At 70.8% G+C, this 85,119-nt stretch carries 81 protein-coding genes, 4 tRNA genes, 1 pseudogene and 1 riboswitch (1 of these 87 only partly in view); of the genes and pseudogenes, 44 read left to right on the top strand and 42 right to left on the bottom strand.

Annotated features, from left to right (window positions below):
- Positions 1-78: 78 nt before the first annotated feature.
- From rplA to AWC30_RS07030, 11 genes are all read right to left on the bottom strand, one after another.
- The gene (gene rplA / locus AWC30_RS07080; protein WP_085109478.1) at positions 79-786 is read right to left on the bottom strand and encodes a 50S ribosomal protein L1; all 708 of its coding nucleotides are present in this window, start codon (positions 784-786) and stop codon (positions 79-81) included.
- Between the two features lie 71 nt (positions 787-857).
- Positions 858-1,286, bottom strand: coding sequence for a 50S ribosomal protein L11 (gene rplK, locus AWC30_RS07075; RefSeq protein WP_085109477.1), 429 nt, complete (start codon positions 1,284-1,286; stop codon positions 858-860).
- A 59-nt stretch (positions 1,287-1,345) separates the two neighbouring features.
- Positions 1,346-2,101 (bottom strand): transcription termination/antitermination protein NusG, encoded by a 756-nt coding sequence (gene nusG / locus AWC30_RS07070; protein ID WP_085109476.1) that lies wholly within the window; start codon positions 2,099-2,101, stop codon positions 1,346-1,348.
- 56 nt (positions 2,102-2,157) lie between these two features.
- Positions 2,158-2,571: a preprotein translocase subunit SecE gene (secE, locus tag AWC30_RS07065; RefSeq protein ID WP_085109498.1), complete on the bottom strand. Its 414-nt coding sequence runs from the start codon at positions 2,569-2,571 to the stop codon at positions 2,158-2,160.
- 78 nt (positions 2,572-2,649) lie between these two features.
- Positions 2,650-2,722, bottom strand: a tRNA-Trp gene (locus tag AWC30_RS07060).
- 198 nt (positions 2,723-2,920) lie between these two features.
- Entirely contained in the window at positions 2,921-3,421 is a 501-nt protein-coding gene (gene hadC, locus AWC30_RS07055) for a (3R)-hydroxyacyl-ACP dehydratase subunit HadC (RefSeq protein WP_085109475.1), read from the bottom strand.
- A gap of 4 nt (positions 3,422-3,425) precedes the next feature.
- Complete coding sequence (gene hadB, locus AWC30_RS07050; RefSeq protein WP_085109474.1) at positions 3,426-3,854, bottom strand: (3R)-hydroxyacyl-ACP dehydratase subunit HadB; 429 nt, start codon at positions 3,852-3,854, stop codon at positions 3,426-3,428.
- The gene (gene hadA, locus AWC30_RS07045; RefSeq protein ID WP_275994210.1) at positions 3,841-4,293 is read right to left on the bottom strand and encodes a (3R)-hydroxyacyl-ACP dehydratase subunit HadA; all 453 of its coding nucleotides are present in this window, start codon (positions 4,291-4,293) and stop codon (positions 3,841-3,843) included. The genes hadB and hadA overlap by 14 nt, the downstream gene beginning before the upstream one ends.
- A gap of 54 nt (positions 4,294-4,347) precedes the next feature.
- Entirely contained in the window at positions 4,348-4,515 is a 168-nt protein-coding gene (gene rpmG, locus AWC30_RS07040; protein ID WP_066853677.1) for a 50S ribosomal protein L33, read from the bottom strand.
- Between the two features lie 35 nt (positions 4,516-4,550).
- A tRNA-Met gene (locus AWC30_RS07035) sits at positions 4,551-4,624 on the bottom strand.
- Positions 4,625-4,659: 35 nt separating this feature from the next.
- Positions 4,660-4,732, bottom strand: a tRNA-Thr gene (locus AWC30_RS07030).
- Positions 4,733-4,817: 85 nt separating this feature from the next.
- Between AWC30_RS07030 and AWC30_RS07025 the strand changes: the two genes are divergently transcribed.
- Genes AWC30_RS07025 through AWC30_RS07015 form a run of 3 tightly spaced genes read left to right on the top strand, consistent with a single transcriptional unit; the run spans position 4,818 to position 7,113 of the window.
- The gene (locus AWC30_RS07025) at positions 4,818-5,537 is read left to right on the top strand and encodes an MBL fold metallo-hydrolase (protein ID WP_085109472.1); all 720 of its coding nucleotides are present in this window, start codon (positions 4,818-4,820) and stop codon (positions 5,535-5,537) included.
- Between the two features lie 17 nt (positions 5,538-5,554).
- Positions 5,555-6,421 carry a DUF8453 domain-containing protein gene (locus tag AWC30_RS07020; protein ID WP_234807970.1) on the top strand — a complete coding sequence of 289 codons (867 nt, stop codon included), beginning with the start codon at positions 5,555-5,557 and terminating at the stop codon, positions 6,419-6,421.
- A complete protein-coding gene (locus tag AWC30_RS07015; protein WP_085109471.1) occupies positions 6,418-7,113 on the top strand; it encodes a crotonase/enoyl-CoA hydratase family protein in 696 nt (231 codons plus the stop codon). Before AWC30_RS07020 ends, AWC30_RS07015 begins: the two co-directional genes overlap by 4 nt.
- 19 nt (positions 7,114-7,132) lie before the next feature.
- On the opposite strand, the gene AWC30_RS07010 is transcribed toward AWC30_RS07015, so the two are convergent.
- Both AWC30_RS07010 and cynS read right to left on the bottom strand, forming a co-directional pair.
- Positions 7,133-8,158 carry a patatin-like phospholipase family protein gene (locus tag AWC30_RS07010; protein ID WP_085109470.1) on the bottom strand — a complete coding sequence of 342 codons (1,026 nt, stop codon included), beginning with the start codon at positions 8,156-8,158 and terminating at the stop codon, positions 7,133-7,135.
- Positions 8,159-8,370: 212 nt separating this feature from the next.
- Positions 8,371-8,823, bottom strand: a complete 453-nt coding sequence (cynS, locus tag AWC30_RS07005) for a cyanase (protein ID WP_443677246.1) — start codon at positions 8,821-8,823, stop codon at positions 8,371-8,373.
- A 77-nt stretch (positions 8,824-8,900) separates the two neighbouring features.
- Here cynS and AWC30_RS07000 point away from each other — a divergent pair, with 77 nt between their 5' ends.
- From AWC30_RS07000 to AWC30_RS06985, 4 genes and pseudogenes are all read left to right on the top strand, one after another.
- Complete coding sequence (locus tag AWC30_RS07000) at positions 8,901-9,407, top strand: redoxin family protein (protein ID WP_085109497.1); 507 nt, start codon at positions 8,901-8,903, stop codon at positions 9,405-9,407.
- Positions 9,404-10,243, top strand: a pseudogene (locus AWC30_RS06995) (cytochrome c biogenesis CcdA family protein); the annotation flags it as partial. The gene AWC30_RS07000 and the pseudogene AWC30_RS06995, both read left to right, overlap by 4 nt.
- A 42-nt stretch (positions 10,244-10,285) precedes the next feature.
- Positions 10,286-10,921, top strand: coding sequence for an SAM-dependent methyltransferase (locus AWC30_RS06990; RefSeq protein WP_372507285.1), 636 nt, complete (start codon positions 10,286-10,288; stop codon positions 10,919-10,921).
- 138 nt (positions 10,922-11,059) lie between these two features.
- Complete coding sequence (locus AWC30_RS06985; RefSeq protein ID WP_085109468.1) at positions 11,060-12,745, top strand: PPE family protein; 1,686 nt, start codon at positions 11,060-11,062, stop codon at positions 12,743-12,745.
- Here the strand turns inward: AWC30_RS06985 and AWC30_RS06980 are convergent.
- Complete coding sequence (locus tag AWC30_RS06980) at positions 12,707-13,456, bottom strand: class I SAM-dependent methyltransferase (protein ID WP_085109495.1); 750 nt, start codon at positions 13,454-13,456, stop codon at positions 12,707-12,709. The two genes, AWC30_RS06985 and AWC30_RS06980, sit on opposite strands and share 39 nt — an antisense overlap.
- Positions 13,453-14,064: an HD domain-containing protein gene (locus tag AWC30_RS06975; protein WP_085109467.1), complete on the bottom strand. Its 612-nt coding sequence runs from the start codon at positions 14,062-14,064 to the stop codon at positions 13,453-13,455. The genes AWC30_RS06980 and AWC30_RS06975 overlap by 4 nt, the downstream gene beginning before the upstream one ends.
- Before the next feature lie 71 nt (positions 14,065-14,135).
- On the opposite strand from AWC30_RS06975, the gene recC reads away from it, so the two are divergent.
- From recC to AWC30_RS06945, 6 genes are read left to right on the top strand one after another with little or no spacing between them, the layout of a single operon-like run.
- Positions 14,136-17,423 (top strand): exodeoxyribonuclease V subunit gamma, encoded by a 3,288-nt coding sequence (gene recC / locus AWC30_RS06970; protein ID WP_085109466.1) that lies wholly within the window; start codon positions 14,136-14,138, stop codon positions 17,421-17,423.
- A complete protein-coding gene (gene recB / locus AWC30_RS17910; protein ID WP_207568407.1) occupies positions 17,423-20,710 on the top strand; it encodes an exodeoxyribonuclease V subunit beta in 3,288 nt (1,095 codons plus the stop codon). The genes recC and recB overlap by 1 nt, the downstream gene beginning before the upstream one ends.
- A complete protein-coding gene (gene recD, locus AWC30_RS06960; RefSeq protein WP_372507156.1) occupies positions 20,707-22,452 on the top strand; it encodes an exodeoxyribonuclease V subunit alpha in 1,746 nt (581 codons plus the stop codon). Before recB ends, recD begins: the two co-directional genes overlap by 4 nt.
- Before the next feature lie 60 nt (positions 22,453-22,512).
- Entirely contained in the window at positions 22,513-23,376 is an 864-nt protein-coding gene (locus tag AWC30_RS06955) for an NYN domain-containing protein (protein ID WP_085109463.1), read from the top strand.
- A 19-nt stretch (positions 23,377-23,395) separates the two neighbouring features.
- The gene (locus AWC30_RS06950) at positions 23,396-24,004 is read left to right on the top strand and encodes a superoxide dismutase family protein (protein WP_085109462.1); all 609 of its coding nucleotides are present in this window, start codon (positions 23,396-23,398) and stop codon (positions 24,002-24,004) included.
- A 20-nt stretch (positions 24,005-24,024) separates the two neighbouring features.
- A complete protein-coding gene (locus tag AWC30_RS06945; RefSeq protein ID WP_085109461.1) occupies positions 24,025-24,924 on the top strand; it encodes a haloalkane dehalogenase in 900 nt (299 codons plus the stop codon).
- A gap of 136 nt (positions 24,925-25,060) precedes the next feature.
- Here AWC30_RS06945 and AWC30_RS06940 read toward each other — a convergent pair whose 3' ends face one another.
- The 3 genes from AWC30_RS06940 to mbp1 form a co-directional block, all read right to left on the bottom strand.
- Entirely contained in the window at positions 25,061-25,336 is a 276-nt protein-coding gene (locus AWC30_RS06940) for a hypothetical protein (protein WP_085109460.1), read from the bottom strand.
- A 19-nt stretch (positions 25,337-25,355) separates the two neighbouring features.
- Positions 25,356-25,667 (bottom strand): GlsB/YeaQ/YmgE family stress response membrane protein, encoded by a 312-nt coding sequence (locus AWC30_RS06935; protein WP_085109459.1) that lies wholly within the window; start codon positions 25,665-25,667, stop codon positions 25,356-25,358.
- A 96-nt stretch (positions 25,668-25,763) separates the two neighbouring features.
- The gene (gene mbp1, locus AWC30_RS06930; RefSeq protein ID WP_085109458.1) at positions 25,764-26,006 is read right to left on the bottom strand and encodes a microaggregate-binding protein 1; all 243 of its coding nucleotides are present in this window, start codon (positions 26,004-26,006) and stop codon (positions 25,764-25,766) included.
- Positions 26,007-26,247: 241 nt separating this feature from the next.
- On the opposite strand from mbp1, the gene AWC30_RS06925 reads away from it, so the two are divergent.
- Together AWC30_RS06925 and AWC30_RS06920 are read left to right on the top strand one after the other, a co-directional pair.
- Complete coding sequence (locus tag AWC30_RS06925) at positions 26,248-26,961, top strand: TetR/AcrR family transcriptional regulator (protein WP_085109457.1); 714 nt, start codon at positions 26,248-26,250, stop codon at positions 26,959-26,961.
- 184 nt (positions 26,962-27,145) lie between these two features.
- Positions 27,146-29,536, top strand: a complete 2,391-nt coding sequence (locus AWC30_RS06920; protein WP_085109456.1) for a lysylphosphatidylglycerol synthase transmembrane domain-containing protein — start codon at positions 27,146-27,148, stop codon at positions 29,534-29,536.
- A 1-nt stretch (position 29,537) separates the two neighbouring features.
- Here AWC30_RS06920 and AWC30_RS06915 read toward each other — a convergent pair whose 3' ends face one another.
- Positions 29,538-30,317 carry a thioesterase family protein gene (locus tag AWC30_RS06915; protein ID WP_085109455.1) on the bottom strand — a complete coding sequence of 260 codons (780 nt, stop codon included), beginning with the start codon at positions 30,315-30,317 and terminating at the stop codon, positions 29,538-29,540.
- Between the two features lie 44 nt (positions 30,318-30,361).
- Between AWC30_RS06915 and AWC30_RS06910 the strand changes: the two genes are divergently transcribed.
- Positions 30,362-31,213, top strand: a complete 852-nt coding sequence (locus AWC30_RS06910) for a class I SAM-dependent methyltransferase (RefSeq protein WP_085109454.1) — start codon at positions 30,362-30,364, stop codon at positions 31,211-31,213.
- A 96-nt stretch (positions 31,214-31,309) separates the two neighbouring features.
- On the opposite strand, the gene AWC30_RS06905 is transcribed toward AWC30_RS06910, so the two are convergent.
- On the bottom strand, positions 31,310-31,777 hold the full coding sequence (locus tag AWC30_RS06905; RefSeq protein ID WP_264000464.1) for a very short patch repair endonuclease: 468 nt from the start codon (positions 31,775-31,777) through the stop codon (positions 31,310-31,312).
- A 162-nt stretch (positions 31,778-31,939) separates the two neighbouring features.
- Between AWC30_RS06905 and AWC30_RS06900 the strand changes: the two genes are divergently transcribed.
- Positions 31,940-32,899, top strand: a complete 960-nt coding sequence (locus AWC30_RS06900; protein ID WP_234807977.1) for a DNA cytosine methyltransferase — start codon at positions 31,940-31,942, stop codon at positions 32,897-32,899.
- Here the strand turns inward: AWC30_RS06900 and AWC30_RS17575 are convergent.
- From AWC30_RS17575 to AWC30_RS06890, 3 genes are all read right to left on the bottom strand, one after another.
- A complete protein-coding gene (locus AWC30_RS17575) occupies positions 32,856-33,647 on the bottom strand; it encodes an HNH endonuclease (RefSeq protein ID WP_133053669.1) in 792 nt (263 codons plus the stop codon). The two genes, AWC30_RS06900 and AWC30_RS17575, sit on opposite strands and share 44 nt — an antisense overlap.
- Positions 33,648-33,992: 345 nt before the next feature.
- The gene (locus AWC30_RS17905; RefSeq protein WP_207568403.1) at positions 33,993-34,289 is read right to left on the bottom strand and encodes a hypothetical protein; all 297 of its coding nucleotides are present in this window, start codon (positions 34,287-34,289) and stop codon (positions 33,993-33,995) included.
- Between the two features lie 284 nt (positions 34,290-34,573).
- A complete protein-coding gene (locus tag AWC30_RS06890) occupies positions 34,574-35,737 on the bottom strand; it encodes an AAA family ATPase (RefSeq protein ID WP_085109451.1) in 1,164 nt (387 codons plus the stop codon).
- A gap of 846 nt (positions 35,738-36,583) precedes the next feature.
- On the opposite strand from AWC30_RS06890, the gene AWC30_RS06885 reads away from it, so the two are divergent.
- The gene (locus tag AWC30_RS06885; RefSeq protein ID WP_085109450.1) at positions 36,584-41,458 is read left to right on the top strand and encodes a cation-translocating P-type ATPase; all 4,875 of its coding nucleotides are present in this window, start codon (positions 36,584-36,586) and stop codon (positions 41,456-41,458) included.
- A gap of 35 nt (positions 41,459-41,493) precedes the next feature.
- Here AWC30_RS06885 and AWC30_RS06880 read toward each other — a convergent pair whose 3' ends face one another.
- Positions 41,494-41,973 carry a universal stress protein gene (locus tag AWC30_RS06880; protein WP_165756452.1) on the bottom strand — a complete coding sequence of 160 codons (480 nt, stop codon included), beginning with the start codon at positions 41,971-41,973 and terminating at the stop codon, positions 41,494-41,496.
- 194 nt (positions 41,974-42,167) lie between these two features.
- Here AWC30_RS06880 and AWC30_RS06875 point away from each other — a divergent pair, with 194 nt between their 5' ends.
- The 3 genes from AWC30_RS06875 (at position 42,168) to AWC30_RS06865 (ending at position 44,958) form a co-directional block, all read left to right on the top strand.
- On the top strand, positions 42,168-43,019 hold the full coding sequence (locus tag AWC30_RS06875) for an acyl-CoA thioesterase (protein WP_085109448.1): 852 nt from the start codon (positions 42,168-42,170) through the stop codon (positions 43,017-43,019).
- A gap of 244 nt (positions 43,020-43,263) precedes the next feature.
- Positions 43,264-44,679 carry a DEAD/DEAH box helicase gene (locus AWC30_RS06870; RefSeq protein WP_085109447.1) on the top strand — a complete coding sequence of 472 codons (1,416 nt, stop codon included), beginning with the start codon at positions 43,264-43,266 and terminating at the stop codon, positions 44,677-44,679.
- A 60-nt stretch (positions 44,680-44,739) separates the two neighbouring features.
- Entirely contained in the window at positions 44,740-44,958 is a 219-nt protein-coding gene (locus AWC30_RS06865; protein ID WP_133053668.1) for a hypothetical protein, read from the top strand.
- Here AWC30_RS06865 and AWC30_RS06860 read toward each other — a convergent pair.
- Complete coding sequence (locus AWC30_RS06860) at positions 44,955-45,560, bottom strand: hypothetical protein (RefSeq protein WP_085109445.1); 606 nt, start codon at positions 45,558-45,560, stop codon at positions 44,955-44,957. The two genes, AWC30_RS06865 and AWC30_RS06860, sit on opposite strands and share 4 nt — an antisense overlap.
- Positions 45,557-46,984, bottom strand: a complete 1,428-nt coding sequence (locus tag AWC30_RS06855; RefSeq protein ID WP_085109444.1) for an ADP-ribosylglycohydrolase family protein — start codon at positions 46,982-46,984, stop codon at positions 45,557-45,559. Before AWC30_RS06855 ends, AWC30_RS06860 begins: the two co-directional genes overlap by 4 nt.
- Positions 46,985-47,019: 35 nt before the next feature.
- A riboswitch (SAM riboswitch) is annotated at positions 47,020-47,131 on the bottom strand.
- Positions 47,132-47,203: 72 nt separating this feature from the next.
- Here AWC30_RS06855 and AWC30_RS06850 point away from each other — a divergent pair.
- Positions 47,204-48,121: a universal stress protein gene (locus AWC30_RS06850; RefSeq protein WP_085109443.1), complete on the top strand. Its 918-nt coding sequence runs from the start codon at positions 47,204-47,206 to the stop codon at positions 48,119-48,121.
- A gap of 4 nt (positions 48,122-48,125) precedes the next feature.
- Here AWC30_RS06850 and AWC30_RS06845 read toward each other — a convergent pair whose 3' ends face one another.
- Positions 48,126-49,613, bottom strand: a complete 1,488-nt coding sequence (locus AWC30_RS06845; protein WP_234807969.1) for a protein adenylyltransferase SelO — start codon at positions 49,611-49,613, stop codon at positions 48,126-48,128.
- Between the two features lie 73 nt (positions 49,614-49,686).
- Between AWC30_RS06845 and AWC30_RS06840 the strand changes: the two genes are divergently transcribed.
- The 4 genes from AWC30_RS06840 (at position 49,687) to AWC30_RS06825 (ending at position 53,980) form a co-directional block, all read left to right on the top strand.
- On the top strand, positions 49,687-50,196 hold the full coding sequence (locus AWC30_RS06840; protein ID WP_085109441.1) for a metallophosphoesterase family protein: 510 nt from the start codon (positions 49,687-49,689) through the stop codon (positions 50,194-50,196).
- A 31-nt stretch (positions 50,197-50,227) separates the two neighbouring features.
- Positions 50,228-51,376 carry an SRPBCC family protein gene (locus AWC30_RS06835; protein WP_085109440.1) on the top strand — a complete coding sequence of 383 codons (1,149 nt, stop codon included), beginning with the start codon at positions 50,228-50,230 and terminating at the stop codon, positions 51,374-51,376.
- Positions 51,369-52,403 carry a DUF2804 domain-containing protein gene (locus AWC30_RS06830; RefSeq protein ID WP_085109439.1) on the top strand — a complete coding sequence of 345 codons (1,035 nt, stop codon included), beginning with the start codon at positions 51,369-51,371 and terminating at the stop codon, positions 52,401-52,403. The genes AWC30_RS06835 and AWC30_RS06830 overlap by 8 nt, the downstream gene beginning before the upstream one ends.
- Before the next feature lie 224 nt (positions 52,404-52,627).
- Entirely contained in the window at positions 52,628-53,980 is a 1,353-nt protein-coding gene (locus AWC30_RS06825; RefSeq protein WP_085109438.1) for an esterase family protein, read from the top strand.
- Here the strand turns inward: AWC30_RS06825 and AWC30_RS06820 are convergent.
- The 3 genes from AWC30_RS06820 to AWC30_RS06810 are packed head-to-tail and all read right to left on the bottom strand — an operon-like array spanning position 53,977 to position 56,917.
- Positions 53,977-55,569 carry an FMN-binding glutamate synthase family protein gene (locus tag AWC30_RS06820; RefSeq protein ID WP_085109437.1) on the bottom strand — a complete coding sequence of 531 codons (1,593 nt, stop codon included), beginning with the start codon at positions 55,567-55,569 and terminating at the stop codon, positions 53,977-53,979. The two genes, AWC30_RS06825 and AWC30_RS06820, sit on opposite strands and share 4 nt — an antisense overlap.
- Before the next feature lie 29 nt (positions 55,570-55,598).
- A complete protein-coding gene (locus AWC30_RS06815; protein ID WP_085109436.1) occupies positions 55,599-56,423 on the bottom strand; it encodes an SDR family NAD(P)-dependent oxidoreductase in 825 nt (274 codons plus the stop codon).
- Positions 56,420-56,917: a nuclear transport factor 2 family protein gene (locus AWC30_RS06810; protein ID WP_085109435.1), complete on the bottom strand. Its 498-nt coding sequence runs from the start codon at positions 56,915-56,917 to the stop codon at positions 56,420-56,422. Before AWC30_RS06810 ends, AWC30_RS06815 begins: the two co-directional genes overlap by 4 nt.
- A 171-nt stretch (positions 56,918-57,088) precedes the next feature.
- Between AWC30_RS06810 and AWC30_RS06805 the strand changes: the two genes are divergently transcribed.
- From AWC30_RS06805 to AWC30_RS06795, 3 genes are all read left to right on the top strand, one after another.
- Complete coding sequence (locus AWC30_RS06805; RefSeq protein WP_085109434.1) at positions 57,089-57,757, top strand: enoyl-CoA hydratase-related protein; 669 nt, start codon at positions 57,089-57,091, stop codon at positions 57,755-57,757.
- 1 nt (position 57,758) lies between these two features.
- Positions 57,759-58,364 (top strand): TetR/AcrR family transcriptional regulator, encoded by a 606-nt coding sequence (locus tag AWC30_RS06800; RefSeq protein ID WP_085109433.1) that lies wholly within the window; start codon positions 57,759-57,761, stop codon positions 58,362-58,364.
- A gap of 168 nt (positions 58,365-58,532) precedes the next feature.
- A complete protein-coding gene (locus AWC30_RS06795) occupies positions 58,533-59,912 on the top strand; it encodes a threonine/serine exporter family protein (RefSeq protein WP_234807968.1) in 1,380 nt (459 codons plus the stop codon).
- On the opposite strand, the gene AWC30_RS06790 is transcribed toward AWC30_RS06795, so the two are convergent.
- Both AWC30_RS06790 and AWC30_RS06785 read right to left on the bottom strand, forming a co-directional pair.
- Positions 59,909-60,595, bottom strand: a complete 687-nt coding sequence (locus AWC30_RS06790; RefSeq protein WP_085109432.1) for an acetoacetate decarboxylase family protein — start codon at positions 60,593-60,595, stop codon at positions 59,909-59,911. The two genes, AWC30_RS06795 and AWC30_RS06790, sit on opposite strands and share 4 nt — an antisense overlap.
- Before the next feature lie 2 nt (positions 60,596-60,597).
- The gene (locus AWC30_RS06785; RefSeq protein WP_085109431.1) at positions 60,598-61,437 is read right to left on the bottom strand and encodes an SDR family oxidoreductase; all 840 of its coding nucleotides are present in this window, start codon (positions 61,435-61,437) and stop codon (positions 60,598-60,600) included.
- A 76-nt stretch (positions 61,438-61,513) separates the two neighbouring features.
- Between AWC30_RS06785 and AWC30_RS06780 the strand changes: the two genes are divergently transcribed.
- A complete protein-coding gene (locus AWC30_RS06780; RefSeq protein ID WP_207568402.1) occupies positions 61,514-62,680 on the top strand; it encodes an adenylate/guanylate cyclase domain-containing protein in 1,167 nt (388 codons plus the stop codon).
- Between the two features lie 24 nt (positions 62,681-62,704).
- On the opposite strand, the gene AWC30_RS06775 is transcribed toward AWC30_RS06780, so the two are convergent.
- The 4 genes from AWC30_RS06775 to AWC30_RS06760 form a co-directional block, all read right to left on the bottom strand.
- Positions 62,705-63,835, bottom strand: a complete 1,131-nt coding sequence (locus tag AWC30_RS06775; RefSeq protein WP_085109429.1) for a fatty acid desaturase family protein — start codon at positions 63,833-63,835, stop codon at positions 62,705-62,707.
- A 449-nt stretch (positions 63,836-64,284) separates the two neighbouring features.
- The gene (locus tag AWC30_RS06770) at positions 64,285-65,736 is read right to left on the bottom strand and encodes a peptide MFS transporter (RefSeq protein WP_085109428.1); all 1,452 of its coding nucleotides are present in this window, start codon (positions 65,734-65,736) and stop codon (positions 64,285-64,287) included.
- 8 nt (positions 65,737-65,744) lie between these two features.
- Complete coding sequence (locus tag AWC30_RS17765) at positions 65,745-66,851, bottom strand: DUF7159 family protein (protein ID WP_085109427.1); 1,107 nt, start codon at positions 66,849-66,851, stop codon at positions 65,745-65,747.
- A 50-nt stretch (positions 66,852-66,901) separates the two neighbouring features.
- On the bottom strand, positions 66,902-67,753 hold the full coding sequence (locus AWC30_RS06760) for a lytic transglycosylase domain-containing protein (RefSeq protein WP_085109426.1): 852 nt from the start codon (positions 67,751-67,753) through the stop codon (positions 66,902-66,904).
- A 103-nt stretch (positions 67,754-67,856) separates the two neighbouring features.
- On the opposite strand from AWC30_RS06760, the gene AWC30_RS06755 reads away from it, so the two are divergent.
- Both AWC30_RS06755 and AWC30_RS06750 read left to right on the top strand, forming a co-directional pair.
- Entirely contained in the window at positions 67,857-68,843 is a 987-nt protein-coding gene (locus tag AWC30_RS06755; RefSeq protein WP_085109425.1) for a hypothetical protein, read from the top strand.
- A gap of 53 nt (positions 68,844-68,896) precedes the next feature.
- Positions 68,897-70,519 (top strand): long-chain fatty acid--CoA ligase, encoded by a 1,623-nt coding sequence (locus AWC30_RS06750; RefSeq protein WP_085109424.1) that lies wholly within the window; start codon positions 68,897-68,899, stop codon positions 70,517-70,519.
- A 6-nt stretch (positions 70,520-70,525) separates the two neighbouring features.
- Here the strand turns inward: AWC30_RS06750 and AWC30_RS06745 are convergent, their stop codons facing one another.
- Positions 70,526-71,275 carry a hypothetical protein gene (locus AWC30_RS06745; RefSeq protein ID WP_085109423.1) on the bottom strand — a complete coding sequence of 250 codons (750 nt, stop codon included), beginning with the start codon at positions 71,273-71,275 and terminating at the stop codon, positions 70,526-70,528.
- Positions 71,276-71,442: 167 nt separating this feature from the next.
- Between AWC30_RS06745 and AWC30_RS06740 the strand changes: the two genes are divergently transcribed.
- The 3 genes from AWC30_RS06740 (at position 71,443) to AWC30_RS06735 (ending at position 75,193) form a co-directional block, all read left to right on the top strand.
- Positions 71,443-72,483: a TQO small subunit DoxD gene (locus AWC30_RS06740; protein ID WP_234807967.1), complete on the top strand. Its 1,041-nt coding sequence runs from the start codon at positions 71,443-71,445 to the stop codon at positions 72,481-72,483.
- Between the two features lie 86 nt (positions 72,484-72,569).
- Positions 72,570-72,701 (top strand): hypothetical protein, encoded by a 132-nt coding sequence (locus tag AWC30_RS18190; RefSeq protein ID WP_264000387.1) that lies wholly within the window; start codon positions 72,570-72,572, stop codon positions 72,699-72,701.
- A gap of 119 nt (positions 72,702-72,820) precedes the next feature.
- Entirely contained in the window at positions 72,821-75,193 is a 2,373-nt protein-coding gene (locus AWC30_RS06735) for a lysylphosphatidylglycerol synthase transmembrane domain-containing protein (RefSeq protein WP_085109421.1), read from the top strand.
- Between the two features lie 6 nt (positions 75,194-75,199).
- On the opposite strand, the gene AWC30_RS06730 is transcribed toward AWC30_RS06735, so the two are convergent.
- Both AWC30_RS06730 and galT read right to left on the bottom strand, forming a co-directional pair.
- Entirely contained in the window at positions 75,200-76,285 is a 1,086-nt protein-coding gene (locus AWC30_RS06730) for a galactokinase (protein WP_085109420.1), read from the bottom strand.
- Entirely contained in the window at positions 76,282-77,364 is a 1,083-nt protein-coding gene (gene galT / locus AWC30_RS06725; protein WP_085109419.1) for a galactose-1-phosphate uridylyltransferase, read from the bottom strand. The genes AWC30_RS06730 and galT overlap by 4 nt, the downstream gene beginning before the upstream one ends.
- A 167-nt stretch (positions 77,365-77,531) precedes the next feature.
- On the opposite strand from galT, the gene AWC30_RS06720 reads away from it, so the two are divergent.
- Entirely contained in the window at positions 77,532-79,604 is a 2,073-nt protein-coding gene (locus AWC30_RS06720) for an FUSC family protein (protein ID WP_085109493.1), read from the top strand.
- Here AWC30_RS06720 and AWC30_RS06715 read toward each other — a convergent pair.
- Positions 79,591-80,409: a hypothetical protein gene (locus tag AWC30_RS06715; protein WP_207568401.1), complete on the bottom strand. Its 819-nt coding sequence runs from the start codon at positions 80,407-80,409 to the stop codon at positions 79,591-79,593. The two genes, AWC30_RS06720 and AWC30_RS06715, sit on opposite strands and share 14 nt — an antisense overlap.
- A gap of 82 nt (positions 80,410-80,491) precedes the next feature.
- Between AWC30_RS06715 and AWC30_RS06710 the strand changes: the two genes are divergently transcribed.
- Together AWC30_RS06710 and AWC30_RS06705 are read left to right on the top strand one after the other, a co-directional pair.
- Entirely contained in the window at positions 80,492-81,019 is a 528-nt protein-coding gene (locus AWC30_RS06710) for a hypothetical protein (RefSeq protein WP_085109418.1), read from the top strand.
- Positions 81,012-81,638, top strand: a complete 627-nt coding sequence (locus tag AWC30_RS06705; protein WP_085109417.1) for an RES family NAD+ phosphorylase — start codon at positions 81,012-81,014, stop codon at positions 81,636-81,638. The genes AWC30_RS06710 and AWC30_RS06705 overlap by 8 nt, the downstream gene beginning before the upstream one ends.
- Before the next feature lie 33 nt (positions 81,639-81,671).
- Here AWC30_RS06705 and AWC30_RS06700 read toward each other — a convergent pair whose 3' ends face one another.
- A complete protein-coding gene (locus AWC30_RS06700; protein WP_085109416.1) occupies positions 81,672-82,151 on the bottom strand; it encodes a DUF309 domain-containing protein in 480 nt (159 codons plus the stop codon).
- 35 nt (positions 82,152-82,186) lie between these two features.
- Here AWC30_RS06700 and AWC30_RS06695 point away from each other — a divergent pair, with 35 nt between their 5' ends.
- From AWC30_RS06695 to AWC30_RS06680, 4 genes are read left to right on the top strand one after another with little or no spacing between them, the layout of a single operon-like run.
- Entirely contained in the window at positions 82,187-82,942 is a 756-nt protein-coding gene (locus AWC30_RS06695) for a DUF3298 domain-containing protein (RefSeq protein WP_085109415.1), read from the top strand.
- A gap of 12 nt (positions 82,943-82,954) precedes the next feature.
- Positions 82,955-83,386, top strand: coding sequence for a pyridoxamine 5'-phosphate oxidase family protein (locus AWC30_RS06690; protein WP_085109414.1), 432 nt, complete (start codon positions 82,955-82,957; stop codon positions 83,384-83,386).
- On the top strand, positions 83,383-83,994 hold the full coding sequence (locus AWC30_RS06685) for a lipoprotein LppJ family protein (protein ID WP_085109413.1): 612 nt from the start codon (positions 83,383-83,385) through the stop codon (positions 83,992-83,994). Before AWC30_RS06690 ends, AWC30_RS06685 begins: the two co-directional genes overlap by 4 nt.
- 50 nt (positions 83,995-84,044) lie before the next feature.
- The gene (locus AWC30_RS06680) at positions 84,045-84,233 is read left to right on the top strand and encodes a hypothetical protein (RefSeq protein ID WP_085109412.1); all 189 of its coding nucleotides are present in this window, start codon (positions 84,045-84,047) and stop codon (positions 84,231-84,233) included.
- Positions 84,234-84,288: 55 nt separating this feature from the next.
- On the opposite strand, the gene AWC30_RS06675 is transcribed toward AWC30_RS06680, so the two are convergent.
- Positions 84,289-84,374: transfer RNA gene (locus AWC30_RS06675), tRNA-Tyr, on the bottom strand.
- Positions 84,375-84,454: 80 nt separating this feature from the next.
- Here AWC30_RS06675 and AWC30_RS06670 point away from each other — a divergent pair.
- Together AWC30_RS06670 and AWC30_RS06665 are read left to right on the top strand one after the other, a co-directional pair.
- Positions 84,455-84,946 carry a YajQ family cyclic di-GMP-binding protein gene (locus AWC30_RS06670; RefSeq protein ID WP_085109411.1) on the top strand — a complete coding sequence of 164 codons (492 nt, stop codon included), beginning with the start codon at positions 84,455-84,457 and terminating at the stop codon, positions 84,944-84,946.
- A 101-nt stretch (positions 84,947-85,047) separates the two neighbouring features.
- Positions 85,048-85,119: the 5' portion of a flavin-containing monooxygenase gene (locus AWC30_RS06665; RefSeq protein ID WP_085109410.1), read on the top strand. It continues 1,440 nt past the right edge of the window; the window shows 72 of its 1,512 coding nt (coding positions 1-72); the start codon lies at positions 85,048-85,050; its stop codon lies off the right edge, out of view.

Raw genomic sequence — 85,119 nt, 5'->3', positions numbered from 1 at the left:
CGAGGCCACTCCGCCCTCGGCGGGAAACCACCCATCAGCCGACTCGCCGCCTGACAACAACGTCTCAGGTCACAACACCTAGGCCTCGGTGAAGTTACGGGTCACGGTCGGGTCGACCGGGATGCCCGGGCCGGTGGTGGTCGAGATGACGATCTTCTTCAGGTAGCGGCCCTTGGACGCCGACGGCTTGAGCCGCAGGATCTCGTCGAGGGCGGCGCCGTAGTTCTCCGCCAGCTTGGCCTCGTCGAACGAGGCCTTGCCGATCACGAAGTGCAGGTTGGCCTGCTTGTCGGCGCGGAAGTTGATCTTGCCGCCCTTGATGTCGGCGACGGCCTTGGCCACGTCGGGGGTGACGGTGCCGGTCTTGGGGTTGGGCATCAGCCCGCGCGGGCCCAGCACCCGGGCGATCCGACCGACCTTGGCCATCTGGTCGGGGGTGGCGATCGCGGCGTCGAAGTCGGTGAACCCGCCCTGGATCCGCTCGATCAGGTCGTCCCCGCCGACGATGTCGGCACCCGCGGCGGTGGCCTGCTCGGCCTTCTCCCCCACCGCGAACACCGCGACGCGGGCGGTCTTGCCGGTGCCGTGCGGCAGGTTGACCGTGCCGCGGACCATCTGGTCGGCCTTGCGCGGGTCGATGCCGAGCCGGATGGCCACCTCGACGGTGGCGTCCTGCTTGGTCGAGCCGGTCTCCTTGGCCAGCTTGGCGGCCTCGAGCGGGCTGTAGAGGTTGTCGCGGTCGATCTTCTCGGCGGCCGCGCGGTAGAACTTGCTGTTCTTGCTCATGTGTTCATCCCATCGGTGTTGAAAGGAGCCGTGGTCGGCGGGCCGAAGCGAGCCCTCCCACGGGGTGTCGATTATTCGACGGTGATACCCATCGACCGGGCGGTGCCGGCGATGATCTTCGCTCCTGCCTCGATGTCGTTGGCGTTGAGGTCGGCCTTCTTGGTCTCGGCGATCTCGCGCACCTGGTCCCAGGTCACCTTGGCGACCTTGTTGGTGTGCGGCTCACCGGAGCCCTTGCCCACCCCGGCGGCCTTGAGCAGCAGCTTGGCGGCCGGCGGGGTCTTGAGCACGAAGTCGAAGCTGCGGTCCTCAAAGACGGTGATCTCCACCGGCACGACGTTGCCGCGCTGGCTCTCGGTGGCGGCGTTGTAGGCCTTGCAGAAGTCCATGATGTTGACGCCGTGCTGACCCAGCGCCGGACCGACCGGCGGGGCGGGGTTGGCCTGCCCGGCCTCGATCTGCAGTTTGATCAGCCCGATGACCTTTTTCTTCGGGGCCATGTGTGGGGTCCTTTCTCGGCTTGGGGTCGTCGCGGGCGGACCGCGCGACGAGATCGCTGTTAAATCTTGGAGACCTGGGTGAAGGCCAGTTCGACGGGGGTTTCCCGGCCGAAGATCGACACCAACACCTTGAGTTTCTGCTGCTCGGCGTTGACCTCGCTGATGGTGGCGGGCAGGGTCGCGAACGGCCCGTCCATCACCGTCACCGATTCGCCGACCTCGTAGTCGACCTCGATGACCGGCTGCTCCAGGCCGCCGTCGGTGGCAGCGGCGGCGGTGCTGGCCGCGCCCTTGGCGGCCTTCTTGGCCGGGGTGCGCGGCAGCAGGAACTTCACCACGTCGTCGAGGGAGAGCGCCGACGGCCGCGAGGTCGCGCCGACGAACCCGGTGACACCCGGGGTGTTGCGCACGGCCGCCCAGGAGTCGTCGGTCAGGTCCATGCGGACCAGGATGTAGCCGGGCAGCACCTTGCGGTTGACCTGCTTGCGCTGGCCGTTCTTGATCTCGGTGACCTCTTCGGTGGGCACCTCCACCTGGAAGATGTAGTCGCCGACGTCGAGGTTCTGCACGCGGGTCTCGAGGTTGGCCTTCACCTTGTTCTCGTAGCCGGCGTAGGAGTGGATGACGTACCAGTCGCCCGGCTTGGCCCGCAGCTCCGCCTTCAGCGCGACGGCGGGATCGACCTCCTCGGCCGGCTCCTCGGTCGCGGGTTCGGTCGCGGCGGCCGGCTCGGCCGCCTCGACCTGCTCGGCCTGCTGCTCAACGGCTGCGTCAACCGCCTCATCGGCGGGCGTGTCGCCGTCGAAGGTAGTCACGACTCTCATTCCTCTCTATCGCTTCAGCTCGGGGGCGGACCCGTCGGGCTGTCCGGTCAGGTGTTCTGTCCGAAGACCAGCATCACCAGCTTGGCCAGACCGTAGTCGGACAGGGCGACCAGCGCGACCATGAACACCAGGAACGCCAGCACCACCGAGGTGTAGGTGATCATCTGCTTCTTGTTCGGCCAGATCACCTTGCGCAGCTCGTTGACGACCTGCTTGAGGTAGTTGAAGACGAACAGGAACGGGTTGCGGGACGGACCGGTGCGGGCTTTCTTGACCTTCTTGGTCTTCGCGGCGCCGGCGTCCTTGCCGGTCTTGGCCGGGGCCGTCGAGTCCGCCGAGCCCGCCTCGGCGGTGATGCGCTGCCGCTTGCCGCTGGGCCGCTTCGGCTGCGTCACCACAGCGGACTGCCCACCGGTGTCCCCGGTGTCAGCGGCGTCGGCACCGTCGCGCTCGTCGCTCACCGCGCGCTCCTTCGTTCGGTCGTTGGTCATGCTCCGGCGGATGACTCCAGTCTCCACCATCGCACGTATTCAGTTGAGCACGGGCGACAGGACTTGAACCTGCAACCTGCGGTTTTGGAGACCGCTGCTCTGCCAGTTGAGCTACGCCCGTCCGAGGTTGGCAGCCCAACCCACGTGCTCGGGGCTTACCTCTGCGCACCGCCCCGCTGCATCGCTTCGCGCTGCCTCGTTGTCGGCTAACAAGACTGACGCGCTCCCCGTTCAGCCGATCACAGACCGACGGAGGGCGCGCTGGTAGTGGGAAAACCCCGAGTGGAAAGTGTACCCCGCCGCCACCATCGGTTACTAATCAGTCCTTCCGGGTGACCTGACCGGTCGCCGGGTCGAACTTGATCTTCACCGAGTCGTCGCCTTCGTGGCCCATCATCGTGGTGTAGCCCTCCATCACCATCTCACCCTCCTCGTCGTGGAGGGTGTTGCGGGTCACCACGATGTCGGCGCCGAACCGCTGCTCGACCGAGTCGATCACCATCCGCGCCCACACCTTGTCGCCGGCGTAGAGCGGCCGGTGGTAGACGAAGCGCTGGTCGACCTGGACGATCTGCATGGTCTCCATGCCGATGTCGACCTTGCGGAAGAAGTCCTGCTGGACCAGCAACGCGAAGGTGGAGATGAAGGTCAGCGGGGCCACCAGCGCGCGGTGCCCCAGTTCTCCGGCGGCGTCCTCGGAGAAGGAGGCCGGGTCGTCGGCCTTGACCGCCTTGGCGTATTCGCGCACCTTCTCCCGACCCACGATGAAGTAGTCCGGGTAGTCGTGCACCATCCCCAGGATGTTCGTCTTGAGTGCCATCCCGTTACGCCAGCTTCGCCGAAGCGGTGGCGCGGCCGAAGATCTTCTTGCCTTCGTGGGTGGCGGTCAACGCCAGCGTCACAGTCTTGGTCTCCGGGTCCACCGACTTCACCCGGCCGCCGAACACGATCTCGGTGCCCTTGCCGTCGTTGGGGACCGGGACCACCGAGGTGAACCGGACGTTGTATTCGGTGACCGCGCCCGGGTCGCCCACCCAGGCGGTGACGTAGCCGCCGCCGAGCCCCATGGTCAGCATCCCGTGGGCGATCGCGGTGTCCAACCCGACCAGCTTGGCGATCTCGTCGTCCCAGTGGATCGGGTTGAGGTCACCGGAGACACCGGCGTAGCTGACCAGGTCCTGACGGGTCAGCGGGATCGTCTTCTCCGGCAACTGGTCACCGACCTTCACCGAACTGAATTCACGCAGTGCCATCGGAAAAGCCACTCTCCCCATCTTCTTCGCTACGCCCCGCAAGCGTGGTGTAGGTCTCCTGTACCAATTCGCCGTCCTGATCGGTGACGATGTTCTTGGTGACGATGATGTCGGTGCCGTGCGCCCGGCGCACCGAATCGACCGACACGTCACAGTAGAGCTTGTCGCCGACCTTGACCGGGCGCACGAACTTGAACACCTGGTCGACCTGCACGATCTGCGCGTCGTGCAACGCGATGCCGGCGTGTTCGAAGAAGGCGACCTGCGCTTTGTAGCCGAGCACCGAGGTGAACGTCAGCGGCGCGATCAGCGTGTCGTGGCCGAGTTCGGCCGCCGCCTCCTCCTCGAAGTACACGTCATCGTCGTTTTTCACGGCGACCGCGTACTCGCGGATCTTCTCGCGTTCCACCTGGTAGTAGTCGGGATAGCGGTGGCTCATCCCGACGATCCGTTCCAAAACCGCCACGATCTGCGATCCTAATTCGAGCGGCGATTACCGCGATTCGCGGTGGGCCTGGTGTTTGCCGCAGTTCGGGCAGAACTTCTTCAGCTCGAGGCGGTCCGGGTCGTTGCGGCGGTTCTTGCGGGTGATGTAGTTGCGGTGTTTACACACCTCGCAGGCCAGGGTGATCTTCGGCCGTACATCGGTACTGGAGGCCACGTCTGCTGTCCTCTTTCACAATTGCGGTTGACTTGTAGCGATGGCCGGACTTGAACCGGCGACCTAACGATTATGAGTCGTTCGCTCTAACCACCTGAGCTACATCGCCTCGGGTACCCGCCGCCAGCCTGCCCGGCGTCACCGAGCCCCCTAACGGAATCGAACCGTTGACCTTTTCCTTACCATGGAAACGCTCTGCCGACTGAGCTAAGGGGGCGCGGCCCAGCGACAGTGCCGCGGGCCATCGATGAGGGTACAACCTGGCACGCGGCGGCACCAAACCGCGCCTCTAGGCTGGAGCTATGGCTGACGACTCCAACCGGCTCTATTTCCGGCAACTGCTCTCCGGTCGCGATTTCGCCGCCGGCGACCCCATCGCCACCCAGATGCGCAACTTCTCCTATCTGATCGGCGACCGCCAGACCGGCGAGGCGCTGGTCGTCGACCCGGCCTACGCCGCCGCCGAACTGGTCGACGCGGTCGAGGCCGACGGGATGCGGCTGACCGGGGTGCTGGTCAGCCATCACCACCCCGACCACGTCGGCGGCTCGATGATGGGCTTCGAACTCAACGGGCTGCCCGAGTTGCTCGAGCGGGTCAGCGTCCCGGTGCACGTCAACAAGGAGGAGACCGAGTGGGTGTCCCGGGTGACCGGGGTGGCGACGAGCGACCTGACCGCCCATGAGCACGGCGACACCGTCACCGTCGGCGACATCGCCATCGAGTTGCTGCACACCCCCGGCCACACCCCGGGCAGCCAGTGCTTCCTGCTCGACGGCCGGCTGGTGGCCGGCGACACCCTGTTCCTGGAGGGCTGCGGACGCACCGACTTCCCCGGCGGGGACTCCGATGCGATGTACCGCAGCCTGCAACAGTTGGCCGCCCTGCCCGGGGACCCGACCGTGTTCCCCGGCCACTGGTATTCCGAGGACCCCAGCGCCACGCTGTCGGAGGTCAAACGCACCAACTTCGTCTATCGGCCCGCCAACCTGGAGCAATGGCGGATGCTGATGGGTGGCTGACCTGATATAAGCGGTAGATGAGTTTTCACCGGGTCCCGGCCGCCGGCTGGGTCGACGACCGCTGGTACGACGCCACCCATGCCGGCGCCGCGGTCTGGGTGGCCGTCGCCGTCTGGGTCGCGCTGGTCTTCATGGCGCTGGCGCTGCTGTACGCGGCCCGCCAACTGCGCGCCGCAGGCCGGTTGCGCGCCGACCGGCAACGGCCGTACGTGTCGATGTTCATGGAGCCGCACCCCGCCGACTGGCACCTGATCGAGTTGGTGGTGCGCAACTTCGGGCGCACCGCCGCCTACGAAATCGAGTTCGCGTTCACCAACCCGCCGACCGTGGCCGCCTACGAGCACGCCCAGGACGGCTACGCCGACGTCACCGTGCTGCCGCTGCCGGAGCGGCTGCCCACCCTGGCGCCCGGGCAGGAGTGGCGGCTGGTGTGGGACTCCGCCCGCGACCGCGCCCAGATCGGCGAGCAGATCGAATCCCGCTTCACCGGAGCCCTCACCTACTTCGACAGCGCCGACGACCGCGCCGGGGCGCGGCGACGGTGGTGGCAGCGCCGGCGTCGGCCGCTGCGCACCGAGGTGGTGCTGGACTGGGACGAGCTGGCACCCACCCAGCGCATCGAGTTGATGAGCAGCCACGACCTGGCCCGCCGGGAGAAGCAGAAGCTGGAGCTGCTGCGCGCGGTGCTGACCTACTTTCAGTACGCGGGCAAGGAGAACCGCCCGGAGGTGCTGCGCGAGGAGATCGACCGAGTCAACCGCGCCGCCCGCGACGTGCAGGACCGCTGGCGCAGCCAGACCGTGGCCGACCCGGCCGACACCGTGCGGTTGAATGTTCCGCATGGCCGCCACAGCGGCCCACCCGACAGTAAGGACCAGCCATGACCGGCCCCGTCAGCTACCGCCGCGACGACGCGATCGCGGTGATCACCCTCGACGACGGGAAGGTCAACGCGCTGGGCCCGGCGATGCAGCAGGCCATCGCGGCGGCCCTCGACGAAGCCGACCGCGACGACGTCGGCGCAGTGGTGATCGGCGGCAACGACCGGGTGTTCAGCGGCGGCTTCGACCTGAGGGTGCTGACCTCCGGGGAGGTCCAGCCGGCCCTGGAGATGTTGCGCGGCGGCTTCGAGTTGGCCCACCGGGTGCTGTCCTACCCGAAGCCGGTGGTGATGGCCTGCACCGGGCACGCAATCGCGATGGGGTCGTTCCTGCTGTGCTGCGGCGATCACCGGATCACCGCGCCGGCGCACAACATCCAGGCCAACGAGGTGGCGATCGGGATGACGCTGCCGTACGCGGCGCTGGCGGTCCTGGAGCTGCGGCTGACCCGCTCGGCCTACCAGCAGGCGGTCGGGCTGGCCAAGACCTACTTCGGGGAGAGCGCGCTGGCCGCCGGCTGGGTGGACGAGGTGGTGCTGCCCGACCAGGTGTGGGCCCGCGCCGAGGAGGCCGCCCGCGAGTTCACCGCGCTCAACCAGCCCGCCCACGCGGCGAGCAAGCTGCGGGCCCGCGCCGGCGCGCTCGATGCGCTCCGCTCCGGGATTGACAACATGGCCGCCGAATTCGGGGTGTAGCGCTTACTCGCGTGCCGACTCACCGGGGCGGGGGCACCTCGTGGGAGCGGCGGAACCGCTGTAGGTAGCGCGGCCAGTCCCAGGTGGTGAGGAACTCCTGGGCGGCGATGTAGCCGTTGTCGTAGAGCTCGCGGAGTTGTTCGCGGGTGGCGTCGAAGTCCAGCACCCCGACGTCGGTGGAGTTGACCTGGATGGCGCGCACGCTGACCCACGGCAGGCTGAGGTGGGTCTGGTCGTGGCCGACCAGCATGGTGGTGACCAGCTTCTCCAGCAGCGCCGACGGACCGAACCAGCGCAGCGGTTTCAGCGCGGGCACCAGGGCGCTGATCCCTTCGCCGGTGGTGGGCACCACCGTCACCCCGAAGGTGGGCCAGTCCGGGGCGCGGCCGTCGGGCCGGTCGAAGGAGTCGATCGGGAAGTTCGACAGCACCCCGCCGTCGACCAGGGTGGAGGCCCGGCCGGCGGCGTTGGTCAGGGTGCACGGGCGGTAGAAGAACGGCACCGACATCGAGGCGCGCACCGCGTCGGCCACCGACTGCTCGTCGGGGTCGAGGCCGTAGACCCGCCGGTAGTCCCACGGCAGGCGCACCAGTTGGCCGGTGGTCAAGTCGGTGACGCTGACCACCGCGCGGTAGCGCCGCTCCGGAAGCAGGTTCTCGTCGGGGTAGGCCAGGTCGCCGAAGGTGCTGACGCCGAGGTTCTTCAGTTCGCTGCGGATCCAGTCATGGGCGAAGTCACCGCGGTACAGGCCGGTGTCGCGCACCAGTCCCCAGGCCTTGCCGGCCAGCGGCAGCGGGGCGGCGTCGCGCCAGCGGTGCAGCGGCACCGACAGCGCCAGGTCGGTGACCTGCTCGGCGGTGAGCCGATCGTTCTGTTCGGAGGCGGCGATGATGGCGCCGACCACCGAGCCGCCGGAGACCCCGGAGACCCGTTCGATGGAGTAGCCGGCGTCCATCAGCGCAACCAGCGCGCCGACCAGCCCGATGAATTTCACCCCGCCGCCGGACAGCACCAGGTCCGCGTGCAAAGGTTCCGCCGGTGCCACAGGTTTTGATGCTAGTCGCGTCGTGGCCGGCGCCGGCGCCTACGCGACCCGCGCCATCCCGCCGCAGCCCGCACACCTCGCCGAGTCGCACACCCCGCCGAGTCGCACACCCCGCCGAGTGAAGCTGTAGGGCGGAAAAATCGCCCGCGGAGCGCCCTAGAGCTTCACTCGGTGCCGCGCGGCTGCACAGTCGCCGCGCAGCACTCGGCGCCTCAGTCCGCGGACACCCACTCGTAGGGCAGGAACTTGCCGTCGAAGGTCACCACCACGCGGTCCCCGCTGGGGTGCGGCTTCTTGTGCAGGTCGACGCTGAAGTTGATGGCGCTCATGATGCCGTCGCCGAACTGCTCGTGGATCAGCTCCTTGATCGCCCCGCCGTACACCTGCACCGCCTCGTAGAACCGGTAGACGGTCGGGTCGGTGGGCACCGCCGCGGGCAGCCCACCCCGGTGCGGCACCGCCGCCAACACCGGCACCGCCGCGGCGTCCAGGCCGAGCATCTCCGCCAGCACCTTGCCCTGTTCGGGCGGGATGGGCTGCTGGCCCAGCAGCGCCGAGGTGGTCCACACCACCGGCCGGTCGATGGCGTCGGCGAGTTCCTGCCAGCTCAGCCCCTTGGCCAGCCGGGCGACGACGATCTGTTCGGTGAGCTCGTTTCTGTTCATACCGTCCAGCATGCGCCCGGATCAGTACGGTGGTCGACGGGGTGCTCCCCGACACCGACCGTCAGCAAAGGAAACCGATGATCCGTCGTGCCCTCCCCTGCGCCGCGGCCCTGCTCGCGGCGATCACGCTCGCCCTGGCGGGGTGCGCGACCTCGGCGCCGCCGTCGGAGTCCGATGCGCCCGCCCAACTGGATTTCACCGCCACCACTGTTGACGGCGCCGAGTTCTCCGGGACGAGCCTGCTGGGCAAACCCGCCGTGCTGTGGTTCTGGGCGCCGTGGTGCCCGACCTGCCAGCGGGAGGCGCCGATGGTCGGCCAAGCCGCCGAGAGCCACCCCGACGTGACGTTCGTCGGGGTCGCCTCGGCTGCCCAGCTGCCGGAGATGAAGGAGTTCATCGCCACCTACCCGGTGGGTTCGTTCACCCACCTGGCCGACACCGACGGCGCGGTGTGGCGCACGTTCGGGGTGACCAAGCAGCCGGCGTTCGCGTTCGTCGCCGCCGACGGTCAGACCGAACTGGTCAAGGGTGAGGTGACCAGCGTGGAATTGGATCGGCGACTGGATGAGCTGACCGAGCGGTGATCGACACCGCCGCCCTCGGGCTGGCGCTGGGCGCCGGGCTGGTCGCCGCGCTCAACCCGTGCGGGTTCGCGTTCCTTCCGGGCTATCTGGCGCTGGTGATCGCCGGCGGCGGCGGGCAGCGTTCCCGGCCCGCCGCGCTGGCCCGGGCCGGGCTGGCGACGACGGCGATGGCGGCCGGGTTCGTCACGGTGTTCGGGGTCTTCGGGTTGGCGATCTCTCCGCTGATCGCCTCCGCGCAGCGCTACCTGCCGTTCGCCACGGTGCTGATCGGGGTGCTGCTGATCGGGCTCGGCGGCTGGCTTCTCAGCGGCCGCGACGTGACCGTCATGCTGCCCACCCCGTCGGGCGGCACCCCGGGCGCCGGGCTCGGCTCAATGTACGGCTACGGGGTGGGCTATGCGCTGGCGTCGCTGTCGTGCACGATCGCGCCGTTCCTGGCGGCGGTCTCCACCACCTTCCAGCAGGGCGCCTGGCTCACCGGAGTGCTCGCCTTCGTCTGTTACGCGCTGGGCATGGCGGTCACGGTCGGGGTGGCCGCCGTCGCGGTGGCGCTGGCCGGGGCGTCGGCGGCCGGGGCCCTGCGCGCGGTGCTGCCCTACATCAACCGCATCGTGGGGGCGCTGGTGCTGGTGACCGGGCTCTACGTCACCTACTACGGCTACTACGAGATCCGGCTGTTCTTCACCGACGCCGGCCCCGACGACCCGGTGATCGAGGCGGCCGGCGCGATGCAGGGCTGGCTGGCCGGGATCGTCGACACCCTCGGGGTGTGGCCGCTGCTGGGTGCGCTGGCGCTGCTGGTCGCCGTGGGCGTCGGCCGGCGGTTGGCGCCGCGGGCGCTACGCTCCAGCCCAGCGATATCCGGCGAGACCGGGGAGGTGGCCGTGACCGACGAGAACGAGGACCCGAGCGAGTTCTGGGAACAGTTCTACGGCGAGACCGAGCAGAAATGGAGCGGGCGGGTCAACGCCCGGTTGGTCGAGGTCGCCGGCGACCTCACCCCCGGCCGGGCCCTGGATCTGGGCTGCGGGGAGGGCGCCGACGCGGTGTGGCTGGCCGAGCACGGCTGGCAGGTGACCGCGGTGGACATCTCGGCGACCGCGCTGGACCGCGCCCGCACTGCGGCTGCGGAGCGAGACCTCTTGGACCGCATCATTTTTGAAGAGCATGAACTGCCGCACACCTTCCCCGGCGGGCGCTACGATCTGGTTTCCGCACAGTTCCTGCACTCTCCGGTGCGCCTGGACCGCGTCCGGACCCTGCGGCGCGCCGCCGACGCGGTGGATCCCGGCGGCGTGCTGCTCATCGTCGACCACGGGGCCGCACCGCCCTGGGTGGAGGATCCCGACGCTCATCACTTCGACACCCCCGAGGACGTGCTCGCCGCCCTCGACCTCGCCGACACCGAGTGGGAGCGACTGCGCGCCGATACCGCCGAGCGCGACGCCGTGAGCCCCGACGGGGAGCCGGCAATGTTGAGCGACAACGTGATCGTGCTGCGCCGCCGCGGCTGAGCATCGGCCTCGGCAGCCGGACCACCGACGCCTGGGCACCCCCTTGTGTTACCGAAGCCAAATATTAAACTTCGGTAAGCCGAAACTTTTGGGAGGTGCGCTGGTGCAGATGTGCGTCGACCGCGACGCGGACAGCCGATGACCGCCGCGGTCTGGATGGCCGCGCCGCCCGAGGTCCATTCGGCCCTGCTCAGCGCCGGCCCGGGGCCCGGTCCGCTACTCGCGGCAGCCGGCTCCTGGCACGCCCTGAGCGCGGCCTACACCGAGGTGGCCGCCGAACTGGAGGCGGCACTGAGCACCACGGCCACCGCCTGGGAGGGGCCCACCGCGGTCTCCTACCGGGCCGCGCACCTGCCGTATCTGACGTGGCTGCTGCACGCCGGCGCCGACAGCGCGGCGCGGGCCACCCAGCACCAGATCGCCGCGGCCGCCTACACCACGGCGCTGGCCGCCATGCCGACCCTGCCCGAGCTCGCCGCGAACCACGCAACCCACGCAGCGCTGGTCGCAACCAACTTCTTCGGGATCAACACCATCCCGATCGCGGTCAACGAGGCCGACTACGTGCGGATGTGGGTGCAGGCCGCCACCGCCATGAGCGCCTACGAGGCCACCTCAACGACGGCGCTGCGCGCGGCCCCCGCCACCGCGGCGGCCCCGCCGATCGTGCGCACGGAGTCGACGCCGGCCGCCGATCAGCCCGAGCCGGCCAACCCGCTCCAGGGCCTGTTGGACCGCATCGAACCGATCCTGAAGATGCTCGGGATCGAAAACAGCGACACCGCCCACAACCCGGCGGTCTCCAACGCCCTGACCGACGCCGTGGCCCGGTTGCTGCACTACGTCGGCATCGATTGGGATCCGGGGGCAGCACTGCTCAACGGCCACCCCTACGACTACTACATGAACGCCGCCGAACCGATCTGGTACGTCGCCCGGTCACTGGAGTTGTTCCAGAACTTCCTGGAGGTGGGACAGAACCCGGCGCAGGCGGTGCAGTCGTTGCAGTATCTGGTCGCGGTCGCACTGTTCGACTGGCCCACCCACGTCGCGCAGGTGATCACCGCGGTCAGCCAGTCCCCGGCGCTGATGCTGGCGGCGGCCGGTGCGGGCATGGCCCCGCTGGGCGCGGCCGGCGGTGCCGCCGGACTGGCCGGTCTGGCCGGGTTGCCGTCCCCCGCCGCGGTGGCGACGCCGAGCGCACCGGTCGACGTGCCCGCCGGCATCCCCCCGCTGGGTGCCGCGACGCCCGCTCCGGTCGGCGCGGCGGCCGGGGCCCCACCATCCTCGCCCGCACCGGCCGCTGCGCCGGCCGCCCCCGCCCCGCCCGGAGCGCCGCCGTCACCGCTGCCGGCTGCCGGACCGCCCGCGATGGTGCCGCCGCTGCTGGTGGGTCCGCCTCGAATCGACGTCGACTCCGGGATGGGCAGCAGCGCCGCCGCCAGCCGCAAAGCGAGCGAGCCCGATGCGGCCGCTGCGGCCGCATCCGCCGCACGCACCGCTCGCGAGGCCGCCCGGGCCCGGCGCCGCCGGCGGGCCCGGCAGCGCGAGGAAGGTGCGGAGTTCATGGACATGAACATCGAACTCACCCCGGACTGGGCGGGTCCGGACCCGGCGGCGCCGACTCCGTCGGGGGCCGGCGCCGGGCCGCTCGGCCTGGCCGGGACCGCCCCCACCGACGACGTCGCCGGCGCGGTCGGGCTGGCCCGGACCGGGGGCTCCGAGTTCGATAGCGGCCCGCCGGAGCCGATGGTGCCGCGCACCTGGCGCGAGCCGGGCCGGCGGTCAGACCGGCTTGGTGGCGGTCACCACATGGGTCGGTGACCAGGGGCCGCCGTACCACATCCGCCAGCCCAGGTTGCGGCGCTGCACGGTGCCCCAGCCCAGTTCGGCCAGCCCGGCGGCGTGCCGGTCGGTCTCCCACAGATCGGCGATGATCAGCCGCCCGCCCGGCCGCAGCACCCGCGCTGCCTCCAGCAGGGCACGCCGCCGGCCCTCCCGGCTCGGGATGTTGTGGATGACCAGGTTGGAGACCACCACATCGACGCTCGCGTCGTCGAACGGCAGCGCGGTGATGTCGGCGGTGTGCAACTCGACGCGGTCGGCCACTCCTTCGAGGGTGGCGTTGGCCCAGGTGGTCTGCTCGGAGTTGCCGGTCTGGTCGGCCTGCCAGACGTCGACGCCGATCGCCCGGCCGCGCGGTAGCCGTTTCGCCGCCGCGCAGAGCACCGCGCCGCGCCCGCAACCCAGGTCCAGCACGGTCTCGTCGCCGCGCAGTCGCAGCCCGTCGAGCAGCTCGGCCCACACCGCGAACTTGCCGCGCCGGGTGGCGTGGATGTACAGCCCCGCCTGCCCGAGCACCGCTGCGGTGATCGCGGCCGCGGCACCGGCGCGCCGGTAGCGTCCGCGCGCGGCGCTGCGGACGGCGTAGCCGGTCAGTGCCGCGCAACCGGCGCCCAGCAGCCCGGCCTGCACCGGCGCGGACAGGACATGGAAGGAGCCGTCGACGCCGTAGTCGCCGCGGTGCTCGGTCATGTCCGCCATTCTTCCAGCCCGGCGGGACCGATCTCGGTGGCGAGGGTCGCGATCACCTCGCGCAACTCGGTGACCAGCGCGCTGTCGCTGCGTCGGGTGTAGACCTCCAGTAGCGCCCGGTAGTACCACAGGTGCGCGGCCGGGTGGTGTTCGTTGAACCGCTGCCACACCGCGTCGCCGACCGCGCGGTGATCGCGCAGCAGCGCCCGCGCGTTGTCGAGTTTGTCGGCCATCGACACCAGCAGCGCGTCGTCGGAGACCCCGCCCAACAGGTCGATGTAGCGCTCCTTGCGCGGGCGCCACGGCGGTTTCGGGGTCTCGAAGGTGTCGCTGCACTCACCGACGATCCCGGCGACCCGCGCGCCGAACAACTCCTCGATCTCGGCGAGGGTGTCCGCGCCGCCCTGGTCCTCGGCGGCGTCGTGCAGCAGTGCCGCGATCGCCTGATCCTCGCTGCCGCCGGCGCCGATCACCAGCCCGGCCACCGACAGCAGGTGTCCCAGATACGGGATGTCGCCGGCCTTGCGGGTCTGATGCCGGTGCACCTCCGCGGCGTACTGCAGGGCCCGGTCGAACCGGTCGGTCAGCCGAGGGGTGGCGGCGCTCATGGCTCCACTGTGGCACGCGGCCCCGACAGGCTTCGGGTCGTTGTCTGAGCTTGGCTCTAAGGTTGGCGTCGATGCCGCTACACCTGCACCGCGCCGAGGACACCGGGCTGCTCGCCGACCGGCTCGGCGCACTGCTCGCGGTGCCGCCCGCCGACCCGTTCGACGACGATCTGGTGCTGGTGCCTGCGCGCGGCGTGGAACGCTGGCTGTCCCAACGGCTCTCGCACCGGCTCGGCGCCGTCGACGGCGACGGGGTGTGCGCCGCGGTGCGGTTCCGCTCCCCCGGTGCGCTGATCGCCGAGATCGCCGGCACCGACACCGACGACCCGTGGTCCCCCGACGCGCTGGTGTGGCCGCTGCTGGAGGTCATCGACGCCTGCAGCGGCCAACCGTGGTGCCGGGCGCTGGCCACCCACCTCGGCTACGGCGACGGGGACACCGACTCACTACGCCGCGGCCGCCGCTACGCGGTCGCTCGCCGGCTGGCCGGGCTGTTCGCCTCCTACGCCCGCCAGCGTCCCGCGCTGCTCGCCGACTGGTCGACCGGCACCGACAGTGACGGCGCCGGCGGGACTCTGGACGACGACCTGGCCTGGCAGCCACCGCTATGGCGGGCGCTGGCCGACGCGGTCGACGCACCGGTGCCCGCGCTGCGGCACGCCGAGACCGTCGAGCGGCTGCGGGCCGCACCCACCGCGACGCTGCCGGCCCGGCTGTCGCTGTTCGGCCACACCCGGCTCAGCCGTACCGACCTGGAGTTGCTGGGGGCGCTGGGCGCCCACCACGACCTGCACCTGTGGCTGCCGCACCCCTCGGACACGCTGTGGCAGGGGTTGCGCGGCGTCGACGGGGCGGTACCCCGCGACACCGACACCAGCGCCGAGCTCGTGTCCCACCCGCTGCTGGCGACCTTCGCCCGTGACCTGCGCGAGTTGCAGCGCGGCCTGCCCGAACCGGATACCGACGAATACCTCACCGACCCAACCGATCCCGACACTCTATTGAGGTGGTTGCAGGCCGACCTGGCCGCCGACGCGCCCCGCCCGACCGGCCGCACGCACACCAAGACCGACCGTTCGGTGCAGGTGCACGCCTGCCACGGCGCGGCCCGGCAGGTCGATGTGCTGCGTGAGGTGCTGCTGGGTCTGCTCGCCGACGACGAGACCCTGCAGCCGCGCGACATCGTGGTGATGTGCCCAGACATCGAGGTCTACGCACCGCTGATCGCCGCCGGGTTCGGGCTCGGCGAACTGACCGGCGAGCACCATCCCGCGCACACACTGCGGGTCCAGCTCGCCGACCGGGCGCTGCACCAGACCAACCCGCTGCTGGGGGTGGCCGCCGAATTGTTGGGGCTGGCCGGCGGCCGGGTCACCGCGACCGAACTGCTCAACCTGGCGCAGGCCGACCCGGTGCGCGCCCGATTCGCGTTCACCGACGAGGACCTCGACGTCATCGCGGAGTGGGTGCGCGACACCAACATCCGGTGGGGCTTCGATGCCGACCACCGCGCCCCCTACGGGCTGGGCGGCATCGTGCACAACACCTGGCGGTTCGGGCTGGACCGCATCCTGACCGGGGTGGCGATGTCGGAGGACGCGCAGTCCTGGCTGGGCACCGCGCTGCCGCTCGACGACGTCGGCAGCAACCGCGTCGAGCTGGCCGGCCGGCTGGCCGAGTTCGTCGACCGGGTGCAGCGGGTGCTCGACGAGCTCACCGGGGCGCGGCCGCTCTCGGCGTGGCTGTCCACGCTGACCGACGGGGTGACCACCCTGACCCGGGTCGGGCCTGACGACGGCTGGCAGCAGGGCCAGTTGCAGCGCGAGTTCGCCGACGTGCTGGCCGGTGCCGGGGACCGTGCCGGCACCGCGCTGCTGTTGCCCGACGTGCGGGCGTTGCTCGACCACTGCCTGGCCGGGCGGCCCACCCGCGCGAACTTCCGCACCGGCAGCCTGACCGTGTGCACGATGGTGCCGATGCGCTCGGTGCCGCACCGGGTGGTCTGCCTGGTCGGCCTCGACGACGGGGTGTTCCCCCGCCAGACGCTGTCCGACGGCGACGACGTGCTGGCCCGCCGCCCGCTCACCGGGGAGCGCGACCCGCGCTCGGAGGACCGCCAGCTGCTGCTCGACGCGATCTGCGCCGCCCGCGAGACGCTGGTGATCACCTACACCGGCGCGGACCCGAGGTCGGGCGCCGACCAGCCGCCGGCGGTACCGCTGGCCGAACTGCTCGACACCCTCGACGCCACTACCGAGCAACCGGTGCGCGAGCGCGTCGTGGTGCGACATCCGTTGCAGCCCTTCGCGGTCGCCAACGTCACCCCGGGATGTCTGGGCACGATCGACCGGCCGTTCTCCTTCGACCCGACCGCACTGACCGCCGCGGAGGCCGCCGTCGGGCAGCGCCGCGAGGCGCCCGCGTTGGTCGGGGCGCCGCTGCCCGCACCCGAGCCCGCCGATGTGGAACTGGCCGAGTTGTTGAGGTTTTTCGCCGATCCGGTGCGCGGGTTCTTCCAGTCGCTGCAGTACACGCTGCCGCGGGAGGTCAAGGGGGTCGAGGACGCCATGCCGGTGGAGATCGACAACCTGGCGAAGTGGGCGGTCGGCGACCGGATGCTGCGCGACATGCTGGCCGGGATGGACCCCGACCAGGCCGCGCACGCCGAGTGGCGCCGGGGCAGCCTGCCACCGGGGCGGCTGGGCTGGCGTACCGCCTGCGAGATCCGGGACATGTCGCGCACCCTGGCCCAGACCGCGCTGGCCCACCACGTCGGGGAGCCCACCGCGGCGGACGTCGACGTCGACCTCGGCGGGGGTCGTCGCCTGACCGGCACCGTCGGCCCGCTGTATGAGAATCGCAGTGTGGCGGTGCACTATTCGCAGCTGGGCGCCAAGCATGCGCTGGCGTCGTGGATCATGGTGCAGGCGTTGGCCGCTCAGCAGCGCGGGCCGTGGTCGGCGCTGTGCATCGGACGCGCCAGGAATCGGGTGGTGCAGCGGACGTTCCTGCCTGCCGACGATCCGAACGCGGCGCTGGCACATCTGGTGGCGCTCTACGACGCCGGCCGCCGCGAACCGCTGCCGTTGCCGCTGAAGACTTCCTACACGTGGGCGGCGGTGAGCCGCGAAGGCGGCGAACCGTACGAGGACGCCCGCCGGACGTGGGAGTACAACAAATTTCCCGGGGAGAACGACACCCCCGCCCATATCGCGGCGTGGGGCAAGAACTCTCCGCTGTCCCGGTTGCTGGCCGATCGGCCGCGCCCCGGTGAGGAGACGCCCGGGCAGACCAGCCGGTTCGGCGCGCTGGCGCTCCGGCTGTGGTCGCCGGTGCTCGACAGCGAGGAACTGCCGTGATCGCCGCGTTCGATCTGCTCGATCCGCTACCCGGACCGCGCGACACCGTGGTGCTGGAGGCCAGCGCCGGCACCGGAAAGACGTTCGCACTGGCCGGGCTGGTCACCCGCTACGTCGCCGAGGGCCGTGCCCGCCTCGACGAGATGCTGCTGATCACCTTCGCACGGGTGGCCAGCCGGGAACTGCGCGAGCGGGTCCGCGACCAGATCGCCGCGGCGCTGGCGGTCACCGAGGGCCGCCGCGAGCCGAGCAACGAGCTGGAGACCCACCTGCGCGATCACGGCGACGCCGCGCAGGCGGCCCGACTGCGCGCCGCACTGACCGGATTCGATGCAGCCACCATCGTCACCATCCACCAGTTCTGCTCCCTGGTGCTGAAATCCCTTGGCGTGGCCGGGGACAGCGATCCTTCGGTGACGCTGGTGGAAAGCCTCACCGAGTTGATCACCGAGGTCGTCGACGACCACTACCTGGCGCACTTCGGGCAGCAGGAGGATCCGCCGCCGTTCACCCGGGAGGCCGCCCTGAAGATGGCCGCCACCGTCGTGGAGGACCCGGCCGCCGAGCTGCGCCCGGCCGCCCCGCAGCCCGGTTCGGCGGCAGCGGCGCGGTTGGCGTTCGTCGCCGAGGTGCGCGCCGAGGTGGAGCGCCGCAAACGCCGGTTGCAGATCCTGGGCTACACCGACCTGCTGACCCGGCTGGCCGCCGCGCTGGAGCAGCCGGACTCGGAGGCGGCCGCCCGGATGCGGCGGCGCTGGTCGGTGGTGATGGTCGACGAGTTCCAGGACACCGACCCGGTGCAGTGGCGCGTCCTCGACCGGGCGTTTCGCGGGCACGCCTCGCTGGTGCTGATCGGCGACCCCAAGCAGGCCATCTACGGCTTCCGCGGCGGCGACATCCACACCTATCTGGCCGCCGCCCGCGCCGCCGACGACCGGCGCACCCTGACCACCAACTACCGCAGCGACGCCGCGCTGGTCGACCGGCTGCAGGTGGTGTTGCAGGGCGCCCAGCTCGGCCACCCCGACATCGTGGTGCCGCCGGTCACCGCCAGCCACACCGGATCACGGCTGGTCGGCGCGCCCCACCCGGATCCGTTCCGGCTGCGGGTGGTCGGCCGTCCCACGGCGGGCCGCCGCGGCACCCAGAGCGTGCCGATCGACGCGCTGCGCACCCACATCCCCGACGACCTGGCCGCCGACATCGCGGCGCTGCTGGCCTCCGGCGCCCGGTTCGACGGTAAGCCGATCAAGGCCGAGCACATCGCGGTGATCGTGGAGCGGCACGCCGACGCCCGCGCCTGCCGCGACGGGCTGATGCGCGCCGGCATCCCGGTGGTCTACACCGGCGATACCGACGTGTTCGACTCCCGGGCCGCCGCGGACTGGCTGTGCCTGCTGGAGGCCTTCGAGCAGCCGAACAGCGCCGGGCTGGTGCGGGCGGCGGCGTGCACGATGTTCTTCGGTGAGACCGCCGAATCCCTGGCCGCCGGCGGTGATGCGCTCACCGATCGGGTCGCCCACACCCTGCGCCAGTGGGCCGACCACGCGCGGCGCAGCGGCGTGGCCGCGGTGCTCGAGGCCGCCCAGATCGCCGGGATGGGCCGCCGGGTGCTGTCCCAGTACGGCGGGGAGCGGCACATGACAGATGTGGCCCACGTCGGGCAGCTGCTGCAGGAGACCGCGCACCGGGACCGCCTCGAATCGGCGGGGCTGCGCGACTGGCTGCGCCGGCAGTGCGAGGAGCGCAGCGACGCCGCCGAACGCAACCGCCGCCTGGACAGTGACGCCGCGGCCGTGCAGATCATGACCGTGTACGTCGCCAAGGGGCTGCAGTTCCCGGTCGTGTATCTGCCGTTCGCGTTCAATCGCAACATCCGGACCGACGACGTGCTGCTCTACCACGACGCGGACACCGGAGCCCGCTGCCTGCACCTCGGCGGTGACGACGAGCGCCAAGACGCGGTGGAGGGCAACAAGACCGAGGTCGCCGGGGACGTCATCCGGCTCAGCTATGTGGCCCTGACCCGGGCCCAGTGCCAGGTGGTGGCGTGGTGGGCGCCGACCTGGGACGAGATCAACGGTGGGCTGTCGCGGCTACTGCGCGGCCGCGCCCCCGGCACCGCTGAGGTCCCCGAGGCCTGTGACCGCAAGGTCAGCGACGAGGACGCCTGGGCGGCGCTGACCGCCTGGCAGGACGCCGGTGGTCCGGTGCTCGAGGCGAGTGTGATCGGCCCGCCGGTGCCCGTCCGCTCCTCCGAGTCGACCGGGACGTTCGCGGTGCGCAGCTTCGACCGCGCGGTCGATACCGGCTGGCGGCGCACCTCGTATTCGGGGCTGCTGCGCCACGCCGAGCAGGCCCGCGAAGCCGGGGTGCACAGCGAACCCGAGGTCGCCGACCGCGACGACGAATCAGAAGACCTCACCCTGTCGGAGGCGCCGGCCGCCGCCGGCTCGGAGCTCGTCTCCCCGATGGCGGAGCTGCCGCGCGGCGCGGCGTTCGGGTCGCTAGTGCACGCCGCGCTGGAGACCGCCGACCCGCTGGCCGGCGACCTGGGGGCGGAGCTGACCGCCCAGGTCGCCGAGGCCCAGGCGTGGTGGCCGCTCGAGGTGGAGCCGGCCGTGCTGGCCGAGGCGATGCTGCCGATGCACGACACCCCGCTGGGCCCGCTGGCCGCGGACGTGACACTGCGCCGCGTCGGGCTGGCCGACCGGCTCTGCGAGCTGGATTTCGAGATCCCGCTCTCCGGCGGGGACGGCGGCGACGACGGGGACTGTGGCGCCGCCGCGGAGCTGCGTTTGTCCGATCTGGCCGGGCTACTGCGCGAGCACCTGCCACCCGATGACCCGTTCGCCGGTTACGCCGACCGGCTGGCCTCCGAGGTGCTCGGCGATCAGCCGCTGCGCGGCTACCTGTCCGGTTCCATCGACGTGGTGCTGCGCACCCCGCAGCAGCGCTACCTGGTGGTCGACTACAAGACCAACCATCTCGGTGACACCGCGGCGGACTACTCCTACTCCCGGCTCACCGAGGCGATGCTGCACTCCGACTATCCGCTGCAGGCGCTGCTGTATGTGGCTGTGCTGCACCGATTTCTACGCTGGCGCCAACCGGGCTACGACCCGGCGACTCACCTCGGCGGAGTGCTGTACCTGTTCGTGCGCGGCATGTGCGGGCCGGATACCCCGATACTCGAGGGCTCCCCGGCCGGGGTGTTCGGCTGGTCTCCCCCACCGGCGCTGGTGGTCGCGCTGTCCGATCTGCTGCACGAGGGGGTGAGCGCGTGACCGAGGAGCAGACCCTCGACCCGCTGTCGTGGCGGGTGGCCGCCGGGGCGGCCGGGCTGTTGGCCGAGTTCAACCACGCCGGGGTGCTCAAGACCGCCGACGTGCATGCCGCGCAGCGTATTTCCGCACTCGGCGACGAACCCGACGAGACCGTCACGCTGGCGGTGGCGCTGGCGGTGCGGGCGCTACGGGCCGGATCGGTGTGCGTCGACCTGCGCAGCGTGGCCGCCGACGCCGGCGTTCCCGAGCTGGACTGGCCGGAGGTGGCGGGATGGCTAACGGCGGTGCGCGACTCGAAGCTGGCTGCCGCCGGGGTGGTGCGACTCTACGGCGAGAGCCTGCTCTACCTGGACCGGTACTGGCGCGAGGAGCAGCAGGTCTGCGCTGACCTGGTGGCGCTGTCCGCGCCGCGCGGGGCACCGACATCGGTGCCCGGCTTCGAGCGACTCTTTCCGCCGGGACGGTTCGCCGAGCAGCGTGCCGCCGCCGAGATCGTGCTCGCCCAGCCGGTCACCGTGCTCACCGGCGGGCCGGGCACCGGCAAGACCACGATGGTGGCGCGGCTGCTGGCGCTGCTGGCCGAGCAGGCCGAAGCGCAGGGGCGGGCCCGGCCGCGCATCGCGCTGGCGGCCCCCACCGGCAAGGCCGCGGCCCGGCTGACCGAGGCGGTCGCGGAGAAACTGACCGAGCTCAGCGAGGACGACCGCCGTCGCCTCGACGGATTGCAGGCCACCACGGTGCACGGGTTGCTGGGGTGGCGGCCGGGCAGTTCGGTGCGGTTCCGCCACCACCGCGGCAACCGGTTGCCGCACGAGGTGATCGTCGTCGACGAGACCTCGATGGTGGCGTTGACGATGATGGCGCGGCTGCTGGAGGCGGTGCGCCCGGATGCCCGGCTGATCCTGGTCGGCGACCCCGACCAGCTGGCGTCGGTGGAGGCCGGCGCGGTGCTGGCCGATCTGGTCGACGGACTGGCCGCCCGCCCCGACACCAAGGTGGCCACGCTGGCGACCTCGCACCGGTTCGGGGAGTCGATCGGGGCGCTGGCCGCCGCGATCCGCGACGGCGACGCCGACACCACCCTGGAGTTGCTGGCGGCCGGCGGTGAGCACCTGCAGTGGGTCGACGTCGAGGACCCCACCGCGGCACTGCGGTCCCTGGTGGTGCCGCACGCGCTGCGGGTGCGGGAGGCCGCCGCGAACGGGGATGCGGCGGCGGCGCTGGCCCGCCTCGACGAGCACCGGCTGCTGTGCGCGCACCGCGACGGCCCGGCCGGGGTGCGGCACTGGAACCACCAGGTGCGGCGCTGGGTGAGCGAGCAGACCGGCGATCCGGCCTGGGCGGAGTGGTATCCGGGGCGTCCGCTGCTGATCACCGCCAACGACTACGGGCTCGGCGTGCGTAACGGTGACACCGGGGTGGTGACGGTCGGCCCGGACGGGCTGCGGGCGGTGTTCGCCACCGGCGCCGGGCCGCTGAAGGTGGCGACCAGCCGGCTCGCCGACGTGGACACCATGTACGCGATGACGATCCACAAGAGCCAGGGCAGCCAGGCCGACGAGGTCAGTGTGCTGATGCCGCCGGTGGAGTCCCGGTTGCTGACCCGGGAGCTGTTCTACACCGCGGTGACCCGCGCGCAGCGCACGGTGCGGGTGATCGGGTCGGCGGAGTCGGTGCGCGCCGCCCTGCAACGCCGGGCGGTGCGGGCCAGTGGGCTCGCGCAACGGCTGCGGGAGGCGTGAGCGGCGGCGGTTTCGGGCACTGCCGTCCCGCCGGTGCCGTGGATGCACCACACTGTTGGCATGGCCGACAACGACGACGACCGGGTGGCGGTCTACCTCGACTTCGACAACATCGTCATCTCCCGCTACGACCAGGTCAACGGCCGCAACTCGTTCCAGCGGGACAAGGCCAAGGGGCTGGACAAGCACGCCGACCGGCTGGCGCGGGCGACGGTGGATCTGGGCGCGATCCTCGATTTCGCCTCGTCGTTCGGGACGCTGGTACTCACCCGCGCCTACGCCGACTGGTCGGCCGAGGTCAACGTCGGCTACCGACAGCAGCTGGTGGGCCGGGCGGTGGATCTGGTGCAGCTGTTCCCGGCGGCGGCGTACGGCAAGAACGGCGCGGACATCCGGTTGGCGGTCGACGCGGTCGAGGACATGTTCCGGCTGCCGGACCTGACCCATGTGGTGATCGTGGCCGGGGACTCCGACTACATCCCGCTGGCGCAGCGCTGCAAACGGCTGGGCCGCTACGTGGTGGGTATCGGGGTGGCCGGTTCGACCAGCCGGGCGCTGGCCGCGGCGTGCGATGAGTTCGTCTCCTATGACGCGGTGCCCGGGGTGCCTGCGCTGGAACCCTCCCCGGAGCCGGCCGCCAAGCAGAGCGACCAGGACCAGGACCAGGAAGACGACTCACCGCAGCCGGACCCGCAGGACGTCGCCACCCGGCTGCTGACCCGGGCGCTGCAGATCGGCTCGGAGAAGAACGACGTGGACTGGCTGCACAACTCGGCGGTGAAGGCGCAGATGAAGCGGATGGATCCGTCGTTCAGCGAGAAGTCGCTGGGGTTCAAGTCGTTCAGCGACTTCCTGCGGTCCCGGTCGGATCTGGTGGAGCTCGATGAGAGCTCGACCACCCGGATGGTGCGCCTGCAGGGCTGAGCGGCCTAAGCTGCCGGTCATGGCCTTCTCCCGTTTTGTGACCGCTGTCGCTGTCGCCGCCCCGATCGTCGCGCTCACCGCGTGCAGCCCCGATCAGGAGCCGGCCGCCGGGCCGGGCACCACCCCCGCGGTGGTCACCCCGTCGTCGTCGGTGCCGCCGGCGGCCACCGCCGGTCTGGTGGCGCACCTGGCCACCGCGGACGGCACGCCGGTGGCCGACGCGACCTTCGACTTCACGAACGGCCCGAACGGGGCGGACGGGTACGCGACGATCACCGTGGAGACCACCGCCGACGGGGTGCTGGAGCCCGGCTTCCACCACATGCACATCCACGCGGTCGGCCAATGCGAGCCGGACTCGGTGGGTCCCGACGGCGGCGAGCCCGGCGATTTCCTGTCCGCCGGGCCGCACTACCAGTCACCCGGGCGCACCGCCGAGCCGCCCAGCGGGGATCTGCCCGCCCTGCTGGTGCGCGACAACGGCGCCGCACTGCTGGTGGTGGCCACCGATCTGGTCAACCGCGAGGAGCTGGTGGCCGGGCAGGGCACCTCGCTGATGCTGCACGGCGCCGAGGGCGCGGCCAACGCGCACGACCGGGTGGCGTGCGGGGTGATCGAGGAGCAGTAACCGACGAACGGAGGCCCGCCGTGAAGATCCGCCGCACACCCGAAGAGCGATTCGAGAACCTGGCGGGCTACCCGTTCGCGCCGCACTATCTGTCGGTGGCGGCCGCGGACGGCGGGCCGCTGCGGATGCACTACGTCGACGAGGGCCCGACCGACGGTCCAGCGATCGTGTTGCTGCACGGCGAGCCGACCTGGAGTTACCTCTACCGCACCATGATTCCGCCGCTGGCCGCGGCCGGATACCGGGTGCTGGCCCCGGATCTGATCGGCTTCGGCCGCTCGGACAAGCCGGCACGCATCGGCGACTACACCTATTTGCGCCATGTCGAGTGGGTGACCAGCTGGCTGCGGGAGCTGGATCTGCGCGAGGTCACCGTCGTCGGGCAGGACTGGGGGTCGCTGATCGGGTTGCGCATCGCCGCCGAGCAGGGCGACCGGGTCGGGAGGCTGGTGATCGCCAACGGCTTTCTGCCGACCGCGCAGCAGCGCACCCCGGCGGCGTTCTATGCCTGGCGGGCTTTCGCGCGCCTCTCCCCGGTGTTGCCGGCCGGGCGGCTGGTGGCGGTGGGCACCGTGCACCCGGTTGCGGCGGCGGTGCGGGCCGGCTACGACGCGCCGTTTCCGGGACGGGGGTATCAGGCCGGGGCACGGGCCATGCCGCGGTTGGTGCCGGTCTCGGCGGATGACCCGGCGATTCCGGCCAACCGGGCTGCGTGGGCGGCGTTGGGCCGTTGGGAGAAACCGTTTCTGGCGGTCTTCGGTGACCGGGACCCGATCCTCGGTCGCGCCGACCGGCCGTTGCTCGCCCACATCCCGGGGGCGGCCGGCCAGCCGCACGCCCGCATCACCGCCGGGCATTTCATTCAGGAGGACGCCGGGCCCGAACTCGCCCGGCGGATCATCGACTGGCGCCCGCGCTGAGCGATGAGGTGCCGCGGGGCGGGCCGCCGCAGCCAGGACCCACCGCCGGTGATCCCCCTCCGGAAGCGCCCCTCGTCGCTCCGGGGAGCCAGATCGCCGGCGGCGCCGAGTAGGTCCGGCGCGGCGGCCCGCGGCACTAGAGTTGCGGGGCCTGCCGTATCGCGCTGTCCTCGTGCCCCAGGGTTCGGCAGTAGCCCGACACCGCGTCGTGTGCAGCCGAGATCTGCACATCGGTGGCGTCGGCGGCCCCGCGCTCGTCGAGCATGGTGGTGATCGCCGCGGCCTGGTCGTGATCGTCCTGGGTCAGGAACGTGCGGCAGGTGGTGTCGCCGCCGTCGTTGACCGGGCCGGAGCAGCCGGTCAGTGCCAGCAACCCCGCCGCGACAACCAGGCCGGTGCGCGTCGCTGACATCGGCGGCGTCGCCCCGGGGTCAGCGTCGGCCGGTGACCAGCTTGACCAGGAACAGCAGCAGCGAAGCCCCGGCCAGTGCGGTCACGAAGGTCAGAATCCAGCCGAAGTCGGCGGTGGCGACGCCGGCTGCGCGCAGCAGGAAGCCGCCGAGCAGCCCGCCGATGACACCGACGACGATGTTGAGCACGATGCCCTGCTGGGCGTCGGTGCCCATGAACTTGCTGGCGATCCAACCGGCGAGACCACCGATGATGATCCAGGCGATCCAGCCGATCTTGTCGAAACCGCCGGCGTGCGAGTCGGCGAGATTGGTGACGACTTGAGTGACCATGTCCTCTGCTTCCTTTGGGTCGGTGACTGACGGACGGTGACGGTGACGGTGGCCGCACCCGCAGCGCTCGCCGCGGGTGCGGCCGGCGCCGGTTGGTTACTGCTCGGCCTGCTCGCGCGCCTCGTGGGCAGCGGCCTCGGCACGCGACTTCTCGGCCTCGGCCTCCTTGGCGGCGACGTCGCGCTGAGCGTCGGCCTTGTCCTGCTGCGCCTGCCCCTCGCGCTGCAGCGACTCGTTACCGACGACCTTGCCGGCGGCCTCCTTGACCTTGCCCTTGACGCCTTCGACGACGCCCTTCACGCCTGCTTCGAGACCGGTGTCCTTGTCGTTGTCGGCCATGCGATTCCTTTCCTGTCGCGAGGCGCCGCGGCGCCACGGTGTGCGGCGAGGCTTCTCTCGGCAACGCCTCGCGGTCACCGTAGCACTCGGGTGTTTATGCCGTAAACTATGACGTAAACACCGCTGGTGAGAGGTGGTTTGAGCCTACGGCAGATGAGCTAAGCTGACGGGCGGAATTGCCCGAAAACTTCCGCGGGCACAACCGTGGCGATGGGCCGCCGTAGTGCGGCAGGAGTGAGCAATGGGTGAAGCAGACGGCCCCGCCGACTCGGACCCGGGACCGGAGGGCCGGCGGCCGCGGTCGCTGAGCCGCGCCGAGATCCTCGAGACCGCGATCGCGCTGGTGGACCGCGACGGGCTGGAGCAGCTGACCATGCGCCGGCTGGGCGCGGCGTGCGGGGTGGAGGCGATGGCGCTGTACCGCCACGTCCACGGCCGTAACGACCTGCTCGGCGGGATCGTCGACCACGTCGTCGACCAGCTCTACGACGACCAGCTCGCCGCCCGCCGCCAGGAGGACGGCTGGCAGGACTTCCTGGTCCGGCTGGCCCACGGGGTGCGCGCCATCGCCATCGACCACCCCAACCTGTTCCCCACTCTGGCCACCCGGCCGCCGGAGGCGCCGTGGGTGCGCCCGCCGCTGCGCAGCCTGCGCTGGATGGAGACGTTCCTGGACACGCTGATCGGCTACGGGTTCTCCGACGCCGTCGCGGTGGCCGCCTACCGCAGCTACACCACGTTCCTGCTGGGCCATCTGCTGCTGGAGGTCTCCGCACGCGGCGCCTCGCTCAGCCCGGTCGAGGACGACCTGCCGGCCAAGCCGGCGCGAGATCTGTCCCGGTTCCCGCACCTGGCCCGGATGCAGGAGCAGCTCAGCGAGGACCACAGCGCGGACGAATTCGAGGAGGCGCTGGAGGCGCTGGTCGACCGGCTGGAGGGCATGGGGCCCGGGTAGCGGTTCGAGTGGCGCGGTCTGCAGCCACATCGGAGCGGGCCGGTACCGTTTTATCCATGGTTCGGCCACCGGTGAAACCCGCCTATCCACCAGGCCACACCGACACACCGACCGGTGCGCCCCCTGATCGGCCTACCGAAAGTGGCGGCGACCAGTTCAGCGGCACCCATGCCAACGTCCGCTGATGCGGGTCGATGACCGTGATATCAGGGTCACCGGTGACCTGCTGCAACCCCTGACCCGGCGCACCAGCGACCTACTGCGATTGGCCGGCGCGCTGCTGTTCCTCGGGGTCGTGATCGCCGGCTCGCTGGTCACCCGCCCCGAATGGGTCGCCCTGGAGAAATCGCTGTCCCAGGTGCTCGGCCCGCTCTCCCCCACCCAGGCCACCGTGGTGCACGTGACCTACGGGCTGGCGCTGCTGGCGCTGCCGTTCGCGATCCTCATCTCGTTGCTCGTCGCCGGCCAGCGCCGGTTGCTCGCGGCGTATGCGGCCGCGGCGCTGCTGGCGGCGCTGATCATGTCGGTCCACGGCACCAGCCTGCGGCCGCTGCGCTGGCGGTTCGACCTCGCCGATCAACCCGGCGCGGTGCTGGTGCAGTTCCTCGACGACTCCCGGTGGGTGGCGATGCTCGCCGCGGTGCTCACCGTGTCCGGGCCGTGGCTGCCGAACCGCTGGCGGCGCTGGTGGTGGGGCCTGTTGCTGGCGTTCGTGCCGGTGCACCTGGCGATCAACGCCGTCGTGCCGTCCCGGTCACTGCTGGCCCTGGCGGTGGGTTTCCTGGTCGGCGCGGTGGTGATCCTGGCCGTCGGTACACCGGCGCTGGAGGTGCCGCTGGCCGGGGCGGTCCGGGCCCTCGTCGGGCGCGGCTACCCGGTGTCGGCGTTGACAGTGCTACGCCCGGCCCGCCGCGGTGGGCTGCTGCTGCTGGCCACCGCCGCGCAGCACGACTCCTCGGCGCTGGTCGAGCTGTACGGACCGCATCAGCACAGCGGCGGTGTGCTGGAACAGATCTGGCACAAGCTGCGGCTCCAGCCCAGCGAGACCGCGCCGCTGCACGCCTCCATGCGCCGCATCATCGAGCACCGGGCGTTGATGTCGATCGCGATCGCCGACGTCGGGGTGTCCAACACCGCGACGATCGCGGCCGAGGCGCTCGACCGCGGCTGGACGCTGTACGCCTACCGTCCGGTGCGCGGCGCCCCGCTGGCCGAGTGCACCGACACCGTCGCGGTGGCCCGGGTGTGGGAGTCGCTGCACCGGCTGCACGACCAGCGCATCGCCCACGGGGATCTGCGCGCCACCAACATCACCGTGACCGGCGCCGAAGCCGGGCAGGGTTCCGTGCTGTTCGGTGGTTTCGCCAACGCCGAGTACGGCGCCAACGCCGCCCTGCTGGAGTCCGACATCGCCCAGCTGCTGGTGACGACCGCGGCGCTCTACGACACAGAGTCCGCGGTCACCGCGGCGATCGAGGTGTTCGGCGCCGAGACGCTGCTGAGCGCGTCGCGGCGCCTCACCCAGGCGGCGGTGCCGGCCCGGATCCGGCGCTCGGTGGAGGACGCCGGGGCGTTGATCGCCACCCTGCGTGCCGCGGTGATGCGCCACACCGGTACCGACCAGATCGAGGCGGCCACGATCAGCCGGTTCACCCGCGGCCAGGTCATCCAGCTGGTGCTGCTGGTCGCGTTGGTCTACGTGGCCTACCCGTTCATCAGCGCGGTGCCGACCTTCGCCTCCCAGTTGACCCGGGCGAACTGGTGGTGGGCGCTGGCGGGGTCGGCGGTGATGACCCTGACCTTCGCCGGGGCGGCCGCGGCGCTGTGGGCGTGCGCCGACGGGGCGGTGAGCTGGCGGCGGTTGACGCTGATGCAGGTGGGCAACACCTTCGCCGCCACCACCACCCCGGCCGGGCTGGGCGGGCTGGCGCTGTCCACCCGGTTCCTGCAGAAAAGTGGCCTCACCGCCGTGCGCGCCACCGCCGCCGTGACCCTGCAGCAGGTGGTGCAGGTGCTGGTCCACATGACGTTGCTGGTGGGGTTCATCGCGGCGGCAGGCACCTCGGCGCAGCTGATCAGCTTCGTTCCGGACGCCACCGTGCTCTACCTGCTCGCCGGTGCGGTGCTGGGCTTGATCGGCACCTGCGTGCTGGTGCCGCGACTGCGCCGCTGGCTGGGCACCGCGCTACAGCCCAAGCTCAAGGAGATGGCTGCCGATCTGCTCGCGGTGGCCCGCCAGCCGCGGCGGTTGGCCTTGATCGTGTTGGGTGATGCCACCACCACCCTGGGCTACGCGGTGGTGCTGTGGATGAGCATTCAGGCCTTCGGCGGCGGCGTCGGCTTCCTCACCGTGGCGATGGTGACGATGGTGGCCGAGACGCTGGCGTCGGCGGCGCCGACCCCCGGCGGGGTCGGGGCGGTGGAGGCGGCGATCATCGGGGCGTTGGCGGCCTTCGGCGTGCCGGCCGCGCTCGGGGTGCCCGCGACCCTGCTGTATCGGGTGCTGACTTGTTGGTTGCCGGTGTTCGCCGGCTGGCCGGTGATGCGCTGGCTCACCCGCAACGAACTGATCTGAGTCAGACCACCAGAGTCTGGGTGGCCAGCCCGGCGTCGCCGGCGGCATCGAACACGGTGGTGCGGGCCAGCGCACCCTGGCCCGGAGTGACCAGGGTGTGGGAGTCCAGCCCGATCCACTCCCCGACCGGGTCGCGGTGCAGGGTGGTCGCTACGTCGCAGTTGATCGCCGGGTACCGGTCCGGAGGCGCGCTCATGCTGATGCCGCTGCCGGAGTCGACGACCGCGAGCACCCGCTGCCACGGGGTCATCGCCTCACCGGCGATCAGCGCGGGTCGCGGGCGCGCCCAGGCCCGGGCCGGCCCGAACTCGGCGAAGCTTCCGGTCACGAAGCTCCAGTCGATCGCCGACAGGTAGCCGTCGGTGTGCATCCCGTGGGGAACAGGTACGTCACGTGGGGTGATCTCGTGCGGTGCGGTGGCGGCTCGGTTTTCGGCTTCGGTGGGGAAATCCTCGGCGGCGGCTTTGACCCGCCAGGCCCGCGCGATCGCCACTGTGCGGTCCTGGGCTTGAACGGTGGCCTGCAGCAACTCGACTCGTCTGCCGGTGCGCAGCGACTCCACGCCGATGTGCAGGCGCCCGACCGGCACCGGGGCGAGCAGGTCGATGCTGACCCGGGCCAGCCGGTGCCCGGCACGCGGGCGGTGGCGTTCCAGTTGGCGGGCCAGCAGCGCCGACGGCGGGCCGCCATGCTGGCTGTCCGGGCTCCACGGCCCGGCGGTCAGCGGGGAGCTGTCGAAAACCCCGTCGTCGATCTCGGTGTAAAACGCGCCGCCGTCCACAGGGGTCAGGCTACGGCGTTCTCGGGCACCTACGCTTGGTCACCATGGCGAACGAGGATCAGCAGCAGGCGTGGGCGAAGCAGGGCATCGACTGGGTGGAGCACGCGGCCATCTTCGAGGCGGTGCTGGCGCCGTTCGCCGATGCGGTCCTGGCGGCTGCGGATTTGGGACCCGGCAGCCGGGTGCTCGACATCGGTTGTGGCACTGGGGCTTTGTTGGAGCGGGCGGTCGCGCGGGGTGCCGAGGCGGTCGGGGTGGACATCTCCGAGCCGATGGTCGCGGCCGCGCAGCGCCGGGTTCCGGCGGCCACCGTGGCGCTCGGCGACGCCCAGACCCTCGATCTGCGGTCGCTCGGTTCCGGCGCGTTCGACCGGCTGGTGTCGCGGTTCGGGGTGATGTTCTTCGAAGATCCGGTGGCTGCGTTCGCCAACATCCGCGCCGCGGCCGCGCCCGGCGCCCGGCTGGCGTTCGTGTGCTGGCGCGAGGGTGACAACCCGATGTTCAGCGCCGGGGTCGACGTGCTGGCCTCCCGGCTGGAGGCACCGCCGCAGGCGCCCGAGCCCGGCGAGCCTGGCCCGCTGGCCTTCGGCAACGCCGACTACGTGCGGGAGGTGCTGACTTCCGCCGGCTGGGACGGGATCGTCGTCGAGGCCTTCGACGGAATCTGCGACTTCAGCTCGCCGGACAGCGACGGGGTTGAGGAGCGGCTGACGATGCTGCTGGCCAACCGGACCGGTCAGCAGGCTCGCACCGAGCTGGTCGAGCGGCTCGGCGAGGACGGCTGGGCCGAGGTGGTCGAGGAGCTGCGCGCCGAGTTGCGCCGCCACCGGGTGGACGGGGCGATGAAGTTTCCGGGGCGGACGTGGGTGGTGACGGGGGTTAATCCGTGCGGGTGAGAGGCTCGGATTCGACTAAAATCACCGATTAATCCACTTGACGCTTCCGGCGGCCGGGGGTGACACCTCGCGTAATCTGTCTATCACAATCAGCAACTAACGCGTTTTGCTGCCCTGCTCGATAGCGTTCGCAACTATCAGTGCAGCAGCCCGAGCATCGTCGTGTTCCCAAAACCGGAGGACGGTCCAGCCCTCGGCCTTGAGAGCGGCCGTCTGTAGACGGTCCCGTTCAGAATTGCCACTAAGCTTGGCTGACCAATAATCGATATTCACAGATGGCTCTCGACCATGCTCCGGGCAGCAGTGCCAAAAACATCCATCAACAAATACCGCAACCCGATGCTTCGTGAAGACAATATCTGGACGAATGAGCCTCCCACATGCACGGACAGGATAATCTTTCCGAAACCGGTGCCCATTTCGATGCAAGATCGACCGCAGCTCCACTTCCGGCTTCGTGTCACGCCGCCTGATGGCGGCCATATTTCGCGAGCGCCCAGGAGTCGGGAGATGTATGCCAAGATCCTGAACCGCCGGCGCGCCAACTCGGGTAGGTCTGCCCATGCCGATACGGTACTTCCACATGGTTTGACGGATCGGCCGACTGCGCTGTACTCTGCCAGTTAACCGAACATACGTTCGAGAAAATCGGAGGGTGTGGTGACGGGCCGGTTCAACTGTCTTGAGATCTGTGCCGGTGCGGGCGGGCAATCACTCGGCCTTGAGATGGCCGGGTTCGACCACGCGTTAGCTGTAGAGATTGACGCCGACGCATGCCAGACGCTCCGGATGAATCGGCCGTCGTGGGACGTCTATGAGGGTGATGTCCGCGAGATCGATGGCACTGCCTACCGAGATATCGACGTACTGGCTGGCGGAGTGCCTTGTCCCCCATTCTCGATCGCAGGCAAGCAACTCGGGGAAGCGGACGAGCGCGACCTCTTCCCCGAGGCTCTCCGCCTCATCGAGGAGGCACAACCGAGGGCGATCATGCTCGAGAACGTTCGCGGCCTATCCACCGCGAAGTTCGAAACGTACCGCGACTCGATCCGCTCCCGTTTGGAAGTCCTTGGGTACCGATCCGACTGGCGCGTACTGAACGCCAGTGAATTTGGTGTGCCCCAGCTACGGCCGCGCTTCATTCTGGTCGCGGCGAGGCCAGAATTCTTTAACCGGTTTAGGTGGCCGACCGCGCAGAAAACACCGCCGACCGTTGGAGAATCCTTGCATCATTTGATGGCGAGAGACGGATGGCCCGGAGCTGACGCGTGGGCGAGGCGCGCCGATTGCATCGGACCTACGATCGTCGGCGGCTCGCGTAAACACGGCGGGCCCGACCTTGGCCCGACCCGCGCTCGCGCTGCCTGGCTCAAGCTCGGGGTTGACGGCAAAGGTCTTGCGAACCAAGGCCCCGATGAATTCACACCTATCGGCCACACGCCACGCCTAACGTTGGAAATGGCAGCCGTGCTTCAGGGGTTTCCGCCGGAATGGCGTTTCCACGGCCGTAAGACCGCCGCATACCGACAGATTGGCAACGCCTTCCCCCCTCCAGTCGCTAAAGCTGTCGGCACAGCGCTCGCTAAGGCGCTTTCTGCACCGTCATCTACCAGAACAACTATCCGCAGCAAGCATTCGCCGACTATTCGCTCAGCTCGCCCTTCTCAAGCCCGGCAAGCTTCATGATCGCTGCTTTGGCAATATCCTGGTCGCCGGGCGCTAACATCCGGTAGCGGTCGTATACCTCTTCGGCGGCGTCACGAATATGCCTTCCAGCAATAGTCCACTCCGCTAATCGCAACCTGTCCGATTTGCCGAGCCTCCTCGCAGATGTTTCGATTTCTTCGGGCGTTTCAGGCCTCCGCGCTTCCGACCGAATAGGCTCGTTACACTCTGAACATTCGGTACGGAGATTTCGAATCTCGGCGCTTCCACCGTAATCATTAGAGAGAACATGACCCACAGTAAGAGCCACCGTCTTGTCAGGGTCGTCGACCCGAGGCTCCCCGCTTCTAGCTCCGCAAATGACACAAGCCCAGCCGTCGCGATCGAAGACCGCTCTCCGTTTAGCGCGGCTTACCGTAGACCTCTTTGGACGGTCGTATCCACACCCCGGATGCCAGCCGACCCTATCAACGCGGTATTGTTCAGGCTCCAAGCTGATATCATATTTTCGTGACGGGATAATCCAACCGTCCTTGTCGCGAAGTTGTCGCAACCGTCGCTGAAAATGCTCATCTGCGTTAGGCGCATCAGGTTCACCTAACGCAGATCTAGCTTCCTTCGTGGTAAATGTCTCGCCAATCTTCTTATTGTACTTTAGCCAGGCCGCCAATTTCCTCTCGACGCCGTAACGGACATTCGTTCCGGGCGCAAAGTCTAACTCCCACCAAAGAACACCGTTCGGCGCATACGCTTCTGGCGGATAGCGCATTGGCTGATTCCTTCCCTTCTAATCCCGTTCAACGAGTCGATAGTATCAACACTACTAATCTTCTAGTGCTCAATGCGAAAAATAAGCTCAAGGCTTCGACTAGCAGCTGACGAACCTTTTTGTTTGCCAGGAGTGGTTTCTGTTGTTAGCATCATCATGCACGCGGTCGGTTGAACAGCAAATGATTACCAACATGACGGGCTGCATTAAGCCAGCGCGTCGGCGCTGTGTTCGATAGCCACGGACCACGCAACCACGTCTCGGTCGGCGGTGACGTGGCGGGCGGTGCAGTAGAGGCCATCTGGCCTTTGACCAGCTTGCTCTAAACGACGCGCCAGGGGCTAACTAAATCTCGCTCACGGGGAGGGCGCGGATGCCGTTGATCGCCCGACTCAGGCTATTGCTGTTTTCGGCCGCTGCCGTAACGTCCCATCTGGTCGTCGCGAACTGATTGATTCTGCTGACGTAGAGCGCGCCAGTCTCGCCAGTTGAGCGGACCATATCCTCCCGGACCGCCCGCAAGGTCGAGCCTTCACACAGTCGAAGGACTTCGCGTTTCGCGTGCGGCAGACTTTCTGGATCTGTGGGAATGCGGCCGACGCGCACCCCAAAGAAATCCGAAAATCCTTCGCGATCCGCCAACAGCCAAGCCTCCGTCATCGAATGTGCGATTCGCAAACAAAAATTCGAGTTCCACGCGGAGACCCTCGTCGTGAGTTCTCCCCGTAGCATAGCTGGGCATTTTCCGTCTGAGTCTCGAAAGACTACCCAGGGGAAGCGCCGCGCAGCTTCATTGTATTTGGGAATCTTAGGATCGAGTTGACTCTTCCCACCCGTGACAACCACCTTGCCCACCGTGCGACCCGCAGCGTCTACAACCGCCCTCGCAGGGCCTCGATCAGACTCGCCTTCCACCACCACGTTGATCACGAGCGCTTCCCATGCCCCACCGCGATAAGCCCACTAAGGTCCTGCGGAGAGATCAGTCCATCAATGATCTCCGAAGTCGGCAACTCCGCCGCAAGCTCGTCGGCAACCTCGTCAATTTCAGACAGCAGCCTCGCCATAGTTCCATCACCCGTTACCTGCAATACCAACACCTCAGTTGGAACGACGCCTTCGTCGTCCAGCAGCTCCGGGGCATGGGTCGACAACAGGACCTGCATTGGCCGGTTACGCTGTGCGGTGGAAAGCACGGTTGGCAAGGTACGGATAATGGCCGCATTCAACGACAGCTCTGGTTCTTCCAGCAATAAGACCCCACCATTCGTCGGCGCACTCACCAATGTCCAGAGCAGACCAATCAGGCGCAGAGTTCCATCAGAGAAGTCAGCCTCGCTCTGACGCGCCGGTGTCTCACGCCAGTTCCGGTATCCAGCGACCAGGTGAGGACGCCCGGCCGAATCTACTTCTAGCCTCAGTGACTCAAACTCCGGCACAGCTGCACGTAACGCATTCTCCATACGGCGAAGCCATGCGTCTTTTGTACGAGTAGCGACCGCATTCATCTGGGCGATAAAGTCGCCGCCGTACGGGTCGGAAGGAGTGCTGCCAAGACGAGACGGGTCACGAATCAACTGCGGGACGAGGTGAAAATAACGCGCCTTCGCAAAATACTCGGCCAGCGGCCTAAAATCTTGATTCGCTGAGATCTGTTCGAGGTGAGTCTGCGTGAGCCGCTCAGGATCGGCCTGGTCTTGTGCATCGGGACGCTGCAACACAATTTCACCATTCTTTTCCACGCGTTCCTCATCGACTATCGGACGGTTCAATCCCTTAGCTTCTCCTCGCACGGAGAGGTAGTAGCACCAGACATCGTCGCGGTCGTGAAGCCGAATGTCGATAATCAGCCGACCCTTCTGGTGGTAGCGTGTAAAAAGGCTACGTACCTTGGAAAGGCCGCCGCGTCTGTCGATCGCAGCTGCAAGTCCACCGCCTTTTCCTGCCACCTCAGCCATGAAGCGGAACAGGTCAAGAAGATTCGACTTACCAGACGCATTTGGCCCGACAATGAACAATCTCTCCCCAAGGGGAAAATCTAACAACTTGAAGTTGCGCCAGTTACTGGCACGCACATGCGTGATCCGCATCAGTGGGCCTCACTTCCTTTCACATCCGGGCTATCAATTATTCGACCGCCGTCCACCTCGCGGGCTTGTTCAGTGAGGTCCGAACTTGATATGCGCTGTCGAGACCGCAAGACATCCGGCAACATCGCGCTCTGTGTGGTTTCCGACGAAGACGATGCGGGCTGAAGCAGGTCCTCGATTAGTCGGCCGGCGGGCCTCCGCCTCGTCGTGCTTGCAAGAAGTAAGTCGAGGAGACGACGAGCGGTCCGCGTATCAAGGGGCGCGGCAGGGGAAGGACCACGCGTGGCGCAACGTGTTGGACATCGGGACTACCTCCGTTCGGGCTATTTACGAAATCGACAGGATAGTTCTGGCATCAGATATTTCCGCCTGCTTGATACGCCAGCCGCTAGTCAGGAGGCGGTGGTGCATCAGCGAATTCTACGCCGCCGCTCCGAGCCCATTGGTCGACCTCGTTTGTTTGAAACTTCCTGACACGACCAACCGTGTAGGCAGACACTCTTTATTCCGCAGTCATGTCTGCCCAGTTTGACGATAGCCGAAGTTGGCGTCTGTTTTGCAGGCTTGGCAGTAACGCCGCAGCCGACGGCATCATGGCCGGCACCCTGCCCTGGCCGCACCGCGACCCCTTCGACCGGATGCTGCACCACCCACCCCACCGCCGCATCTCGAATATGCTCGACAGATCGGGGGGAGGCGTCCAGAACCGCGTCGTCGACCCAACCGATCGGCGCGCCATCGAGCGCGCCGCAGCAAACGCCGGGGCCCTCGGAGCGCCGGGCCGGCCGCGACGTCGAAAAGCACGCCGACCGGCATGTTGAGCAGGCTTCCGTAAGGAGTGAGGCAATGGCAGTCCCGGGTGTGACCACGCTCGTCGGCGGGATCACCGGCGGCGCGGCGCAGTTGCTGCGGGCCGGCGTCACCGGCGCCGCCGAAAGCACCGCCTGGCTGCGTGACAGTGCCACCGACACGGTGCAGACGATCCTCGGCCCGGTCATCGAGTCGGTGAACCAGACCGCCGGCCAATTCCTCGGTGACACCCGGTCCGGCTCGGCGCTGCCGGTGCGCTGGCGCAGCGGACACCGGGTGCACCTGGATCTGGAACCGCTGCTGCCGTTCTCCCGCTGGCACGAGCACGCCGACACCGTCGAGACACCGGTGCGCGCCATCCCCGGGGTGAGCAGCGCCCACGTCGAGAGCGGACTGGGCCGGCTGGTGATCGACATCGCCCCCGACGCCGACGTCGACCGGGTGCTGGCTGCGGTGCGTGACACCGTCACCGCGGCGGCCGAGACGGTGGGGCGGCGCACCGCGCAGTCCACCCCGCGCACCGTGCCGTTCGCCGACCCGGGCAACCCGCTGGCGCTGGTGGTGCCGCTGACCGCCGCCGCCATGGACGTGGCGGCCATCGGTGCGGCGGTGACCGGCTGGTTCGGCCGGCTGCCGATGGCACCGCTGGCCGCCCGGGGCGCCGCCGCCGTGGCCAGCAATCAGCCGCGGATCGTGTCGATGCTGGAGTCGCGGCTGGGCCGGGTCGGCACCGACCTGGCGTTGGCCGCCTCCACCGCCGTCGCCCACGGGCTCACCCAGGCGGTGGGCACCCCACTGGTCGACCTGGCCCAGCGCGGCCTGCAGATCTCCGAGGCGGCCGCGCATCGGCGCCGCTGGCAACAGCGGGAGCCGGCGCTGGCGTCACCACGACGCCCACAGGCCGCGGTGGTGCCGATCATCTCCTCGGCCGGCGCCGGGTCACAGACCCCACGGCACCAGTCGGCGGCCACCGCCGTCGGCGAGGCCTCCCACGTGGTGGTCGACGGCGCCATCGACTCGGCGATCGACACCGCCAAGGGTTCGATGTCCGGGCCGGTGGAGTCCTACGCCGACCAGGCCGCCAACGCCTCGCTGGTCGCCGCCGCGGGTGCGTTGCTGGCCGGCGGCGGCGCCGACGAGGCGGCCGGCGCGGTCCTGGCCGGCGTGCCCAAGGGCGCCTATCTGGGCCGGCAGGCGTTCGGCGCGGTGCTCGGCCGCGGCCTGGCCGAGACCGGCCAGATGGTTCTCGACCCCGGTGCGCTGCGCCGGATGGACCGGGTGAAGGTGATCGTGATCGACGGGGCGGCGCTGCGTGGCGATGCCCGCGCGGTGCTGCACGCCCGCGGCGAGCTGCCCGGCTGGGACGAGGACCGGGTCTATGAGGTGGCCGACGCCCTGCTGCACGGTGAGCAGGCCCCCGACCCCGACCCCGACGAACTGCCGGCCACCGGCGCCCGGTTGCGCTGGGTGCGCGCCGAACCGTCGGCGGCGCCGGTGCAGGGGCTGGAACGCGCCGACCTGGTCGTCGACGGTGAGGTCGTCGGCCGGGTCAAGGTCGGCTGGGAGGTCGACCCGTTCGCGGTGCCGCTGCTGCAGACCGCGCACCGCAGCGGGGCGCGGGTGGTGCTGCGCCATGTCGCCGGGACCCAGGATCTGACCGGCAGCGTCGCCGCCAGCCACCCGCCCGGCACCCCGCTGTTGAAGCTGGTGCGCGAGTTGCGTGCCGACCGCGGGCCGGTGCTGCTGATCACCGCCCTGCACCGCGATTTCGCCTCCACCGACACCCTGGCCGCGCTGGCCATCGCCGACGTCGGGGTGGCACTCGACGACCCGCAGGCGGCCACCCCGTGGAGCGCGGACATCATCACCGGCACCGATCTGGCGGCCGCGGTGCGGATCCTGTCGGCGCTGCCGGTGGCCCGCTACGCCAGCGAAGCCGCGGTCCGGCTCGCTCAGGGCGGCAGCACGCTGGCGGGTCTGCTGCTGATGGCCGGCGACTCCCGCGGCACCCCCGGCCCGTTGGCGGTGCGCCGCTGGCTCGACCCGGTCAACGCCGCCGGCGCGACCGCCCTGCTGGTCGGTTCGCTGTCGGCGCGCAAGGTGCTGCGCCAACCCGACCCCACCCCGCAGCCGCTGACCGCCTGGCACGCCCTGGATCCCGAGATCGTCTACTCCCGGTTGACCGGTTCCGCGCGGCCGCTGGACGTCGAGGTCGGCGCGCCGGGCTGGCGTCGCGCCCTGGAGGACTTCGTCGACCACCCGGCGCTGGCGCCGCTGCGCGGCCCGGCCGGGCGGGCCGGGCGGCTGCTGGCGGCCACCCGCGAGGAACTCGCCGATCCGCTGACCCCGATCCTGGCCGTCGGCGCGGCCGCCTCGGCGATCGTCGGCAGCAACATCGACGCGCTGCTGGTCGCCGGGGTGATGGCGGTCAACGCGCTGGTCGGCGGGGGTCAACGGCTGCGCGCCGAGGCGGCGGTCGCCGACCTCTTCGCCGAGCAGGACACCCCGGCACGCCGGGTGGTGCTGCCGCCGGTCGCCACCACGAAGCGTCGGCTGGACGCGGCCCGCACCGGGCGGCGCACGGTCACCGTGTCGGCGAAGGCCCTGCGGGTCGGCGACGTCATCGACCTGGCCGCCCCCGACGTGGTGCCCGCCGATGCGCGGCTGCTGATCGCCGAGGACCTCGAGGTCGATGAATCCTCGCTGACCGGCGAGTCGGTGCCGGTGGACAAGCAGGTCGACGCGGTCGCGGTCGGCGACCCGGAGCGGGCCAGCATGCTGTTCGAGGGCTCCACCATCGTCGCGGGGCACGCCCGGGCGATCGTGGTGGCCACCGGCGCGGGCACCGCTGCGCGCCGGGCGATCTCGGCGATCGCCGACGTGGACACCGCCGCCGGGGTGCAGGCCCGGCTCCGCGAGCTGACCACCAAGGTGCTGCCGCTGACGCTGGCCGGCGGTGCCGCGGTGACCGGTCTGGCGCTGCTGCACCGCGGCCCGCTGCGCCAGGCGGTCGCCGACGGGGTGGCGATCGCGGTGGCCGCGGTCCCCGAGGGGCTGCCGCTGGTCGCGACCATGGCCCAGCTGGCCGCCGCCCAGCGACTCTCCCGGCACGGGGTGCTGGTGCGCACCCCGCGAGCGGTGGAGGCGCTGGGCCGCATCGAGACGGTGTGTTTCGACAAGACCGGCACGCTGACCGAGAACCGGCTGAAGGTGGTGCGCAGCGTGACCCCGACCGCCGCGCCGGAAGACACCGACGAGTGGGACAGCCGCACACTGCAGGCCGCGGCGCGCGCCTGCACCCAGCCGCGCGACGGCCAGGGCCACGCCCACGCCACCGACGAGGCGATCCTCACCGCCGCGGCCGACCTGGCCGACGCCGGCACCGACGCCGATGCCGACTGGACGGTGCTGGCCGAGGTGCCGTTCGAATCCAACCGCGGCTACGCCGCCACGATCGGGCGCACCGGCACCGAAGCCCCGATGCTGATGGTCAAGGGCGCCCCCGAAGTCGTGCTGCCCCGCTGCCGGTTCGCCGACCCCGACGCCGACTACGCCCGCGCCGAAACGCTGGTGTCCGGCCTGGCCGAGCAGGGCCTGCGGGTGCTGGCGGTCGCCCGGCACGGCTGGGACGGACCGACCGAGGAGTCCGACACCGACGCCGACGCGGTCGACGCGGTCGCCCGGGACCTGGAGCTGATCGGTTTCGTCGGGCTGGCCGACACCCTGCGGCCCTCGGCGCGCCCACTCATCGAGGCCCTGGTTGAGGCGAACCACAAGGTCGTGCTGATCACCGGCGACCACCCGGTCACCGCCCGCGCCATCGCCCGGCAACTGGGCATCCCACCCGACGCCGCGGAGGTCACCGGGGCCGAGCTGGCCGTGCTCGACGAGGAGGGCTTCACCAAGCTCGCGGCCGGCGCGCAGGTCTTCGCCCGGGTCAGCCCCGAGCAGAAGGTGCAGATCGTCGCCGCGTTGCAACGCAGCGGTCAGGTGACCGCGATGGTCGGCGACGGCGCCAACGACGCCGCCGCGATCCGGATGGCCGACGTGGGTGTCGGGGTCAGCGGTCGCGGCTCCTCAGCCGCGCGGGGCGCCGCCGACATCGTGTTGACCGAAGACGATCTCGGGGTGCTGCTCGACGCGCTGGTGGAGGGCCGCGGCATGTGGACCGGTGTGCGCGACGCGGTCTCCATCCTGGTCGGCGGCAACGTCGGCGAAGTCTTGTTCACGGTCATCGGGACCGCACTGGGCTCCGGCCGGTCCCCGGTCGGCACCCGCCAACTGCTGCTGGTCAACCTGCTCACCGACATGTTCCCCGCGCTCGCGGTCGCGGTCACCCCGCAGTACCCGCAACCCGATGAGCCCACCGACGGTCAGGCCGAGGTCGACCCCGAGGACGAGGCGGCCGAGTGGGCGAACCAGCGGGCGATCCTGTCCGCACCGCCCCCGACGCTGGACACCTCGCTGATGCGCCACATCGTCATCCGCGGCGCGGTCACCGCCGCCGGCGCCACCGGCGCCTGGGCGATCGGACGCTGGACACCGGGCACCCAGCGTCGCACCGCGACAATGGGATTGACCGCACTGGTGGGCACCCAGCTGGTGCAGACGCTGCTGACCCGCCGGCACAGCCCGCTGGTGGTGGCCACCGCGCTGGGCAGCGCGGTGGTGCTGATCGGCATCGTGCAGACCCCCGGGATCAGCCAGTTCTTCGGCTGCACGCCACTGGGCCCGGTCGCCTGGACCGGGGTGGCGGCGGCCACCGGGACGGCCACGGCTCTCTCGGTGCTGGCACCCGCGGTCGTGGCGCGGACAGTCGGGGTGAGCGAGTCCGACGACGAAACCGACGACACCTCTCTGGACCAGGCCGGTGCCGACATCGGTGAAGCCGAGTACGCCGGGACCGACTGACCGCGGCCCGGCCCCCACGCCCGGGCTCGGCTATCTCACCACCCGGTCACGCCGACATCTACCGGCGAGTGACCCGGGTGCGGCATGCGGCGATTCCGCTCGCTGATCACGGCTAGCGGACAGCGCGACCGCACCGTCAGCGCGGATCCGACGGTGGGGAACAACGCACGCCGCAAGCTCGACCGGTGCCGCGAGCCGACGACGACCAGTTCAGCGTCACGGGACGACTCGGTCAAAGCGTCGACCGGTTCGGTGAAGACGAGCTTGACGGTGACCTCCGGTGGCCCGTCGCGCCGGGCGCTGTCACCGGCGACGTCCACGGCATCATCGATGATGTGTTGCACGCGCCGGTGCGGCAGTTCGTGATTTCCGAGAACCAGTTTGCGCTCGGCGAGCCGTGTCAGTCGGGTCGATGCCGCGTGCACCAACGTCAGCGGCAGATCGCGCCGTTCGGCTTCGCGGCTGGCCCAGCGGACCGCCACGCGTGACGCTGCCGATCCGTTGATGCCGACCACGATCCCGGCTCCTGCGCTCATGGCACAGTGGTAGCCATTCCGCCCTGAACCGAAACGGCTTCTCGCGTTTCGGTTACGTCTCGACTGTTGGGCACCGAACTACACCGGCTGGATCTGCCCCTCGCGCTCGCCGTTCTGGCCGGCGCCATGCGGCTGATCCCGCGCCGCGAAACAGCACCCGGCAAGATGACCGAATGTCCTACCGCTACCCCGAGCTGACCGACATCATCGCCACCTTGCACGTCGAGCGGCGCACCGAACACCACTTCCGCGCCGTCCAGCTGGACAACCCGGCCCACCACATCGTCGGCGGGCACATCGCCGGGCAGGCGCTGATGGCCGCGGCGCTCACCGCCCCGGGCCGCACCCCGCACAGCGCGCACACCTACTACGTGCGCGCCGGCGACGCCCGGCGGCCGGTCGATCTGCACGTGGCGGTCATCCGCGACGGCGGAACCCTGGCCACCCGTCAGGTCACCGCGCATCAGGACGACCAGATCCTGCTGGAGACCCTCGCCTCGTTCACCGCCGCGGTCGAGGCTCCCGACTACCACCAGCCGCTGCCCGAGGTGCCCGACCCGGACGCCCTCCCACCGATGCAGGACCAGCTTTCCGGTTATGCCGGGGAGCTCGACGGGCTGTGGGTGCGCGAGCGTCCGTTCGAGCTGCGCTACATCGACGCCCCGCCGCGGCTGGCCCAGGATCTGACCGACGCGCCGGCGCGCACCCGGCTGTGGTGGAAGCCGGCCGGCCCGGTGCCCGACGACCCGGTGCTGCACAGTTGTCTGTTGACCTATCTGACCGGCACCACGATGGTCGAGGCGGCTCTGACCCAGCGCCGCGCCACCCAGGTCAGCGTCTTCAACGCGCTCATCGACCACGCGCTGTGGTTCCAGCGGCCGGTGGACCTGTCCGACTGGGTGCTCTCCGACCAGGTCTCCCCCAGCGGGGTCGGCGGCCGTGGCCTGGCCAGCGCGACCATGTACAACCGCTCCGGTGCGCTGGTCTGCACCGCGACCCAGGAGCTGTACTTCGGCCGCGGCTGAGATCGTGTGTTCGGTCACATCTGACCGGCCGGGTCGACGCAACCCGCCGTACACCGGATAGACTTCCCCACAGTGTCGGCCTCGAGCCGGCGACGTCGCGGAACGTTGCATCACTCCGGTGATCCGTGCCCCCGCACAAGCTCTTCTCGCGGCGATCGATTTTGCCCACCGGCAATCTCGCCATTCTGTGCCGACAGCGTCACCGCTGCGCACACCCGATGCCTGAAAGGCACCTCGTATCACCATGACTTCTGCACCTTCGTTCACCGATCTGGGCGTGCCCGCTCCGATCGTCACCGCTTTGACCACCGCGGGCATCGACGCCCCGTTCCCGATCCAAGTCGACACCCTGCCCGACACTCTCGCCGGCCGAGACGTGTTGGGCCGCGGTAAAACCGGCAGCGGCAAGACGCTGGCGTTCTCGATTCCGTTGGCGGCCCGACTGACTCGCTCCAGTCGCCGCCCGGCCCGCCCGACCGGGCTGGTGCTCGCCCCCACCCGCGAGCTGGCCACCCAGATCACCGCCACCCTGAAGCCGCTGGCCGCCGCCAACGATCTGACCGTCACCACGATCTTCGGTGGCGTGTCGCAGAACCGGCAGGTCGATGCCCTCAACCGCGGTGTCGACGTCGTGGTGGCCTGCCCCGGCCGGCTCGAAGACCTCATGCGCCAGAAGCTGATCAGCCTGGACGCGGTGCGCATCACCGTGCTCGACGAAGCCGACCACATGGCCGACCTGGGCTTCCTGCCCGGAGTCACCCGCATCCTGTCCGCCACACCGAAAGACGGCCAGCGACTGCTGTTCTCGGCCACGCTGGACAACGGCGTGGACAAGCTGGTCAACCGATTCCTGCGCAACCCGGTCTCCCACGCCGTCGACGACGTCACCTCACCGGTGGCGGCGATGACCCACCACGTGTTCCACGTCGCCGACGCGAGCGCCAAAAAACAGCTGGTGCACACCCTGGCGTCGGGCACCGACCGGCGAATCCTGTTCATGCGCACCAAGCACCAGGCCCGCAAGCTCGCCCGCCAGCTCACCGAGTCCGGCATCCCGTCGGTCGACCTGCACGGCAACCTCTCCCAGAACGCCCGCGACCGCAACCTGGCGGCGTTCTCCAACGGCGATGCCCGGGTGCTGGTCGCCACCGACATCGCCGCCCGCGGTGTCCACGTCGACGACGTGAACCTGGTGGTGCACGTGGACCCGCCGGTGGAGCACAAGTCCTACCTGCACCGCTCCGGGCGCACCGCGCGCGCCGGCAGCGCCGGGGATGTGGTGACCATCGTCTTGCCCGAGCAGCGCAAGGACGCTTCGGTGCTGCTGCGCAAGGCCGGCATCACCGCCCGCCCCCAGCAGGTCGGTGCGGACTCAGCGCCGGTCACCGCGCTGGTCGGCGAGGTCGCGCCGTATCAACCGCCTGCCCCGAAGCAGGCCCCGGCCCCGGCTGCGGCCAAGCCGCGGCGGCGTCGCCGCTCCGGTGGTGGGCAGGGCGGCGGACGCGGCGCCGGCCACAGTGCCCCGGCCGCGGGTCGCACCGCTCCGACCGCGGGGCGTACCGCTCCGACCTCCACACGCATCGCCTCAGGCGGGCACAGCGCTCCGGCTTCTCGGCAGCGGCGCCGTGCCGCGCGTCCGGCCGGTGCCCGTTCGGCGTAACCCTGTCGGCGTAACCGTGTCGCCGTAGCCCTGTCAGAGCCCTGCCGTAGCTTCGCGGCCATGACGGCTCACCGATCTCAACCACCACATTTGGTCCCGGCCCTGACCACGTTCGCGGTCTCCGCGATCATCGCCTACGCCGCGACGATGCTGGGCGCGATCGCGCTGGCTTTGGCCGCGACCGTGGTCGCGGGCCTGGCGATCACCGCCCTGCTGGTGCTCGCCACCGCCCGGGAGCGCCGCGGCCACCCACACCGGCGCGGCATCGTCCCGTACTAACGCGGCGGTGGCAGTGGCAGCTGCCGGTCCAGCAGTCGGGTGAACGCGTCGACGGAGGCGGCCCGCCCCGGCGGCCACGCCTGTTGCCATTCCCGAAGCGGGATGTCGGCCAGCGGGTCGAAATGTCCGGCCAGCCGCCGGTATTCACGGCGGCGCCAGTCCCGCAGTCGCCCGTCGCCGCGGGCGAACTCGATCAGCCGCGCCGTGTCCTCGGCCTGTTTTTCCGGCGGGTCGGCGAACCGCACCCCGACTCCGTTCATGATGGAGTGTCGGCCCAGCCGGAAGGGGCGCACGCCCCATCTGCGGCCCAACGTCTCGTTGACGTCGCGGCAGTCCGGGCAGGCATGCCACGCCCAGCGCGATCGTCCGCCTGCCGTGCCGCGAAAGCAGATGACGCACAGGTCCCGTTCGCGGGAGACGTCGCTTTCCGGCCAGACCTCTGGTTCGTCCTCGCAGCGGCAGGACTGCCAGCGCTCCGAGTAATCCGGGCGCCGCGGTATGTAGTGCAACACCGGGCCGCGGATGCCGCCGCAGGGGATGTGCACGCACAGCTCGGTGATCCGCTCACGCAGCGCGGCGTCGGGCGCACTCAGCCCGCTCATGGCACCAACCGCCGCAGCGCCGCCCGGAACTCGTGTCGCGGGTAGCTGTCCGGCAACACGGCCACGACCTCGCGCAACGCCTGCTCGATGTCGATCCCGGCCCGCCGCGCACCGTAGAGCGCGGCGATCGTCGGGGTGCGGCTGTGCGCCTGGACGCAGTGCACGAACACGGTGCGCCCCTCCTGTCGCAGTTGCTCGATCGTCCGCACGGTGTCCGCCAGCACGAAATCGAGGTTGGCGTTCTGCCCGTCGGCATCGATCAGGCGCACATCGAGGTGCTCGATCCCGGCCGGCAGGTGCTCGTCGGCCACCCGGCACAGCGACACCACCGCGTCGATCGGCTCCGGGAGCCGGCGGATCGCGCTGATCCCGCCGATCAAGACCCCGCCGTCGTGCGGGTGTGCGACCGCGACCGGTGCGCCGGGGAAGCCGCCGTAGGTGTAGTCGAACCCGTCGGGCTCACCGCGGGTGACGATCCGGTCGGCCAGCGCGATCAGGTCGCGGGTGCGCAACCCCGGCCAGCCGTGCAGGATCCGCCGCCACTCCCCCGGTACCGCCGAGGCGCCGAACGCCGCCCCGAGCAGTCCGCCGGCGATCGCGGCGACGGTGTCGGTGTCCCCGCCGCCGCGCACCGCGGCCTCCAGTCCGCGGCGCATCCGGTCGGCCCGGAACACCCCGGCGGCCGGGTTCTCGGCCACCGCCGGGGTGTGCACGATCGCCGACCAGGCCGCCTGCAGCGCCGCGACCACCCAGCCGTTGCGCGCGGTGAAGGCCGCGGGTTCGGCAGCCTCGGCCGCCTCGATCCGCGCCGACCACGACGCGCGCCGGTCGGCGTCGAGCAGTCCCAACCCGACCCGCACGTCGAGATCGCCGGTGTGTACGGCGTGGCGGATCGCCGCGCACCACAGCACGCAGGCGTCGGCGGCGTCGGGATCGTGATGGGTCAGGTCGCTGACCGCACGGGCGGCCTGCGCCAGGCCGGCCTCGTCGTCGAGGTAGGCCAGCGCGACCGGGGCGGTCCGCATCAACGACCCGTTGCCCGCGGTGCGCCCGGTGCGAGCGTGCAGCGCCGCCGCCGCGGCCCGGGCGGCCGCCGCGTTGGTGGCCTTCGCCAGTACGGTCCGGGTCTGCACGCCCACGTCTTTGGCGGTCGTCGACCAGTGCGCCCAGCGGCGCACGATGACATCGAGGGCGGCCTCGTCGCGCAGGTCCGCCCCGGTGGCGGCGGTCTCGGCGATGGCGATCCCCATGGCGGTGTCATCGGTCCACTCCCCCGGCGCGAACGGGCCCAGCCCGCCGCCGATCATGGCGACCGGCTCCTGCGGGCCGCGCGGGCCCTGGAATTCATAGCCGGCGCCCAGGGCGTCACCGGCGGCGGTGCCCAGCAGTGCGCCGCAGGCGCGGTCGCGGGTGATGGCATTCATGGTGTCCTCCTTCGAGGCCGATGGCCCCCGGAACGGAGGCGCTCTTACCGCTGCCGGTCGGCGACGGTCGCTTCGTCATCCGAGCCACCCACGAGCGTGGGGTTGGCGGGCCGCCCAGTCGGAGCTTGGCGACGGCCACTCATGAAGCACCCACAGTTTAGCGAACCCCACCGACAACCCGATTGACCTGGGCGAACACGAAGGTCTGGAAGGCTGGCGATGATAGCTTGGGGACACCGACAGGAGGCGCACGTGACGGATCGGGGCATCGTGGTCGGCTTCGACGGGTCGGACTCGGCGGTGCGGGCACTGCGCTGGGCCACCGCCGAGGCGGTGCTGCGCGACGAGAAACTGACCATCGTCCACGTCATCGACACCCCGCCGTGGAACATCCTGGCGCTCGGCGGGCCGGTGGCCGCACTTCCCGACGACCCGGGCTCACGCCAACGCGACGGCGCCCAGCAGATCATCGATGAAGCCCTCCGCGTGGTCGAGGAGGAAGCCGGGCCCGCCCGCCCGCACGTCGACACCCACGTCTTCTTCGCCGCGCCGGTACCGGTCCTGGCCCAGCTGTCCAAGGAGGCCCGGCTGGTGGTGGTCGGCTGTCGCGGCCGCGGAATGCTGCGCCGGCTGCTGCTGGGCTCGGTCAGCTCCGGGCTGATCCACCACGCGCGCTGCCCGGTCGCGGTCATCCCCGGCGACGTCCCGGCGGTGCTGGCACCCTCACCGCTGCCGGTGGTGCTCGGCGTGGACGGCTCGATGGTCTCCGAAGTGGCCACCGAGATCGCCTTCGACGAGGCGTCGCGGCGCAGGGTGGAGTTGATCGCGTTCCATGCCTGGAGCGATGTCGAGGTACTCGACTATGTCGAATTCGACTGGCCGGCAATGCGGCCGGACGCCGAGCGGGTGCTGGCCGAACGCCTCGCCGGGTGGCAGGAACGCTATCCCGACGTCGCGGTGCGCCGGGTCGTCGAGCCGCACCAGCCGACGGCGAACCTGGTGAGCCTGTCCGAGGAGGCGCAACTGGTCGTGGTGGGCAGCCACGGCCGCGGCGGGTTCGCCGGCATGCTGCTGGGTTCGGTGAGCACCGCGCTGGCGCAGGCGTCGGACGCCCCGGTGATCGTGGCGCGCCGGTGATCGCTCAGGTGCCGCAGAAGGTCTGGTACGGACCGAATTCCGCCGGTGCCGGCTCGGCGTAGATCTCGAACCCCGGTCGCGGCTCGTACGGGGCACGCACCGCCTCCAGCAACTTCTGCACCGGCGCGAGGTCGCCGGCGGTGGCGGCGCTCAGTGCCTGCTCGACCAGGTGGTTGCGCGGGATGTAGATCGGGTTGGCACGGTCCATCGCGGCCGGGTCGGGGCGCAGCGCGGCCCAGCGGGTGACCCACGGGCCGAACGAGTCCGGGTCGGTGAACGCGGCCCGGTCAACCCCGGCGGAGCCACGGGCCACGTCGGCCAGGGCGCGGAAGAACGACGTGTAGTCGCGGTGGTTGCGCTGCATCAAGGTAAGCAGGTCTTCGATGAGCCCGGCGGTTTCGGCAGGCGGGAGGTCTTCGGGCAGACCGAGTTTGGCGTGCATCCCGGCGGCCCAGGTCTTCTCGTAGAGCTCCGGGAAGCCTTCGAGGACCCCGACGGCCCACTCGACGGCCTGCTCGGTGTCCTCGGCCAGCAGTGGCAGCAGGGTCTCGGCGAAGCGGGACAGGTTCCACTGGGCGATGCCGGGCTGGTTGCCGTAGGCGTAGCGGCCGGCCATGTCGATGGAGCTGAACACCGTGGCCGGGTCGTAGGCCTCCATGAACGCGCACGGCCCGTAGTCGATGGTCTGCCCGGAGATCGTCATGTTGTCGGTGTTCATCACCCCGTGGATGAAACCGACCAGCATCCAGCGCGCCACCAACGCGGCCTGGGCGGCGACCACGTCGGTGAACAGCGCCCGGTACGGGTTGTCCGCGTCGGCGGCGTCGGGGTAGTGCCGGGCGATGGCGTGGTCGGCCAACCGGCGCACCACGTTCGCCTCGGGGCGGTGGTGGTCGTAGGCGGCGGCGTATTGGAAGCTGCCGACCCGCAGGTGGCTGGCGGCCACGCGGGCCAGCACCGCGCCGGGCAGGGTCGACTCGCGGTGCACCACACCTCCGGTGGCGGTGACCGCCAGCGCCCGGGTGGTCGGCACCCCCAGCGCGTGCAGGGCCTCGCTGATCACGTACTCCCGCAACATCGGCCCGACCGCGGCCAGCCCGTCGCCGCCGCGGGCGAACGGCGTCGGCCCCGATCCCTTCAGGTGCAGGTCGCGGCCGTCGGGGAATTCACCGAGCAGCAGGGCCCGCCCGTCGCCGAGGCGCGGGACGTAGCCGCCGAACTGGTGCCCGGAGTAGATCTGGGCGACCGGGGTGGCGCCGTCGGGCACGCCGTTTCCGGTCAGCAGCCCGATGCCGTCGGCGGTGGTCAGCCAGGCCGGATCCAGGCCGAGCTCGACGGCGAGCGGTTCGTTGAGCACCAGCACCTTGGGGTCCGGCGGTGATGTGGCCTGCCAGGGCACGGCCAGCTCGGGCAGTTCGCGGGCGAACCGGTTGTCCAGCGCCACGGTGCCCGCCGTGCTCACCCCTCCAGTGCCCACTCCTCCAGCGTTCACCCCTCCAGCCTACGGGCGGCCCCGCGGCACGGCGCCGGGACGTAAGGCATCGGCCCGCCTAGGCTCGGCGGGTATGCGGCTGCTGCTGATCGCCGACACCCATGTGCCCAAGCGGGCCAAGGATCTTCCCGTGCCGGTCTGGGACGAGGTGGACCGCGCCGACGTGGTGCTGCACGCCGGCGACTGGATCGACACCGCGCTGCTCGACGCGATCGAATCCCGCGCGGCGCGGCTGGTCGGGTGTTGGGGCAACAACGACGGTCCCGAACTGCGCCGACGCCTGCCCGAGCGCGCCGAGGTGGCCCTGGCCGGGGTGCGGTTCACCGTCGTGCACGAGACCGGCGCGGCCGCCGGGCGCGACGCCCGGATGGCCCGCACCTACCCGGACACCGACGTCCTGGTCTTCGGGCACAGCCACATCCCGTGGGACAGCACCGCCGAGACCGGGCTGCGGCTGCTCAACCCGGGTTCGCCGACCGACCGTCGCCGCCAGCCGCACTGCACATACATGACAGCGCGGGTCGACGCGGGCGCGCTGGCCGACGTCCGGCTGCACCGGCTGGATCCGGTGCGGCGGGGTTGACAGCACGGCGCTGACAACACAGGTTGTCTACATGGTCACCCTGGTCACCCAGCAACCGGTCGCCGCGCCGGCGGCCGTCGCGTGGACGTTGCTCACCGACCCGGATCGGATGAACACCTGGTCCACCGCCCGCATCGAGCTCATCGACCCCGGCGACCGGGGCCGGCCCGACGGCGTCGGCGCGCTGCGGCGGGTGCTGTTGCCGCGCGGCGCGGCCCGGCTCACCGAGGTCGTCCACGCCGCCGAACCGCCGCACCGGTTCGGCTACACCGTGATCGGCGGGGTCGCCGCACTGCGCGAGCACACCGGCACGATCACCATCACCCCGGCCGGCGACGCCGCTTGCACGATCCGCTGGGAGGTGCTGCTGCGCTTCGCCGTTCCGGGCCTGGCGGCGGTGAGCAAGCGGCTGATCGGCGGCGAGTTGCGCCGCTCGCTGCGCCGGCTGGCCGAGCTGGCGCCGGATGCGACCGCTGCGGCGCTGCCGGCGCCGCGGCACCTCGAGCAACGCGACCTGCCCGCCCTGCACGAGCAGGTGGCCGCGGTGCTCGCCGAGCAGCGCGCGATCGCCGACCGGCTGGCCGGCGCCGCGGACCCCAAACAGTGGTTCGCCCGGGTCTACCAGTACGTCACCGAGGAACAGTTGGCCCACCTGCGGGCCGGGCGCGCCGACAACCCGGAGTGGGTGCTGCGGCTGATCCCGCGCTTCCACCAGCTGTATCTGGCCAACCTGACCGCCTTCGAGCGCGGCGAACCCACCGAGAAACCGTGGGCCAAGGCCTGGGGCCTGGCCGAGCGCGCCGGGGCGAGCGGATCGGCCGAAGACATGATGAAGGCGCTGCTGCTGGGGGTGGCCGCGCACATCGAATCCGACCTGCCGCGCGCGCTGCACGCCACCTACGTCGAGGATTTCGCCGGCCGATCTGCCACCGACCCTATTGACTACGTGTACTTCCGGGCCGACTACCTGCGGATGGCCACCGTGTTCCGCATCGCCTCCGACCGGCTGATGGCCGAACTGCCGCGCCGCTACGCCCCCACCTGGCTGCGCGCCACCCGCGCGGTGTTGCCCCCGGAGCTACGCGATCAGTTGATGCGCCGCTACTACGACATCCCGCGTCGCCGGCTTGCGGCCTTCGAACAGGGCCGCGTCGGGGCTCTAGGCGCGGCCGATGGCTGAGGGTGAGATCACCGACCCGGTAGACCTGTGCCTGCCCGACGGGCGGCTGAACCCGGCCGCGGTGGGGTGGTCGCGCCGACCCCTGCACCGCGGCAACCTGTCCGGCTGGGGCCGCACCAAACGCTGGGAGCACTGGTGTGTCACCACCCCGACGCACCTGGTCGCCCTGACCGTCGCCGACCTGGATTTCCTGTCGCTCAACGCGCTGTACGTCTTCGACTACACCGGTAAGGAGTTCACCCGCGCCACCCTCGGCCCGCCCGCACGCTCCCCGCGGCTACCGGAGTACATCGCGGGCACCCCGGCGGGCGGGGACGTAATGTTCGGCCCCGCCCGGCCCGGGCGGTTGGGGTTGCGCACCGCGATCAGCGTCGCCGACGGCGGCACCCGGCTGTCCGCGCGCTGCACGACGCTGCGCGGCGCACCGGTGGAGGTCGACCTGCTGGTCGCCGCACCGGACGGGCACGAGAGCCTCAGCGTGGTGGTGCCCTGGAACGCGGACCGGTTCCAGTACACCTCCAAACACAACACCCGCCCAGCGTCCGGGACGGTGCGCATCGGCGAGCAGGTCTATGGTTTCGGCGACGACGCCTGGGGCACCCTCGATCACGGCCGCGGCCGCTGGCCGCGCTCGGCGCGGTGGAACTGGGGCAGCGCGTCGGGGCGCACCGGCGGGCGCGTCGTCGGGCTGCAGTTCGGCGGAAAGTGGACCGACGGCACCGGCACCACCGAGAACGCGCTGTGCGTGGACGGCCGGCTCACCCGCATCCACGCCGACCTGCACTGGGACTACGACCGGTCGGATTTCCTGCGGCCGTGGACGATCCGCACGATCGGCACCGATCAGGTCGAGCTGACCTTCGTCCCGTTTCACGATCACCGCGCCCGCGCCGACGTCGGGCTGCTGGGCACCCGCACCGACCAATGCTTTGGGCACTACCACGGGCGGGTGCGCACCGACGACGGCCGCGAACTCGCCATCGACGGGCTGCTGGGTTGGGCGGAGGACGTCCGGATGCGCTGGTGAGCGGTCAGGCGGGAGGCCGGCGCCCATTCCGCGCGTAAGTGTGGTGGCTCATCCGAGGTAGTAGCGCATGCGCTATCGCATTCGACACGTCACTCGTGGTCCGGGCCGGTACGGGTGGGCGGTTGAGGTGACGTCACAAGCCGATCACAGGCCGCGTGGCGTCCCGGACCACCCCGGTGTGCGTTGTTAGTTTCCGACGACATCCGGTGACGGAAGGGACGCACGTGCGGACGCTAGGGACGCTTACGACGAAGTCGCGCACCCGGCTGCGCCGGCTGTCGGCCGTGCTGGCCGGCGCCGCGCTGACCGCGGGGCTGCTGACCGCCGCACCGCAGGCGGCGGCGTTCTCCTCGGAAGGCCTGCCGGTGGAGTACCTGCAGGTGCCGTCGGCGGCGATGGGCCGCGACATCAAGGTCGAGTTCCAGGGCGGCGGACCCAAGGCGCTCTACCTGCTCGACGGGATGCGCGCGCAGGACGACTTCAACGGCTGGGACATCAACACCGCCGCGTTCGACTGGTACCACGATTCGGGCATCTCGGTGGTGATGCCGGTGGGCGGGCAGTCCAGCTTCTACAGCGACTGGTACCAGCCGGCCAAGGGCTCCGCGGGCACCACGACCTACAAGTGGGAGACGTTCCTGACCCAGGAGCTGCCCGCTTGGCTCTCGACCAACAAGCAGGTCTCCCCCACCGGCAACGCGGTGGTCGGGTTGTCGATGTCGGGCGGGTCGGCGCTGACGCTGGCCATCTGGCATCCGCAGCAGTTCGTCTTCGCCGGGTCCCTGTCTGGGTTCCTCAACCCGTCGAAGGGGTTGTGGCCCACCCTGATCGGCTTCGCGATGAAGGACGCCGGCGGCTACAACTCGGTGGACATGTGGGGCACGGCCAACGACCCGGCCTGGCGGCGCAACGACCCGACGGTCAACGTCGGTCGGCTGGTGGCCAACAACACCGCGGTGTGGGTGTACTGCGGCAGCGGCACCCCGTCGGACCTCGACGGCGGCGGAGGGGCGAACCTCTACAGCGCGCAGGTGCTGGAGAACATCACGGTCAGCAGCAACAAGGACTTCCAGAAGGTGTACCAGGCGGCCGGCGGCCGCAACGCGGTGTTCAACTTCCCAGCCAACGGCACCCACAGCTGGGGGTACTGGGGCCAGCAGCTGCAGGAGATGAAGCCGGACCTGATCCGGGTGCTCGGGGTGGGCGCCGAGGAGCCGCCTGCGACGCCGGCCCCGGAGAGCCCGGCGCCGGGCGCGCCGAACGACGCCCCGTCCAACGACGCCCTGCCCAACCCGCAGCCGCCGGCCCAGCAGGTGCCGGGTCAGGTCCCGAACCAGCAAGTGCCCGGCCAGCTCCCCGGTCAACAGGTGCCCGGTCAACAGGTGCCGAACCAGCAGCTTCCCGGCCAGGTCCCGGGCCGTCAACTGCCGACCCAGCAGTACCCCACCCAACCGGGCCCGGTCCAGCAATACCCGGTCCAGCAGTACCCCGCACCGCAATACCCGGTGCAGCAATACCCGGTGCAGCAGTACCCGCCGCAATACCAGCAAGTCCCGCAGCGCTACCCGACCGTTTAGCGCCGCGGCAACCCGAAGGAATCCGGGCTGGCCGCCGCCCACACCCGCGCCCACGACTCCGGCGGCTCGGCCAGCAGCACGCCCGGTTCCAGCCATTCGTAGAGCTCGGCGTAGGAGCGCACGATCGTCGGTGCGATGCGCTTGCGCAGCATGTGCGGCGAAAGCTCCTCGGGCCGATGCACGCCCATCGATCCCATCATCTGCATCGCGTGGTGCACCGTCGCCTCCTGGTAGCGCTGCACCCGCACACTCTTGTCCCCGACGTCCAACGCCCGGGCGCGTTTCGGGTCCTGGGTCGTCACCCCGACCGGGCAGGTGTTGGTGTGGCAGCGCTGTGCCTGGATGCAGCCGACGGCCATCATCATCGCCCGGGCGGCGTTGGTGTAGTCCGCGCCCTGGATCAACCGCTTGACGATGTCGGTGGCGCCGGCGACCTTGCCGCTGGCCCCCAGCTTGATCCGGTCGCGTAACCCGGCGCCCACCAACGCGTTGTGCACCGTCATCAGCCCGTCGGTCAACGGCATCCCGACGTGGTCCTCGTACTCCAGCGGCGCGGCCGCGGTACCGCCCTCCGCACCGTCGATGATGATGAAATCCGGGGCGGCGCCCTCGGCCAGAATCGCCTTGCAGATCGCCAGGACGTCCAGGCGGGTTCCGACACAGAGTTTGAACCCGGTGGGCTTACCGTCGGCGAGTTCCCGCATCCGCGCGATGAACCGGATCAGCTCCCGCGGCGTGGAGAACACCGAATGGTACGGCGGGCTCACGCATTTCTCCCCGACCGGCACTCCGCGGTAGCGGGCGATCTCGGCGCTGACCTTCGCCGCGGGAAGCACGCCGCCCAACCCGGGCTTGGCGCCCTGACTGAGCTTGAGCGAGACGCATTTGACGTTGGGGTGCGCGGACTTGTCGGCGAACTGCTGCGGGTCGAACCTCCCGTCGGGCGTGCGCGCCCCGAAATAGCCGGACCCGATCTCCCACACCAGGTCCCCGCCGTGCTCCAGGTGATACGGGGTCAGCCCGCCTTCCCCGGTGTCGTGGGCGAACCCGCCGAGTGCAGCGCCCTTGTTCAGCGCGCGGATCGCGTTGGCCGACAACGCCCCGAAGCTCATCGCCGAAACATTCAGCAGCGCCATCGAATACGGCTGGCGACAATCCGGTCCGCCGACGATCACCCGCGGGGGCTCGGCCGGGATCGGCACCGGGGCAACCGTGTGCGCCAGGTGTTCGTAACCCAGGCCGTCGATGTCACGTTCGGTGCCGAACGCCTGCTCGGCGTGAATCCCCTTGGCGCGCTCGTAGATGATCGTGCGGCGTTCCCGGTCGAAGGGGCGGCCGTCGTAGTCGCGTTCGATGAAGTACTGCTGCAACTCAGGCCGCAGTGCCTCCATCAGAAACCGCATGTGCCCGAGCACCGGGTAGTTTCGCAGCACCGAATGGCGCCGCTGGATCAGGTCGTAGACCCCCACGGCGAACAACACGGCCGCGGGCGCCGCCAGAAACCACCACGGCCACGCGGCGAACACCGCCGCCACACCCGCCGCAAGCGCGACGACACCGAGCGCCGCGAATGTCAGAAATCGGTACATGAGTCACTGTGCAGACTACGCCGCGACGCTCAGAACAACGGGCCGCCGCCGAAGAACCGCCGGTGGGAGTCGGGCTGGTTGCCCTCGATGTCGGTGACGCCGTAGTCCAGTGCGGTCTCGGCGGTGATCAGGGTGTGGCCGCTGCGGGCTTCGAGGTCGGGATCGTTGAGCAGCGCCACGATCACCCGGCCGATGAACTCCGGGGTTTCGGCGTTGGCCAGCGAGAAGCCCTGGAACTCCTCGACCCCCCAGGCGACCATGGCCTCGTTCTTCACCAGCCCCGGCCACAGCGACAACACGCTCACCCCGGTGTCGCGTAGGTCCACGGCCATGTCGGCGGTCATCTTGTCCAGCCCGGCCTTGGACATGCCGTAGAGCACCGAGTGCAGATAGCCGCGGGTCCCGAACGAGGAGATGTTGACGATCGCGCCCGACCGGCGCTCCACCATCAGCGGGGCGGCGTGCACGGCCGCGACATAGTGGGCGCGCAGCCCCACCCCGATCAGCGAATCCCAGTCGCTGAGCGGTCGGCGCCAGAACGGGTCGCTGAACCCGGCGAACCCCTTCGGGGCGGCCCACACATTGTTGACCAGCAGGTCCAGCCGGCCGTCCTGCTCGCCGGCGATCCGGGCGAACAGCGCCGCGATCTGGTTGTCGTCGCGATGGTCGCACTGCACCGCGATGCCGCGCCCGCCGCGCTCGGTGACCGCGGCGGCGGTGACGTCCAGCGGCCCGTCGGCGCCGACCGGCCCGCGCCCGGTGACGTACACCGTCCAACCGTCGGTGCCCAGGGCCAGCGCGATGCCCTTGCCCACACTGCGGCTGGCCCCGGTGACCAGCGCGACCCGGGTCACCGGCCCTCCGTGACCGTGACGTCGTCGCCGAGCGGCCGGGTCAGCGACCACAACGGCCGGAACCGCGACGCCGCGATCTTCCAGCCGTCCCCCTCGAGCAGGTAGTCGTCGTCGTAGTCGCCGGTGAGCACCAACTCGGTGCGCTCGACCAGGTTGATCCGTCGGTACCGCAGCGTCCAGCGGCCGGTGGCGCGGTCGGCGCCGGTCAGCGTGATCTGCGGGTGCATCCCGTGATGCATGTCCAGCACCACCGCTTTGCCGTCGACGCGGTGCAGCGCGACCTTGCGGAACACCTCGACCAGTTCGTCGATGTCGTCGAAGCGGCCCAGCGGGCCGTAGTCGATGCGGGCCCCGGCGGTGGCGAAGCAGGCCCGCAGCGCCTCCGGGTCCTTGGCGTCGGCGGCCCGGAAGTAGCGGTGCTTGAGGTCGGCGATCGCCGCGCGGTGTTCGAGGGCGGCGAGCCGAGCCTCGACCGTGGGAGATGACGAGGCCACAGGTGCTCCTTCCAGGCGGAACGCGGGTCGGGCGGCCAGCAGGGGTGCGACGGCGGGCCCCGCGACCGGCCGGACCCCTCGCGACCCTGACCGTACTCATGCGGCCACGACACCCGTTTTAGAGCACCGCTCTGTTACTCTCCGGTAACCGCCCGACCCAAGGAGCAACCCATGGCCACGCTCACCAACGACGGCCCGCTTTGGACCCTCGACCTCGGCGACGACGAGAACCGCTTCTCACCGGACTGGCTCACCTCCGTCGAGACCGCCCTCGATGACCTCGAGGCGACCACCGAACCGGCAGCGCTCCTCACCACCGGCGTCGGCAAGTACTACTCCAACGGCCTGGATCTGGACTGGGTAGGCCAACACTTCGACCAGCTCGACGCCTACGTCGACCGCGTCCAATCGCTGTTCGCGCGGGTGTTGACGCTGCCGGTGTCGACCGTCGCCGCGGTCAACGGCCACGCGTTCGGCGCCGGAGCGATGCTCGCCCTGGCCCACGACTGGCGGGTCATGCGCGACGACCGCGGCTACTTCTGCTTCCCCGAGGTCGACATCAACATCCCGTTCACCCCCGGGATGACGGCCCTGATCACTGCCAAGCTGACGCCGCGCGCGGCACTCGACGCGATGTCGACCGGCCGGCGCTACCCGGCCGCCGACGCCGTCGCCGCCGGGCTGGTCGACGCTGCCGCGCCCCTGGCCGAACTCAATGAGCGGGCCGCGGACCTGGTCCGGAAGCTCGCCGGCAAGGACCGCACCACCCTCGGCACGATCAAAACCCGACTGTTCGCCGACGCGCTGGACGCCCTGCGCCGGCCGAACCCCGGGGGCTGACGTGGGCCGCCCGCGCCGGTACGACCGGGCGACCCTCGCCGACCACGCGCGGGCGCTCTGGGTCGAACACGGCATGACCGGGGTGACCGTCCGCGCCTTGAGCGCGCTGTCGGGCGCCTCCAACGGCGCCGTCTATCACGCCTTCGGCTCGCGCGACGGCCTGCTCGCGCAGGTGTGGGCCCGCGAGGCCGAAGACTTCCTGGCGTTCCAGCGAGAGGCCGTCGCGCAGGCCATGGCCGGCGGCGCCGCCGTCGACGGCCTGGTCGCCGCGGCACTTGCACCGGCCGGTTATGCCGACGCGGACGCCGAGGCGGCGCGATTGCTGCTGTCGGCCGACGTCGACGATCTGATGACCGCCGAGCTCACCGACGACGGGCGCGCCCTGCTGCGCCTGCGGCAGAAGGAGCTCGGGGTGCTGCTGGTGAAACTGGCCACGGCGCTGTGGGACCGGCGCGACTCCGCGGCCGTCACCACCGTGCGCTACTGCGTCGTGGACCTCCCGGGGACCCTGCTGCTGCGCTCGCAGGCGGTCACCGATCCGGTCGCCCGACACGCTCTCGAGCGCGCGGTACGCGGGATCGCCGCTGAACCGCCGCCGTCGCCCTGAGCCGCCCCGGCCGCCACCTCGTCGCCCCCGGCCAGTACCGTGCAGCGCTGACCCCGACCCGGTGGCCCGGCCCGCAGGGTGCTGGCCGGCCCGGAGTTGTTCTAAGGTTTTGCCAGTGCCACGACGACCGAACCACCGACCCGGCAGCCCGCCTCGGGTGTGCCGCTGATGGCGCGCATGGACGAAGCCCGAGTCCGTCGGATCCTGGACATCTCACTGCGGTTCGGTCAGCTGATGCTCGGCTCGCAGGCCGGCACCGCCGACGTCGCCGCCACCGTCATCGGGGTGGCGTCGGCCTACGGGCTGTCCAATACCCAGGTCGACATCACCGCGAACTCCATCACGGTGTCGGTGCCGCGCAAGGTGCCCGGCGCGCCGGTCACCGCGATGTATCTGGTGCAGACCCGCTCGCTGGACTACAGCCGGCTGCAGGCCGCCACCAACCTCGCCCAGCAGGTCGTCGACACCATCCCGGAACCGGAGTGGGTGCAGGGCCAGCTCGACGCGCTGGAGAACCTGGGGCACCCCTACCCGCGGTGGGTCGCCACCGTCAGTTGGGCGTGCATGGCCGCCGCCTTCTCGGTGCTCATCGGCGCCGTGCCGCTGGTGGCATTGATCTCCGGGATCACCACCGCGCTGATCGACCGGGTGGGCCGTGTCCTCAACCGCCACCACGTGCCGCTGCTGTTCCAGCAGGTCACCGCCGCCCTGATCGCGACCAGCGTGGCGATCGGGTTGCACGCCGTGGGTTGGCTGCCCGAACACACCCCGGTCTCCCCGGTCGTGGCCGCCAACATCGTGGTCCTGCTGTCCGGTTTGGCCACCGTGGGTTCGTTCCAGGACGCCATCACCGGCTACCAGCTCACCGCCGCCTCCCGCATGATGGACATCCTGATCTCCTCGGCGGGCATCCTGGTCGGCGTCACCGTGGCGGTGCGGATCGGCTCCGCGCTCGGGGTGCACGTCTACGTCAGCCCGGCGATGCCGCTGGCCGCGCTGCCGGTGCCGCTGTACGCGGTGGCCGGGGCGGTCGGCGCCGGCGCGGCCGCACTCGCCGGCTACGCCCAGCCGAGGGCGGCGGTGGCCGCCGGGGCGGCCGGCGCGATCGCGTCGCTGATCTTCTTCGGCATGCAGCTCATCGACGCCGGGATCATCGTGAGCTCGTTCGTCGCCGCGTTGGCGACCGGTCTGGTCGGCAGCATCCTGGCGCCGCGGATGCGGGTGACTCCGCTGGTGATCATCGTCTCCGGTGTGGTGCCGCTGGTTCCCGGGCTCACGCTGTTCCGTGGTTTCGTGCAGCTGGTCAATGGGCAGTCGGCGGCCTCGGGCAGCCTCGGCATGGCGGCCGGGCTGGCGCTGGCGCTGGGCGCCGGTGCGGTGCTCGGGCCGCTGCTGGCGCCCTCGGTGCGCCGCGAACTCAGCCGCGCCCGGCACATGCCGCAGGAACTGCACCACCATCAGGGCGACAACGGGCGCTGGTTCCCGCAGCTCGCCGGGATCCGACTACCGCGGGTCCGGCGGGGCGGGCGCAACCACCGGCCCGATTAGTCGAAGCGCGGCGCGGCGAGGGTGAACCGCGCCGACTCCAGCACGGCCCCGAGCCGGCGGCCCGGCCGCAGCCACTGCGGCAGGCTGCCCGCCGACGTCACCGTCACGCTGACCAGTGCGGGCCGCGCCCGCGCCGAACAGACCAACCGGCTGTGCCCGACCCGGCCGTCGGCGAACTGCTGGCGCGCGGTGCCGGTGAGACGCAGCGGGACCGCCGGGCCCAGCGGCCGCACCCGGGCTTGCACCCGCCAGTCCCCGTCGGCGCCCGCAGCGGTCATGGCCGAGGCCGGATCGCCGTCGAAGCGGGCCAGGGTCTTCGGCATCGCCCAGTTGGTGCGCCCGCCGACCAGGCTGGCCGGGGAATCCACCGCCATGAACGCGACGTGGCCCCACGGGCGCACTCCGCTGCGCGACCCGACGATGCCGAGCACCTCGTCGTAGGCGCCGACCGGGGTGTCGGTGTAGCGCACGAACCCGCCCACGGTGACCAGTCCGGCGCTGCCGCGCAGCGCCGGCGGTAGCGCCGCGGTGGCGGCCTTCCCGCCGCGTCCCAGCCACACCAGGCCGGTGCAGTGGCACTCCCAGGGGGCGGGGGCGTCGTTCGCCGGCAGGGTGGCGACCAGTGCGTCGCTCAGCGCGGTCTCGGGGATGGCGGGCAGTCCGGTCAGCTCGGCGCGCGGCATGGTCAACGGCCTCCTTCGGTGCGGGCTTGGTAGGCGGCGCGGGCCTCACGGTCCAGTTCGGTGGTGACCTTGTTACCGCCGGAGAGCCGGAACACCGCATCGACCAGCGGTGTCGGCAGCGGCGCCGAGCCGCGCGACACCCAACCCACCGCCTTGGGCACGAACACGGTGCGCGACCGGCCGCGTCGGATCTCGTCGACAACGGCCGTCGCGACCTTCTCCGGTTCGCAGACCAGGAAGCGGTCAAGCAGTGGCGGCGCGGTCATGCCGGCGATCAGTTCGGTGCGCACGAAGCCGGGGCAGATCGCCGAGATCGCCACCCCGCTGCCGCGCCACTCCTGGCGCAGCGCGGCGCTGAAACCGACTACGGCGTGCTTGGCCGCGCAGTAGGTGGCGGCGTTCGGGGAGGCCAGCGTGCCCATCACCGAGGCGATGTTGACGATGTGGCCGTGGCCGCGGTCGGCGAACCGGGTCCCGGCCAACCTGGTGGCGGTCAGCACGCCCATCAGGTCGATCTCGATGGTGCGGGCGGTCAGCGTCGGCTCCTCGGTCAGGAACGGCCCGATCGGCATGATGCCGGCGTTGTTGACCAGCACGTCCAGCCCGCCGAGCTGCGCGGTCGCGGCGTCGAGGAACGATGCGATGCTGGCCGGATCGGCCACGTCGAGCCGATGCCCGCCGGCGCCGTCGCCGAGCTCGGCGGCTGTTGCGCGGACCGCGTCCTCCTGCACGTCACCGAGCGCGACCCGGGCGCCCGCGGCGATCAGCGCCTCGGCGATGGCGCGGCCGATGCCCTGGGCGCCGCCGGTGATCGCGATGCGCAGTCCGGTGATGGTCGTCATGGTGGTTAACCATGTCACACCAGCGCGCTGCGGTCGGGCGATGCCGGACCGGCGGAAAGCGGTAATACTGGGTGCGGTGAATGACCTCGGCGATCCGGTGCGCGACACCCTCAACTGGGTCGCGCAGTTGCTGCCGACCCCGGTGCGCGACCTGGCCCGGTACGGCGGCGACAACGTGCTCGCCGCTGTGCTGGCGTTGCTCGGCGGCGCCGGCGGCGACGACCACGCCGAGCCCGACGGCGACCTGTCCCCCACCGAGAAGGTGACCAGCGGCATCCTCGCCGGCGCGGGCCGCTACACCCGCTCCCAGGTCGCCGAGCAGGCCGGCATCGCGCTGGAGGACGCTCAGCGGCTGTGGCGGGCGCTGGGCTTCGCCGAGGTCGGCGACGAGGAACGGGTCTTCACCAGCGCCGACATCGACGCGCTGCGCGACGTCGCCGCCCTGATCGACGGCGGCATCCTGGACATGGCCGGTACGGTCGCGCTGGCCCGCCCGTTCGGTCACCTGTTCTCCCGGCTGGCGGTGGTGCAGACCGGGCTGCTCGCCGACGTGTTGGGCACCCGGATCGCCGACGAACAGGCCGCCGACGACCCGCTGCTGGCCGAGCACGTCGCCCAGCAGGCGATGACGGTCTCCGCCGACCTGCTGCCCACCCTGGAACGCACCACGGTCTACGTGTGGCGTAGGCACCTGGCCGTCGAGGCCGGCCGCGCCCTGCTGCCCGCCGACGTCTCCGACCTGCACGACGACCGGTCCGCCGCGGTCGGCTTCATCGACATCACCGGGTTCACCCGGCTGACCCGGGGGCTGAGCAGCGCGGAGCTGGCGGCGCTGCTCGAACCGTTCGAGTCGATCGTGCTGGAGTGCGCGCTGGCCCACGGCGGCAAGGTGATCAAGAACCTCGGCGACGAGGTGATGTTCATCGCGCCGGACGCGGCGGCGGCCGCGGAGATCGCGCTGGGTTCGCTGGAGCGGATCGGCGCCGATGACCGGCTGCCGCCGGTGCACGCGGGTCTGGCCTTCGGGCCGGTGTTGCGCCGCGGCGGCGACGTCTACGGCGAGGTGGTCAACGTCGCGGCCCGCATCACCGGGCTGGCGCGTCGCGGCACCATTCGCGTCGACGAGGCGATGGCCGGCGAGTTGGAGGACGACCCGCGGTTCCGGGTGTCGCGGCGCCCACCACGGCGGGTGCGCGGCTATCTGCAGCTGCACAGTTTCCGGCTGCGCCGGGCCGCCGACTAGGTCACAACAACCAGGGGGTCGGCGCTACGCGGCGCCCGCAGCCGGGCGGCGCAGCAGCGGCGCTGCGGCATCGCCGTCGGCGTGGAACCGGTTCGGCAGCGCCAACCGCCAGACCGTGCGCACGGTCAGCAGGTACTGGCGCAACAGTGGCCCGGTCGTGTACGGCAGGTCGAAGCGGGCACACACCGCCCGCACCCGTGCGGCGACCTCCGGGTACCGGTTGCTCGGCAGGTCCGGGAAGAGGTGGTGTTCGATCTGGTAGCACAGGTTGCCGCTCATCAGCGCCATCACCGGCCCGGCGTTGAAGTTGGCCGTACCGAGCAGTTGCCGCAGGTACCACTCGGGTTTGGTCTCATTGTCGAGCACGGCGGCGCTGAATTTCTCCGCACCGTCGGCGAAGTGCCCGCAGCAGATCACCAGGTACGCCCACACGTTGCGGATCAGGTTCGCGACGGCGTTGGCGGCCAGGGTGCGGCGCCACCGGGTGAGGGTGAGAACCGGGAACACCAGGTAATCCTTGACGATCTGGCGGGTGATCTTGGCGACCAGCGTGCGAGCGCGGGCGGTCTTCTCCGCACCGTTCACCGCGGCCCGTCGGGTCGTGTGCAACCCCTGCATCGCGATACCCCACTCGAACAGCACCGCCAAGAGCAGGCTGCGCACCGGCTGCAACAGGTTGCTGGGCTTCCATTTCTGGTCGGGGGTAACCCGCATGACACCGAACCCGAGGTCGTCGTCCATGTCGAGGACGTTGGTGTAGACGTGGTGCCGGTAGTTGTGCGAGTGTCGCCAGTGCGCCGAGACACCGGCCATGTCCCACTCCCAACTACTGGAGTGGATCTCCGGGTCGTTCATCCAGTCCCACTGCCCGTGGCAGATGTTGTGGCCGAGTTCCATGTTCTCGATGCTCTTGGCCGCGGCCAGCGCCGTGGTCCCCAACAGCCAGCCGGCACGGCCGCGGCTCACCGCGATGAGCAACCGCGCCGCGATCTCCAGCCAACGGTGCACGACGATGGTGCGCCGGATGTAGGCGCGGTCGCGCTCGCCGAGGGACTCTTCGACATCGCGGCGGATCGAGTCCAGTTCGGACCCGAGCTGATGCAGGTCGTCGGCGGAGAGGTGGGCGTATTCGGCGACGTCGGAGATGGCCGTCAACAGCTTACAGACTTCTGGAGACAGTCGGGCGCCGCGGGCGTGGTCGGGTAGCGCATGGCGTGATTACTTCCGTTCGTCTGGCTCGGTCGCCGCGATCCGCTCGTACCGGCGTTCGACTCGTCGCTCCGCGATCGGCTGTTCGATCTGTTCGCGGATGTTCCGTCTGTTCGCGGATCTGCGGGTTGGTCGGCCGGGTGGTCTCCCGGCCCCGACCGGTGGAACTTGGTGATGCAGGCCGGCGCCGCGGGAGGTGGTATTCGAGACCCCGAGCCGTAGCGGTTGTCGCCAGCGTACCTGCTCGACGGGCGGGGCCGCGCTCCGAACGGTCTCCCGCCGGGCGGTCCCGCGCTGAGTGTGCGGTGTGTTGCGCCGATCGAGCGCTTTCGTCGTCGACTCGCTGCACAGTCAGCGAGAAGCGCGGGGCGGGCGCGGCGCCCGCCGCAAAGCACTCAGCGCACGCCCTCCATCAGCTGCCGGATCCACGGTGCCGCGACCGCCAAGCCCACCCCCAGCGCGACCGCGATCCCACCGACCAGCCCGAAGTAGGGCGCTTCGTTGCCCGGGTCGTAGTGCCCGGCGAGCATGCCTGCCGCGGTGGTGCCCAGCGAGACCGACAGGAAGAACAACGCCACCAATTGGGTGTGGAACGCCTTCGGCGCCAGCTTGGTCGACACCGACAGCCCGATCGGGGACAGGAACAGCTCAGCCACCGTGAACAGGAACAGGATGCCGACGATCGCGACCAGCGGGGTGCCGCCGGGCCCGCCACCGGTCAGCGGCAGGAATGCCAGGAAAGCCAGCCCCATGGTCGTCAACCCGATCGCGAACTTCACCGTCGAACTGGGCTGGCGTTCACCGAGTTTGGTCCACAGCGCGGCGAAGACCCCGGAGAACACCACGATGAACACCGGGTTGATCGCCTGCACCCAACTCGGGGGGATCTGCCAGCCGAACAGCATTCGGTTCAGCCGCTGATCGGAGTAGATCGCCAGCACGGTGAACTGCTGCTGGAACAGCGACCAAAACGCCATGCTGGCCAGAAACAGCGGGATGAAGCCCAGGACCCGACGACGTTCGATGCCGCTGACCTGTCGACTGGACAGGATCACCGCGAAATAGCCGAGTGCGGCCAACCCGGCCGCCGCCGCCATCACCGCGGCGAGGTTCGCGGCGGTCAGTACGCCGGTGAGGACCGCGGCGAGAACGCCCGCCATTGCCAGCGGGGCGGCGACGAGCAGGCGGTTCCGCGCGACGTCGCCGAGCGGGCGGGGTACCTCTCGCGCCGCGTCGGGCAGCCGGTTTCGGGCCCGGGTGTACTGGGCCAGCCCGGCGGCCATCCCGGCGGCCGCCGCCCCGAAGCCGTAGTGGAAACCCAGCGTGCTCTGCAGCAGCCCGGTCAGCAGCGGGCCGAGCAGCGCGCCGATGTTGACGCCGAGGTAGAACAGCAGGAAGCCGGCGTCACGGCGCGGGTCGTCGGTGCCGTAGAGCGCACCGACGATGGCGGTCGCGGTCGCCTTGACCCCGCCGCTGCCCAGCGCGATCGCGACCAGTCCGACGGTCAGCCCGGCCGCACCGGGCAGCACCGCCAGTCCGAGATGTCCGGCCGCGACCAGCACGGCGCTGGCGAACAGCACCCGTTCGCCACCGGCCACCCGGTCGGCGAGCCAGGCCCCCAGGATGGTCGCCAGATACACCCCGCCGCCGTAGGCGCCGACGAGGCCGGTAGCCAACGTCCGGTCGATGCCCAGCCCGCCCTGGCCGACCGTGAAATACATGTAGTACAGGACGATGCCCTGCATCCCGTAGAACGAGAACCGTTCCCACAGTTCGAGTCCGAACAGGTCGGCCAGCACCCGCGGGTGGCCGAAGAAGGTGCGCGGCACCCGGCCGGTGTCGTGCATGGGCCGGGTCAGCGGAACCGGTCGAGGCCCGGGATCTTGTCCATGATGCGGTCGCGCAGGCGCGGCTCCGGCGGCGGCGCCGGAGGCGGCGGGACGTAGACCGGCTCGGCGGCCGGCGGAGGCGCCTGGACCGGAGGCGGCTCGGCCGGGGGTGCTTCAGCGGGCGGCGCCTCAGCGGGCGGAGCAGGCGGTACCTCAGCAGGCGCCTCGGGCGAGCCGGCCTGCTCCGGTGGGCTCTGCGGCTGTTCGGGGGCAACCGGTGCCACCTCGGGGGCGCCGTTGCCCGGGGCGGCCAGCGGTGCCGGAGCCGCTGTCGGGCTGGCGGCAGGCGGCGGGGACGGGCGCACGGTCTGCTGGCCGGCCTGGCTGGACGCGGGCGGCTCCTCGGTGCGCCACGACAGCCGACCGGTCGCACCCAGTGCCACCGCGACAACCAGCAGCACGGCCGCGGCCGCCATCAGCGCCGGGGCGCGCCGGCCCCGACGCGTCGGGGCCGCAGGCTCGGCCACCGGATCGTCGGCCGCCCGGGCGGCGGCCAACGCCGCTCCCCGCGGCAGCGCGAACTCGCCTTCGGCGGCATTGAGCACCGGCTGCGTCGTCACCTGTCGCAGCCGGTCAGCCAGCGCCTCGGTGCCCGCCGAGCCCAGCACGAAGACGGCGTCGGGGCTGGGCCGGATCCCCCGCACCGTCTCGGTGAGCCGGTCGATTCGGCTCTCGGCGTCGGGGGCGTCGACGGCTTCGACGGTCATCCGCCGCGCGTTGACGACCGCGACCGCGGCCGCGTCGGGTTCGGCGTTGCACACCGCGAGGAAGTCATAGCCGGCGACGTCGGCGATCGCGGCGGTCAGCAGCCCGATCGCGTCGTCGTGCGCCAGCGCCGTCACCGCCGCCCGACGGCCCAGCACCTGCTGGGCTTCGGCGGCCGCGGCGGCCGCATCCGGGGACCAGGTCAGCCCGATAGCGCGCCACTGCGCGCGGCCGACCAGCGCTTCGAGGGCATCCGCGTCGTCGGCGTCGACGACGCCATGGTCGAGCGTTGCGCCCGCCCCCGTCCCGTCGACCGTCACCCACCGCGCCTGTTCGCCGGTGAGCGCCACCCCGAGCACGAGGTCCATGTGTGACCTCCGATCCAACTTCGAACCCGTCCGAGGCTACCGGCAGCGCCTCACCGCGGCTGTCCGGCCAGGTATTGCTCGACCGGGATGGGCGCGGTCGCGGTGTAGCCGATCGGCAGCAGGACGTCGCCCGCGGTGGTGTGGTAGTAGACGTCCCAGCGGTAGTAGCCGTTGAACGCGGCCGGGTCTGCGGCCAGCACGGTGGCGTAGTCGGTGACCGCGCGCACGTAGTGGTCGGAGTGGTTGTAGGCGAACACCGCACGGCCCGGGTCCTGGGCGAAGCCGCTGGCGGCCAGGTAGCGCCCGGCCGCCATGATCGCGTCGCGCGGGGAATAGATGTCGCCGCCGTTGCCGTACTGGGCGAACGTCGACGGCAGGAACTGCATCGGCCCGTGCGCGTTGGCGCTGCTGGGTCCGACGATGCGACCGAACCCGGTTTCGACCAGGTTGATCGCGGCCAGGTAGTTCCAGCCGACGCCGGTGGCCGCCTGCGCCTGCCGGTAATAGTTCAACAGTTCCCCGGCCGGGGCGGGCGCGACGATGCGCCACGGCGGCAGTGTCGACTTCGGTTCGGTGGCGGCCAGCGCCACCAGGTTGCGTCGGGCATCGATGTTGCGGTCGTAGACGCCGCGCAACGCCGCCGGAACCCGTTGCTGCGCAACGCCGTCCCACTCCGGATGCCGGCCCATGGTGCGGTAGGCCAGCTGTTGGCGGCGTGCGGCGTCCTGCAGCACCGCCGCCGACGAGGACGGGTTGCGCAGCGCTTGGTCGGCGGCGAGCAGGCCGTCGATGACGCTGATCGGGTCGGTCGCCGGCGGTGCGGCCCCCGCCACCACCGGGGAACACCACGCCAGCAACGCGGCCGTGGCCCACACCACCGGCCGAACCCACTTCCCGCCCATGGCTCTCCTCCGCCGGTGTGCCCGCCTGCCTTCGTCGGCGCCGCAACGAGGGCGACCGGTCGAAGAAGCCGAGGTTACCGCGTGGCCGTTATCGTGAGCAGCGGTGAGCAACAACGCGCGACCGACACCGCGACCGGCCCGCGTCGGGCCGCGCGTCCCGGCGGACTGGACGCCGCTGCGCTGGGGTGGGCCGCCACCGTTCGTCTCCTGGGTCACCTACCGGCTGCCCGACGGTTCGGAGTACACCTGGCGGGCCCGCCCGCACCGCAAACGCACCGGTCCGCTGCTGCTCTCCGCCGACCGGGCCGGGTTACGCACCGGCGAGGGGCAGCCCGCCGACGCGACGAGCCCCTGGCGGCGGTTCTGGGCCCCGCACCGGCTGGCCTGGTGGCTGGCCCTGGTGTTCACCGTCGGCTCGGCGCTGTTCGTCGCCGGCGCAGCCGGCTCCCTGGTCCCGGCGTTCTTCGGCGGGCAGCACCCGATGTCGGTCTTCGCCGAGTCGTGCTATTTCGCCGGCGCGGTGCTGTTCACCGTCGCGCTCTACGGCGTGCTGCTCGAAGCGCTCAACACCGACGAGCGGATCGGCCCCGAGGGCGACAACCCCGCACCCCGGCGGTTCCGCTGGTCACCGGCCCCGGCCGATCTCACCCGCCTCGAGGTCCTGATCCCGGTGGTGTTCCTGGCCGGCTCACTGATCTTCAACTACGAGACCACCGACTCGTTGGCCAGCCTGTTCGACCTGCTGCCCCGGCTGGGCCTTTGGCAGACCACCATGATCGGCTCGGTGTTCTTCCTGCTCGGCTCGATGCTGCAGTTCATCGAGGCGGGCAACCACTACCTCAGCGTCGAACCGCGCGACATCTCCTGGTGGATCGGGGTGCTGTTCATCCTGGGCTCGGTCGGCTTCGTGATCGGCTCGCTGCCCGGCCTGGGGACCCCCGGGGTGCCCGACGCGCACGCCGACGCCGGCGCGCTGATCGTCAAGATCGGCTTCCTGTCCGGCGGGGTCGCCTACCTGGCGGGCAGCTATCTGATGTTGCCAGAGATGTTCAGCCACCTACGCCCCGAGTCAACGGTCCGGCCCAGCTAGCGGTGCACTAGGTTGGGGGCCATCGCTTTCCGGCCCCGCCCTGAGGACACCCCATGCTCAGCACCATGCAGGACGCCCCGCTGTCACTGGCCCAACTGTTGCGCTACGGCAGCACCGTGCACGGCACCGCCGAGGTCATCACCTGGACCGACAACGGCCCGCGCCGGCAGACCTACGCCGAGACCGGGCGGCGCTGCGCCCGGCTCGCGCACGCGCTGACCAAGCTGGGCATCACCGGAGACCAGCGAGTCGGCACCTTCATGTGGAACAACTCCGAGCACCTCGAGGCCTACCTGGCGATCCCGGCCATGGGCGCGGTGTTACACACCCTGAACATCCGGCTGTTCCCCGAACAGCTGATCCACATCGTCAACCACGCCGAGGACCGGGTGATCCTGGTCGATGCGTCGCTGCTGCCGCTGCTGGCCCCCCAACTACCGCAGTGCCGCACCGTCGAACACCTGGTGGTGACCGGGCCGACGGTGCCCGACGCCGACATCCCCGAGTCGATCACCGTCCACGCCTGGGAAGACCTCATCGCCGACGAGCCCGATGAGTTCGACTGGCCCGAGCACGACGAACGCAGCGCCGCCGCGCTCTGCTACACCTCCGGCACCACCGGCGACCCCAAGGGCGTCGCCTACTCCCACCGGTCGATCTGGCTGCACTCGATGCAGGTGTGCATGACCGACGGGATGGGGTTGCGGCAGGGCAACATCGCGCTCAACATCGTCCCGCAGTTCCACGCCATGTCCTGGGGAATGCCCTACGCGGCGTTCATGATCGGGGCGTCGCTGCTGATGCCCGGGCCGTTTTTGCAGCCGGCTCCGCTGGCACAGATGATCGCCGAGGTACGGCCGGACTTCGCCGCCGCGGTGCCCACGATCTGGCAGGGGCTGCTGACCTATCTGGCCGACCACGACGTCGACATCTCCTCGATGAAGAAGGCCGTGGTCGGCGGGTCCGCGGCGCCGCCGTCGCTGCTGCACGACTTCCAGGACCGCTACGGGATCACGGTCATCCACGCCTGGGGCATGACCGAGACCTCGCCGCTGGGGTCGGTGGCCAACCCGCCCGCCGAGGCCACCGGCGAGGAGGCGTGGCGCTACCGCCACACCCAGGGCCGCTTCTCCGCGGCCGTGCGGGCCCGCCTGGTCGACGACGACGGCACCGTGATGCCCCACGACGGCGACGCCGTCGGCGAGTTGCAGGTGCGCGGCCCGTGGATCGCGGGCAGCTACTACCTGGTGGACGCCCCCGACAAATTCGACGACGGGTGGCTGCGCACCGGCGACGTCGGATCCATCACCCCCGACGGCTTCCTGACCCTGACCGACCGCACCAAGGACATCATCAAATCCGGTGGCGAGTGGATCTCCTCGGTCGAGCTGGAGAACCTGGTGATGGGCCATCCCGACGTGCTCGAGGCGGCGGTGATCGGCATCCCCGACGACAAGTGGGATGAGCGTCCGCTGGTGGCGGTCGTCCGGCGCGAGGGGGCGGACACCACGTTCGCACAGCTGCGCGAGCACCTGGACGGCAAGATCGCCAAATGGCAGCTGCCGGAGAACTGGGCGTGGGTGACCGAGATCCCGAAGACCAGCGTCGGCAAGTTCGACAAGAAGCGGCTGCGCGCCGCGTTCGGCGCCGGGGACCTTGAGGTCGAGCGGCTCTGAACGGCGCTACGGCCGATCGTCGCCGTCGATGAGCCGCCGCACCGTGGCGGCCTGCCACGGCTTGCCGCTGCGGGTGCGCTGCCCACAGGCGTTGAGCACCCGGGCGGTGGCCGCGCGGGTGACCCCGCAGTCGCGCACCAGCCAGCGCGCGTAGCCGGCCAGCATCGGCTCCCGATCGCTCCACCGGCCGTGCGGCGAGGGCGGCACCGGCGGGGCCGGCACCTCGACCAGCCTGCCGGTTTCGGCCTCGACGGTCCGGATCCGCGCCGGCTCCCGGGCGCCGACGCCGGCCAGCGCCTCCTCGATCTCCGCGGTCAGCTTCTCCACCCCGGCCACCGCCAGCACGGCGTCGGCCAGGTTGTCCACCGCGCGCACCTCGGCGCGCAGCGCGAAGTCGATCTCGTTCAGCGAGCCCTCGGCCTCGCAGACCGACAGGTTCCGGCCGGCGCGCAACTTCAGCCCGAATCGATCCAGCACCAGGATCATCCGCCGCAGATGCTGATCGCGGCCGAAATCCACCATCGCCCACGGCACCCAGACATCGATGCGCTCCTCGATGGCCTGCGCCAACGCCACCACCACCTCGTCGATGTGGGTCAGGTCCTCATGCCGCAGCGGAGCCGCCGGCTCGAACCCGTAGGCCTCGACCACCTCACAGCCGCTGTCGTGGGCGATCCCGTTCAACTCGTCACGCCGGGCGTGGATGTCACGGTCGCCGAGGAGAACGAGCCGGGTCCTGCCCACCAGGGATGTCATAGCGTTGCGTTCCTCCCACTGCCGAATTGCCGCCTGACCAGAGGATATCGGCGGGGTCTGACATGTTTTCGGGCTCGCGAACACCCCCGTGGCTACCATGGCGCCGGGCTCCGGCCCGCCACCCCAGTGAGCATGAACCGACACGCACCGACACCTGGACTGGACCCGTGACCGACACCTCGAACGCCACTCTCCGCCCCGCCGAGCAGCCCGACACCCGGGTCTTCGACACCGCCGGACTGATCACCCTGCCGATCCGGCTGGTGATCGGCTGGACCTACTTCTCCGCGTTCTGGCGACGGGTGGCCCTGGAGGACAAGCTCGACCCGAACCTGCCCGGCTACATCGGGGAGAAGTTCAACCACTTCCTGCCCAACGCGCTGGGCATCGGCCCGATCATCGAACATCTGCTCACCCACCCCGACCTGCTGCGGGTGGCGATGACGGTCTTCACCGTGGCCGAGGGCGTCGTCGGCGCCTGCATCATGCTCGGACTGTTCACCCGGGTGATGAGCCTGGGGGTGCTCTCGTTCGCGTTCGGGATCCTGCTCAGCGCCGGCTGGCTGGGCACCACCTGCCTCGACGAATGGCAGATCGGCATCCTCGGCGTCGCCTGCGGGTTCGCACTGTTCCTCAGCGGCGGGGGCCGCTACTCGGTCGATCAGCTGCTGCGCAACCGCGGTGCCGATGTCACCCGGCGGCGCTGGTTCCCGCTGGTGGCCTCCGGCCCGATACCGCTTGCCGCGCCGGCGGTGGCCGCGGGTGCGGCGGCGGTCACGGTGCTGGCGCTGTTCACCAACCAGTACTTCCACGGCGGGGTGTACGGCACCCTGCACAACAAGTCGGTGGCCCCGCACATCGAGATCAGCGACGCCCGCTTCGCCGACGACACGGTCACCTTCGAGGTGTACCGCACCGAAGGCGTCGACGTGTACGGATCGTTTCTGATCGGCGTCACCGTCACCGACGACACGACCGGAAAACCGCTGCTGGCCCTCGACGGCGAGGACCTCAGCGAGCTGCCCGCCACCGCGATCGACAACCGCTATGTCGCGCGGGTCGAGCCCGGTGCGCACAGCCTGATCGTGCCGCTGGGCGCGCGCGCCCGGGTGACGCTCGCGGTCCGCGACGTCGACCCGGCGCACACCTACACGCTGACCTTGACCGACGTCAGCGGTGCCAGCTGGGAGGCGCCCGTCGGCGACTGATCGCCGGCATCGAGCCGCGCGAAACGGCGGCCGGGTCTGCTGTCCCACTGGTGCAAAGCCGACCCGGATGTCCGACGGTCACGGTCGTGGGCATCACCTACCCGGACTCGGCGGGAGCGCTGGCCTGGTGCCGTTACCAGGGCTTTGACCGCGACCACTGCGTCGCGAAGGTCATCAGCGCCACCCGGGCCGTGGACGGCAGTACCTCCTACAACTGACACCGTGTCATCGCGGGAAGGTCACGGCTCGGTCGCCAATGCGCGGGCCGCACCGGTCGAACCGATAAGTTAGCGGCAGGCCGCCCCTCCGCGGCCGTACGCCGAGCTGGAAAGACACCATGCGAGTTGACGGGCGCGAGATCAGCGTTACCGGAAACCTGCTGCAACCGTTGAACCGGCGCACCAACGACATCCTGCGCCTGGCCATCGCCGCAGTGGTGCTGGCCGCAGTGATCGCCAGCTCGCTGATCACCCGCCGCGAATGGATCGTGCTGGAGCGTTCGGTGGCGCGGCTGGTCCGGGTGCTCTCCCCCACCCAGGCCAACCTGGTGTACCTGATCTACGGCCTGGCGATCATGGCGCTGCCGTTCGTGGTGCTGATCGGGCTGATCGTCACCCGGCAGTGGAAACTGCTCGGCGCCTACACCGTCGCCGCCGCCGGCGCCTTCATCCCGCTGTCGATCGGCGGCAACGGGTTCGCCGCCCCGCGCTGGCACTTCGACCTCTCCGACCGGCTGGACACCCAGCTGGCCCAGTTCCTCGACGACCCGCGCTGGATCGCGATGCTGGCCGCCGTCGTCGCCGTCGCCGGGCCGTGGCTGCCGCCGCGCTGGCGGCGCTCCTGGTGGACCCTGCTGCTGGCGTTCATCCCGATCCACCTGGTGATCAGCGCGGTGGTCCCGGCCCGCTCGGTGCTGGGGTTGGCGACCGGCTGGTTCGTCGGCGCGCTGGTGATCCTGGTCGTGGGAACCCCCGCCCTGGAAGTGCCGCTCGACGGCGCGGTGCGGGCCCTGGCGCGCCGCGGCTACCGGGTCGACGCCCTGACCGTGGTCCGCCCGGCCGGGCCCGGCCCGCTGGTGATGGCCGCGACCTCCACCGGCGACACCCCCGCCATCGTGCGGCTCTACGGCCCCAACCAGCGCAGCGGCGGCGCGGTACGTCAGATCTGGCGCAAACTGCGGCTGCGCGACACCGAGACCGCCCCACTGCACGCCTCGATGCGCCGGGTCGTCGAACACCGCGGCCTGATGATCATCGCCGCCAACCAGCTCGACGTCGCCAACACCGAGACGATCGCGGTCACCGCCCTGGACCGCGGCTGGACCCTGCACGCCGACACCCCGCCGCGCGGCGTCCCGCTGCCCGACTGCGCCGACACCATCCCGGTCGGGCGGGTCTGGGCCGCGCTGGGCAGCCTGCACCAGGAACAGATCTCCCACGGGGACCTGCGCGGCCACGAGATCACCGTCGACGACGACACCGTGCTCTTCGGCGGGTTCGGCAGCGCCGAGTACGGCGCCACCGACGCCCAGCTCGACTCCGACATCGCCCAGCTGCTGGTGACCACCTCCGCGCTCTACGACCCGCCGGCTGCCGTGGCGGCCGCGATCACCACGTTCGGGCGCGACGCGGTCCTCACCGCCTCGCGCCGGCTGTCCAAGAGCGGGGTGCCCAAACGACTGCGGGCCGGGCTGCCCGACTCCAAGCGGATCATCAGCGCCGCCCGCGACGAGGTGAAACGCCAAACCCACACCGACGAGATCCGCGACGCCACCCTCACCCGGTTCAGCCGCACCCAGCTCATCCAGTTGGTGCTACTGGTCGCGCTGGTCTACGTCGCCTACCCGTTCATCTCGACGTTGCCGACCTTCTTCAGCCAGTTGCGCACCGCGAACTGGTGGTGGGCGCTGGTCGGGCTGTCGGTGTCGTCGCTGACCTACGTGGGGGCGGCGGCCGCGCTGTGGGCGTGCGCCAACGGGGCGGTGAGTTTCCGGAACCTGTCGATCATGCAGATCGCCAACACCTTCGCGGCGACCAGCACCCCGGCCGGTATCGGCGGGCTGGCGTTGAGCACCCGGTTTCTGCAGAAGGGCGGGCTGACCACCACGCGGGCGACCGCCGCGGTCGCGTTGCAGCAGTCGGTGCAGGTGATCGTGCACGTGGTGCTGCTGATCTTCTTCAGCGCCGCCGCCGGGGTGTCGGCGGACCTGTCGCACTTCGTGCCCAGCGCCACCATGCTCTACCTGATCGCGGGCGTGGCGCTCGGTGTGGTGGGCACCTTCCTGCTGGTGCCCAAGCTGCGCCGCTGGATGGCGGTGGCGATCGGCCCGCGGCTCAAAGAGGTCTCCGGGGACCTGCTGGAGTTGGCCCGCGAACCCAAACGGCTCGCGTTGATCGTGCTCGGCGCCGCGGGCACCACCTTGGGTGCGGCGCTGGCGTTGTGGGCCAGCGTCGAGGCGTTCGGCGGCGGCACCACGTTCGTGACCGTGACGATCGTGACCATGGTCGGCGGCACGTTGGCCTCGGCGGCGCCCACCCCCGGCGGGGTCGGCGCGGTGGAGGCCGCACTCATCGGTGGGTTGGCCGCGTTCGGGGTGTCGGCCGCGATCGCGGTGCCCTCGGTGCTGCTGTACCGGGTGCTGACCTGCTGGCTGCCGGTGTTCATCGGCTGGCCGGTGATGCGTTGGCTCACCCGCAACGACATGATCTGACGCCGGTCACGGCAGCAGCCCGGCGCCCTGCGCGGCGTAGGTCCGGCTGATCCCCGGCTCGGGATAACCGGCCTCGGACACCGCTTTTCGCACCGCGGCGGCGACGGTCTTGGCCCGCGCTTCGGGCACCAGCGCGATCACGCAACCGCCGAAGCCGCCCCCGGTCATCCGCGCGCCGAACGCGCCGGCGTCGACGGCGGTGTGCGCGATCAGGTCGATGTGGTCGGTGGTGATCGCGAAATCCTCGCGCATCGAGGCGTGCGATTCGGTGAACAGCCGGCCCACCGCCGGGTAGTCCTCGGCGGCCAGCGCCGCGACGACGTCCAGCACCCGCTGGTTCTCGCTGAGGACGTGGCGGGCGCGGCGGGCATCGGTCGGATCGGTCAGCGCGGTAAGCGCTTCGGCGTCGGTCACCTCGCGCAGCGAGGCGACCCCCAGGGCGGCCGCGGCCCGCTCGCAGGAGGCCCGCCGCTGCGCGTATTCGCCGCCGACGTGCTCGTGGCGCGAGCGCGAGTCGATGAGCAGCAGCGCCACCCCGTGGCCGTACGGGTCGAAGTCGACCGGGCGCACGGTGATCTCGCGGAAGTCGATGAGCAGTGCGGTGGCCGGCTCACCGAACAGCGACGCCAACTGGTCGAGCAGACCGGTTGGGGCACCGACGTAGTCGTTCTCGGCGCGCTGGGCCAACCGCGCCTGCTCGATCCGGTCGAGGGTGATGTCGGCGGCGGCGGTCAACGCGCCGAGCACCGCGCACTCCAGCGCCGCCGAGGAGGACAGCCCGGACCCGATCGGCACGTCGCCGTCGATCGTCAACCGCCCGCCGGGCACCGGGTGCCCGGCTTCACGCAACGCCCAGATCACCCCGGCGACGTAGCCGGCCCAGCCGTCGACGCCGCCGGGGGCGGTGTCCAGCGGGATCGGTGTCGACCCGTCGGCGTTGGCACTCGCGGCGCTGATCACCTCCGACCCGTCCGGTGCGAACGTCGCGACGGTGCGCTGCGGCAACGCGATCGGTAGCGCGAAACCGGAGTTGTAGTCGGTGTGTTCGCCGATCAGGTTGACCCGGCCCGGCGCGGCGTAGCGGATGCTCACCCGCCCACCTCGCGCAGCCGGGCGGCCACCGACTCGGGGGTGACGTCGGCGATGAACGCGTCCATCGCCGACTCCGAGGCGGCCAGGTATTTCAGTTTGGTGGCACTGCGCCGGATCGACATCAACTCGGCGTGGAAGTAGCCGTCGCGTTGGGCGGCCGTGTCACGGTACTGGTGCAACGCCGCCATGTAGGGCAGCGGCTCGTCGTACAACCGATCGAAGCGCTGCAGCACATCCCGGTACAGGGCAGCGAACCCGTCGAGTTCGGTGTCGGTGAGCCCGGTGAGGTTGGGCACCTGCCGATTCGGGTAGAGGTGCACCTCCACCGGCCAGCGCGCCGCGAACGGCACGAACGCGATGGCGTGGTCGTTGGCGGCCACCACCCGGGTCGCTTCCGCGGTCTCACGGGCCAGCAGATCGGCGAACAGGTTGTTGCCGTAGCGGTTTCGATGCTGCTGCGCTTGGTCGAGCATGGCGGCGGTGCGCGGGGTCAGATACGGGTAGCCGTAGATCTGGCCGTGCGGATGGGGCAGGGTCACCCCGATCTCCTCGCCGCGGTTTTCGAAGCAGAACACCTGCTCCACGCCGGGTCGGGTGAGCAGGTCGGCGGTGCGGTGCCGCCACGCCTGCACCACCAGTCGGGCGTGCTCGGCGCTGAGCCCGGCGAACGATCCGGCGTGGTCCGGGGAGAAACAGATCACCTCGCAACGCCCGACACCGGGTGCGGCGACGAAGCCGTCACCCGGGGCCGGCGACACCGACCCGGTGCCGGCCAGGCTGGGGAACCGGTTCTCGAAGACCACGACGTCGTAGTCGTCGGCCGGCACCTCGCTGGTCTCCCCGCTCGGCCCCGGACACAGCGGGCACAGCTCGGCGGGGGGCTTGTAGGTGCGGTCCTGACGCTGCGCGGCGATGATCACCCACTGCCCGGTGGTGCGGTCCCAGCGCAGTTCGGTGGGGTGCTCGGATCGCGGCGGCAGCGGCCGGCGGTCGGGCACCGGCGCGACCGTTCGCCCGGGCAACGAAAAAAACAGCAGGTCGCGGCCGTCGGCGAGCGTCCAGGGCGTCGGCGTGGTCACGGTTGGCAACCTTAACGCCGCGACCGCAGGGCACCATGGAAGCGCGCAACCATCGGGAGGTGCACCGGGTGCCAGAGAGAAACGAGGGGTCGGGCCGAAGCGCGCTCGCGGACAATCCCCGCGACAGCGTCGTCGGCCCGGCGCTGGGTGAGCGGGTGCGCACCTGGGTGATCGGCTCCGATCCGGGGTTGGTGCGCCTGCACTCGGCCATCCGCACCACGGTGGCCCTCGGGCTGTCCCTGCTGGTGCTGTTCGTCATCGCCTCGGCGGCCGGTCAGCCGGTCACCGTGGCGGTGCTCGGTGCGGTGGTCGCGATGGTGTCGGCGCGCGCGGTCAACGAACCCGATGCCCGGTCTCGGCGCATCACGCTGGCGCTGCTACCACTGCCCGCCACCGCGGCGCTGGTCGCGGCCACCCTGCTGGATCCCTACAAGGTGGTCGCCGACGCGGTCTTCGTGGCGATCACGTTCGCCGCCGTCTATGCGCGCCGGTTCGGCTCGCGCGGCATGGCGCTGGGGATGGTCACGGTGATGAGCTACTTCTTCACGCTGTTCCTGGAGGCCAAGGTCAGCGAGTTGCCGTGGCTGATCGTGGCGGTGGTGGTGGGCAGCCTGTGCAGCCTGGTGTTGACCAGCTACCTGCTGCCCGAACGTCCCGAACGGGTGCTGCGCCGCACCGTGTCGTCGCTGCGGGCCCGGATGGCGATCGTGGTCGACGCCGCCGCCGAGACCGTACAGGCCGGCCGGTTCGATGAGCGTCACCGGCGCCGGCTACGCGTCCGGATGAATCGGCTGACCGACACGGTGCTGTCCGCGCAGGGCCAGTTGGAGGAGAAGGTCGACCCGGCCACCGTGTGGCCCGGGGTGACCAGCGCGGAGCTGACGTTGCGGCTGTTCGACGCGGAGTTGACCGTGGAGCGCATCGCGATCACCGCGGCCCGCGCCGCCGAGGCCGACCTGCCCGCCGCCACCCGCGCACAGCTGGTCGGGCTGCTGCGCCGGCTGGCCACCGAGCTGCACGTGCCGGGCTCAGTGGGGATGGCGGAGTTGGCCGAGCAGGCCCGCGGACTCGACGGCGGACCCGACGCACACCGGCTCGCGACCGCGGTGGTCGACACCACCGCGGTGATCGGGCGGTTGCGGGCTCTGGCCGAACAGGGCGGCGGAACCGCCGACACCGCCGCCACGTCGCCGCCCGCGGCCAAACCCTTTGACGAGGAACCGGCGAGTGGATTGCGGCCCACCACCCGCCAAGCCGTCCAGGTGGCGATCGCGACCACCCTGGCGATCATCGCCGGGGAGGCGCTGTCCCCGGCCCGCTGGTACTGGGCGGTGATCGCGGCATTCGTGACCTTCGCCGGCACCACCTCGTTCGGTGAGACCCTGACCAAGGGCTGGCAGCGCCTGCTGGGCACCCTGCTCGGGGTGCCCTCGGGGGTGCTGGTGGCCACCGTGGTCTCCGGCAACACCGCGGCGGCAGTGGTGATGATCTTCCTCTGCCTGTTCTTCGCCTTCTACCTGATGGCGGTGTCCTACAGCCTGATGATCTTCTGGGTCACCACGATGCTCGCGCTGATGTACGGGCTGCTGGGACAGTTCAGCGTCGACGTGCTGCTGCTGCGGCTCGGGGAGACCGCGGTCGGCACCGCGATCGGTGTGGGCGTGGCGGTGCTGGTGTTGCCGGCCCGCACCGGCACCGCGATCCGCGCGGCCGCGCGCGACTTCCTGGCCGAGCTGTCGACGTCGGTGTCCACCTCGGCCGAGGCGCTCGGCGGCGGGCCCACCACCGCACCCAGTGAGCAGGCCCGCGTCGTGCACCGCAGCCTGCAGGATTTCCGGACCACCGCCAAACCGCTGACCGTCGGGATCGCCGGAATCGCCGGGCGGACCAGCATCCGACGTGGCCTGCGGCTGTTGAAGGCCTGCGATCATTACGCGCGCGCCCTGGCTCGGGCCAGCGAGGGACCCGATCCCGGTTCGGTGCCGCTGGCCGAGGCCATCACCGCGGCCGCCGAGGCCGCCCGGGCCAACATCGACGCGCTCGCCGAGGTGCTCGACCGGCACGGCGGTGACCCGGAGGTCCGCTCGGCGGCCGACCTGATCGACGCTGCCGACGCGGTGGCCGGGCAGTTGCCTGACGACCGCCGGCTGCAGGCCGGGCTACACGCGCTGCATCAGATCGATCGGGCGGTGGTCGACGCGGCCGCCGACCTGGGCGCTCAGAACATCAGGCTCTGGTAGCCGGAGCGGTCGAGCGGATCGGGATGACGTCGGCGTCGGGCCGGGTGTCGTGGCGCAGGTGGGCGATCGCGGCCTTGGCGGCGCGGCGCAGCGCGCCGTACTCGCCCAGGTAGCCGGCCAGCCCGCCGACCCCGGGCAGCACCCCGAGGCGACGGAAGATTCCGCGTGGCTGCGGACGCTGGTCAAGTTCGTCGCGGATGCGGCGCAACACGCCGGCCAGGTGCCACAGCGACCGGGCGAACGCGAACGGGTTGGCGCCGATCCGGTGCGGCTCCGGGCCGTGGTGCTGGGCCTCGGCGATGACGTCGGCGTCCAGCTCCCGGTTGCAGAGCACCGCGGCCAGCAGCCGGATCAGTTCACCGCGGTCGGTGACCCCGTACTCGCGGGCGACCGCGCACAGCACGATCGCCTGGTTGGCGAAGCCGAGCATGTCCTGCACCGGCAACGCGGCCGACAGCACCCCGAAAGCCCGCGGCGAGGCGACCAGCACCGTGTTGGCCGCACCGACCCGGCGTACCCACCAGTTCACCCGGTGCCGGACGTCCATGGTCGCCCACGCCCGGGTGCCCGGCGCGTGAGCGATGTTGAGGGCGACGGCCAGACCGTCGAGGACCCGATCGACGGGGGCGTCGCCGCCGCCGGGCTGGTAGGTGCGCGCCTTCAGGCCGAACAGGTCGGCGTCGGCGAGCACCACGACCATCGGGTCGATCAGCCGCACCGCGCGGCTCAACGCTTCGGCGACCTCCGCATCGGAGAGCACCGTGCGACGAAACCCGACAAGACCCATGACGCGATCTTGCGCCATCGGCGCACCCGCCGCCACCCCGCGTCCCACCTCATTGTTTCGATTGTTTCGATATGCCGGCTGGGGTGAGTACGCTGGAGTCATGCCCACCGCCTCCAGCCCCCTCGCCGACCGGGTCGCCGCGCGCGCCCGCCGCGACAGCGACTTCGCCGAGGTCCTCGACACCCTGCTGGCGGCTCCCACCAGCCCGCAAGGCCACCTGGAACGCGTTGCCGCCCAAGCCCTCAACGACCAGCGTCGCGCCGCCCTGACCCAGGACTTCGTCGACGGCGCGCTGCCCACCCCGCAGGTGCAGCAACTGCTCGGTCTCGGCACCCCGCAGGCGGTGCACCGGATGCGCTCGCGCGGCCGGCTGCTCGGCGCCGCGGTGGGCAACCGGACCTGGTTCCCGGCGTGGCAGTTCGACGGCGACCGACTCCACCCCGACCTGCCGCAGATCCTGGAGCTGCTGGCCCGGTTCACCGCCGACCCGCTGGCCGCCGACCGGGTGATCCGGCTGACCCGCGAGGAACTGGGCGGGCGCTCCATCGCGCAGGCGCTGCGCCACTCCGCCGCCGACCCGGCCTCCGCCCGCACCGCGATGCGGCTGCTGACCGCCCTCGGTGCCTGAGCTCGCCGCCGGCTACCGCAGGCCGCCGCCGCAGGACCGGCCCACCGGCCTGGCCCGGCGGCAGGTCGCCGCGGGTACCGAGCTGTGGCGGATCGAGGCCGAGGCGCCGGTGGCATGGCGGTGGACGGGTTTCCCCCGGCCGCGCTTCCGCTTCGACCCCGAGTCCGGCGCGTTCCGGACCCGCTACGCCGGGGCCACCGCGGTGGGCGCGGCCCGGGAACGCTACCGCGGCACCGGGCTGATGATCCCCGCCGACCACGCCGACCACCACCTGACCCGGCTGGTGGCGGCCCGGCCGCTGCGGGTGCTCGACCTGCGCACCGAACGCAACCTGGACCTGCTCGCGGTGGACGATCAGATCAGCACCGGCCAGCACCCGCTGGTGTGGCAGACCTGCCAACGGCTGGCCGACGCGGTGCACCGGTGGTGGCCGGCCCCCGACGGCCTGGACGCGCTGGTCTACCGTTCGCGCACCACCCCGGAGGGCTCGCTGAACTACGCGATCTTCGCCACCGAGGCGTTCACCGTGCAATCCTGGCCGCTGGCCGAGCGGCCCGACCTGCTGACCGACCTGGTGCTGCGGCACGGTTTCACCGTGAGCTGGGATCTCACCTCGTAGCCGGCCGGGGGCCGTCGTCGGCCGGGGGCGCAGTCAGCCGGGGGCCGTCGTCAGCCGGGGGCGCAGTGCCTCCGGGCCGACCGGCTCCCCGGCGGCCACCGCTTCGGCCAGGCCGTCGGCGAACCCGAGCAGCCCGACGATGTCCACACCGTGGCGGTCGGCCCCGACCCGGCGCAGCCGCTCCGCGGAGCGCTCCAGCAGTGCCGCGGCACCGACCGGGTTCCCGCGCTGAATGTGGGTGATGCCCACCGCCAGCTGCGCCAAGCCCTGCCACAGCGTCCGCTCGCCGGGCGGGCCGGTCTTCCACGCCGCCTCCAGCACCTCGTGGGCGTGAAACGCCCGCCCCTCATCGAGGAGCCGCTGGGCGTAGTCGAGGGTCTCCGCCGGCGGCAGGTCCAGGTCCTCGGGGATGCCCGGCACCCCCGCGCTGCCGTGCGGCAGCGGGCGGCCCAGCTCGTCGCGCGGCCGGGCGTTGCGGGGCCGGCCGTCCTCGTCGCGGTCACGTTCGGCCATGTCCCCATCATGCCGGTCGCCGTACACTACTTCGAATGACGCGCACCCGGTGGCCGGCCGCGGTCCTGACCATGCTCGTCGCCACCGGCTGCCATTCGGGTGATTCGCCGTCCGCAGCGCCGCAGACCACCCCCAACGCACCGGGCCTGGCGTTCTGCCGCCAACTCGGCGGCACCTGGAACACCCCGGCCCGCAGCTGCACCCTCACCGGGCGCAACGAGCACACCCACATCAAGGTCAGCTACCCGGTGGGACTGCTCGAGGACCCGGCCGCCGGGCCCGCGCTCAAGGATTACGTCGAAAGCTACGTGCACCGGCGGTCCGACGAGGCCGACGACCGGGAGAGCAACACCACGCTGACCCACACCCTGTTCCACCACGGCGACGACGTCACCTCGGTGCTGTTCCACGGCGAGTACTACACCCAAGGCACCCCGCACCCCACCGACGAGTACGCCACGTTCACCTTCGACACCGCCGAACACCGCCGGCTGCAGCTGGCCGACCTGTTCTGTCCCGGCGTCGATCCGCTGCAGGCGATCCCGTCGCTGATCCGCTCCTCGATCGAGGACCAGCTCGGCGACACGCCGCTGAACGTCGAGGACTTCGAGCCCGGCCGCACCCGCCTCGACTACTCCGACGGCTACCGGGCCTGGCTGCTCGACGACGACGATCTGGTGTTCTACCTGCCGGCGGAGCGCACCGGCCCGGTGGCGGCCGGAATGGTCACGCCCCGGCTGGCGTTGAGTGACCCCGACGCGCCGTTACGCCAGAACGGTTGCCCGACCTGATGGAATAGCGAGATGCCCAGACCCTTTACTGAAGCCGAACGCGCCGAGTTCCTCGCCGAAAAGCACATCTGCGTGCTGTCGGTGGCCGCCGGCGACGGACAGCCCCCGGCGAGCATCCCGATCTGGTACGACTACACCCCCGACGGGATGATCCGGATCAACACCGGGGTCAACAACCGCACCGCCCGGTTGGTGCAGCAGGCCGGGGCGGTGACCGTCGTCGTGCAGCGCGAGGAGCTGCCCTACAAGTACGTGGTCATCGAGGGCACCGTGGTGGCGGCCACCACCCCGGCACCGCTGGAGGCCCGCACCGAGATCGCCGTGCGTTATCTCGGCGAGGAGCGCGGCCGCGCGTTCGCCCGCCACGGCGACGACGCCGACGCCGTATTGTTCACCATCCGGCCCGACCGGTGGCGCACCAGCGACTTCACCGGCGACGTGTGAGCGGCACACCCACCGACGCCCCGGGCGACGACGACGGCGCCGAGACCACCGACGCGGCCGCCGCGGCGGCTACGCCGACATGGCGTCGGTTCGCCGTCGTCGTCATCGCCGCGATGGCCGTCGTCGGAGCACTCATCGCGATCACCGTCACGGTGGCGCACCGGGGCCACCGTGACGGTCTCTCCGACGAGGAGACCCGCACCCAGATCGTCGACGCCGCCGGGGCCATCGTGCGCAACGCCGGCCTGCAGAAGGCCACCGGGCGGTTCTTCTTCCGGTCGTGCCCCGAGGACGAAGCGGACGATGCCGACCCGCAGGGACCGCCGTACAACGGCCAGGTCGACATGTCCTTCGCGGTGCCCGCCGACGTCGCCGTCGACGAGTACCTCCGGCGGATCTCGGTGATGCTGGCCGTACACGGCTGGCAGACCACCATGCCGCCGCCCGGCGACGACACCTGGATCGCCCACAAGGGCGGTGTCGCCGCCGCGCTGTCCCCCGATCCCGGTGACGAGCACCGCGGCCGGGCGACGGTGTTCGGCGAGTGCCGCAACTGGGGTGAGCACGACGGCGACGAGGGCACCGACGTCACCGGCCGGCTGTGGTGACCTCCGGTCTCGCGCTGCGAGCCCGCCACCGCCATGGCAGGCTGCCGGTTATGTCCTTCAAGGTGCACCTGGATCAGAAAGACTCACTGGCGGAGAAGTTCAAGAACCACGACGACTACGAGTTCCTGCGCGGCGGGGTGTTGTGCGTCCACCGCCAGAACGGCAAGCGGATCTATTACGCGCCCGATCACTGGCGGTATGTGGAGGCCGACGACGATCATCCGCCGCGTTCCAGCTGATTTTCCCTCGGACGGGGGTCGCGGGTCCGGACCGTTCTCGGTGGTCGCTGAACCGTGGTGCCAGGTGCAGGATTCGAACCTGCGTAGGCTTACGCCGACGGATTTACAGTCCGCTCCCATTGGCCGCTCGGGCAACCTGGCGGGGGTGCGGTATGCAGACTACAACGACGGCGGGCCGAAGACACAAACGCCCACCGTCGAGAGGAAAGGGGACCGATCCCATGGCGGATTCATCGTTCGACGTTGTCAGCAAGGTTGACCGCCAGGAGGTCGACAACGCCTTGAACCAGGCCGCCAAGGAACTGGCCACCCGGTTCGACTTCCGCGGCACCGACACCGCAGTCGCCTGGAAGGGCGAGGAGGCCATCGAGCTGACCAGCTCCACCGAGGAGCGGATCAAGGCCGCCATCGACGTGTTCAAGGAGAAGCTGGTCCGCCGCGACATCTCGATGAAGGCGTTCGAGTTCGGCGACCCGCAACCCTCCGGCAAAACGTTCAAGGTGGTCGGCACCCTCAAGCAGGGCATCTCCGGCGACGACGCCAAGAAGATCACCAAACTCATCCGCGACGAAGGCCCCAAGGGCGTCAAGACCCAGATCCAGGGCGACGAGGTGCGGGTGTCGTCGAAGAAGCGCGACGACCTGCAGTCGGTGATCGCGCTGCTGAAGAAGGCCGACCTTCCGGTCGCGCTGCAGTTCGTCAACTACCGCTGAGCCGGGCCGCCGGCTCCGCTGGGCCGGTTACGCGGCCCAGCCCGAACCGTTGTGCCTATCGTGGTGAGGACGACCACACTCCCCCGGAAGCGAGGCCGACGATGACCGTCACCGCCCACGTTGCGCGTCCCGACCGTCCCGCCGAGGACGGCGGTGTCTTCGACGTGGTGATC

It is taken from the genome of Mycolicibacillus trivialis, from assembly GCF_002102395.1.
Taxonomy (GTDB): domain Bacteria; phylum Actinomycetota; class Actinomycetes; order Mycobacteriales; family Mycobacteriaceae; genus Mycobacterium; species Mycobacterium triviale.
This window is presented reverse-complemented; position numbering and strand designations above follow the sequence as displayed.

Coding starts and splice junctions, on each gene's coding strand:
- rplA (WP_085109478.1), bottom strand. CDS start 786: ATGAGCAAGAACAGCAAGTTCTACCGCGCGGCCGCCGAGAAGATCGAC.
- rplK (WP_085109477.1), bottom strand. CDS start 1,286: ATGGCCCCGAAGAAAAAGGTCATCGGGCTGATCAAACTGCAGATCGAG.
- hadC (WP_085109475.1), bottom strand. CDS start 3,421: ATGGCACTCAAGACGAACATCCTGGGGATGGTGCACGACTACCCGGAC.
- hadB (WP_085109474.1), bottom strand. CDS start 3,854: ATGGCACTGCGTGAATTCAGTTCGGTGAAGGTCGGTGACCAGTTGCCG.
- hadA (WP_275994210.1), bottom strand. CDS start 4,293: ATGAGCCACCGCTATCCCGACTACTACCAGGTGGAACGCGAGAAGATC.
- AWC30_RS07025 (WP_085109472.1), top strand. CDS start 4,818: ATGGCTGACGACTCCAACCGGCTCTATTTCCGGCAACTGCTCTCCGGT.
- AWC30_RS07020 (WP_234807970.1), top strand. CDS start 5,555: ATGAGTTTTCACCGGGTCCCGGCCGCCGGCTGGGTCGACGACCGCTGG.
- AWC30_RS07015 (WP_085109471.1), top strand. CDS start 6,418: ATGACCGGCCCCGTCAGCTACCGCCGCGACGACGCGATCGCGGTGATC.
- cynS (WP_443677246.1), bottom strand. CDS start 8,823: ATGAACAGAAACGAGCTCACCGAACAGATCGTCGTCGCCCGGCTGGCC.
- AWC30_RS07000 (WP_085109497.1), top strand. CDS start 8,901: ATGATCCGTCGTGCCCTCCCCTGCGCCGCGGCCCTGCTCGCGGCGATC.
- AWC30_RS06985 (WP_085109468.1), top strand. CDS start 11,060: ATGACCGCCGCGGTCTGGATGGCCGCGCCGCCCGAGGTCCATTCGGCC.
- AWC30_RS06980 (WP_085109495.1), bottom strand. CDS start 13,456: ATGACCGAGCACCGCGGCGACTACGGCGTCGACGGCTCCTTCCATGTC.
- AWC30_RS06975 (WP_085109467.1), bottom strand. CDS start 14,064: ATGAGCGCCGCCACCCCTCGGCTGACCGACCGGTTCGACCGGGCCCTG.
- recC (WP_085109466.1), top strand. CDS start 14,136: ATGCCGCTACACCTGCACCGCGCCGAGGACACCGGGCTGCTCGCCGAC.
- AWC30_RS06955 (WP_085109463.1), top strand. CDS start 22,513: ATGGCCGACAACGACGACGACCGGGTGGCGGTCTACCTCGACTTCGAC.
- AWC30_RS06950 (WP_085109462.1), top strand. CDS start 23,396: ATGGCCTTCTCCCGTTTTGTGACCGCTGTCGCTGTCGCCGCCCCGATC.
- AWC30_RS06940 (WP_085109460.1), bottom strand. CDS start 25,336: ATGTCAGCGACGCGCACCGGCCTGGTTGTCGCGGCGGGGTTGCTGGCA.
- AWC30_RS06935 (WP_085109459.1), bottom strand. CDS start 25,667: ATGGTCACTCAAGTCGTCACCAATCTCGCCGACTCGCACGCCGGCGGT.
- mbp1 (WP_085109458.1), bottom strand. CDS start 26,006: ATGGCCGACAACGACAAGGACACCGGTCTCGAAGCAGGCGTGAAGGGC.
- AWC30_RS06925 (WP_085109457.1), top strand. CDS start 26,248: ATGGGTGAAGCAGACGGCCCCGCCGACTCGGACCCGGGACCGGAGGGC.
- AWC30_RS06920 (WP_085109456.1), top strand. CDS start 27,146: ATGCGGGTCGATGACCGTGATATCAGGGTCACCGGTGACCTGCTGCAA.
- AWC30_RS06910 (WP_085109454.1), top strand. CDS start 30,362: ATGGCGAACGAGGATCAGCAGCAGGCGTGGGCGAAGCAGGGCATCGAC.
- AWC30_RS06905 (WP_264000464.1), bottom strand. CDS start 31,777: ATGGGCAGACCTACCCGAGTTGGCGCGCCGGCGGTTCAGGATCTTGGC.
- AWC30_RS06900 (WP_234807977.1), top strand. CDS start 31,940: ATGGCCGGGTTCGACCACGCGTTAGCTGTAGAGATTGACGCCGACGCA.
- AWC30_RS17575 (WP_133053669.1), bottom strand. CDS start 33,647: ATGCGCTATCCGCCAGAAGCGTATGCGCCGAACGGTGTTCTTTGGTGG.
- AWC30_RS06890 (WP_085109451.1), bottom strand. CDS start 35,737: ATGCGGATCACGCATGTGCGTGCCAGTAACTGGCGCAACTTCAAGTTG.
- AWC30_RS06885 (WP_085109450.1), top strand. CDS start 36,584: ATGGCAGTCCCGGGTGTGACCACGCTCGTCGGCGGGATCACCGGCGGC.
- AWC30_RS06875 (WP_085109448.1), top strand. CDS start 42,168: ATGTCCTACCGCTACCCCGAGCTGACCGACATCATCGCCACCTTGCAC.
- AWC30_RS06870 (WP_085109447.1), top strand. CDS start 43,264: ATGACTTCTGCACCTTCGTTCACCGATCTGGGCGTGCCCGCTCCGATC.
- AWC30_RS06865 (WP_133053668.1), top strand. CDS start 44,740: ATGACGGCTCACCGATCTCAACCACCACATTTGGTCCCGGCCCTGACC.
- AWC30_RS06860 (WP_085109445.1), bottom strand. CDS start 45,560: ATGAGCGGGCTGAGTGCGCCCGACGCCGCGCTGCGTGAGCGGATCACC.
- AWC30_RS06855 (WP_085109444.1), bottom strand. CDS start 46,984: ATGAATGCCATCACCCGCGACCGCGCCTGCGGCGCACTGCTGGGCACC.
- AWC30_RS06850 (WP_085109443.1), top strand. CDS start 47,204: ATGATAGCTTGGGGACACCGACAGGAGGCGCACGTGACGGATCGGGGC.
- AWC30_RS06840 (WP_085109441.1), top strand. CDS start 49,687: ATGCGGCTGCTGCTGATCGCCGACACCCATGTGCCCAAGCGGGCCAAG.
- AWC30_RS06835 (WP_085109440.1), top strand. CDS start 50,228: ATGGTCACCCTGGTCACCCAGCAACCGGTCGCCGCGCCGGCGGCCGTC.
- AWC30_RS06830 (WP_085109439.1), top strand. CDS start 51,369: ATGGCTGAGGGTGAGATCACCGACCCGGTAGACCTGTGCCTGCCCGAC.
- AWC30_RS06820 (WP_085109437.1), bottom strand. CDS start 55,569: ATGTACCGATTTCTGACATTCGCGGCGCTCGGTGTCGTCGCGCTTGCG.
- AWC30_RS06805 (WP_085109434.1), top strand. CDS start 57,089: ATGGCCACGCTCACCAACGACGGCCCGCTTTGGACCCTCGACCTCGGC.
- AWC30_RS06795 (WP_234807968.1), top strand. CDS start 58,533: ATGGCGCGCATGGACGAAGCCCGAGTCCGTCGGATCCTGGACATCTCA.
- AWC30_RS06790 (WP_085109432.1), bottom strand. CDS start 60,595: ATGCCGCGCGCCGAGCTGACCGGACTGCCCGCCATCCCCGAGACCGCG.
- AWC30_RS06785 (WP_085109431.1), bottom strand. CDS start 61,437: ATGACGACCATCACCGGACTGCGCATCGCGATCACCGGCGGCGCCCAG.
- AWC30_RS06770 (WP_085109428.1), bottom strand. CDS start 65,736: ATGCACGACACCGGCCGGGTGCCGCGCACCTTCTTCGGCCACCCGCGG.
- AWC30_RS17765 (WP_085109427.1), bottom strand. CDS start 66,851: ATGGACCTCGTGCTCGGGGTGGCGCTCACCGGCGAACAGGCGCGGTGG.
- AWC30_RS06760 (WP_085109426.1), bottom strand. CDS start 67,753: ATGGGCGGGAAGTGGGTTCGGCCGGTGGTGTGGGCCACGGCCGCGTTG.
- AWC30_RS06750 (WP_085109424.1), top strand. CDS start 68,897: ATGCTCAGCACCATGCAGGACGCCCCGCTGTCACTGGCCCAACTGTTG.
- AWC30_RS06745 (WP_085109423.1), bottom strand. CDS start 71,275: ATGACATCCCTGGTGGGCAGGACCCGGCTCGTTCTCCTCGGCGACCGT.
- AWC30_RS06735 (WP_085109421.1), top strand. CDS start 72,821: ATGCGAGTTGACGGGCGCGAGATCAGCGTTACCGGAAACCTGCTGCAA.
- AWC30_RS06715 (WP_207568401.1), bottom strand. CDS start 80,409: ATGGCGCAAGATCGCGTCATGGGTCTTGTCGGGTTTCGTCGCACGGTG.
- AWC30_RS06710 (WP_085109418.1), top strand. CDS start 80,492: ATGCCCACCGCCTCCAGCCCCCTCGCCGACCGGGTCGCCGCGCGCGCC.
- AWC30_RS06700 (WP_085109416.1), bottom strand. CDS start 82,151: ATGGCCGAACGTGACCGCGACGAGGACGGCCGGCCCCGCAACGCCCGG.
- AWC30_RS06695 (WP_085109415.1), top strand. CDS start 82,187: ATGACGCGCACCCGGTGGCCGGCCGCGGTCCTGACCATGCTCGTCGCC.
- AWC30_RS06690 (WP_085109414.1), top strand. CDS start 82,955: ATGCCCAGACCCTTTACTGAAGCCGAACGCGCCGAGTTCCTCGCCGAA.
- AWC30_RS06680 (WP_085109412.1), top strand. CDS start 84,045: ATGTCCTTCAAGGTGCACCTGGATCAGAAAGACTCACTGGCGGAGAAG.
- AWC30_RS06670 (WP_085109411.1), top strand. CDS start 84,455: ATGGCGGATTCATCGTTCGACGTTGTCAGCAAGGTTGACCGCCAGGAG.